The organism is Bradyrhizobium sp. CCBAU 51627 (assembly GCF_028128765.1).
Taxonomy (GTDB): domain Bacteria; phylum Pseudomonadota; class Alphaproteobacteria; order Rhizobiales; family Xanthobacteraceae; genus Bradyrhizobium.
The window spans coordinates 275,048-387,674 of record NZ_LBJG01000027.1 but is presented as its reverse complement, the minus strand read 5'-3'; the positions used below and the strand labels follow the sequence as shown (position 1 = coordinate 387,674).

Here is a 112,627-nt window from a genome sequence, read left to right as displayed (position 1 = left end):
TTACAAGGCGCTGCATCCGATCGGGGCGGCGCCCGTCATCGTCGATGGCGATCTCGTGCTCGCCGAATCCGGCGCCATCGTCGATTACATCATCGCCAAATATGGCAACGGTCGCCTCGTGCTCGGCGCCGATGATGCCGATTTCGCGCAATTCCTGTACTGGTTTCACTTTGCCAACGGCACGCTGCAAGCCGGTATGGGGCGGCTGATGCTGCTGAACCGGCTCAAGCTCGCCGATGACAATCCGATGCTGGTTGCGACCAGGGCGCGCGTCGATCGCGCCTTCGACTTCGTCGATGCGCGGGTGCGCGATGTCGAGTATCTCGCCGGCAGCACCTTCACCGTGGCCGACATCATGATCGTCTTCTCGCTCACCACGATGCGCTATTTCCAACCCTACGACCTTTCGCGCTGCCCGAACGTGGTCAGCTATCTCGGCCGCGTCGGTGCGCGTCCGGCTTACGGGCGTGCGATGAAGAAGGGCGATCCCGGCATGGCGCTCTTGCTGAACTGAGCGGCAGTCAGGCGATCTTGTTCGTGGTCGCCGCCTGTGCCGCGGCCAGCTGCTTTTGCAGGCGATCGATGTTCTGCAGGAGGCGCTGGCTGGTCAGCACCAGGAAGTAATAGCCGAACTGCGGGTCCTGGAAGTAGATCTCCAGCAGCCGGTCGTAGGTGATCGTCAGCACCTGGCCGTCTTCGATGCATTCGATCGTTCCGGTGCGCCGGTTGTCCGGTGTGAGGAAGCCGAACTCTCCCATGAGGGCTCCAGGCCCGATTTCGACGCCGATCTCCTTCACCAGGAATCTGCCGGTGACGGTGAGCAGCATCTCCTTGGCCGGATCGCCCAATCTGAACAGCGTGTCGCCGCGACGGTATCTGCGCTCGGCCATGAACGGCTTGAGCCACTCGATCGACATGTCGCCCTCGGCGGCATGGCGCGCCTTCTTGACCAGCTTGAGCATCTGCCGCAGGCGAAGAGCGTTGATCGGAAGCAAGAGCAGATACAGCAGGAACGTCGAGACATTGGCCGAGAGCGCGCCGAAAAGGGCGAAGAAGGCGCAACCGATCATGTTGGCGACGCGCAACGGCACCATCGTCCGCATCAGGAGTGTGGCGACGAAGAAGATGGCGCCGACCGCGGCGAACATGTTGGCCAGCGTGATGTTGTGAACGAAGATCTCCAGCAGCCGGTTGAAGATCGCGTCCCAGGTGACGTTGTTGGGGTCGAGGCCCATCTGGACCAGGATCTTCGCTATCCTGAGGTTGTCCGTTGCCGCATCCAGAATGCGGTCGAGGATCGACGAAATGTCTGCGCTGCCGGACGGCATGGTACTAACCCCGCGTAAGGCCTTCAGTCCCGGTATCCGCGGCACGATATAGCCGAAATCGAATGACGACCGCTTGAAATGAAGCCTCGGGCCGCCCTGCCGCAAGGGGCAAATTTTAACCTGAACGGGCGTTTCGGCAATTGCCCGTTCGTTGCGTGCATGAATCACGGTGCCCCGTGATTCGGGCGGGCACCGCAGGATGACTTTGACGCCGGGACAGGCCGGCGCGATCATGACAGCCGTTGGCCTTTACGGCTTTGTTCCCGCTAAGGCTTGGCGTCGGGTTGGATGACCCGCTGTTCGACGAGGGTAAGGTGGCCCGGCAGGGCGCCGGCGCGCAGCAGCATGGCGACGCTGTTGGCCTCCTCAAGGGTGAAATTCCCGGAGATCTGGACCGAGCCGCCGGTGATGGGCTCGCGGATCACGGGAGCAGAGATCACCCTGTCGTCGAGCACGATGGCGAAGCTCTTGCCAACGCTCTCTTCGGTGACGTGGGCGAAGCGCCGCGTGCCGCGTCCGTTGAAACGGAACTGGGCAATCGGGTCCTTGGTGCCGGGCGCAAAGCCGGGTGCCGCATAGTTGATGTCTTCGCCGTCGAGCGCGCTGTCCTTCGAGTTTTCTTTGACGACCAGATAGGGCTTCTTGTCCTTGAAGCCGAGCAGGATTTCGGAGCCCTCGGGTGGCGTGCCGGATTGCGCCTGCTCCGCGGACATCGAAGCATCGATCGAACGGAAGCTGACCTTGACCTTCCGGGCGAAGATCGCAGTGACGCGCTCGGGGTCCGTCACTCCCGGGAGGAAGATGCGGATGCGGTCGGTCCCGTCAGGGACGACGCTGGCAAGCTTGACGTCGGCGTCCTTGAGACGTTGCTCGATCATGGCGACAGCATCTTCGACGAGATCGCGCAGCCGCGCCGCCGATGCAGCCTCGGTCGGCGCCAGCTTGACCGCTCCGTCACTGCCGTTGGTCACGGCGAGCGCATGCGAGGGCAATCCTTCCGCGTCCGAGGCCAGCTTGCGCGCAAGCTGTTCGCGGCCTTTGGCGTCCGCGATCTTCAATTCGACGCCGCCGTCGCGGATCGCAAGGCCTGAGAAGGCGATGTGGCCGTCGTGCAAGATCTTGTAGACATCGTCGCGCAAATCCGTGACGACGCTCTCGCGCAAGCCTTCGCTGTCCACCCTGTAGATGATTCGTGACCCGCCCAGCTTTTCCATCTTGTCGCCGACGAAGGCCGCGATCTTGGCGCGCATCTTGTCGAACTGGCTGTCCTCGGCGAGCGCAGTGCGCGGCAGGGCCATCGCCGACGTGATGGCAAGCGCGAGGATCAATCGCGTGGCGCGGTCCCGCAGGGGCATGGTCATGATCACCTCGAGTCTTGCGGCAGGACGCTGGCAGGTGAGTCCGATGCCAGTTTCTTGGTAGCCGGATCGGGCTGGCAGGTTCAAAAGCCTCTGAGGCGAGGTGGATCGTCGCAGCCTGTAGGCAATAGACGAACGCCCAATCATCCATCATTGTGGTGCCGCTTGGCCGTCAACGGTCGGGGCCCCGCCGACCCAAATGTCAAAAAGACAGGCGACGAGGGCCGATATCTGAGGGAGGACGATATTCCATGGCGGGCATCCACGCGCTCGATCGGCTCATCGGCAATGACTATCCGGAGCTTTTTACGGACGAGGAGGTCCGGGCCTTCGAGCAGGTCCCTTATGCCGATCGGGTCGCCGCCGAGAGCACCTACGATGCCGTAAGGCTCGGTGCCGCGCGTAACCCCGACGGGGCGGCGCTCCAGTTTCTGCAAAATGCCGATCCGGCCGATACGCCTGTTGTGGTCACCTACCGCGATCTCATCGCGCGCGTTACGCAGGCCGCCAACATGTTTTACGCGCTCGGTGCGGAGAAGGACGACGTCATCTCCTTCATGCTGCCGCTGCTGCCGGACGCCTTCGCGACGCTGTTCGGCGCTGAGGCCGCGGGCATTGCCAACCCCGTCAACCCGCTGCTCGAGCCGCACCAGATCGCGGAGATCCTGGAAGCGGCGAACACCAAGATCCTGGTCGCGCTCGGGCCGATGCCGGGCACCGACATCTGGCAGAAGGTCGAGCAGATCCGCCCGCAACTCAAGCATCTCAAGGCGATCGTGCAAGTGGCAGGCGGCGGTGATCCCGCCAACGGAATTTTCTCGTTCGACGACCTGATCAAGCAGCAGCCGGCCGACCGGCTTGTCAGCGGGCGCACGATCGCTGGCCACGACATCGCCGCCTATTTCCACACCGGCGGCACCACCGGTACGCCGAAGCTGGTGCGGCACACCCACGCCAACCAGGTCTATCAGGCCTGGGCGCTCAATCTGCTACTGAAGTCGAAACCCGGCGCCAACCTGCTGTTCGGCATGCCGCTGTTTCACGTCGGCGGATCGCTGACGCAGGTGCTGTTGACGTTGTCGAGCGGCGGCTCTCTCGTCGTGCTGTCCCCGAGCGGCTGGCGCAATCCGAACGCGGTGAAGAACATCTGGGGACTGGTCGAGCGTTTCAAGCCGGAGGCGTTGTCGAGCGTGCCGACGGTGCTCGCCGCAGCGCTCGCGGTGCCGCCCGGAAACGCCGATATCTCCAGCCTGAAATACGCAGCCGGCGGTGGCTCGGCGATTCCCGTTGCGGTCGGCTCGGCGATCCAGGAGAAGCTCAAGCTGCCGGTGGTCGAGGTCTACGGCATGACCGAGACCTCGAGCGTGCACACGCTCGCTTATCCCTCGCGGCCGATCCGGCTCGGTTCGGTCGGCCTGCCCATGCCTTACTCGCGTGTGCGCATCGTGCAGCTCGATGCCGACGGCAATTTGATCCGCGACTGCAAGCCCGACGAGATCGGCGTCGTCATCATGGCCGGCCCCGGCGTGTTCGGCGGCTATCTCAACGACGCCCACAACGAGGGTGCGTTCGTCGACGAGGTCTGGGTCAATTCCGGCGATCTCGGCCGGTTAGATGCCGACGGCTATCTCTGGATCACAGGCCGCGCCAAGGACCTCGTGATCCGCGGCGGGCACAACATCGATCCCGCGCCGATCGAGGAGATCATGTTCCGCCATCCCGCCGTTGGTTTCGCCGCCGTGGTCGGCCAGCCCGACGACTATGCGGGCGAGCTGCCGGTGGGTTACGTCCAGTTGAAGCCGGGCGCCAAAGTCGAGCCGGGTGAGCTCGAGGCATGGGTGCGTGAGCGCACGCCGGAACGCGCCGCCGTTCCGGTGCAGGTCATTCCGATCGATCCCATGCCGGTGACCGGCGTCGGCAAGGTGTTCAAGCCGCAGCTGCGCTGGGACGCGGCGCAGCGCGTATTCGCGAAGGTGCTGACGCCCCTCGTCGAGCGCGGCATCGATTGCAAGGTGAAGGTTGGCGCTCACGGCAGCCACGGCTCGATCGCGACAGTGACGCTTGCAGGGCTGCCGCCGGAGCAGCGCGAGGCCGCCGCCGGGGAGGTGCATGCGCTGCTCGCGCCGTTCGTGATGCGGCACGAGGTGGTGCACACGTAGCTGAGGAGACGGAACCTAGCTATGCCGGCATGCGTGTCTCGATCAGGCGCGCCCAGAACGAGGCACCGTGGCCCAAGATGTTGTCGTTGAAGACATAGGCCGGATGGTGGCACTCGTTGCCATCGCCCATGCCGACCAGCACCATCGCGCCGGGGCGCGCTTCCAGCATGAACGAGAAATCCTCGGCGCCCATCATGGGGATGAACTTGTCGTTGACGCGGTCGGCGCCGACGATGTCGCGGGCGACGTCGGCGGCAAGCCCGGCCTCGCGCGCATGGTTCATGGTCACCGGATACATCCGCGTGTATTTCGTCTCGGCCGAGCCGCCATAGGCCCGCGCGACGCTGTCGGCGACTTCGCCGATGCGGCGCTCGACCAGATCGCGCACCTCGGGGTCGAGCGTGCGCACGGTGCCACCGAGCTCGGCAACTTCCGGAATGATGTTGAAGGCCGTGCCGGAGTGGAATTGCGTGATCGAGATGACGGCGGATTTCAGCGGATCGACGTTGCGCGCCACGATGGATTGCAGCGCATTGACGATCTGCGAGCCGATCAACACGCTGTCGACCGACTTGTGCGGACCGGCGCCGGCGTGGCCGCCCTTGCCGTGGACGGTGATCTGGATGTTATCCGAGGAGGCGAGCATCGGGCCGGGCGTCGTGGCGAAATGGCCTTCCGGCAGGCCCGGCATGTTGTGCATGCCGTAGACCTCCTGGATGTTCCAGCGCGTCATCAAGCCGTCCTCGACCATGGCCTTGCCGCCGCCGCCGCCTTCTTCGGCGGGCTGGAAGATCATGATCGCGGTACCATCGAAATTGCGCGTCTCGGCGAGATATTTGGCGGCACCAAGCAGCATGGCGGTGTGGCCGTCATGGCCGCAGGCGTGCATCTTGCCGGGAATCTTGGAGGCATAGGGCACGCCCGACGTCTCCATGATCGGCAGCGCGTCCATGTCGGCGCGCAGGCCGATGGTCTTGCCGGAGGCCGACTTGCGGCCACGGATCACGCCGACCACGCCGGTGCGCCCGATGCCGGTCACCACCTCGTCGCAGCCGAATTCGCGCAAGCGGTCGGCGACGATGCCGGCGGTACGGTGGACTTCGTAGAGTAGCTCGGGGTTCTCGTGGAAGTCATGGCGCCAGGCCGCCATTTCATCGGAGAGGGCGGCGATGCGGTTGACAATGGGCATGGGGGAGGTCCGTTTCTTGTTCGTGGGGCGGGCGGATAGCGTAACCCGCCGCGATGCCGGCGTGGAAGGCGGTGCGTTGCGCCAATTCGCCTCTCAGGGATTTTTCGGCTCGCCTTGACGATCGCGGCGCCGGAAAGCGGACGGCAGCAAAATACCTGCTATGTCAGCGGCTTGGCGGGGCAGTGATCGGTTGACGGCGGCGGAGGGCAGGGGTCAGGTCAATCGCATGGCGATCGTCTCAAATATTAACTGTCAATCACGGATCATTGACTGACAGATATTGAAATCTGTCAGCGAGACGTGTATATCCCTCTCCGGACGCTCCAATTGGGCGTCCCGTGGTCCCTCCAGGGGGAGCCCGACGTCCGAAATACCGCTCGGATCGAGGGTCGTCGGTGAAGGGCGAGGGCCGCGGACGAATGGAGACTTAAGACAATGACGACCGAAATCATCAACTTCACCGGAACGATTGGGCACTGGCTCAATCTACTGGTCGCGCGCCAGATCGCGGCGCAGGCTGCAAAACTGCCTCATTGAGGCGAGAGCTTTCCGAACGACCGGCGAGGGGCGCTTCGGAGATGGCGCTGTCGCCGGGTGACCCCCGAACGGGAACATGGTGCTGGCATGAACGAAGTCGTTGTTTTGACGCCGGAGCGAATCCTCGAAGTCACCGAGGATGTCTTGCGGCGCTACGGACTTGCCAAGGCCACAGTGGTCGACGTTGCTCGTGCGCTCGATGTGAGCCACGGCAGCGTCTATCGCCATTTTCCAAGCAAGGCCTCGCTGCGCGAGGCCGTCGCCAAACGCTGGCTGGATCGCATCGACGCACCGCTCCTGGCGATTGCCGAGGAAAAGGGCCCCGCGCCTGACAGGCTCGACCGCTGGCTGCGCACGCTGTTCGCGGCCAAGCGTTCGCGCGTGCTCGACGACCCCGAGATGTTCGAGACTTATCTGACGCTGGCGCGCGAAGCCTGCGCGGCGGTGAAGTGTCACAAGGACACCATGATCGACCAGATCGCGGCGATCCTCGCCGACGGCGTCAAGCAGGGCTTGTTCGCCGTGGACAACGTGAAGGTCACCGCGCGTGCGATCTTCGACGGCACCTGCCGCTTCCACCACCCGGCCCATGCCGATGAGTGGAAGGATGCAGAGTTGCCGGCGCGCGTCGATGCGACGCTCGCGCTGCTGCTGCGCGGTTTGAGGGCCTGCTAGATCGCGGCGCTGTTGGAATAGGCGCTGCGGCGATCAACCAATCAACCTCTTGCTTTGTGAAGAAGAGCGCCGTTGTGAGCCGATGGCGAGGACGTTCGCGCGCGGAAAGCGCTGTCGGACGATGGCACGACCGGCGGACTCTCGGGGTACGCATTGATGGCGATTTCGACATCGTCCTTTGATCGTTTTCGAAGGCGCTCGAATGCCAGTTCCTGATCGAGCATGGGGCAACGGAAGTGGACGACGGCGGTATCGGGCAGGCGGCAGAGCTCGTCGATGAGCTCTCCTACCGTGATGATCTGGGGATGGGCGACGATCTTGTGGTGACCCTTGCTCATGACCTTCTACTCCTCACTCCGTCGTCAACCGGAATGGAATAGCCTCTGTTCCAATCCGCTCGGCAGATTGAAGAATTTCATGTCATTCCAGGCAATGCGGCAGTTCTGCTGCTAGATTTTGGTCAGCCCGCAAGCTGCCGCGAGCCGCACCAGCTGCGCGTCCGTGCGCGCGCCGATCTTGGTCTTGATCAGATAGTGATAGTTCTGGACCGTCTTGACGCTGAGGTTGAGATGCGTCGCGATCTGCTCGCTCGTGGCGCCGCCGGCAAACTGCCGCAAGATCTCGATCTCGCGCTCGCCCAATTGATCCAGCGCTGATCCGGCCGACAGGCTGTCGTCGGCCAGCACATGCGCGATGTCGTCGCTGATGGTGCGTTCGCCGCGTGCGACGCCGCGGATGGCACTGACGACGGCGGATGGTGCGCTGCTCTTGGTGACGAAGCCTGACGCGCCGGCATTGAAGGCGGCCTTCACCAGCACAGCCTCGTTATGCATGGTGAAGACGAGGACGCGCGCCCGCGGATTGCGGGCGCGGATGTTGCGGATCGCCTCCAGCCCGCTGGCACCGGGCATCGAGATGTCCATCACAACGACGTCGGGGTCATGCGTCTTGAAGGCCGCGTACGCATCGGTGGCGTTGTCGGCTTCCGCCACGACGTGGAGATCGTCCTGGCTTTCCAGCACGCGCCGGTAGCCCTGACGGACGATCGGATGGTCGTCGACCAGCAGCACCGAGATACCTGTTACTGCGACCTCACTCATGACGACCTCACGCAGCAAGCGGGATCGTTGCGGCAACGCTGAGGCCGCGCCTTGCAGGCAGGATCGACAGCGAGCCGCCGGCCGCCGTCACCCGCTCGCGAATGCCGGTGAGGCCGAACCCGGCGGATCGTTCCACGCGCGCTGCATCGCCGCCGCCGTCGTCCTCGATGCGGATCAGAAGCGCACCGTCCTCGCCGGCGCGCCGCTCGATGCGCAACGAGATCTCGCGCGCTGCGCCGTGGCGCAGCGCATTGGTCAGGCATTCCTGGGCGACCCGATAGGCGGTCGTTGCGGCCGGGCCCGTGATGTCGGCGAGATCGCCTTTGAGGTCGAGCTCGATTGTCGGCTGCGTCGCGCTCTGCGAGCGCCAGCTGTCGACGAGGTTGACGAGGCTGGCTTCCAGCCCGAACTCCTCCGGCAAGGGATTGCGCAGGCGCTTCAGCGCGTCGCGCAGCGAGGCCATCAGATGATGTGTGGCCTGTGAGATCATGCGCGCATCCTGCGCGATGCCGTTATCCCTGCCGTGCTGCGCGCTCGCGGTTTCGATCGTGTTGGCGAAAGCAAGGATGGCCGAGAGATTTTGCCCGAACTCGTCATGCAGCTCGCGCGCGAGCGCGCGCCGCTCGTCGTCGCGGATCTCGATCAAGCGCCGCGTCAACGCCGCGCGCTGTTCGGTGGCCTCTTCGAGCCGGCCGCCGAGTGCATCCACGGCCCCGCCGATCATCGCAAGCTCCATGGAGCGGAAGCGCGGCAGCTCGGTGCGATATTGGCCGCGCGCGATGCGTTGCAGGGCGAGCACGATGGCGCGGGCCGGCGCCAGCGTGTGCGCGATCGCGAGCGAAGCCAGCAGGGCGATCGCCGCCGCCATCAAGAGCGCGACATCGATCACGTTGAGAATGTACTCCCAGGCGAGCGAGATCGAAGCTGCTTGATCCGGCGTCGCCACCACTGTGCCGGCGGCGGCGGCGCGGGGGCTGACCGGCCGCACCACCTCGGCGTGGCTGCCGAGGAAGGTCGGCACGATGGACGCAAACCAGCGTGGCGGTGTCCGGCCGATCCCCTGGCTCTGGCCGCACAGCGGCTTTTCAAAAGCCGCCACCGGTTGGAACTCGACGCAGACGCCGGGCGAGATCAGCTTCATCGTCTCCAGCGTGCGCCATTCCGGAACGGGCACGAGATGCTCGCGCATCCTGCTGCTGCGCAGCAAGAGTTCGTGCCAGTACAGGCCCTGAAGCGCCTGTGCGACCCGCTGCGCGGAAGTCGCGGTCGCCCGGTCGACACTGCGATAGGCATCAAAGGTGGCCCACACGGTCGCCGCACCCAGGCACAGCGCAACGATGAGAAGCAGGCGGGCGACAAGCTGAAGCACGAGGCGCATGCGATCACCCCAAAGTTTGGTGAGCTCAGCCTAACAATGCCGCCGCGCCTTGCCAATTGCCGGGTTTGGGCCGGATCGTCGCTCGGGCAAATTTCCCAAGCCGGATTGGGCATGGGTCTTTGGACCCGGCGCGGCGGCTTTGATCTAATCGGGATGGAATCGTTCGAGGTCAGGAGCAGCGCAGCATGAGTTCGATGACGATTGGCCCGATCGCGGACAGCGCGACCGACTCATCCGAACGCAGCGCACTGCTGTTCTGGATGATCTTCACGGGGCTGTCGATCTTTGCCGTCGTGCTGTTGTGGCGGTTCGGCCTGATCCATTTGATGCTGTCCTCGGACCGGACCTACATTTCGAGCGTGATCGCGGTGCTTTATCTCGTCACCTGCGGGCACTGCTTTCTGCGGACGCGCGCGATTGCGCGTGAGGGTGCGGCGGCGCGACGCTGTCGCGGGGTGCTCGCTGCGCCCGATGGCAGCAAGGCGCTCGACGCGCGCGCGTGGGCCCTGCCGCGCGGGCTGGTGCGGGACCATATCGAGAGCCTCGTCACCAAGGCCGCGGCGCAGGATTATCGCCCGGTCGACCAGACGCTGCTGCTGCGGACGCTTGCCGATCGCCTGCGCGGCTCCAACGGCTTCGGCGGCTTCGTCTCCGACACGCTGATGAAGCTCGGCCTGCTCGGCACCATCATCGGATTCATCATCATGCTGGCGCCGATTGCGGGGCTGGACGCCGCCGACAAGGTCGCGATGCGCTCCTCGATGGGGCTGATGAGCGACGGCATGGCCGTCGCGATGTACACGACACTGGCGGGTCTCGTCGGTTCCATCCTGGTCCGCATCCAGTATTACATGCTCGATGCCGCGACCCAGCGGGTGTTCTCCGATGCCGTGGTGCTGACCGAGACCTACGTGACGCCGGTGCTGGAGCGCCGAGGCGCTCAAATCAAAGGCGCTGGAACGCCGCCATGATGGACGATTTCGGTCTTTATCCGCGGGAGGAGTCGTTCGATCCGCTGGGTGTGATGCTGTTCAAGGCGCTCCAGGTGGTCGCATTCCTGTTCTTCCTCGCGCTGCTCGCGGTCTCGCCCGACGCCAAGGACGGCAAGATCGACTCCAAGGCCGAGTTCATGATCACGCTGGACTGGCCGGACAATCATCCTGACGATCTTGACTTGTTCGTGCAGGATCCCGCCGGCAACATCGCCTGGTACCGCCACCGCGAGGCCGGCTTCCTCACGCTCGATCGCGACGACAGGGGCGGGGCCAACGACTTCATCATGGTGGGCGGCAAGAAGATCGCCTCGCCCATTCGCGAGGAGATCGTGACGCTACGCGGCATCGTCCCCGGCGAATACACCGTCAACGTCTCGCATTTCGTCGCCACCACCGGCGAGCCGGTCACCGCCAATGTGAAGGTACAGAAGCTCAACCCGACCGCGCAGGTGGTCTTCGACAACAAGTTCACGCTCGACCATACCGGCGACGAGAAGACTGCGGTGCGGTTCCGGCTCGATGCCGAGGGCAAAGTCATCGATGTGAACCAAAGGCCAAAATCGCTGATGGAGACCTTCCGCAGCACCTGGCGCAACGGGGCTGATCTCGACCCGAGCACCGGTGCGAGCAAGAACGCCGTGAGGATCCGCCGTGATTAATTTGCAGACGGTCATCTTCACGCTGTCGGTCGCCTATGCCGTGATCGGTGCGCTGCTCCTGGTCGTGCTGGTTTATGCGCGGCTGCACTGGTCGCTGAAGGCGGTCGCGGTGGTGGTCACCAGCGCGTTCTACGTCGTCAGCTTCACGGAAATGCGCGGGCTGCTCGGCTGGGCCAGTACGGACGGGCTGCCGGCTAACTTCAAGCTGCTCAAGGCGCGGATCGTCGAGCCGCATTCGCTGGAGGGCGATCCCGGCTCGATCTATCTCTGGGTCGAGGAACTCGACGAGGACCACCGTCCGAGCGGCATTCCGCGCGCCTTCCGCGTCCCCTACAACGACACCTTGGCCGACAAGACCCACGCGGCGGAGAACGAGATCGCGGCCGGCCATCCGCAAGGCGGGCGCGCCGCCGACTTTGGCGGCGGCGAGGGCAGCCTGATCGACATGGTCCGGGAATATGTGACGCCCAAGGCCATCGTTGAGACCAGCGGCGGCGATTCCTCGACCGGGGAGTTCAATGCCCCGCCGGCCGGCGCCCAAGGTGCCGTCTTCACGCCGCTGCCGCCGCCCCGGATGCCGCCCAAGGACGAGCAATAGGCCCTTCACCATCGTGCCAATGCGGCGCTGGTCAACTGCCCCGCGCTGACGCATCTTGTTGACCTCCCTCAAATTGGCTTTATCGGCTTCCAATAAGAATTTGAGGGTGGAGGGTGCGTGCTTCTCGCTGTCTTCTCGGATATCCACGGCAACCGGCAGGCGTTCGAGGCGTGCCTGAGGGTTGCCCGCGCCAGGGCTGCGGAGCGGTTCATCCTGCTCGGCGATTTCGTCGGCTATGGCGCCGATCCGGAATGGGTCGTGGATACCGCCATGGATCTGGTCGCTCATGGCGCCATCGCCGTGCGCGGCAACCATGACGAAGCCGTCAACACGACCGCCGAGAACATGAATAACGAAGCGCAGATCGCGATCGAGTGGACGCGCAGGCGGCTCGACGCGGCGCAGCGGCGGTTCCTGGCCGAGCTGCCGATGCTGGTGGAGGACGGCGATCGCCTGTTCGTGCATGCGGAAGCCTCGAACCCCAAGCGCTGGCACTACGTCCGCTCGACCACGGATGCCGCCAAGAGCCTGATCGCGACGCCATCCCATGTCACCTTCTGCGGCCATATTCACCGGCCCGCGCTCTATTCGATGTCGGTGACGGCGAAGATGACGAGCTTCGTGCCCAAGACCGACGTGCCGGTGCAGCTCCTGCGCGGGCGGCAATGGCTCGCCGTGCTCGGTTCGGTCGGCCAGCCCCGCGATGGCGATCCCTCCGCATCCTTCGTGCTGTTCGATACGCTCTCGTGTCAGATCACCTATTGCCGCGTGCCCTATGACATCGCGAGCGCGGCGAACAAGATCCGCGAGAACGGCCTGCCGCTCTGGCTCGCCGACCGGCTCTCGCAGGGGCGCTAGATGCCCAAATCCCTGATCAAGTCGGGCGCTGTCATCGACGGCTACACGATCGGCGAATGCGTCCATGCCGGCGGCATGGCGACGCTGTGGACCGTCACCCACCCCGGCATCGAGATGCCGCTGCTGATGAAGGTCCCGCGCGCCTCGGAAGGCGAGGACCCCGCGGCGATCGTCTCGTTTGAGATGGAGATGATGATCCTGCCGCGGCTCGCGGGCCCTCACGTGCCGCACTGCTACGGCACCGGCGATTTCGCGCGCCAGGCCTATGCCGTGATCGAGCGGATTCCTGGCACCACGCTCTACAAGCGGTTGCCGGACCTGCCGCTGCCTTACGAGGAGGCGCGGCTGCTGGTTGCGAAAATCGCGGCCGCGCTTGCCGATCTGCACCGCCAGAACGTGATCCACCACGACATCAAGCCGAGCAGCGTCATGTTCCGTGAGAGCGGCGATGCCGTGCTGATCGACTATGGCCTGTCGCATCACGACCATCTGCCTGATCTGTTGCAGGAAGAATTTCGCCTGCCTTACGGCACCGCGCCTTATATGGCGCCGGAGCGGCTTCTGGGGGTGCGCGACGATCCGCGCAGCGATCTTTTTTCGCTCGGCGTGCTGCTGTATTTCTTCACGACCGGCGAACGGCCGTTCGGGGAGGGCGAGACGCTGCGCGCGATGCGTCGAAGGCTTTGGCGCGATCCGCATCCGCCGCGAAGCTTGCGCGCCGACTATCCGCCCTGGCTCCAGGAAGTGGTGCTGCGCTGCCTGGAGATCGAGCCGGTCTGGCGCTATCCGACCGCGACCCAGCTCGCCTTCGATCTTGCCCACCCGAACCAGGTCAAGTTGACCGCGCGCTCGGAGCGGCTGAAGCGCGATCCCCTCTCCGTCGCGTGGCGCCGCCGCTTCAATCAGGATGTGAAGCAGCCGCGGGCGAAGCCGGATGTTGCGGAGCAGATCGCCTCGAGCCCGATCCTTGCGGTCGCGCTCGACACGGTGGAGGGTACTGCGGAGCTAAATGAGGCGCTGCGCGTGACGACCGAGCGTATCCTGGCGACGCTGCCGTCGGCACGGCTCGCTTGCGTCAATGTGCTCAAGCTCAACCGCATTGCCATCGACAAGACGTTGGACGAGCAGGGCTCCAACAAGCATATTGACCGGCTGGTCGCGCTCCGGCACTGGGCGACGCCCCTGAGGCTGGACGAGAGCCGGCTGTCGGTTCATGTGCTGGAGGCGGTCGATCCTGCCGCGGCGTTGCTGGAATTCGCCGAGGCCAACCAGGTCGACCATCTCATCGTCGGCGCGCGGCAGAGTTCGTTCAGGCGCACTCTGCTCGGCAGCGTCTCGGCCAAGGTCGCCGCGGAGGCGACCTGCACCGTCACCGTGGTGCGGCCGCCGCGGATGGCTGCGGCGAAACCGGGCGCCGGCGTGGTGTGGGGCTAGGAAGGATCACGCCGCGTGAGCGGTGTGGATCGCGCGCTTGCGGCGGATCGGCCAAGCGAACTGAGGATCTGGCTCGCCGTGGTCGGCATGGCCGCCGAAATACTGGATGATCTCGCGGCAGGGTTCGCAGGCGAAGAGGTTACGCGACGCGGCTGCCTTGGCCATTTCCCTGAGGCAGTTTGGGCAGTGCGGTTTCATGGCTTCAATCCGGAAAAAGGAGTCTCGGTGTCGACGTTGCGATGCGAACGAATGATCGAGGTCTGAGTTGTCGGGGACGGCATCGGTGTCGAACGCGCAATCGGAGCGCTCGGGGCGGCCGAAGAAATAATCGAGGTTCGGATGCGGGCGACGCGGGACGCGGCAGCGGCGCTTCGGCAGGCGCTCGACCGGGGCGATCTGCATGGCGTCACCCCCGGTCGTGGCGGACGGGACGGGCGGAGCGCGCCGGGATTCTTTCCGGTCCCGCCGATGGGCCAAACACGACAAACGCACTGAAACCGATCCACAACGCTACGCCAGTCCAAACCAGGGTCGTCGTCATGATGTGCTCCCGTCAAAAGCAGGCAGGAGCTAGTAGCGGTGATTTGCGCGAATCAGTGAAGCCCGGATGAGTACGGATCGTGATTCCAATTTTAAGCATTGCGCGCTGCGGCTTCCGTAGAAGCCGCGGTTTTCGGCGCTTGCGCGGCCCGGTGCAGCTCAGATCGCTTCGCCGCGTGCGCCGAGGGCCGCGTTGCGGATCGCTGCAATATTGTTCTTGTAAGCGTCGAGCGTGCCGCCCCTGAACACGGATGTGCCGGCGACGAAGGCGTTGGCGCCGGCAGCTGCGAGCGCGCCCGCGACGTCGGGGCCGACGCCGCCATCGACCTCAATGTCGATCGGCCGTCCGGCCGTCATCGCGCGGATATCGCGGATCTTGCCGATCGCGGAAGGAATGAAGGCCTGGCCGCCGAAGCCGGGATTGACCGACATCACCAGCACGAGGTCGACCAGGTCGAGCACGTATTCGAGGACGCCGATCGGCGTTCCCGGATTGAGCGAAACGCCGGCCTTCTTGCCGAGCGCGCGGATCGCTTGCAGCGAGCGGTGCAGATGGGGACCCGCCTCGGCGTGCACGGTGATGTGGTCGCAGCCGGCCTTGGCAAAGGCTTCGAGATAGGGGTCGCAGGGCGAGATCATCAGATGGGCGTCGAACACCTTCTTGGTGTGCGGGCGCATCGCCTTGATGACGTCGGGCCCGTAGGAGATGTTGGGGACGAAGTGCCCATCCATGACGTCGAGATGGATCCAGTCGGCGCCGGCCGCATCCACCGCACGAACCTCCTCGCCGAGCCTGGAGAAGTCCGAGGCCAGGATCGATGGCGCGATGGCCAGGGGGCGGGGGACGAAGGCTTGGGTCATGGCGCGGTTTCCCGTGACGGCCGAGGGACTGATGGCTTCGCCTAACATGGGCCTCCCAGCCGGGCAATGCAGGGAGGGTGAGCTTCCTGTGGGCGGAAAATTCTGCCGTCGGCGGCATGAATTGCCGATGTTCCCGCAGCCCGCACGACGCGGTCGAGCCCGATTTCATTGAGCTTTTCGCGCTGGCACGACGCTTGCTGAACTCCTCCCAGAACATTGGCCGCGGCGTGCCGCATGGGTAGGAGTTGTGCAATGTTGTTCGCGCTTGGTGCCGTCTCGAGTGCGCTCGATGTCATTCAATCGCTGACGAGCTCGAAATCGTCCTCGACCCAACAAACAGGTTCGGCGCGTCGCGCATCGACCAATCCCTTCGCGATCGACAGCGACAACGGCACGTCGAGCAACGCGACCTCCTCGGTCAATGCGGGAAAATATCCGCAGATCTCGCCAGAGACGATGAACGCGTTGTTTGCAGCGCAGAGCCAGTCGACGGATCCGACCAGCTCCACATCATCGAGCGCGACGACATCGACGCCGACCGGTCGCGACGCTGCTCTGAAGGATCTGTTCTCGCAAATCGATGCGGACGGCGACGGAAAGATCACCAAGTCCGAGTTCGAGAACGCGCTGGGTGCCGGCGGCACCAACCTGGCGCAGGCAGACGACGTGTTCTCCAAGCTCGACAGCAATTCCGACGGCAGCGTCAGCCTGGACGAGATGTCGAAGGCGCTGAAGCCGGGGCATCACGGCCACCATCATGCGCAAGGGGCGGGCGGCTCGGGCGACGTCACCGGGGGCGGCTCGGATTCCTCGTCGCAGTCCGGTGGCGGGTCGACAGCCACGACGACGACCAACGCCGACGGCTCAACCACCACCACGGTCACCTATGCCGACGGCTTCAAGATGTCGACGACGGTGCCGGGCGCCTCGAGCTCCCCAAGTGCCTCAGGCGCCGGCAATTCGCCCTATGACTGGTTCGGCCAGATGATGCAGCGCCAGGCTCAGACCGCGGCGGGATCGGCCGCTTCATCGATGTCGATGAGCGTGTGAGCCCCATCCGGAGCTAGTCCGCTTACTCGTGCTGATGTCACGATAGGTATGCCGGTCGCGAATCTCGCGGTTGAAGAATGTGCCTTTTGGGCGCGCATCCTTGAACGCGGCAGCGACCTCGGGCGGAACATTCTCGTAAACGTACAGGCGGCCGCTGACGAAAGTGACCTTCAACTCGCGGGTGTCGGAGGCATAACGAAGGAAGCGGATCACTGACGACGGCAAGACGGCGCACCTGGGCTCGTCAGCCAGCGCCCTGTCCGCCGTTTCGTTGCTGGCCGAACTGGTCCTTCCACGCCGGCTGAGCGCCAGGGAACGGCAGCGCGGTCGCGCTGTGGACGCCGCGGGCGATGGCGCGGGCGACCACATTGGCGGCGACCATGCCGAGTTCGGTCATGCCGACGATCGGATCGATCGGTTTCGCGCAGGTCGCGGCGGCGAACAACACGTCACCGTCGGTCGGCGCATGGACCGGATAGATAGCGCGGGCGAAGCCGGTGTGCGCGATCATTGCCAGCCGCTTGGCCTGTGGCTTGGTCAGCACCGCATCGGTGACGAGGACGCCGATCGTGGTGTTCTCGCGCTCGGTTGCCGCAACGCCGCCCTTGATGCGCATCCTGAGCATGTCGTCGGTGAATTTATCAGGCAGTCCGCGGCCACCGAACTCGCCGTTGACCTCGAACGGTGCCGCCCAGAACCACGGTCCGTCGCCGACGGTGGCGCTGCCGATTGCATTGACGGCGATGATCGCCGCGACCTTGACGCCGTTGTCGGTGACAGCCGATGCCGAACCGAGCCCACCCTTGAATGTCGCGGTGGTGGCGCCAAAGCCCGCGCCGACGCTGCCGAGCGCAAACTCCGTCCCGGCGGCGACCGCCGCGGCGTAGCCGAGATCGCGATACGGCGCGAAGCGGCCCCAGGCCTTGTCGCCGCCATTGAGCAGGTCGAACAGGATCGCCCCCGGCACGATGGGGATCAGCGCCTCCCGGATACGGAAGCCGCGACCCTGCTCGGCGAGCCAGGCCTGGATGCCGCCGCCGGCCTCGATTCCGAAGGCCGAACCGCCGGACAAGGCGATTGCGTCGACCCGTTCGACCGTGCTGGCGGGATCGAGCAATGCGTCCTCACGCGTACCGGGGCCGCCGCCGCGGACGTCGATCGCCGCCACCGCCGGCTGGTCGAACACGATCGCCGTCGCGCCCGAGGCAAGCTTCGCATCATGGGCATGGCCGACACGGACGCCGGCGATATCGGTGAGGAGGTTTTTCAAGGACGGCACTCCATGCGCTGTAGCGTGATCCGGAAAAGTGCGAAGCGGTTTTCCGGATAGATCAAGCTCAAACAAAGATCGGAAGCGCGATGACGCTTCGACCCATATCGCATCGCGCTTCAGACCTCAGCGATAGCGCACGCCAGCGGCCCGCTCAACTCGACAGCGCCGTCCTGAGCATCTTGGCGAGCTCCGACTTGCGGTAGGGCTTGGCCAGCAGCAGCACGCCGGAATCGAGCCGGCCGTGATGGACGATTGCGTTTTCCGTGTAGCCGGAGGTGAACAGCGTCTTCAGATCCGGTCGCCGCCGCGCCGCCTCGTCCGCGAGCTGGCGGCCGTTCATGTTGCCGGGCATGATGACGTCGGTGAAAAGAAGGTCGATCTCCTTGTCGACATCGATGATCGTAAGGGCTTCGGCGGCGTTGGCGGCCTCGAGCGCGGTATAGCCGAGGCTCTTGACCTGAGTCACAACATATTGCCGCACCAGCGCGTCGTCCTCGACGATCAGGATCTTCTCGTCGCCACCGGTGATGGGCACGTTCTGCAGCGCCTCGTACTCGGTCTCCTGCACGCCGGTGGACCGCGGCAGGTAGATCTTCACACTCGTGCCGTGGCCTTCCTCGCTATAGATCTTGATATGGCCGCCCGACTGTTTGACGAAGCCGAATACCATGCTGAGACCGAGGCCCGTGCCCTTGCCGACCTCCTTGGTGGTGAAGAAGGGATCGAACACCCGTTCGAGCAATTCGGCCGGAATGCCCGAGCCGGTGTCGCTGACCGCGATCATGACGTAATTGCCGGCGAGCACATCAGGATTCATGCTGGCATAGCCGTCGTCGAGAAAGATGTTGCGGGTCTCCAGCACCAGGGTGCCGCCATTGGGCATGGCGTCGCGCGCGTTCAATGCGAGATTGAGGATCGCGGTCGAGAGCTGGCCCGGATCGACCAGCGCGGGCCAGGCATCCTCGGTGAGCTGCGGCATGATGGCGATCTGCTCGCCCAGCGTCGGGTGCAGCAGCTTGGCGGCTTCGAGCACCAGCGCATTGACGTCGATCTCGCGCGGCTGGAGCGGTTGCTTGCGGGCGAAGGCAAGCAGGTGCTTGGTCAGCTGCGCGCCGCGTTCGGCGGCATCATCGATCAGCTTGGTGATGGCAGCAAGCTGGGGCCGATCGGCGACCGCGTCCGCCAGGATTCCGATCGTGCCGGTGATGACGGTGAGCACGTTGTTGAAATCGTGGGCGACGCCGCCGGTCAACTGGCCAATCGAATCCATCTTTTGGACCTGCCGGAGCTGGGCCTCAGCGGCCTGCTTGTCGGTGAGGTCGCGGCCGATGAAGAAATGGCGCTTGACGGGCTCCGACCAGGTGCCCATCCAGTTCAGCGTCACTTCGTGGCCATCATAGTGATAATAGCGCGCCTCGAAGCTGCGTTTGACCGCGCCACGTCGCGCCGCGCGCATCTCGCCCCGCGTCTTCTCGAGGTCATCAGGATGGATGAACTCAGTCGCGCTGTGCCCGATCATGTCCTCCGGATTGAAGCCGAGGATATCCTTCACGCTCGGGCTGACCTGGATGAACTTGCCGTAACCGTCGGTCACCAGGATCAGGTCCTGCGAGGTCTCGAAGATGCGCTGGCGCTCCTCGATCTCGCGGCGCAGCTTTTCTCGCGACTGCTTCTCCTCGGTGATGTCGTGAGCAATCTTGGAGACGCCGATGATCTCGCCGCTGGCCGATTTCAGCGGAGATATGTTGAGCACGAGGTCGATCGGGCGGCCGTCCTTCCGCAGACGGACGGTCTCGTGCTGTGCGATCGATTCGTTGCTGGTGACGCGGTTGAGGATGCTTCTGACCTCGGCCTTGCGATCCTCCGGCACGATTATATCGATCGGCTTGCCGATGGCGTCCGCGGCGGAATAGCCGAACAGGCGCTCGGCGGCCCTGTTCCAACCCGTGATGATGCCGTCGAGGGATTTCGTGATGATGGCATCGTTGGAGGACTCGACGACCGCGCCGTAGAGCGCGAGGCGCTTGCTGTAGTAGTCGCGTTCCGATGCTGATTGCTCCCGCAGCCGGCCCACGAGTCCCATCGTGCTCGCCTGGAGGCGAACGTTTTCGATCAAGAGCACGGCGAGCACGAAGCTCGCGGCGCAAAGCCCATAGAGACGGCCGGCGTAGAAGCCGAGATCGTAGCGAGCGACGTTGACGATCGCCGACAGCGCGATATCGAACAGCCAGGCGCACATTGTGACCATGAGCCAGATGTCGATCACCGTGTGCGGCTTGCGGAGCCAAAGCGTGACCAGTGCCGCGAAACTCAACGACCAGACGAACGACACGACGCCGATCATGGTGGTGGTGTAGCGGCCGTCTCGCAGCAGCACCGGCAGCAGATCGTGCTGCGCGGTGACGATCCAGGCAATGACTGCCATCGCCGCCACCACGCCGAGGACGATCAGCACGATCGCACGCGCGCTCGGCCCCTCGATCTTGTTGCCGCCATTGCTGTCCTTGAGCCACCCATAGGCCAGCACGAACAGCGGGAACCCGCCGTGCCAGATCATGTAGAGCCAGACTGTGGTCTGTGAGCCGGCGCCCAGCAGTCCGGTCGGCGCGAACAGGCCGGGGAAGGTGAGGGCGTGGGTCACCGCCGCCGCTGCGGCGAACAGATAGCCGGTCGACAGCAGCAGCAGCGCGCGGCTGCGCAGGATGGAGAATTGCGACAGCAGCAGGACCGCGGTGACGATGTCGTTGACGGCGAGCGCCGATTGGTAGCTGGCCACGAAGGCCGGCACCTGGATCAGTGGGATCCCCGCGAAGGGGACAACCAGCGCGAACAGGATCGCGGAGACCGCGACGATCGCCAATGCTGCAGTGCGGTCGCTCTGCGCGGCAGGCAAGGTCGAAAGGAATGTGCTTCGGTCGTTCTTTGCGTGCACGTTGACCTCTCGTTGGGCCGGCATGGGTAGTCCAGGTGACTTCGTTTGGCCGGTTGCCTTGGTCTCCATGGTAGTCGGCTCCGGGCGCGTGTCCCGAGGAGATACGCCGACGCCTCAACCGAAGGTTACAGCTTACTTAACGTGGACAGGGAGTCGGAATAGGGAATCGGTAAGATTGGCTTTACTGGAAGGCCCCATACTGCCGCGGCGCGCATCGCCATCGAATTGAACCAATTAATGATGTGAATCCGGGAGTTGTTCCCATGCCCCGTGTCCTTGTTGTCGATGACCAGAAGGACGTGCGCGCGATGGTTTCGATCGTTCTTCGAGTCAACCGTTATGACGTGGTCGAAGCGGAGAGCGGCGCGGCCGGCCTGAAGGCCTTCGGCGAAGATGTTTTCGACGCCGCGATTGTCGACATTTTCCTGACCGATGCCAGCGGTATCGACGTCATTGCCGCCATCCGCGAGCGGGCTCCCGGATTTCCGATCGTGGCCGTATCGGGCATGACGGCGCTGGATTTCATCGGCGAGGCGTCCGGTCTTGACGGCGTGATCTGCCTGCAAAAGCCGTTTCGGCCGAACGATTTGCTGCAAGCGCTCCGAAGCGCGCAGGAAGCGGGCGGTGAACTGTCTGCCGCCGTCTGACGGTGCCGCAAGAGAAAACGCCCCGGCGGACCGGGGCGTTGACGTCAATCTGGCTAAAGCGTCAGGTGACCTGTCTTAGGTACCGTTGGCGTTGAGTTCGGCGTAGCCGCCCTTGGCGTCCCACTTGTAGACGACATAGTCGATCTGCTTGATGTCGCCCTTGGCGTCATATTCGAGCTGGCCAAGCACCGTATCCCACTTGCCGGCCTTGATGGTGTTCATCACCTTCTTGGCATCGGTGGTGCCGGCCTTCTTGACGGCCTGCGACCAGACCTGCATCGCGGCATAGGTGTAGAGGGTATAGCCCTCCGGATCGATGCCCTTGGCCTTGAAGGCCTCGACGATCTTCTTAGCGCTCGGCTTGTTGCGCGGATCGGGACCGAAGGTGAACAGCGTACCTTCGCCGGCCGGGCCCGTGATCGAGGCGTATTCCTTGTCGGCCAGCGCGTCGCCCGACATCAGGATCGTCTTCATGCCCTGGTCGCGCATCTGGCGCAGGATGAGGCCGGCTTCCTGATGATAGCCGCCGACATAGACGAGGTCGATGTTCTCCTTCTTCAGGCGCGAGACGATCGCGTTGAAGTCCTTGTCGCCCTTGTTGTAGGACTCATTGAGCTTCTCGGTGATGCCGGCCTTGTTGAGCGCCTTCTTGGTTTCATCCGCCAGACCCTTGCCGTAGGTGGTCTTGTCGTTAAGGATCGCGATGTTCTTGCCCTTGAAGTTCTTGGCGATGTACTGCGCCGCGATCAGGCCCTGCTGATCGTCGCGGCCGCAGACGCGCGCCACGTTCCAGAGCTTGCGCTCGGTGAACAGCGGGTTGGTCGAGGCGGGGGTAATCTGAAGGACGTTACCGTCGGCGTAGGCTTCCGAAGCCGGGATCGACGACGAGGAACAGAAATGGCCGGCGACGAAGGGAATCTTCGCGCTCGCGATCTTTTCAGCGACCGAGCGGGCCTGCTTGGGATCGCAGGCGTCATCCTCGGCGTCGAGCACCAGCTTCTTGCCGGCAACACCGCCAGCGGCATTGATGTCGGCCACCGCCAAGTCGGCGCCGTTCTTCATCTGGCGGCCGAAGGCGGATTCGGTGCCCGTCATCGGACCCGCGACTGCGATGGTGAGGTCGTCTGCGAACGCCGCCGTTGACAGCGCAACGGAAGCGCCGAATGCAAGACCGATGAGTTTGAGTGATTTCATGAGATACCTCGCGGGTGATCGTCTGTGGGAGTTGCCGGGCAAGCCCGGTCCAAACCGGCGCCATTCTTCAATGAATTTTTCTAGAAGTCACCGGCAAAATACGGGCAATTGCAAAGATATCTCGCCTCATTCGACCGCACGCCAGGGCCGTCAGGTGTGCCGGCCGCCTTCCAGGTAGGCCGCGCGAATCTCGGGGCGCTGCAACAATTCTGCGCCGGTCCCGGCCAGCGTGATCAGGCCATTGACCATGACATAGCCGCGGTGGGCGAGCTTCAGTGCATGATTGGCGTTCTGCTCGACGATGAGGACAGTCAGGCCATCCTGGCGGTTCAGCATGCGGATCGCATCGAAGATCTGCCGCGCGATGAGGGGCGCGAGCCCCAGCGAGGGTTCATCGAGCAGCAGCAGGCGCGGCCGGCTCATCAGCGCGCGGCCGATCGCCAGCATCTGCTGCTCGCCGCCCGAGAGGGTTCCGCCGCGTTGCATGACGCGTTCCTTCAGCCGCGGGAACAGCGCGAAGACGCGCTCAAGGGAGCTTTCCCGCTCCGCCTCGGTGCAATCGGTGACGTCGGCGCCCATCTGAAGGTTTTCTGCGACGCTCATGCGCGGGAAGATGCGTCGGCCCTCCGGCGACTGCGCAATGCGTAAATGCGCAATCTGGTGGGTGGGGACAGAGGTGATGTCCCTCCCGTCGAACAGGATCTGGCCGGAGCGGGCGCGCGGCTTGCCGAAGATCGTCATCATCAGCGTTGACTTGCCGGCGCCGTTGGCGCCGATCAGGGCGACGATCTCGCCGGAATTGATCTCGATGTCGACGCCCTTCAGCGCCTCGATCTTGCCGTAGGCGGCGCGCAAGGAGCGGATTGCGAGCAGGGGAATGGAAGCCGCCGTCACGACTCGCTCTCCATCACGGCCTTCGCCTCCTCTTCGTCGGCACCGAGATAGGCGGCAATCACCTTGGGATCGTCGCGCACCTGCCGCGGCGTGCCCTGCGCGATCTTCAAGCCATGGTCCATCACCACGATGTGGTCAGAAATCTCCATCACCACCGACATATCGTGCTCGATCAGCAGGATCGAGGTGCCGAGCTCGTGACGGATCGACAGGAGGAGCTCGCTCAGGGAAGCGCTCTCGCGCGCATTGAGGCCAGCGGCCGGCTCGTCCAGGCAGAGAAGCACGGGCTCGGTGCACATCGCGCGCGCGATCTCGAGCCGCCGCTGGTCGCCATAGGCGAGATTGCCGGCCGCATCGTCGGCGCGGTCGAACAGATTGATCCGTTTGAGCCAGTCGGTAGCAAGCGCGATCGCGCGCTTTTCGGCGTCGCGATAGGTTGGGACCCCGACCAGGCCGAGAAAGGTAAAGCCCGACGCGCGCATCAAGGTGTTGTGCTGCGCCACCATGAGGTTCTCCAGCGCAGTCATGCCGGGAAACAGACGGATATTCTGAAAGGTGCGCGCCACCTTGGCCTGCTTGGCGATGCGGAAATCGTTCAGCCGCTCCAGCGCGATCTGCTTGCCGTCGTCATGGTTCAGGCGAATGGCGCCGCCGGTCGGCTTGTAGAAGCCGGTGATGCAGTTGAAGACCGTGGTCTTGCCAGCGCCGTTCGGTCCGATCAGCGCGGTGATCTGGCTCCGCTCGGCCGAAAAGGACAGATCCTGCACGGCGACGATGCCGCCGAAACGCATGGTGAGCCGGTCGACGCTGAGGATTGGTTCGCCGCTCACCCGTGGCCCTCCTTGACGAGGTCGGAGGAGATCGCCTGCGCCTTGGTCAGATACACGGTCGGCGCGCGATGGCCGATGATTCCGCGCGGCCGCCAGATCATGATCAGCACCATCGCCATGCCGAATACCAGCATGCGGTAGGTCTCGAGCCCACGGAACAGCTCGAAGCCGCCGATCATGGTAAGCGCGGCGAGCGCGACGCCGAGCTGCGAGCCCATGCCGCCGAGCACGACGATGGCGAGCACCAGCGCCGATTCCTGGAAGGTGAAGGATTCCGGGCTGATGAAGCCCTGCCTGGTCGCGAAGAAGGCACCGGCGAATCCGCCGAACATCGCGCCCGTGGCGAAGGCTGTGAGCTTGGTGGTCGTCGTGTTGATGCCGAGCGCGCGGCAGGCGACCTCGTCCTCGCGCAACGCTTCCCAGGCGCGGCCGATCGGCAGCCGCCGCAGGCGGATTGTCACCCAGTTCGTCAACAATGCGAGCGCCAGGATCAGATAGAACAGGAAGACGATACGGTGAGTCGGGGAGTATTCGATGCCGAGCTTTGCAGCCAACCCGTCGTCGCTGTTGTCGAGCGGGATGCCGAAGAGAGTGGGGCGCGGAATGCCGGAGACGCCGTTAGGTCCGCCGGTCAGGTCCTGCCAATTGAGGATGACGAGCCGGATGATCTCGCCAAAGGCCAGCGTCACGATGGCGAGGTAGTCGCCGCGCAGCCGCAGTACCGGAAAGCCAAGCATCACGCCCCAAAGTGCGGCGAGCATGCCTGCAAGCGGTAGGCAAACCCAGAACGACCAGCCGAAATTGGTGGCGAGCAGCGCATAGGCATAGGCGCCGACCGCGTAGAAGGCGACATAACCGAGGTCGAGCAGGCCGGCGAGCCCGACCACCACGTTGAGGCCCCAGCCGAGCATCACGTAGGTGAGTACGAGGATCGCGAGGTCGAGGATGTAGCGCTGATTGTAGAAGATCACCGGAACGAGCAGGGTGAAGACGAGAAGCGCCGGCCCGAGGAAGCGGCCGAGCAGTGACATGCTCCTCTGGACGGAGGCCGGCACCAGCTTCTCCGCACCGGTCGGGCCGATCCACTGCCGCAGCAATTCGATGACGATCGAGCCGCCGAAGACCAGCCCGACGATCGAGGCGAGGTCGCCGAACCGCGTCCACCAGGTCAGCTGCCCGTCGGGACCGGCCTCGGTGCGGATGCCGATCATCAGCAAGAACAGCACCAGCGCAACGCATGCACCGAGGAAGGCTTTTTTCAGGATGAACGGGATGCCCGCCGTGTGGCTGACCTGCGTGGTTTCGGTTGACGTGGTTTCGGTTGTAAGGGCTGTCACGCGAGGAGCCTGTCAGACTTTTTCGACTTCGGGCCGGCCCAGCAGACCGGTCGGCATGAAGATCAGGACGATGATCAGGATCGAGAAGGCGGCGACGTCCTTGTACTCCACCGAGAAATAGGCCGACCAGAAGGTCTCGATCAGGCCGATCGCGAGGCCGCCCAGCACCGCGCCGGGCAGCGACCCGATGCCGCCGAGCACGGCGGCTGTGAATGCCTTGATCCCGGCGACGAATCCCATGAAGAAATCGACCTGGCCGTAGTAGAGCAGGTACATCATGCCCGCGACCGCGGCGAGCGCCGCGCCGATCACGAAAGTCATGGAAATGGTTCGATCGACGTCGACGCCGAGCAGCGCCGCCATGGTCTGATCCTGCTCGCAGGCCCGCATGTCGCGGCCGAGCCGTGTCCGCGAGACGAGCCAGGTGAACATGGCCAGCAGCACGATGGTCACTAGCACGACCATGATCTGCATGTTGGAGAGCTGCACTGCAAAACCTTCGGGACCTTCATGCAGCGTATAGCCTCCCGTGATGATCGGCGGCACGGGCTTGACGCGCGCGCCCTGCGCGACTTGCGAATAGTTCGTCAGCACGAAGGACATGCCGATCGCCGACAACATCGGCGCCAGACGGAAGGAGTGCCGCAGCGGCCGATAGGCGATGCGCTCGACCGTCCAGCCATAGAGTGCGGTGACCGCCATCGCGACCAGCAGAACGACCAGCAGGATCAGTGGAATTGCGGTCAGACCGAGCGAGACCAGGAGCAGGAAGGAGATCAGCGCGATGAAGCCGCCGATCATGAAGATGTCGCCATGGGCGAAATTGATCATGCCGACGATGCCGTAGACCATCGTGTAGCCGATCGCGATCAGGCCGTAGATGGAGCCGAGCACGAGGCCGTTGATGAGCTGCTGGGCGAAATAATCCATAGGCTGCCGTTCCCAAACCTGACGCGACTTGATGGGAGCTCTTCGAGAGAGAGTGAGTACTTGCGTTTCTTCTCGGGCCCCGGCAGCCCCTAAGCATTCTTCCCGTTTTGTAACAGGAGGGAACTGGCGACCGCAACTGGGCTGGCCTTGGCATAACGGCTTGTACAGAGGTCATTTCATCGACGGGGGTTTCGTCTTCCGGTTCCGCACCTGCGAGAAACCGGGTTCCGCAGGGCAACTAAATCCGTCGCCGGCTGTTGTTCTTGCACTGACGTCCAACAAGGGAGTTCCCCCCGATGACGAAGCAGCAGAACCAGAATCCGGGCCAGCAGGGTCAGAGCCCCGGCCAGCAGCGCCCAAGCCAGCAGCCAGGGCAGCAGCAGCAAGGCGGCGGCCAGAAACCCGGACAGCAGCAGCAACATGATCCGATGCGCCAGGGCGACAAGCCCGGCCAGCAGCGGGGAGGTCAGCAGGACAACCGATCGGACTGAAATAGCCTGGAGGGGCCCCGCCGGAAGGCGGGGTCCTTTTTCGTGGTGGAGAAGGTCAGCGGGGCAGTTAAGGTAAACAAAGGGTTTAAATTGCCGCCACAGTCTGATGCGAGTTAGCTGCTCGCAAAGCCCTCGATCGAGGGCGGTGAGACGAAGCGGGAAGCGGCATGTTCAGGAATTGGCGGATCGGCACGGTCAACGGCGCGCTGCTGGCCGCCTATTTCATTCCGGCCTGGACGCTGGTTGCTTTCAACATCTTCGTGGCGCCGGTGCACGGTCTCTATGAGCGGCCGAGCGTCGCGGTCGCACTCTTCCTCAGCGATCAGCTTCAGATGTCCGGAATGAGCACCGTGCGCGCGGCCTGGCTGCTGGCGCTGGGACGGCTGACTGTGGTGGCATTCTTTGCGATCTATCTCGCGCTGCTCGCCGTTCCGCGTACCCGGAAGAGCGGCGCGAGCGACGAGGCGCTCGGCATTGCGCTTGCGATCGGCAGCCTGATCTCGTTCGCAAGCATGGTGATGGCCTCGAAGGTCGGTGAGTTGGCCGCGCTTCGGCTGCACGCCACCGAACTTCTGCTGCTGCTTGGTGCTGCAGTCGTGCTGGTGATCGAGCGGCCGGCGGCAGCGCCGAAGGCCGTCGATGTCGAAGACACCGCGCCGCTAGCCTTTGATCAGGCCGAGCTCCTGCACAATCGCTGAGGCTTCCTTGACGGCGTGGTTCGCTGCCGGAACGCCGCAATAGATCGCCTGCTGCAGCAAGATTTCCTTGATATCGTCGGGAGTGAAGCCGCCCTCCGCCAGCGCTGCGCGCACGTGCAGGCGGAATTCGTCCCATTGCCCGAGCGCGACCATGGTGCCGATGACAAGCACGCGGCGCGTGCGTTCGTCGAAATGCGGCCGCGTCCAGATCTCGCCCCAGGCATAGCGCGTGATCATGTCCTGGAAGTCGGTGTTGAACGCGTTGCGATTCGCGATCGACTTGTCGACCCAGGGATTGCCCAGCACCTTGCGGCGGACGGTCATGCCGGCATCGCGGCGTTTCTGGTCGTCCATTCTATCCTCCTCTCCGCCATTGCGAAGCAATCCAGTCTGTCACCGCGGAGGGGGGTCTGGATTGCGCCGCTACGCTCGCAATGACGACTGCGGTTAGCGTTGCGTCAAGAAACCGACCACCGCATCGGTGAACGCGTGCGGCTGCTCGACATTGGAAATGTGGGCGGCGTCGATGATGGTCATGCTGGCGCCGGGAATGCTCGAGCGGATCAACTCGCCGGCCGAGATCGGCGTCGCCATGTCGTAGCGGCCGGCAATCACCAGGGTCGGACTCTTGATCTTCGGCAGCAGCGCTCGCTGGTCGAGCGTCGACAGCGCCTCGCAGCAGGCGAGATAGCCCTCGACCGGGGTCGCGAGCAGCATCGATTTCATCTTTGCCGTGATCTCAGGCGCGCGTTCGCGGAAATCCTGGGTCAGCCAGCCGGCGATCACGCCGTCAGCAACCGCCGCGATGCCGCCCTTTTTCACCGCGTCGATGCGCTCCAGCCACTTCGTCGGCTCGGCATAGTAGCAGGATGTGTTGGCGAGGATGAGCTTGCCGAACCGCTCAGGCGCATTGGCGCCCAGCCATTGACCGACCATGCCGCCCATCGACAGGCCGCACCAATGCACCTTCTCGATGTTGAGGTCGTCGAGGATCGCCAGCACGTCGCGGCCGAAACGTTCCATTGTATAGGGGCCGGGCGGCACGTTGGACTTGCCGTGGCCACGGCGGTCGTAGCGGATGACGCGGAACACCTGCGTCAGGGCCTTCATCTGCGGCTCCCACATCTGAAGGGTGCAGCCGAGCGAGTTCGACAGCATCAAGGTCGGCCCGCCGTCGCGGCCTTCGACGGAGACGTTGAGCAGGCAACCGTCGGCATCGATCATGGGCATGGCATGTTCCTTGTCATGCGCGGGCAACAGCGCGGAGCGCGTCTTAACCTGGATGACCCGCGCATCCATCTAGAAAGTCAATCTATCCTAGATGATGGATTGCCGGGTCAAGCCCGGCAACGACATCAGGAGAGATCCAAAGAAGCGAGCAGTCGATCGATCAAGGCTTGCGATGCTCCTTGATAGGCCATCGGCTCGAACAATGCCGCAATTTTCTCGGGCGCCAGATGCGCGGTGACCTGCGAATCGGCCGACAGCACCTCGCGCAGATGCTTCTTCTCGGCGACCGCGCGCTTGCTCGCAGCCTCGATGAGGTGATGCGCATCGCTCTTGCCGATCTTGTCGGCGAGCGCAAAGGTGACCGCTTCCGCCATGATCAGCCCGTGCGTTGCATCGAGATTGCTGCGCATGCGCGCGGCATCGACATCCAGCCCTTCGGCGATGTCGACAATGCCGGCAAGCGCCCCTGAAGCGACCAGCATCAATTGCGGCAATGTCGGCCATTCCGCGTGCCAGGGCCCGGCGCTGCGCTCATGGTCCTGCACCTGTGCCGCAAGGATCGTCGCAGCGAGCTGCGGAGCCATCGTCGCGCAGCCGAGCGCGCTTGCGGCTGCGACCGGGTTGCGCTTGTGCGGCATGGTCGAGGAGCCGCCGCGGCCTTCGCCGGCGGGTTCGAACGCTTCGCCGACATCGGTCTGCATCATCAGCGAGACGTCACGGGCGATCTTGCCGCAGCTGCCGGCGAGAATCGCGAAGGCTGACGCAGCCTCCGCGATGCGGTCGCGATGGGTGTGCCAGGGCGCTTCCGGCAACGGCAAATTCAATTCCTGCGCCAGCGCTTCGGCCACCGCGAGTCCCTTGTCACCGAGGGCTGCAAGTGTGCCGGCGGCGCCGCCGAATTGCAGGGCGAGGCCCTCGCGGCGGACACGCCGCAGGCGGCAGCGGGCGCGGGCGAGGCTCGCCGCATATTCGGCGACCTTCAACCCGAACGGCATCGGCAGCGCGTGCTGGAGCCATGTCCGCGCCACCATTGCGGTATTCCGATGAGCGCGGGCCAGCGCGGCAAAGCCCTTGATGGCGCGGCTGAGGTCGGCGTCCAGCGCGTCGATGGCGGCGCGCAGGCCCAGCATGGTCGCGGTGTCGATGACGTCCTGGCTGGTCGCGCCCCAATGCACGTAGCGCGCGGCCTCCGCATCGGCCTTGGCCACGTTGGCGGTCAGAGTCTTGATCAGGGGAATCGCGAGATTGCCCGACCGGGTCGCGGCCTCGGCCAGGGCAGCCATGTCGAAGGCATCGGCCTTGCAGGCCGCTTCGATCGGGCCCGCCGCCGATGCGGGAATCACGCCGGTGGCGGCTTCGGCCCGCGCCAGGGCTGCCTCGAAATCGAGCATGTGCTGGAGCGTGGACCGGTCGTCGCAGACAGTGCGCATGGCTGCGCTCGACAGCATCGGCGCAAGCAGGGAGGAGAGGGCTGTGCTCATGTTGTGCGGGACCTAACCACCATGTCCCGGCTCTGCCAATCCCTGACCGGGCCGTCCAAGACTTTTTGCAAGTGCGAATATGCATTGCACGTGACCGTGGGTACCCTTTCCTTTGCGGCCTTCGTGCGTTACTTGAGCAATATTGTTCTGATGTGATCCCGGGAGGCGCCCCATGGCCATGACGATGAACGGCGAAGTCCAGCTCGCAGCGTCGCGCGAGGCCGTGTGGGAAAAACTCAATGACCCCGCAGTGCTGAAGGCCTGTATCCCCGGCTGCGAGGAGCTGGAGAAGACCGACGACAGCGGTTTTCGCGCAACGGCGAAAATGAAGGTCGGTCCGGTCTCGGCGCGCTTCAGGGGAAAGGTAACGCTCTCTGATCTCGACCCGCCGAACGGCTACAAGATATCAGGTGAGGGTGAGGGCGGGGTGGCCGGTTTTGCCAAGGGTGGCGCGACCGTGAAGCTGGCGGAGAAGGATGGCGGCACGCTGCTCTCGTATGCCGTCGAGGCGCAGATCGGCGGCAAGTTGGCGCAACTCGGACAGCGCCTCATCAACGGTGCCGCCAAGAAGCTGGCCGACGAATTTTTCGCGAACTTCGCCAAGGCGGTACAGGGCTGAACCTATCGCCTTTCGGCATGGCGGCTTGCGTCCGGGGTGATGTTGCCCCAGCGGACAATGGCCCATATGATGGGTTGGAATAACTATAAAAAAGAACCGCTTCGACGGGACCCGTCGGGGCGCTGACAGAGAGTGCTTATGGCAAAAATCTCCCTCATCGTGAACGGCAATCCTGTTACGGCCAATGTCGACCCGCGTACGCTCCTGGTGCAGTTTCTGCGCGAGAATCTGCGGCTGACCGGCACCCATGTCGGCTGCGATACCTCGCAGTGCGGCGCCTGCGTCGTGCATCTCGACGGCAAGGCCGTGAAGTCCTGCACCACGCTGGCCGTGATGGCCGATGGCCACGAGGTCAAGACCATCGAGGGGCTGGCGGTTGATGGCGCGCCGCTGCATCCGATGCAGGAAGCCTTCCGTGAGCACCATGGCCTGCAGTGCGGCTTTTGCACGCCCGGCATGATCATGACCGCGATCGACATCGTCCATCGCAAGGGTCACGAGCTCGACGATCATACGATCCGGGAAGAACTAGAAGGCAATCTCTGCCGCTGCACCGGCTACCAGAACATCGTTGCCTCGATCGCCGCCGGCGCCAAGGCAATGGCGAAATCCGATCTCGCGTAACCGCGCGCTCTCCGCGATCAGGACACCCTCATGTACGAATTCAAATACCATCGCCCCGGGACCGTCCGGCAGGCCGCCAATCTCCTGGTGAAGAACGAAGACGCCAAGCTGATCGCCGGCGGTCACACGCTGATTCCGGTCATGAAGCAGCGACTGGCAAGCCCGCCGCATCTGGTCGACCTCTCCCATATCGAGGGGCTGAACACGATCGAGATGAAGGGCCGCTCGCTGGTGATCGGCGCGACCGCCAAGCATGCCGAGGTCGCGACCTCCGCTATCGTCGGTGAGGCGATCCCGGCGCTGGCCGATCTCGCCAGCCAGATCGGCGATCCCGCCGTGCGCCACAAGGGCACGATCGGCGGTTCGCTCGCCAACAACGATCCGACCGCGGACTATCCAGCCGCAGTGCTGGCGCTCGGGGCAACCATCGTCACCAACAAGCGCCGTCTCAAAGCCGAGGAATATTTCCAGGGCCTGTTCTCGACCGCGCTGGAGGCCGACGAGATCATCACCAAGGTGATGTTCCCGCTGCCCAAGAAGGCCGCCTACATCAAGTTCCGCAATCAGGCCTCGCGCTATGCGCTGGTCGGCGTGTTCGTGGCGCGGCGTCCATCGGACGTGCGCGTCGCCGTCACCGGGGCGGGCTCGAACGGCGTCTTCCGCGTCGAGGCGTTCGAGGAGGCGCTGAAGAAGCGGTTCTCGTCCAAGGTGCTCGATGGCATCGAGGTGCCGGCGGAAGGGCTGAACAGCGACATCCATGGCAGCGCCGAGTACCGCGCCCATCTCATTGGCGTGCTGACGCGCCGCGCCCTCGATGCTGCCAACGCCAAGGAGTGAGCGAACCTCACCCTCGGCCAAAACTTGTCCCGTGAGGGCGTAAACGAGACTGGCTTTTCATGACTTCAGCGACCTTGCCGGCATCAGTCGATGCGATGCTCGAACTCCTGACCTCGCGCGGCTACTTGGCCGAGCGGTCGCTGGCGACGGTGACATATCTCTCGCTGCGCATGGGCCGCCCGCTGTTCCTGGAAGGCGAGGCCGGGGTCGGCAAGACCGAGATCGCAAAAGTGCTGTCGGCGGCGCTGGGACGAAAGCTGATCCGGCTGCAATGCTACGAAGGCCTCGACGTCTCGTCCGCGGTCTATGAGTGGAACAGCGCCGCGCAGATGATCGCGATCCGGATGGCGGAAGCGGCCGGCGACACCGACCGCGAGCAGCTGTCGAGCGATATTTTCGCCGACCGCTATATGATCAAACGCCCGCTGCTTCAGGCGCTGGAGCCGGACGTTGCCGGTCCGCCGGTGCTGCTGATCGACGAACTCGACCGCGCCGACGAGGCGTTCGAAGCCTATCTCCTGGAGATCCTCAGCGACTTCCAGGTGACGATCCCGGAATTCGGCACCGTGAAAGCGCCGCATCCGCCGATCGTCATCATCACCTCCAACCGCACCCGCGAGATCCACGACGCGCTGAAGCGGCGCTGTCTCTATCACTGGGTCGACTATCCCGCCGCCGAGCGCGAGCTCGCGATCGTCAAGTCGCGCGTGCCCGGCATCTCGGCAAAACTGTCGCAACAGGTGGTGCGCTTCGTTCAGGCGCTGCGCGACCAGGATTTCTACAAGTCGCCTGGTGTCGCCGAGACCATCGACTGGGCCACCGCGTTGTCAGAGCTCGATGCCCGCTCGCTGACTCCCCAAGTGGTCGGCGACACGCTGGGCGCGCTGCTCAAATATCAGGACGACATTACCCGGATGCAGGGCGACACCCTGCAGAAGGTGCTGAAGGAAGCGACGAGCGAGAATTGATCTCGCACCACAACTGAGCTCGTCATTCCGGGGCGCGACGAAGTCGCGAGCCCGGAATCCATACTCCCGATCGTGGTTATGGATTCCGGGCTCGCCGCTGACGCGGCGCCCCGGAATGACGATCGAGAGTGCTGAACCATGGCGATCAACCACCTCGAGCCCGAGCAAACCGAGCAATTCGCCGACAACATCGTCGGCTTCGCCCGTGCGCTGCGCGCCGCCGGCATGCCGGTCGGACCGGGTGCGGTGATCGATGCCATGAGCGCACTGCAAGTGATCGACATCGGCAACCGCGCCGACGTCTTCACCACGCTGGAGGCGATCTTCGTCAAGCGCCACGAGCACGCACTGATCTTCAAGCAGGCCTTCAACCTGTTCTTCCGCGCCTCGGAGGAATGGAAGCACATGCTGGATTCCGTGCCGCTGCCGGACGAAGCCAAGAAGAAGCCGCAGGCCGGCGCCCGCCGCGTGCAGGAGGCGATGTCGCAGCCGCGTATGACCGAGACGCCGCAGCATCAGGAGCAGGATCTGCGCCTGTCGGTCTCCGACAAGGAAATCCTTCAGAAGAAGGATTTTGCACAGATGAGCGCGGCCGAGATCACCGAAGCGCTCCGGGCCATCGAGATGATGCACCTGCCGCAGGCCGAATTGCTGACGCGCCGCTACCTGCCGGATCCGCGCGGGCTGCGGCTCGACATGCGCCGTACGCTGCGCGCGTCCTTGCGCACCGGCGGCGACATCATCGACATCCATCGCCTCGGCCGGATCGAGAAGCCGGCCCCGATCGTGGCGCTGCTCGACATCTCCGGCTCGATGAGCGAGTACACCCGCCTGTTCCTGCATTTCCTGCATGCCATCGGCGACGCACGCAAACGCGTTTCGGTGTTCCTGTTCGGCACGCGGCTCACCAATGTGACGCGCGCGCTGCGCCAGCGCGATCCCGACGAGGCGCTGGCGAGCTGCTCGGCCTCGGTGGAGGACTGGGCCGGCGGCACGCGGATCTCGGCCTCGCTGCACAACTTCAACAAATTGTGGGCGCGAAGGGTGCTGAGCCAGGGTGCCATCGTGCTGCTGATTTCAGATGGGTTGGAGCGGGAGGCCGATTCCAGGCTGGCTTTCGAGATGGACCGCCTGCACCGCTCCTGCCGGCGGCTGATCTGGCTCAACCCGCTACTCCGGTTCGGCGGCTTCGAGGCCAAGGCGCAGGGCATCAAAATGATGCTCCCGCACGTTGACGAATTCAGGCCCGTGCATAATTTGAGTTCGATCCAGGAGCTGATCGCCACGCTCTCCCGGCCATTGCCGCCGCATCACCGCAGCCTGATCCGCTCCGCAGCTTGAGAGGCCCACCATGCTCGATCGCGACGAGGATATTCTGAAGGCAGCGGAGGATTGGCAGAAAGCCGGCCGTGGCGTCGCGCTGGCCACTGTGGTCGAGACCTGGGGCTCGGCGCCGCGCCCCGCGGGCTCCAGCCTCGTCATCAACGACGAGGGCACGTTTCTGGGCTCGGTCTCCGGCGGCTGCGTCGAGGGCGCTGTCGTCACCGAGGCCATGGATGTGATCGAGAGCGGCAAGCCAAAGATGCTGGAGTTCGGCGTCGCCGACGAGACGGCCTGGAATGTCGGGTTGTCCTGCGGCGGAACCATCCGCGTCTTCGTCGAGAAGGTCGGTTAGCCGTGAAGCTCGCCATCCTGCACGAACTCAACGCCGAGCGCGCCGCGCGCCGGCCGGTGATTTTGGTGACCGACACCGAGAGCGGCGAGCAGCGCCTGGTGAAGGCGGCGGATTTTGCCAAGGACCCGCTGCGCGCCGAGCTGGACAAGCAGCTTCGCATGGGCAAGAGCGCCAATATCGAAGCCGGCGGCAAAAAGCTCTTCCTCAACGTCTACGCGCCGACCGCAAAGCTCGTCATCGTCGGCGCGGTTCATATCAGCCAGGCGCTGGCGCCGCTGGCGCGCTCACTCGGCTACGACGTCACGGTTGTCGATCCGCGCACGGCCTTTGCGAGCCCCGAGCGCTTCCCCGATATTCCGCTGGTCGCCGAATGGCCTGAGACCGCGCTGCCGCCGCTCAACGTCGATGCCTATACGGCCTTCGTCGCGGTGACGCACGATCCGAAGATCGACGATCCCGCGCTGCTGCACGCCTTCGAGCGCAACTGCTTCTATATCGGCGCGCTCGGTTCGCGGAAGACCCATGCCAAGCGCGGCGACCGGCTGCGGGCGCAGGGCGCGAAGGAGAGCGATATCGCGCGCATCCATGCTCCCATCGGGCTGGCGATTGGGGCGGTCTCGCCGGCCGAGATCGCGGTGGCGATCATGGCCGAGATCACCGCGGTGCTGCGGCTGCCTCCCAAAGAAAAAGAAGAAGCGGCATGAAGTTCGGACCAGCGAGCCCCAGGGATGCGATCGGCGGGGTGACTGTCCACACCCTGCGCCAGGGACCGCTGGTGTTGAAGAAGGGCACGACGATCGGACCCGTCGAGGTCGAGTCACTCGAGCGTGCCGGCATCAAGGACATCGTCGTGGTGCGAATGGAGGCGGGCGACGTCTCCGAGGATGTCGCGGCCGCCGGCATTGCGCTTGCGATCGGCGGCGAGGGCATTCACGTCGAGCGCGCCTTTACCGGCCGCGCCAATCTGTTCGCCGCGCGTCCGGGCGTGCTGGTGATCGACCGCGCCGCGGTCGATCGCATCAACAGTATCGACGAGGCCATCACCTTTGCCACGCTCCCGGCGTTCAAACCGGTGGTCGAAGGCGAGATGGTCGGCACCGTCAAGATCATCCCGTTCGGCGTGACGGGAGATTTGCGCGACGCGGCGGTGAAAGCCGCCGGCAGGGACGTGCTGACCGTCGCACCCTACGTGATCAAGCGCGTCGGCGTGGTCTCGACGCTGCTGCCGGGCCTGTCGTCCAAGGTCATCGACAAGACGCTGCGCGTCACCGCCGAGCGGCTCGCGCCGGCCGGCGCCAGCATCATCGCGGAGCGGCGAGTCCAGCATGACGAGCATGCGCTGTCCGCCGCGATCAAGGAATTGCTCGGCCTCGGCGCCGAGCTCGTGATCGTGTTCGGAGCGTCGGCGATTGCCGACCGCCGCGACGTGATCCCGGCGGCCGTCACAGGTATCGGCGGCAAGATCGAGCATTTCGGCATGCCGGTCGATCCCGGCAACCTGCTGCTGATCGCACGCGCTGGTGGCGTGCCGGTGCTGGGCGCGCCGGGCTGCGCGCGCTCGCCGGTCGAGAACGGATTCGATTGGGTCTTGATGCGGCTGCTCGCCGGCCTCAAGGTGACACGATCCGAGCTGATGGGCATGGGTGTGGGCGGCCTGTTGATGGAGATCGTGACGCGGCCGCAGCCGCGCGCCAAGCCCCAGACCGAGGGCAACAGCCAGGTCGCCGCCATCGTGCTTGCGGCGGGCCGCTCGACCCGTATGGGCGGGCCGAACAAGCTGCTCGCCGAGTTCGACGGCAAGAAGCTGGTGCGGATCGCAACCGAGCAAGCGCTCGCCTCCAAGGCCTCCGAGGTAATCGTGGTCACCGGCCACCAGAGCGAACTGGTCGAGCAGGCGCTCGAGGGCCTGAAAGTGCGCTTCATCAGGAATCCGGATTTTGCCGGTGGCATCGCGAGCTCGGTCAAATCGGGGATCGCGGCCGTGTCCGACGCGTGCGACGGCGCCGTGGTTTGCCTTGGCGATATGCCACTGATCGATGCCGGCCTGATCGATCGCCTCATCGATAGCTTCGCGCCGGATCGCGGCAATCTGATCGTCGTGCCAGTCAGCGAAGGCCGCCGCGGCAACCCCGTGCTGTGGTCGCGCCGCTTCTTCAAGGAGTTGATGACGCTCGATGGCGACGTCGGTGCGCGACACCTGATTGCCAAACACATCGAGGCGGTCGCCGAAGTCCCGGTCGACGGCGAAGGCGCCTTCCTCGACATCGACACGCCACAGGCGCTGGAAGCGGCACGGCCCGGTTAGTACCGATCGTCCGTTTTCAACCACCCGTTCACCATCTGGAAACGACCGCTGCTTAAAGTCCTCCGCACCTGCCTTGGGGGGAGGGGCTTTTCCATGGCTTCGAACGTCGTCGCGCGCCGTTGCGCGATGTTTTTCTTTGCGCTGTCGGTTTGTGTTTCCGGCGCCCGTTACATCACCGAAGCCCACGCGGCCGGTGCTTTTGCCGTTGGCAAGTGCGGCGCTTACGGACAGGCCTACGACTATAACGCCGAGCACGAGGCGCGTGCGGCGGCGCAGAAGCAGTGCAAGGGCGAATGCACGACGGTGACGATGAAGCGCGCCTGCGCCGCGATGTCGGTTGACATGACCAATCCCTGCGGCGCCTATGGTTATGCCGTGAAGCCGAATATCTCCGCCACACTCAATGCCGCAACCCGCGAATGCTACAAATATGGCGGCAAGGAATGCGTGATCCGCGCCTGGGCCTGCGACGCCAAGGGTTGATCATCGGCTGATGCGCTCGATCAGGCGCCGACTCCGGTCGACCAGGGCACCTTCGTCTTGACGAATTCCGACCATGCCGCGTTCAGACGCGGCTCGACCCCGACCATGGCGTGCGCCTGCCAGCCGGCAATGGCAGCCGCGGCGGTGCTGTTGCCGGGCTCCTTGCCAATGTCCGCGAGCAGCGAAGCCGTCGTCGCCATGTCATTGTAGATGCCGAGCTGCTGTTGCAGGTCGGCGAGCTTGCTGGAAAAGCGTTTGGCGGATTTTCGCTCTCCATAGAGCGGCAGCAGGAAATCGGCGACATAGCGCAGTTTCTTCGCGGCGAGCCGGACGCGGTGCCGCTCCTCCGTGCTGCGCGACTTGAAGCGGCGGCCGCGCTTGAGCACCTTGGCATGCTGGGCCGACAGAATACGTTGCGCGAAATTGGTGGCGGGTTCGGCGAGTTGCGCCAGATGGTCCGGCGCGACGTCGCTGCGCCATCCGCGCGCTTCGATCCAGCCGCCAAGACCGATCAGGAAATACGACGTACGGCGGTCCGCCAGCACCTGGCGCACCCTGTCGTAGCTGGCGAGCCGACGCTGCTCGACGGCGGCTTCAAGCACCTCGAAGCCCGCAATCGAAGGGCAGCCTTTCGCGACGATGCGCAACGTGTCTTGCTGAAAGACGTCCCAGTCACGCGCGGGAGAAAGATTTTGCGCCAGCCATCTGGCCTCCGAGCGCAGCAGGTCGAGCTTGCTGAGCGACACCACCGAACGCATCAGGTCCAGCGCGGATCGCAGGCGGCGCAGCGCGACGCGGAGCTGGTGAATGCCCTCGGGATCGCGTCCGTCCTCGGCGGCCGGGATCGACTGGAGCAGATGCAACAGACAGGCGCGCATGATCGCGGCGAACGTCTCGTCGAGCGATGAGGCTGGATCAAGCCGAAGCTTGCGCGGCTTTGTGACAGCCGGCGGGACGCCCGCCGCAAGCTCGAATCCGCGCGCCGATTTGCTACGGATGGAGGGCCTGACCGGCCCGTGCTCCGCGAGCCGGAGCGCGAGTTCCCAGATGGCGGACGGGCTGCCCGCCTTGAGCTCGAGCTCGATCTCGCTGACCTGAAGCGACCGATCGCCGGATGTCAGATGGCCCTGGTCGAAGGCGGCGTCAATCGTGCCCGACGGCAGGTCGACGAGGCGTTGATGTCTGCGAATGTCGGTGCTGAAGACAGCTTCGAGCGGACGGCGCGCGAGATCCGCACGCAGCTTCTCCGGAAGGAAGGGCAGCGCCAGCGCGACGTCGGGCGCCATCGAAGGCACGCTCGCTTCCCATTCGCCACGCCGCAACGGATCGTTGCCCGCTTCTGTCTTCACCGTTTGTGTGAAGCGCGAACCGCTCTGGCGAACCCGAAAGCTCAATCCGTTACGTTGGAGCGCACGCTTGGGCGTATCGTAGTAGACCGCCCTGAGGTGCTTGCGCGAACCCTTGTTGCGTGCCTTTGCGACGATGACGGGCGCGTTGCCGAATCCGGTGAGGCCATTGGGGTCGACCAGCAGCTTGAGCTCGATTTCGGTGGCGTGCGGCGTGGCATCGCGGGAGCGAGGGGGTTCGGGGGCGATCGCCTCGACACGAGCTTCGTCAGCGGAGACACCGACCTGAAAACGTCCGCTGTGCGACGCGTCGTTGTCGGGGCGTGCGGAACTGTCGCTACTGGCGGGCGCAACGAAGCTGTTGAATTTCGTCGCGTCGTCAGGGACCGGATGGCCGTTGCCCTTCGCTAGCCGTTGTACGGGATCGAGGGCTCGTTTGATCGCGCCAGTTTCTGACATGCAAGGTTTATGACAGTTCAGTGACAGTGCGCCGATCTATACCCGACTTGGTCAGCGAGGAGAAGCGCAGCCGGTCGCATCACCATTGAAATTTCCGAGCTGTGATCAATGGGTCAATTCGGGTTACGTTCGCATCTACCGTTGGTGTGAGAAGAATCTTCGTTTCTTTCCCGACGGGTGGATGTGTGTTGGGAAAATTCATGCAGTTCGACACCAAGATTGCCGTCGTCATTCGCAACGATCTGGAAGCTTGGCAGAAGCTCAATGTCGCCTCGTTCCTGACGAGCGGAATTGCGGCGGCCTTTCCCGAGTGTATCGGCGATGCCTATGAGGACGCCTCAGGCACGAAGTATCTTGCGCTGATCGGCCAGCCGATCCTGATCTATGGTGCGGATGTTCCGGCCCTGTCGCGCGCACTCGATCGTGCGCTCACGCGCAAGGTCACGCCGGCGGTCTACAGCGAGGACATGTTCAAGACCACGCATGACGCCGCCAATCGCGAGGCAGTGAAGGCGGTTGCGCGTAATGATCTCAATCTCGTCGGGATCGCGATGCGTGCCGAGCGCAAGGTGATCGACAAGATCGTCGATGGGTTGAAGTTCCATAGTTGAAGTCAGCAGCGCGCTTCGCGTCACCAGGGCGTGATGGTGGCGCCGTACTGCGCAAACTTTGTGCGGTTTGACCCCAATCAAACGGGGGGCGCGTGGCTTCGCTAGTCTGCTCGTGCGATGCAAGGGAGCAGACAGATGCCGACCATGAAAGCCGCCGTCGTCAGACAATTTGGCAAGCCGCTCGTCATCGAGGACGTGCCGCTGCCGCAGCCCGGACTGGGCGAGGTTCTGGTCAAGGTGAAGGCCTGCGGCGTTTGCCACACCGATCTGCATGCCGCCTCAGGCGACTGGCCGGTGAAGCCGGTTCCGCCCTTCATTCCCGGCCATGAAGTCGCCGGCACCGTCGCAGCGCTCGGGCCCGGCGTGAAGAATCTGAAGGTCGGCGATGCCGTGGGCGTGGCCTGGCTGCACGATGCCTGCATGTCCTGCGAATACTGCGAGACCGGCTGGGAGACGCTGTGCGAGCACCAGCACAACACCGGCTACAGCGTGAACGGCGGTTTTGCGGAGTATGTCATTGCCTCCGCTGCCTTTGCGGCAAAGCTGCCGGCGACGGTCGATTTCGCCGCCATCGCGCCGATCCTGTGCGCCGGCGTCACCACCTACAAGGGATTGAAGGAGACGGAGGCAAGGCCCGGCGAGTGGGTCGTGATCTCGGGTGTCGGCGGGCTCGGCCACGTCGCGATCCAGTATGCCAAGGCGATGGGGCTCAAGGTCGCGGCCGTCGACATTGCGGAGGACAAGCTCGCGCTCGCGCGTGAGGCGGGTGCCGATCTCGCGGTCAATGCGCTGGCAGATGGAGCCGTCGACAAGGTATTGGCCACGACCGGCGGCGGGGCGCACGGCGTGCTGGTGACCGCGGTCTCGACCGCCGCGTTCGCCCAGGCGCTGAAAATGGTGCGCCGGAAGGGCACCGTCAGCCTCGTCGGCCTGCCGCCGGGCGAATTCCCGACACCGATCTTCGACGTCGTGCTCAAGCGCATCACCGTGCGCGGCTCCATTGTCGGCACCCGCCGCGATCTCGACGAAGCCATCGCTTTCGCCGCCGACGGCAAGGTCAGGGCCGAGGTGGCGAAGGTGCCGCTCGAGAAGATCAACGACGTCTTCGACCGGATGAAGGCCGGCAAGATCGACGGCCGCATGGTGCTCGACTTTGGCTAAAGCGTTTTCGAGCGAAGTGGATACCGGTTCGCGTCAAGAAAACGCGTCAAAACAAGAATCCTTCGCCTCAGCCTGGAGGCATCGTCTCGAATCTGGTCAGGCCGGATTCGAGATGGTCCCAGTCATGCCCGCGCACGGCGTAGGTGACGACCTTCGGCTTGTAGCGGGCGGGCTCGTCGAGGCTCGCGGCGCGGATGGTGAAGATATCGGGCATTGCCTTGAAGGTCATGTAAACCGCCACGCCGCACTCAGGGCAGAAGGCGCGCGTCTTCACGTTGCCGCTGTCGCCGACCATGTCCCACTTCTTGGCGTCGCCGGTCACGGCGACGCCGGCGCGGGCGAAGGTGGCGTAGGAGCCGTGGCCGGTGCCGCTTTCGCGCTGACAGTCCCGGCACTGGCAGTGATTGCTGAACAGCGGTTCGCCGGCGATCGAATAGCGGATCGCGCCGCAGGCGCAGCCGCCGGTATAGGGCTTGTCCATCGTGCTCACTCCTTAAATGTTTTCGCCACTGATCTCGTCGAGCTGCCGAACGACCTTCTTCCAGCCGCCGCTCATGCCGGTGTAGGCGGTCTCGTTCCTCGGCAATACGAAGCCGGCATGAACCAGCTGGATGCGCGTGCCGGCTTCGACCGGGGTGAGGGACCAGGTCACGACGGTGTCGAGCGGCGCGCCATAACCGGTGTTGCGCGCATCGCCGCCCTTCCAGGCGTAGACGAGCCGCCGGTGCGTCACGACCTCCAGGACACGGCAATGGATGACGCCATCCCAGTGACCGCCCGGTGTGGTTTGGAACGTGAAAGCTTTGCCTTCGACAGCCTCGAAGCCGGTCGGCTTCATCAGCCAGCGCGCGATCAGCTGCGCGCTGGTCAGCACCTTCCAGATTGTCTCGGGCGTGTGAGGGAAGACCTCGTCGATGACGATGTCCCGCATGTTTTCGTGGGTCTCGGTTTGCAACGCGGCTGCACTCACGGGTCGATCTCCTTCAAGAGGTCACGCAGATTCTGGAAGCGCTCGCGCCAGAACACGCCGTAATGGTCCATCCAGCTGACCAGCGGTTCGAGTCCTTGCGGGGCGGCGCGGTAATAGACGTTGCGGCCCTCGGCGCGCTCGGCGACGAGGCCGGCCTGCTTCAACGATTTCAGGTGCTGCGAGATCGCGCCCTGCGTCACGCCGCTTCCGCGTGTCAGTTCAGCGACGCTGATTTCCTTGCTGTCGAACACGCGCTCGAACACAGCGCGCCGGGTCGGATCGGCGAGAGCGCGCATCACGGCGGTGACGGGATGTGGAGCGGTTTCGATCATGCCAATCAATTAGCAGTGGCTAATTCATTAGTCAACGCTAATTTATCTGCTCCTGACCAAGATCGGAATCCGTGCTTGACGATGACTGACTAGTCAGTCATAAATATAGAATGACAGAGAAGCCCATCACAGCGGCTGCAGCCAAGGCAGCAAGTCTGAAGCCCGAGCGCGGTGGGGACGCCGCTCCGGGGTCGAACCGTGCAATGCGCGCCGCGGAGCGACGCGCCGCGATCGTGGAGGCGGCGATGGAGGAATTCATCGCGCGCGGCTTTGCCGCGACGCGGCTCGACGACATTGCCAAGCGCGCAGGCGTCGCGAAGGGCACGATCTACCTGCACTTCAAGGACAAGGAATCCATGTTCGAGGAGCTGGTGCGCACCGTGATCGTGCCCGTGGTGGCGCGGCTCAACGCCTTGCCGCCGCCGACGGGCTCGGTGCGGGACCTCATCGAAAGCTTTGCGGGCAATTTTCTGAAAGAGGTGATCGGTACACGGCGCGGCGATCTCGTTCGCCTGATCGTGGCGGAAGGGCCGCGCTTCCCCTCGGTGGCCGACTTCTACTACCGCGAGGTCGTCTCGCGCGGGATGGCCGGCATGCGCGCACTGATCGAACTCGGCATTGCCCGCGGCGAGATCCACCAGACGAATCTTGCGCGCTATCCGCAGATCCTGGTCGCGCCGGCGATCATCGCGGTGATCTGGCAGAGCCTGTTTGCGCGGCACGCGCCGCTCGATGCGCAGGAGATGCTGCGCGTCCATCTTGATCTGATCTTTGGCGAACGGAGGACGACATGACGTCGTCGCAAAGGATATTTGGAATCCTACTGGCCGTCGCGCTTGCAACCGGCCTCGCCGGTTGCAAGGAGAAGCGCGATCCCGGCTTCCAGGGCTGGGTCGAGGCCGACATGATCTTCGTCAGTCCCGACGAGGCCGGCCGTGTCACGAAGCTCAATGTCCGCGAGGGCGACGAGGTCAAGGTCGGCGAAGCCCTCTATTCCGTCGATGACGATCTCCAACTCGCCGATCTCAACCAGAATAAGGCGACGCTGGCAAATGCGCAGCAGACCTATGATCGTGCGGCTTCGCTGAGCAAGACCGGCGCCGGCACGCAGGCCAATCTCGATTCCGCCGTCTCCGCCTTGCGCGTTGCCGAGGCGCGGGTGGCGACCTCGGAGACGCGGCTGGCGCGGCGCAAGGGCTTTGCGCCTGTTGCCGGCACCATCCAGCAAATCTATTTCCGCGAAGGCGAGATGGTCGCGGCGCAGCGGCCGGTGCTCTCGATCATGCCGCCCGGTAACATGAAGCTGCGCTTCTTCGTGCCGGAAACGGAGCTGCCGAAATTGTCGATCGGCGACGAGGTGCGGGTTGCCTGCGATAGTTGTGCGGCCGATCTGACCGCAAAAATCTATTTCATCGCGACATCGGCCGAATACACCCCGCCGGTGATCTACAGCCTCGAGGAGCGTAACAAGCTCGTCTACCTGATCCAGGCGCGCCCGTCGCGGCCCGATGCCTTGCGGGTGGGGCAGCCGATCGATGTCTATCTCAATCCGAAGACACCGGTGGCGGACAAGCGATGAACGCCGACGACGACATCGCGATCGACGTCAAGGGCCTGAGCAAATCGTTCGGCGGCCGCGAGGTCGTGCACGATCTGTCGATGCAGGTGAAGCGCGGTTCGATCTACGGCTTCCTCGGGCCGAACGGCTCGGGCAAGACCACGACCATCCGTATCCTCTGCGGCCTGCTGACGCCCGACAGCGGCGAGGGTACCTGCCTCGGCTACGACATCTTGCGCGACGCCGAGAAGATCAAGCGCCAGGTCGGCTACATGACCCAGCGCTTCAGCCTCTATCAGGACCTGTCCGTGCGGGAGAACCTCGAATTCGTTGCGCGGCTCTATGGCCTCGCTGATGCGCGCGGGGCCGCGCAAGACATGATTAAGCGGCTCGGGCTCTCGGGGCGCGAGGGGCAGCTTGCCGGCGAGCTTTCCGGGGGCTGGAAGCAGCGGCTGGCGCTCGGGGCCTGCACGCTGCCCAATCCAAAACTGTTGCTGCTGGACGAGCCGACCGCCGGTGTCGATCCCAAGGCGCGGCGCGATTTCTGGAACGAGATCCATGCGCTCGCAGCTGAAGGGCTTACGGTACTGGTTTCGACCCACTACATGGACGAGGCCGAGCGCTGTCACGAGATCGCCTATATCGCTTACGGCCATCTGCTCGCGCGGGGCACCGTCGACGAGGTGATCGCGAAATCTGCCTTGACGACGTACACTGTCACCGGCGAATTGGGTGGGCTCGCGGCCGAGCTCGAGCATAAGGCGGGCGTCGATATGGTGGCCCCGTTCGGCACCTCGCTGCATGTTTCCGGCCGGGATGCTGCGGCGCTCGAAGCCAGCATCGCGCCTTGGCGCGAGAAAAGCGGCCTGCACTGGCAGAAGTCGCATCCGTCGCTGGAAGACGTCTTCATTGAATTGATGAATCGCTCGAGGGACAATTTCCAATGAGCACCATCCGCGCAACCGGCCCCGTATCGGAGATCCGCGACCGCTTCGGCTTCTTGCGCCGCTCCTATGCCATGATGGCGAAGGAGTTCATTCAGCTTCGGCGGGACCGCGTCTCGTTTGCGATGATCGTCGCAATCCCGGTGATGCAGCTGCTCTTGTTCGGCTATGCCATCAACACCACGCCGCACCACCTGCCGAGCGCGGTGCTGCTGCAGGAGGACTCCGATCTCGCCCGCTCGGTCCTGAAGGCGCTGGAGAATACCGCCTATTTCCGCTTCGTCTACGAAGTGCACGACGTTGAGGATTTCGACAATCTGCTGAAGTCCGGCAAGGTGCTGTTCGGCGTCGAGATCCCGCGCGGCTTCGAACGGGCGGTGCGGCGCGGCGACAAGCCGGCTCTGCTGGTCGCGGCGGACGCGACCGATCCGGTGGCCGCAAGCTCGGCGCTCGGCTCGCTCGGGATGATCGTGCAGACCGCGCTTCAGCATGATCTTTATATCGGCGATCCGCCGGCATTGCCGTTCGAGATCCGGGCGCATGCGCGCTATAATCCGGCTGCGGAGTCGCGGATCAACATCGTGCCGGGCCTGGTCGGCACCATCCTCACCATGACGATGCTGATCTTCACGGCCCTGTCGGTGACGCGCGAGATTGAGCGCGGCACCATGGAGAGCCTGTTGTCGATGCCGATCAAGCCGGTCGAGGTGATGCTCGGCAAGATCGTTCCCTACATCCTGGTCGGCTTTATCCAGGCCTTCCTGATCATCAATATCGGCGTGTTCCTGTTCGGCGTTCCGGTGCTCGGCAATCTGCTCCTGCTGGCGGCGCTCTCGACGCTCTTCATCGCCACAAATCTCGCGATTGGCTACACGTTCTCCACCATCGCCCAGAACCAACTGCAGGCGATTCAGATGTCGTTCATGTTCTTCCTGCCGAGCCTCCTGTTGTCCGGCTTCATGTTCCCGTTCGCGGGCATGCCGGCCTGGGCCCAATATCTCGGCGAATGCCTACCGCTGACACACTATTTGCGGATCGTTCGCGCCATCATGCTGAAGGGCGCGTCCATGCCGAATCTGCGCTTTGACGCCGCAGCCCTCGCCATCCTGATGCTGGTCGCCATGACCATCGCCGTGACACGCTTCCGCCGCACGCTGGATTGAGGCAGACTGCCCCTGACACGAGGGGGTGAAATGGTCAGCTTTGCAGGCGGGAAAGCCCGGCAGAAGGCCGTCCTGTCGGAGGACTTTGAGCGCGAGCTGACGCGCGAAGTGCTGCGCACCGAGCTGCTGCGGGTGCGGGCGCTGATCGCGACCGGCTTGGTCATGATCGTCCTGCTCACCACAACCTTCGTGATCGATCCTGCCATCGTGAACCGGATCTGGCACGGGACCCGGGGCATGGCCCGGGAATACGCCCTCGTGGCAGGCTTCCTGCTCTTCGAGGCTTGGGTCCACGGCCAGATCAGGCGAAACCTCAGGCTTGATCGCGACCTGCCGGTCATCAGGCGCTATATCGGTGCATGCATCGAAACATCGCTGCCGACGCTGATCCTGATCCTGCAGATCCGCAGTATGGGGGCGAGCCAGGCGCTCGGCTTCGTGTTGCCGCTGGTCTATTTTATCTTCGTCATTCTTTCGACGCTGCGGCTCGATTTCTGGCTATCCGCCTTCACGGGATTTGTTGCTGCCGTCGAACTGCTGGCTGTCGCGCTGTATTACAATTCGGTCAGCGACACTGGCGAACCCCTGATCTACTTCCACGCGGTGCGTAGCACCGTCATCCTGGTCTGTGGCGTGCTCGCGGGTTCGGTCGGCGCGCAGCTGCGGCGGCAGTTTGCCGCGAGCATCGCAGCGGCCACCGCACGCGATCGGGTGACCAATCTGTTCGGCCAGCACGTCTCGCCACAGGTCGTCGAGCGGCTGATGGCGGAGGGCACCAGCGTCGCCGGTGATGTCAGGCGCGTCGCCGTGATGTTCGTCGATTTCCGCGGCTTCACCGCAGGCGCCCAGACGCGCACGCCGCAGGAGGTGGTCGACCGGCTCGACGGCGCGTTCGCGGTGCTGGTCGATATTCTCGACCGCCACGGCGGCATCGTGAACAAGTTTCTCGGCGACGGCTTTCTTGCGCTGTTCGGTGCCCCGCTCGAAGCATCCGATGCCGCGCACCGCGCAGTCGCCGCAGGCCGCGAGATGCTGACCGCGATGGATCGCATCAATGCGCAAACGAGCTGGCCGCTCAGGATCGGCATCGGCATCCATTTCGGCGAGGTCGTCGCCGGCAATATCGGCTCGCCGCGGCGCAAGGAATACACTGTCATCGGCGACACCGTGAACTTTGCCTCGCGCCTGGAGGCGCTGAACAAGGAGTTCGGCTCGCAGCTTCTCATCTCCGCGTCCGTGCGCGAGGCGGTGGGCGAGGACGGTGGGGATGCGGTCGCGCTCGGCGAGGTCGCCGTGCGCGGTTACGAGCAGCCGGTCGCCGTGTTTCAGCTGGGATAAGGCACTGCTCGCATTTCTTTGAAGGCGCGCGCTGAAATATGTCGGCCCGCTCTCCGCTCTTGCATTCAGGAGGCCGAAACTCCTCGGCTTCCTGATGTCACGCGGAGAAAATCCATGACCCGATTGACCTTCGTCTCAGCCGCCTTGATCGCCGCTTCCGTCTATCAAACCCAGTCAGCTGCCGCTCGCGACGTTGCGCCTGCGCGCCGCGCCTCGGCTCACGCCACGGCGGATTGCGTCAGGGCGCCGGCAGAGGGCGCCTATGCCTCGGTGCCCTACAAGGAGCCGCCCTGCATGCCGAAGACCACGAACTGAATCTCGTGACGCGGCGAGGTCGGACTGGCGAAGACGGTCAGACCGACCTCGCTCCCTCTTTCGCTCTGGTATTTTGGTAGCGCTTGACTCCAGATTCATCTAGTCATCTATATGACTATATGAATTCGGTTCATGACGACCGCCTGCCACGCTACCAGCGCCTGCGCGACGATCTCGCCGCGCGGATCAACCGCAATGAATGGCGCCCGGGCGATCCGATCCCGTCGGAAGCCGAGCTTGGCATCCATTACGGCGTCGCGATTGGCACCGTGCGCAAGGCGATCGACCAGCTCGTTGCGGACGCTGTGCTGGAGCGGCAGCAGGGCCGCGGCACTTTCGTGCGTCGCGCGCGCTTCAACTCGTCACTGTTCCGGTTCTTTCGCTTCCAGTCCGAGAGCGGCGAGCGGCGCGTGCCGAAGAGCCGCATCCTCAGGCGCAAGAGCGTGCCGGCGACCTCAGCCGTGGCATCGGCGCTGCGCATTCCCGTCGGCGAGCCCGTGATCAGCCTGTCGCGCCTGCGATTGATCGACGATGTGGCGCTGCTGGCCGAAGAGATCTGGCTGCAGCAATCGCGCTTCGCGAAAATTCTCGAGATCGACACCGCCGAGTTCGGCGACTTGCTGTATCCGCTCTACGAGGAGCGCTGCGGCGAGGTGGTCGTCTCCGCCGAGGAAATCCTGACGGTCGAAACCGCGAGCGAGATGCAGGCGCGGCTGCTGCGGCTGGAGGCTCAGGCACCGCTGATCGTGATCGAGCGCCTTGCGTTCGATCTGGAGCGACAGCCGATCGAATGGCGCCGCTCGCGCGGGCCGGCGGATCGCTTCCGCTACCACGCCGAGATTCGATAACGGCGGGCTTCAACGTAATCAAACAACAATGCGTACAGGGGTAGGAAACATGTCGAACTGGTACCGTGAGAGCTCGCTGCTGGAGCGGCGCACGTTCTGGGCAAGCTTTGGCGGCTGGGCGCTGGATGCCCTCGACGTCCAGATGTTCGGCCTTGCCATCCCCGCGTTGATCGCGGCCTTTGGCATCAGCAAGGCCGACGCCGGCTTGCTCGGATCGGTCACGCTGTTCTTCGGTGCGTTCGGCGGCTGGCTCGGTGGCGCGCTCGGCGACCGCTTTGGCCGCGTCAAGGCGCTCCAGATCACGGTGGCCACATTCGCACTCGCGACTTTCGCCTGCGCGTTCGCGATGACCTACACCCAGCTTCTGGTGCTCAAGGCCATTCAGGGCCTCGGCTTCGGCGCGGAATGGGCCTGCGGCGCGGTGCTGATGGCCGAGATCATCCGTCCCCAACATCGCGGCAAGGCGCTCGGCTCGGTGCAGAGCGCCTGGGCCGTCGGCTGGGGCGCGGCGGTGCTGCTGTCAGCGCTGGTCTTTACCTATGCGCAGGCGGACGTCGCCTGGCGGATACTGTTCGCAATCGGCTTGTTGCCGGCGCTGCTCATCATCTTCATCCGCCGCGGGCTGAAGGAGCCGCCGCGCGCCGTTGCGAAGGAGGCGGAGGCGCCGTTCCTCGCCACGCTCTCCGGCATCTTCCATCGCGACGTACTGCGCTCGACGCTGGTCGGCGGTCTCTTCGGCATCGGTGCCCATGGCGGCTATGCTGCGCTGACGACGTTCCTGCCGACATTCCTGCGCGAGGTGCGGCACCTCTCGGTGCTCGGCTCCAGCTTCTATCTCGCCGTCATCATCATCGCCTTCTTCTGCGGCTGCGTCGCGAGCGGTTTCATCAGCGACCGGGTCGGGCGCAGGGCCAATGTCGCGTTCTTTGCCGCGGCCTGCATCGCCACCGTGCTGGTCTATATTTTCGTGCCACTGACCAATGGCCAGATGCTGGTGCTCGGATTTCCGCTCGGCTTCTTCTCGGCCGGAATTCCCGCGAGCATGGCCGCTTTATTCAGTGAACTCTATCCCGCCGGCGTGCGCGGCACCGGTGTGGGCTTTTGCTACAATTTCGGCCGTGTCGTCTCCGCCGCGTTTCCCTTCCTGGTCGGCTTCCTCAGCGATCACATCGGCCTCGGCCCGGCGATCGGCATCGACGCCGCCTTCGCCTATTCGCTGGTGCTGATCGCGGTACTGCTGCTGCCGGAGACCCGCGGCAAGGTGTTCGAGCAGACGGCGGCAACGCGCGCCTGACGAGAGATGAGGAGCAACGACCATGACATTGCCCCCGCTCGGCCTGACGCGCCGACAATTTGGTGCGGGTCTCGCATCGCTCGCAACAGTCGTCGCAAGCACAGCCAGGAGTGAGGCGGCCTTGCCTGCTATCGACACCCATGCCCACGTCTTTCATCGCGGATTGAAGCTTGCGCCGGGGCGGCGTTATGCACCGGACTACGACGCGCCACTGTCGCTCTATCTCGAGCAGCTCGACCGCAACGCCATGACCAATGGCGTGCTGGTGCAGCCGAGCTTCCTCGGCACCGACAATTCCTATCTGGTCGATTGCCTGAAGCAGGCCGGCGGCCGCCTGCGCGGCATCGCGGTCGTCGATCCGGCTGTCTCCACGGATGAGCTGCGCGCGCTTGATCGCGTCGGCATCGTCGGCATTCGCCTGAATCTGGTCGGCCAACCCTTGCCCGATCTCGCGGCGAGCGAATGGAAGGGATTGCTCGGATACGTCAAGGCGATGGGCTGGCAGGTCGAGATCCAGCGCAACGCCGCCGATGTCGCAACGCTCGTGCCGCAACTGCTCGATCGCGGCGTCACCGTCGTGCTTGATCACTATGCGTTGCCGGATCCGAGGCTCGGCGTCGCGGATCCCGGTTTTCAGTCGGTGCTGAAATTCGGTGTGACGCGGAACGTATGGGTCAAGATCTCGGCGCCGTATCGCAACCGTCCGGCCGGCGAGAGTTTTGCCAAGGAGGCCTATCCGCTGCTGCGCAACGCCTATGGACTCGATCGTCTGCTCTGGGGCAGCGACTGGCCGCACACGCAGTTCGAGACAACGCAGACTTACGCCAAGAACCGGCAATTCCTCGACACGCTCATCGCCGACGCGCGCGAGTGCGCGCAAGTGCTGGCCGCGCCGCGGCCGCTCTTTCGTTTCTGACGGGGTTCGATGATTGCTCCGATTGCACCGAATTTTGGGGCATGACGGGCGATGTTGCGTCCTCGTAGAGTGCTGCGCGAGGCGGCCGGTCGCGGCCGCCATTTGCGTGAGGAAATGCCATGCAGCGCCGCTATGTCACCGTCGACGTGTTCACCGACCGCGCCTTCGGCGGCAACCAGCTCGCCGTGGTGCTCGACGCCGGCGGGCTCTCCACGCAGCAGATGCAGGCGATCGCAACCGAGTTCAATTATTCCGAGACGACGTTCGTGCTGCCGCCGCGCGACAAGGCCAACGACGCCGAGGTGCGCATCTTCACGCCGGTGCTGGAAATTGCCTTTGCCGGCCATCCCAATGTCGGCACCGCCTTCGTGCTGGCCTCGATGGCAAAAGAGCCGAAGCCGCGCCTGATGTTCGAGGAGAAGGCAGGCCTCGTGCCGGTCGAGATCGTGCGCGAGCAGGGCCGGGTGATCAGAACCGAGCTCACTGCGCCGCAGCCGCTGGTGCGATATGCGCCGCTGTCTCCGGCGGAGGCCGCGAGCTGCATTTCGCTCAGTGCGGATGACATCAGGACCGATAACCACCCGCCACATGTCGTCACCGTCGGAAACGCGTTCCTCGTGATGGAGCTGCATTCACGCGAGGCACTGAAGCGGGCGCGGCCCGATGCTGCGGCCTATAGCAGGATATTGCCGCGGGACGGCGCCCGCTCCGTGTGGTTCTACACACGCGACGTATCTTTGGCCGAAGCGCCGTGCGAGCGTCAGGCGCGCATGTTCATGCGCGGCGCCAGCGGCCTCACCGAGGATCCCGCCACCGGCAGCGCCACGGTCGCAGCCGCCGCGCTGTTCGCCGACCTCGATCCTGTCAGGGACGGCGAGCTGAAGCTTACCGTCGGCCAGGGCTTTGACATGGGCCGGCCCAGCATCCTCAAGACCCGCGTCGTCAAGCAGGACGGCAAGATCGTCTCCGCCCATGTCGGTGGTGCCAGCGTGCAGATGATGGAGGGGACGTTCAGGCTGGCGGGGGAGGGGTAAGCCATCATTCCGGGGGCGCGCGTACCCGGAATCCATCGGGCCTCGGAGACGGTAGATGCATGGATTCCGGGCTCGCGACTTCGTCGCGCCACGGAATGACGCTCAGAGTATTCGCCCAGCCAGATTCTTCACCGCCACGCCATCGCGCTCCTCGATGATTTCAGCGATCATCCGGCGATGGCAGTGGCTGTGGTCGCGCTCGTAGCAGAGCAGGCAGACGGGGCCAGCCTTCTTCACCAGCGCCGAGAGCTCGTCCATCTGCTCTCTCGCTTCCGGCGTCTTCAGATGCTTCGAGAAAACCTTCTCCAGCACATCGTACTGGCCGCTGCGCGCCGCGAGCCGACCTTCCCTGGGCGTGCCGAGGCCAGCGAGATGGACATAGGCGATGCCGCGCTCGTCGAGCCCCGCGGCGAGCTGCTTCTTGGAAAAGCCCGGCCGCCGCGACGACGTCACCGCGCGTACATCGACCAGGAGCTTGACGCCGGCCTGCTCAAGCTCATCCAGCACGGACTTGGGCGGCGTCTGCTCATAGCCGATGGTGAAGAGCTTCTTCGCCTTGGCCATCGGTTTAACTCACCCGCGCGATCAGTTCCATGGCGCCATGCGGTGCGCGCACCTTGCCCTCGTGAATGACGTAGGCGAACACGTCGCGTGGTTCCTTCTTCGGCTTGCTCTTGTCAACTTTCGGCAGGTCGTCGGGTTCACCGCCGGCGGCCCAGGCCTGAAAGCGCGCGGCCCAGGCGTCGAGCTGCTTCGGCGGATAGCAGGTCTTGATCTCGTCATTGCCCTTCTGCAGCCGCGCGTAGACGAAATCGCCGGCAACGTCGGCGATGGCAGGATATTTGCCGTGCTCGGCGAACACGACAGGCGTTTCGAACTCGCGGATCATCGTGATGAAATCAGGCGTGCAGAAACTGTCGTGGCGCACTTCGACCACGTGGCGCAGCGCGCGGCCCTCGAGCTTGCGTGGCAGCAGCTCCAGGAACTTGCCGAAATCGGCACCGTCGAATTTCTTGGTCGGCGCGAACTGCCACAGCACGGGCCCGAGATGATCGCCGAGTTCCAGCACGCCGGAATCATAGAACCGCTTGATGGAATCCCCGGCCTCCGCGAGCACGCGGCGGTTGGTGGCAAAGCGCGGCCCCTTCACCGAGAACACGAAACCATCAGGCACTTCGCTCGCCCATTTGCGAAAACTCTCCGGCTTCTGCGAGCCGTAATAGGTGCCGTTGATCTCGATCGAGGTCAGCTTCGAGGCCGCGTAGGACAGCTCCTTCGCCTGCGTCAGCTTTTCCGGATAGAACACGCCGCGCCAGGGCTCGAAGGTCCAGCCGCCGATGCCGATGAAGATGTTGCCGGATTTTTTGGACACGGTTTTTGCTTTGGCCACAGGAGGATCTCGCATCGACGGGAGCGGGAGGGCAGCATCCTAGTCAAACCGGAAGTGATTGGCCAGTTGCGACTCCCCTGAACCATCAATAGCACGCCGACATCAAGCCGAGCTTCGGATAGAGACGGTCAATCGCGGCGATCTCGATTTTCATCTGCGCGATGATCCAGTCCCGGATCTCGGCGGCGACGGGGCGCATCGGCCGGTTGCGCGGCGGCAGAAATTCGCAGATGCGGCGCGTCGTGGCGAGCGTGTCGGAGGCGGGCACCAGCGCCCCGGTTAGGAGCCAATGAGAGGCCACGGTCAGCCAGCCGAGCGCAATGCCCTGGCCGAGCAGCGCGGCCTGCACCACGACGGCATAATCGGTGAAGCTCAGCGCCTTGGCCGCGCCGCGGCGCCCGGTAAGGAGCGAGGCGTAATCCGCGGCCCAGTCGCCGGGCGTCTCGGCGAGACGGATGATGGTGTTGCCTTCCGTGGCGTCGGTCTCGTCGAGATAAGTAGGGCTGCACATCGGCAGCATCACTTCCTTCATCACCAATGTGCCGCCCGAGGACGGCTCGTCGCGATCACGAAAGCGCATGCCGAGATCGACATTCTCCACTGGGCCGCGCAGCGCGCCGGAGATGAGCTGGAAGCGCAAATCGACTTGAGGAAATTGCTTCTGCAGCTTGTCGATGCGCGGCATCAGCCAGTGCGTGGTGAAGGCGGAGGAGACCGACAGCGTCACGGTCTCGGTGCCCCTGCGACGCCGCTCGATCTCGATGAGGCCGGTCTCGATGCTGCGAAAGCCCTCGAGCACGCGGCGATAGAGCAATTCGCCTTCGTCGGTGAGCACCGCGCGTCCCGCCTTGCGGTCGAACAGGCGCACGCCGAGATGCTCCTCGAATTGCCCGAGCATGCGGCTCACTGCCGGCTGCGTGACATTCAATTCGGCGGCGGCTGCCGTGAAGCTGCCATTGCGCGCCGCTGCGTCGAAGACGAACAGGGCGTTACTTGAGGGCAGCATCCGGCGCAGCTCGGGCATAACGCCATGTTATGAGCGCAGTGAGAATTTGGCAATTGCCGGCTTTCGCCAAGTCTGGTGTCATTGCCATTACAGCCTGAAGACAGGGCTTGCGAGAGAGAAGATGGTGCGGTGCACGCTTCGAACGCGAGTGTGTCAGCTTCCTGTCTATAAAGCAGGCTTATGGCGCGCAGTAAGGCACGCCGTCGAGGGACATGGCGAGGTCGATCGTTGGACAAACGAGCGGAAAGCGTCGAGATCAGGTCCGCGAGCAAGGCATATGGCGCCGTCCGCGCCCTCGACCACGTGTCCCTCAATGTTGCCGCTGGCGAGTTCGTCTCGCTGCTCGGTCCGTCCGGTTCCGGCAAGACCACGCTGCTCGGCATTCTGGGCGGCTTCATCCTGCCGACGTCAGGCACGATCCTGTTCGGTGGCCGCGATGTCACCTACATGCCGCCGCACAAGCGCGACATCGGCGTCGTGTTCCAGAACTACGCGCTGTTTCCGCATATGAGCGTCGGTGAGAATGTCGCCTTTCCCCTGCGCGCGCGGCGCCTGCCGAAAGCGAACTGGCCCGACAAGGTGCGCGCGGCGCTATCGATGGTCGGCCTTGCCGGCTACGAGGAGCGCGGCATCGCCCAGCTCTCCGGCGGCCAGCGCCAGCGCGTGGCGCTCGCGCGCGCCATGATCTTCGAGCCGCGCCTGATCCTGATGGACGAGCCGCTTTCCGCGCTCGACAAGCAGCTGCGCGAATCCATGCAGATCGAGCTGCGCGCACTGCACAAGCGCATCCAGGCCACCATCATATACGTCACCCATGACCAGCGCGAGGCGCTCACCATGAGCGACCGGGTCGCCGTGATGAAGGACGGCCGGCTGATCCAGATCGATGAGCCCGAACGACTGCACGATCACCCCGCCGATTCCTTCGTCGCCAGCTTCATCGGGGAAGCGACAATGCTGCCGGTCCGCCGCGTCGATGCGTCCAGCGTCGCGCTCGGCAATGCCTTGCTGCGCAGCGCGCGCGCCATTCCTGACGGCGACACCCTGATGCTCGCCGTGCACAGTGAGAAGCTCTTGATCGATGACGGCGCGCAGGATGCCGCCTGCAACCGCCTGACCGGCACGGTCACCGACATCGTCTACCAGGGCGAGAGCCTGCGCATCTTCCTGGCGCTGGCCGACGGCATCGCGCTCAGCCTGCGCCAGCCCAGCTATCATCAAGCCTATAGCCGGATCCCGCCGCTTGGCGGCAGCCTCACCGTCAACCTTCACCCCGAGGACACCATCGTCGTGCCACGGGTGGACTGAAGTCTTGTTGCAACCTGAGAGAAGAAGAACATGTCGACCCAAGCCGCGTTCAGCAATTTCAAGGTTCTCACCTTCGACGTCGTCGGCACCTTGATCGACTTCGAAACCGGCGTGCTCGGAGCCGTGCGCAAGATCGGTGGCAGGAAAGCGGCCGAGCTCAGCGACGAGCAGATATTCGAGCCCTACAAGCGCGGCCGCGACAAGCATTACGAGCGTTCCAGCGAAGTGATGTTCCACGTCTATCACCATCTCGCCACCGAGCTCGGACTGCCGGCCGATGATGCGTCCTGCGACGTGTTCCAGCTCTCGGTGCTGCGCTGGGGGCCGTTCTCCGACTCGGTCGAGGCGCTGAAGCGTCTGCGGACGAAATTCCGTCTCGTGGCGATGACTAACGCGGACCGCGTCGCGCTGTCCTGCTACGCGCATGCGCTCGGCAATCCGTTCGACGACACCGTTTGCGCCGACGACACTGGCGTGGCGAAGCCCAACCCGGAATTCTTCGCCTACAACAAGGGCCGGCAATCCGCGTTCGGCTACAAGCAGTCCGACATCCTGCACGTGGCGCAGAGCCAGTATCATGACATCGGGATCGCGCGAAAACTTGGCTACAAGGTGTGCTGGATCGAGCGGCGCCAGGGTATCGCCGGCTTCGGTGGCACGCCCGCCGTGGAGACGCTGACCAAGCCGGACTTCCATTATCCGACGCTGAAGGCGCTTGCCGACGCCGCCATTGGCCCTGCGTCATAAATCGGTGAGCGCGGACATGACACGGGACTGGAGCGCGCTGCCATCGGCCAATTCGCTGTGGGAAGCCACGGCGGAGCCGGCACGCGGATTCCCTGTTCTGTCGGGCGAGCTGCAGGCGGATGTGGTGATCATCGGCGCCGGCTACACGGGGCTTTCTGCCGCGCACCACATCGCCAAGAGCGGCCTGTTGCCTGTCGTGCTGGAGGCCAATCGCTTAGGGTGGGGCGGGAGCGGGCGCAATGGCGGTGTGATCACCGCAAAATTCCGCCTGTCGTTTCGCGAGATCGACGCCATGTACGGCCGCGCCATGGCAAAGCGCATGTACGAGATCGCCCATGAGTCGACCGACATGGTCGAGGAGCTCGTCTCGGAATTCGGCATTACCGGAGCAAACCTCACCCGCACCGGCCAGGTCAAGGCTGCCCACAACGAGAGGACGCTGAAGGCCGCGATCGACGAAGCCAACTGGATGACACGCGAGATGGGCTCCGCCGAGGTCCGCATCCTCGACAAGAACGGAGTGCGCGAAGAGACCGGCTCCGACGTCTTTGTCGGCGGCGTGCTCAATCCCGGCTCGGGCGGCATCCATCCGCTGAACTATCTGCGGGGGCTTGCCGATGGCGTGGCGCGCCGCGGCGTGTCGATCTTCCAGGAGTCGCCGGTCGTCAAGCTTCGGCGCGGGAAGGAGGGTATCGTCGCCGAGACGCCACGAGGCGCAGTGCGCGCCAAGCAGGCGATTATCGCCACCAACAGCTATTCGGATCTGACCGGCGCCACCGCACATCTGCAACGCACGCTGATCCCGTTCCGCAGCGCCATGGTCACCACCGGGAAGCTGCCGCGCAATCTCGCCGGAAAGCTGATGCCGACAGGGCGATCCTATACCGAGACCAAACGCATGATGCGCTGGTTTCGCATGGTCGACAACCGCGTGATCTTCGGCGGCCGCGGCGCCTTCGGCAAGCAAGACTCGCAAGCCGCGTTCGATGCCTTGCGCAGGGCGATGGTCGGCATCTTCCCGGATCTCGCCGATATCCCGCTCGAATACAAATGGTCGGGCCTCGTTGCCATGACGCTGGACTCGGTGCCGCATATCGGCCGGCTCGACGAGCGCACGCTGTTCTCGGTGGGCTACAACGGCGCCGGTGTCGCGATGTCGAGCCTGATGGGCCGCTATCTCGCCGCCTTCGTGCGCGGGGAGACGCCCAACGTCGGCCTGCTCGACGCGCGGCGCATGAAGACCATTCCGTTCTATCCGCTGCGTGAGCCCGCCGTGCGCATGGTCGCCGGCTGGTATCAGTTTCTCGATGCGATCGGTCGGTAAAGATATCTTTGGAGGAGGCGAGGATGAATATGAGGTGGACTGTTGGACTGGGTTGTGGGCTGGTCGGCGCAATCGGATGGATCAGCGCGGCTGATGCCGCCGAGCAGATCACTTTCGTCTCGCAAGGCGGCGCCTATCAGCAGGCGCAGACGGTGGCGATTCTCGATCCCTCCGCCAAGAAGCTCGGCATCACCATCAACCAGGATTCCATTCCGGACGCCTGGCCCGCGATCAAGACCCAGGTCGGCAGCGGCAAGCCGATCTGGGACGTGGTCGACACGCCCACCGGCTATTGCCTGCGCGGCGGAGAGCAGGGGCTGATCGAGAAGCTCGACTTCTCGAAAATCCCGAACGCCGCGGCGATGCCGGAGGCCTATCGCAGTCCCTATTCGGTCTCCTACGAATTCTATTCCAGCGTTCTGGCCTACAGCCAGAAAACCTTCCCGAAGGACGCGCCAAACAGCTGGGCCGATTTCTGGGACGTCAAGAAATTCCCGGGCCGCCGCGCGCTGCGCAATCACCCCATTGCCACGCTCGAGGCGGCGCTGATGGCCGACGGCGTCGCGCCGGACAAGCTCTACCCGCTGGACGTCGATCGCGCCTTCAAGAAGCTTGAGGAGATCAAGCCGAACATAACAGTGTGGTGGACGTCGGGCGCGCAGTCGGCGCAGCTCCTCAACGACGGTGAGGTCGATATGGAGATGGCCTGGAACGGCCGCGTCAGCGCCGTCGCGAAGGAGGGCGCGAAGGTTACCTTCACCTACAACCAGGGCATCTTGCAGAGTACTTCGCTCTGCATCCTCAAGGGCGCGCCGAACCTGGAGACGGCGGTGAAGTTCATCAACGAAGCCGTCGATCCCCTGCACCAAGCCAATCTGCCGCTCAACATCGATTACGGCCCGGGCAACCCCAAGGCGTTCGAGACCAGTGTAATCAAGCCCGAGCGTGCCGCGCAATTGCCAAGCGAGCCGGCGAATGCGGCGAAGCAAGCGCTGATGTCCTACGCCTGGTGGTCCTCGCCATCAGGTGAGGCCGCCGAGAAGCGTTGGGCAGCGTTCATGCAGAAGTAAGGCGGGGCAGCGTTGACGACATCCGTGCCAGATCCCTCCCAAAAGCATCAGCGCCGCGAGCACGGCCTGATGCTGGCACTGGTGTCGCCGGCGCTGCTGGTGATCCTGGCGCTGATCGTGTTGCCGGTCGGCTGGCTCGCCTGGCAGTCGGTCTACCATGACGGCTTCACGCTGGAGAACTATCGCCGCGTCTTCACCGAGGACATCTACTGGCGCAGCTTTGCGCTGACCTTCGAGATCAGTTTCGCGGTCACCGTCATCGCTCTGCTGCTCGGCTATCCCGTTGCCTACCTCGCCAATTCCGTGCCGAAGGGATGCAGCATTCTCATCCTGTCGCTGGTCGTTCTGCCGTTCTGGACGTCCGTGCTGGTGCGTGCCTATGCCTGGCTGGCGCTGCTCCAGCGCACCGGCGTCATCAATCAGTTCTTGCGGTATCTCGATGTGATCTCCGAGCCGCTGGCGCTGGTCCACAACACCCTCGGCACGGTGGTGGCGACCGTGCACATCCTGCTGCCGTTCATGGTGCTGCCGCTCTATGCCACCATGCAGAAGATTCCAGGCGATCTCATGCAGGCCGGCGCCAGCCTGGGCGCGAGCCCATCGATGACTTTCTTTCGTGTGTTCCTGCCGCTGTCGCTGCCGGGCATGCTCGCCGGCTGCACCATGGTGTTCGTGCTTTGCCTGGGCTTCTACATCACGCCGGAGCTGCTCGGCGGCGGGCGCACGGTGATGGTGTCGATGCTGGTGAGCCGCAATGTTGAGCTCTACAACCAGTTTGGCGCCGCCAGCGCGGTCGCGGTGGTGCTGCTCCTCAGCGTGCTCGCCATCTTCTTTATCGTCAGCCGCTTCATTTCGCTCGATCGTGTGCTGGGACAGAAATGATGCGCGTCTCGTCCGCTCGGATTGCCCTGTACGTGATCAGCGCGCTGGTGCTGGTCTATCTGATCCTGCCCGTGCTGATCATCGCGCCGATCTCGTTCTCCAGCGCGCGCTTTTTGACCTTCCCGCCGCCGTCGTTCTCGACGCGCTGGTACCAGCAGTATTTTTCGAATCCGGCCTGGATGCAGGCGACGCGGGTGACGCTGACGGTGGCGCTGTTCACCGTGGTGATAGCAACGCCGTGCGGTGTCGCGGCTGCCTATGCCATCAGCCAGTCGAAACTGCGCATCATGCGCATCATCCACATGGCGCTGCTGCTGCCGCTGGTGGTGCCGATCATCATCACCGCGGTCGGCATCTTTTTCGTCTATGCCAGGGTCGGCCTGGTCGCGACCATGCCGGGCCTCGTGCTGGCGAATGTGATGCTTGCGCTGCCCTATGTCGTGATCTCCGCGCTGGCGGGCTTGCAAAGCTTCGACGCCGCGCAGGAGATGGTCGCGCGCAGCCTCGGCATGAACCGCCTGCGCAGCTTTTTCGCGGTGACGCTGCCGCAGATCAAATCCAGTGTCGTAGCCGGCGGCATCTTCGCCTTCATTTCCGCGATGGACGAGACCATCGTCGCGCTGTTCATCTCCGGTGGCCAGTACCAGCCGCTGACCAAGCGCATGTTCACCGCGCTCCGTGATGAGATCGACCCCACGATCGCCGCGATCTCGACGTTGATGACGGCGGCTTCCTTCATGCTGGTGCTGCTGGCGAGCGCCCGGCAGCGGAGGAGCTCCTGACGCGCCCGACGTTCCGGGGCCTAGGCTTACGAGGTTTTCGCGTCGAGCCGATCGACGGCTTCCCCTTGGGTCATACCAGGGTCGCGCAGATCGTGCCCTGACATCTTGCGACCGCGAACAGGGCGGTGGAGTCGGCGCAGAAGGACATCGTGACTGCGTTCGTCAAGCACAGGCCGCCTCAGAAATAGGGCTACGCACTGCTGCAGGCCGGCAGCTCTTCCGGCCACGCATGCATCCATGGTATGAGTGCCGCATCAGGAACAGGGACGGGCTGGCATGGCGTCTGAGTCGGTGGGTGGCATTTTTGGCGCGATCGTCGCGGCGATCGTGCTTGCGGTCGCCGTCGTGTTCGGGCCGATCGGGCAGTACGGCAAGCCGCCGAAGCCGGCCAAGGTCGAGCCGGCTCCCGCCGCCGGGGCGCCCGCAGTCCCGGCCGCACCGGCGCCGCGGGGCCCGGTGATCCGGGAAGTCCCGAACCAGTAATGCGGGAAAATGGGCGGCTTTGCCCCCTTGCAAAGCGGCTTCACCGCTCCCATTTAGCCCCTAACGGCGACGTCGAGCCAAAAGCTCCGCCGCTGGGACGACCTTGGAATAGCTTGGGCCTGCGCCGGATGTACGCGCGGTCCGCCGTTCCGGGGTCGTTGGCATTTCAGGGCCCCTTTTGGGCTGATTCCCACATAAACCCCGGCTTGGCAGCGCAGGACGCGGCGGATATACGCTGCCGTCATGAATGAAGCTATCAGACCGGGCGTCGACAATCAGGCTCAAGAGGGGCCCGAACTGTCGGTCATCGTCCCGACTTTCAACGAGCGTGACAACGTCACGGTGCTGTATCGGCGGCTGGCGGCGACGCTCGTCAACATCGCCTGGGAGGTCGTCTTCGTCGACGACAATTCGCCCGATGGCACCTGGGACGTGGTGCGGGCGCTGGCGCTGAAGGACAGCCGCGTGCGCTGCATCCGGCGCATCGGCCGCCGCGGCCTGTCGGGCGCCTGCATCGAGGGCATCCTGGCCTCGAGCGCGCCTTACGCTGCCGTGATCGACGCCGACCTCCAGCATGACGAAACCCAGTTGCCGAAGATGCTGCTCTTGCTCGCGAGCGACAAAGCCGACCTCGTCGTCGGCAGCCGCTACATCGAGGGTTACAAGAGCGAAGGCTTCAACAAGCAGCGCGCCGGGGCCAGTGCGCTCGCGACCGAAGTGGCCAAGAAGATGCTGCGGGTCGAGATCGCCGATCCCATGAGCGGCTTCTTCATGGTGCGCCGCGATCGTTTCGAGCAATTGGCGCCGAAACTGTCGGTGCACGGATTCAAGATACTGCTCGATCTCGTCGCCACCGCACATGGCGATCTGCGCGCCGTCGAGATTCCCTACACGTTCGGCGCCCGTCAGCACGGCGAAAGCAAGCTCGATTCCATGGTCGCGCTGGACTTCCTCGGCCTCGTACTGGCCAAGCTCACCAACGACATCGTCTCGCTGCGCTTCATCCTGTTCGCGATGGTGGGCGGTATCGGCCTCGTGGTGCATCTCACCACGCTGTTCATCGCGCTTCAGCTGGTCAAGGTGCCGTTCGCGGAGGCGCAGGCTGCCGGCGCCATCGTCGCCATGACCAGCAACTTCATCATGAACAACTTCCTCACCTATCGCGATCAGCGGCTGAAGGGGTTCGGGATCCTGCGCGGCCTGATCATGTTCTACATCGTGTGCAGCGTCGGCCTGCTCGCCAATGTCGGCGTCGCCTTCTCGGTCTACGACCAGGAGCCGATCTGGTGGCTGGCCGGCATGGCCGGCGCGCTGATGGGCGTGGTGTGGAATTACGCGATGTCCGGACTGTTCGTCTGGCGCAAGAAATAGCGCGCCAAGGATTCGGATATGGGCGGGGCTGACGCGCGGATCATCCGCAATACGGCGCTGGTGATCCTTGCGCTGGTCGCCTTGCGGCTGGTCGCGGCCGCTTTCACGCCGATCACCTTCGACGAAGCCTATTACTGGATGTGGTCGAAGAGTCTGGCGGGCGGCTATTACGACCATCCGCCGATGGTGGCCTACGTCATCCGCGCCGGCACAATGATCGCCGGCGATACTGAACTCGGCGTCCGCCTGGTCTCGATCCTGCTCGCGCTGCCGATGAGCTATGCGATCTATCGCACCGCCGCGATCCTGTTCGGCGGTGCCCGCGTGGCGGCGACCAGCGCCATCCTGCTCAACGTCACGATGATGGCCTCGGTCGGCACGCTCATCGTCACGCCGGATGCGCCACTACTGGTGGCCTCCAGCTTCGTTCTGTTCTTCCTCGCGAAAGTGCTGGAGACCGGCCGCGGTGCCTGGTGGCTTGCGGTCGGCGCCGCCGTCGGCGCGGCGCTGCTGTCGAAATACACCGCGATGTTCTTTGGCGCGGCGATCCTGATCTGGCTCGCTTGCGTGCCGAAACTCCGGCGCTGGTTCCTCTCGCCCTGGCCCTATCTCGGCGGGCTCGTGGCGCTGGCACTGTTCTCGCCGGTGATCCTCTGGAATGCGGATCATCACTGGGTCTCGTTCGTCAAGCAGCTTGGCCGCGCCAGGATCGAGGACTTCCGTCCGGTCTTCATCGCCGAATTGATCCCGACGCAGATCGCGTTCGCGACGCCGCTGGTCTTCATCCTCGGCGCGATGGGGCTGCATGCACTGACCTGGCGCAGAGCCGGTGCGCTCGCCTCACGTTTGCTGATCGAGACGATGTTCTGGACCATCGTCGCCTATTTCGTCTGGCATTCGCTGCACGCCCGCGTCGAGGCCAACTGGTTCGCGCCGGTCTATCCGCCGTTCGTCGTCGCCGCTGCGGCCGCAGCCAACCTCGCGCAGTGGAAGCCGCCCGCGCGACGCCTGGTGGATTTCTGCCTGCGCTGGGCCGCGCCGACCGGCATCGTGATGTTTGCCGCGCTGATCCTGCAAGCCAATACCGGCTGGCTGTCCGGCTATCGCCGTGACGCGACCGTGCGCAGCGTCGGGGTAGGCTGGCGCGAACTTGCCGCCGGCATCGAAGCGGAACGCGTGCGCCATGGCGCGACCTGCGTGCTGACGCCGGATTACGGCACCACCGGCTGGCTCGCCTTCTATCTGCCGCGCGGCAGCTGCGTGGTGCAGCAGAACCAGCGCATCCGCTGGGTCAACATGCCCGAGCCCGATCCGAAGCTGCTTGCCGGCAGGCTGCTTTATGTCGACGAGTTGCGTCCCGACGGCCACCCGTTCCTGAACGAGCTGTTCGCGAAAGTGACGCGCATCAGTGAGTTGCAACGTAAGCGCGGGCCGCTGGTGGTCGAGACCTACGGCATCGATCTCGTGGAAGGCGCAAAAGGCGACGTACTGGACCGCTCGCCGCCGCCGGAAGCGCGCTAGCGTCGTGGGATCCCGCGGCTTCCGGCAAGCGACCTGATCATCGCGCGCGGCGCGACGCCTTGCGCAGATCAGTTGGCGTTGCGTCATAGGCGCGGCGGAACGTCCGGTAGAAGTACGACAAGTCGCTGAAACCGCAATCGTACGCGATGGCGCTGACCGTGAGCGCCGCAAAGCGTTCGCCGGTCAGCATCCGGAGCGCGCGCTCGAGCCTGCGGGCCAAGACGAATTCCGAAAAGGTCATGCCTTCCCGTTCAAACAACTTGTGCACGTAGCGCGTGGTCATGCCGAGCCGCGCGGCCACCGTGGCGACGGACAGATCGTGGCTGCCGATTTGGTCTCGCACTTCGGCCTTGATCGCTTCCAGCCGCGCGGCGGCAAGCCCCCGCCGGTGCGCCTCATGCGCCTCATCTGCCTTGGCGCCGAGCGCGAGCGCGGCGAGATCGACGATGTGGCGGGCGGCCGTCTCCGCGATGGCCGCTCGGCCGAGCGTATCGCCACTGTGCAGCGCCTCGACATAGGAGAGCAGAAGCCGGACGGCTTCGTTTCCAGCGAGAATCGGGCGTGCATAGACTGCGTCGAGGTCCCGCACCAGCGCCGCGACCTGAAGCCGGGGCAGGGCGACGGTCACGACATTGCCCGGCTCGTACATCGTGCTCACCGACGGGTATGCCGGGGAGATGGCGACGGCTGAACCGGGCTGGAGCGGGATCTCACGACCGAGCTGCTCGGTCGTGGCCGCACCGCTTGTCAGAATCGTCAAGCCGAATGCGTCTGCGGCGCGGGCGGCGTGCTGCCGGGTGATGCGATATTGCGCGGCGGAGCGCGTTCCCGACACGAGGGCCACGCCGGGCAGGCTCTGAAAAGTGACGCTGGCATGGAATGGTTCGTCGCCGATCGCATCGATATCGACGTGCGTGATGTTGCGGCCGTAGATCTCGCGCCACATACTGAGGCGGCGGCGTGCAGGAAAAGCGTCGGTTGAGATTTTCTGTGGCGCGAACGGAAGCTTAGGCGAGGTCATGCGCTCTAAGTCGGACGTCACTCGCCGCAAGTTCAACATCCCGCAGCTATAGCTGATTTTCGTTGAGAAACAATGGTGGCCAGGCAAGCACTGTAGCCCGAATGCATCTTCTTGCGGCGGACTGGGGATCAGTTCGCTGTGGTCCAAAACTCCGTTCCCTCAAGTCCAAGCCGTTATCGGACGAACCGACTAAGCCTTCTGGCGATGGGACGTTTCGGTGCGTTTCCACGAGGGGCGGTTCGGCCCTTGCGAAGCGATAGGACAGCCAGGACTTGCAGATGAGCCTGATCGAAATTGTGCGGCAGCCGGCGCGCGTGTCTTCTCCCCGGCTTTCTGTGGCTGCCGGCATCGAGCGGTCGGGGCCTGTCCGCACCGGCCGTGCTCACGATCACGCCCCCACGATGCGTCGGCGCGCGCAATCGCTGCGCGCCTGGCTGGCCGGTTCGACGGCCCTGACCGGACTGCTGCTTGCGGGCGCCGCAAACGCCGCCAGCTCGGTGCAATGGCTCGGTACGGTGTCCAGCAACTGGATCGCGGCGGGCAACTGGACCGACGGGACCATGAACGTCGTGCCGACGGCCGCGGACAACGTCACGATCGACACGATAATGCCCAATCCGACCGGCCTGACCACTGCCGCGAATGGCTTCGCCAACCAGCTCTTCGTCGGCTCGATCGCGACGGGCCAGCTCTTCATCCAGGGTGGTAGCATTCTCACGACGAGCGCAGGCACGATCGGCTTCTTTCAGAACGGCAACGGCACGGTCACGCTCACGGGAGCAGGTTCGGCCTGGCACAACAGCGGCGACTTTGACATCGGCTCGAGTGGCAAAGGCGTGCTGAACATCGGAGCCGGCACCAGCGTGACCAACGCCAATGCCACCTTGGGCACGTTCGCCGGCGCGACGGGCCTGGTCAATGTCAGCGGTTCGAATGCGAGCTGGACGACGTCGCACATCCTCACCATTGGCGAGGCGGGCACCGGCACCCTCACCATCTCCAACGGCGCCAGCGTCTCGGCTCCGATCATCGGCGTTGGCGACGGGACCAGCGGCGTCGGCTCGGTGAAGGTGGCAGGGGCGGGATCCAGCTTGACCAGCTCGGGAGTTCTCATTCTTGGCGTGGACGGCACTGGAAGCCTGGCGGTCTCACAAGGCGCCAGCGTTACAACCTTTGCCGCGACCTTCGGCAACAACACCGGATTCGGAGGCAACGCGCCCTCGCAAGGAACCGGAACGATCGATGGCGCCGGCACCCTGTTCGCCGCGGGCCAACTCGAAGTCGGCGCCGGCGGCATCGGAAATCTCACGATATCGAATGGCGCCCGGCTGACGACGTCAACGGCGCCCGCGCTCCTCGGATCTGCGCTGACCGGCGTGGGAACGATCACGGTGGACGGTGCAGGATCGACTTGGGCGAGCAGCACGGCGATCAGGGTCGGTCAGAACGGTACCGGCACGCTGAACGTGACCAATGGCGCCACGGTCAGCGCGTCGTCCACCTATCTTGGCTACTACGCGGGATCGAGTGGCACGATCAAGGTCGATGGCTCAGGGTCAAGCTTGACCAACACCGGTCTCACCGTCGGCTTTGGTGGCGCCGGGACACTCACCATCAGCAATGGTGGTTCGGCGAGCGCGTTTGACAGCACGATCGGCAACAGCACGGGAAGCAGCGGGACGGCGACCGTCGACGGTTTGGGATCCTCCTGGACCAGCACGAACAACCTCACGATCGGCGGCTTCGGCCAGGGCCGTCTCACGATTTCGACCGGTGCCGCGGTCTCCAGCAATAATGGCGCCATCGGCACCCTGGCCGGTTCAAGCGGCACGGTGACGGTGACCGGCGCGGGCTCGAGCTGGAGCAACGCTAGCGTCCTGACTGTCGGAATGATGGGCACAGGCGCGCTCAACCTGTTGAACGGCGCAGCCGTGACGTCCGGCGGTGTCCAGCTCGGCGCCTTCGCCAGCGGCTCGGGTATCGTCGCGGTGGACGGCGCAGGATCAACCCTGACGAGCAACGGCGATCTGACTGTGGGCCTTGCCGGCAATGGCGCGCTGACCATTGCCAATAGTGGCTCCGTCACCGCAACTGGGAATGTCTATCTCGCCCAAGGCGCGTCCGCGACCGGTGTGCTCAACATCGGCGCAGCGCCAGGTTCCGCCGCGGCGGCGCCAGGCAGTCTGAATGTGGGCTCCGTCCAGTTCGGGAGCGGTTCGGGCGTCATCAATTTCAACCACACCTCTTCGAACTATTTGTTCTCGCCCGACATCAGCGGCAACGGCGCGGTCCATCAGATCGCCGGCACCACCGTGCTCACCGGCAACGACACCTACACCGGCGCGACCACGGTCGACGGCGGCACGTTGTCGGTGAACGGCGCGGTCACGACGTCGGCCACAACCGTGAATGCCGGCGGCACGCTTGGCGGCTCGGGCAGCCTCGCCGACGTCACCGTGAATGGCGGCACGCTGGCACCGGGCAATTCGATCGGCACGGTGACCGTCACCGGCAATCTCGTCTTCACGACGGCCGCGACCTATATGGTGCAGATCTCCGGCGCCTCGGCTGACAAGACGATTGTCGGCGGCTCTGCGCAACTCGCCGGTACGCTTGCGGTGATGCCGACGAGCCGCGTCAATGCAACCACCACCTACACCATTCTCACCGCGTCAAACCTGTCCGGCACCTTTGGCACCGTGACTGTGAGCACCCCGGCCTTGGCGCGTAATGCGCGCGTCAGCTATGCCGGCAACGAGGTGCTGCTGACGGTCGATCCCGGCCTGTTGTCATTGGGACTGCCGACATCTGCCACCATCAACCAGAAGAACGTTGCCGCCGGCATCGATGCCGCACTGCTCGCGGGCGCCAATCCGACCGGCGCCTTCAACAGCCTGTTCAACGCCAGCGGAGCGAATCTCCAGGGCGCACTGACGCAAGCCTCGGGTGAAGCCGGAACAGGCACGCTCCAGACCACGTTCGATGCGATGGATCGCTTCCTCAACATCCTGCTCGACCCCTTCGTCGGCAACCGCGGCGAGAGGTCCGTGCCGAGCGGCGCTGCCTTGTCTTACGCCGGTGAAGCGGCAAGGCCGCATGCGAAGACAGATGCCTTCGCGACCCAATTCACCAAGGCGCCCCTCGAGGCTGCACAGCGCTGGAACGTTTGGGCCACCGGATACGGCGGATCGCAGACCACGAGCGGCAACGCGACGGTCGGATCGAACACGGCGACCAGCCGTATTGCCGGCGCCGCTGCTGGCGCAGATTACCTGCTCTCGCCGAACACCATCGCGGGCTTTGCGCTCGCCGGCGGCGGCACCAGCTTCAGCCTCGCCAACAGCCTCGGCAGTGGGCGCTCCGACCTGTTCCAGGTCGGCGCCTATGCAAGGCACATGAGCGGCAACGTCTATGTCTCCGGCGCGCTCGCCTATGGCTGGCAGGACATCACCACCAGCCGCGCGGTGACGATCGCAGGCCTCGACCAGCTCCAGGCGCGCTTCAATGCCAACGCGCTGTCGGGGCGCTTCGAGGGCGGCTACCGCTTTGCGACGCCATGGATGGGGATCACGCCCTATGGCGCGGCGCAATTCACCTCGTTCTTCCTTCCGGGCTACGCCGAGCAGGCGATCTCCGGTGCCAATACCTTCGCGCTGAACTATGCGGGCCGTGACGTCACCGATTGGCGCGGCGAGATGGGCGTCCGCACCGACCGGTCCTATGCGCTGGAGACGGCGATGCTGACCTTGCGTGGCCGTCTCGCATGGGCGCACGACTTCAATCCGGACCGCACGATCTCGGCCACGTTCCAGACCCTGCCGGGCGCAAGCTTTGTCGTGAACGGAGCGGCGCAGGCGCACGACTCCGCGCTGACGACGGCATCGGCGCAACTGAAGTGGCTGAACGGCTGGTCCACGGCGGCAACGTTCGAGGGCGCCTTCTCCAACGTGACCCGCAGTTATGCGCTCAAGGGCAGCGTTGGCTACAGTTGGTGAGAAGCAGCGGACGCACCAGCCTCGCGCAATGTTTCACCAGTATCGTCCGGGGTATTGATGACCACGAAAAGGACTTGGTTGGTGCGTTTAGAGGTGCGGTCGGAGAGGTCCGCCGAGCGCGCTGAACCGGCCGAGAATTATAGTTAACACGGTCGCCTAAGTCCGTAGTTCTGCGGGCTTTTTTCTCGAAATGGCACAGCGTTAACGACTTGCCCTACTGCCGCCCGAACTTAATCCGCATTTAACTAAAAGTCGCCTTAATGACGCTCCGACCTTCTGCGAGATGCTGTTCCCGGATCGTGACGTGCGGCACTTCGAAGGGGGACTTAGTGACACCGTCCTGGACGCAAGGCGAATGAGTACGAGTATCGCTGCGCAAAGTTACGCGGCACGGAAGCCCAAGAATCCTTCGAAGCATTCCTCTCGGAAGTCTTCCCGGAAAATGACCTCCCAAAACGTGCTTGGCGCTGCGGTGATCGGCTGCGTCGTGCTTGCCGGCTGGACCGTCTACAACAACATCTTCGCCGCCAGCGTCTATCCGACCGTCGGCAGCTCCGGCTATGACGAGCCCGTCGTCAAGCGCGCGCCCAAGGTCGCGCTGCGCGAAGCCGGCGAGGCCATCCGGGAAACCTTCGCGCTGCTGCCCGACCGGCTGCAGGTGGCTGCACCGATCTCCCGCGAAATGTTCAACGAGCGCTTTGCCGCTGCAGCGACCCAGGGCGTCGAGTCCAACGCGGCGAGCGCCGCGCCCGCGGCGAAGGTTGCTGAAATCCCTGCGAAGCCGACCGTCGTCGCCAAGGTCGCCGAAGTGCTGAAACCGCTCAATCCGGCCAAGGTGGCTGAGAGGGTCGCTGACAAGGTCGCGGATGTGGCGAAGGGCAAGCGCGGTACCGACGCGCGGGTCCAACTCGCGGCGGCCGATCCGGCCCAGATCGTGCCGGCGCCTGAAGTCAGGCCGAAATCCTTTGCCGATCGCGCCAAGGCCGCGGTGATGTCGATCACCGGTCCGCGCCAGTCGATGGTGGAGAAGCTCTGGGGCAAGCGCGAGCCGTCCGGCGGCTTGCTGGCCTATGCCTCGGCCGATGCCAGCGTGACCTCGGCGATCGCCCCGAAGGAGCAGAACCCGATGTTCGGCGGCGCGCCGCCCTATGAGCGCGACACGGCGGTCTACGACATCACCGCCAAGACGGTTTACCTGCCCGATGGCACCAAGCTCGAGGCGCATTCGGGCCTCGGCTCCAATCTCGACGATCCGCGCTCCTCGAAGGTCCGCATGCGCGGCGTGACGCCGCCCCACATCTATATGCTCAAGCCGCGCGAAGCGCTGTTTCACGGCGTGCCGGCGCTGCGCCTGACCCCGATCGGTGGCGAGAGCGCGATCTACGGCCGCGACGGCCTGCTGGCGCACACCTTCATGCTCGGACCGAACGGCGATTCCAACGGCTGCGTGTCGTTCAAGGACTATTACGCGTTCCTCGATGCCTATCGCAACAAGGGCATTCGCAAGCTCGCGGTGCTGGCGCGGGTGCAGTAAAGCGCGCTCAGGCCGCCATCGTCTTGCGCAGCGCCATCTCGGTGGCGATCGCGTCCCGCACGGCAGGCCGCGCCTGCATGCGTTCGAGATAGGCCACCAGCGTTGGCCAGGGCGCGATGTCGACACCGGCCGGACGCAGCAGCAACAAGGCCCAGGTGAGATGCGCATCCGCGACGGTGAAGCGGTTGCCGACGAGGAATTCACGCTCCGCCAGATGCGCTGACGGCACCGACAATGTCTGCGCGATCCGCGCGCGCGGCTTGGCGAGCGAGGCGTCGTCCTTGTACCAGAAGGTCGGAAACAGGAAGGCCTTGTGGATCTCGGCGCCGATGAAGCTCAGCCATTCCTGCAAGCGATAGCGATCGGCATCATCGGGCCGCGGCGCGAGGCCGCTCTCGGGGGTCAGGTCGGCGATGCATTGCAGCACCGCCGCGCTTTCCGTCAGCCGCTCGCCGTTCGCCAGCACCAGCACCGGCACCGCGCCCTTCGGCGAAATGCCGCGAAAATCGCCGTCGTCGTCCGCGACCTTCTTGGTGCGCAGATGTACCAGATGATAGCGCGCGTCCAGGCCAGCTTCCATCAGCGCGATGCGGCTCGAAAGCGAGCAGGCCATCGGGGAGAAATAGAGTTGCAGCATCGCGTTGCTCCGTCAGTTCAGCACATCGCCGCGCGCGATGACCGCGAAGCGGTCGGAGAGCTCGGCCAGCGCAACCTCGTGCACGGTCCGGGCGTTCAGCGTGCCGCCACGCCCGTCGGGCAGATCGCGCGTCGCGCAGGAATTGGCATCGATGGTCGTGCGAAAGCCGAGGTCGAGCGCCGCGCGCGCGGTCGAGCTGACGCACATATGGGTCATGAAGCCGGCCAGCACGATGTTCTTCCGGTCGGTCGCGTCGAGACGCGCCTTGAGATCGGTGCCGGCAAAGGCATTGGGCAGCTCCTTCTCGATCACCAGCTCGCCGGCATGCGGCGTCAGTTCGGCGACAATGGCGCCGCGCTCGGCACCGCGATCGAACAGGCCGCCTGTCTTGCCGCGATGGGCGATATGGATGATCGCAGCATTGGCCGCGCGCGCCTTTGCCAGCAGCGTCACCGCTCGCGCGATCGCAGGCTTGGCGTCGGGCAGAGCGAGGGGGCCTGCGAGATATTCGTTCTGGATGTCGATCAACACCAGCGCAACGTCGGCAAGGCGCGGCGGGGTGAGGTCGGCGCCGGCAAGCTGCAGCAGGGTCTTTGCGGTCGTCATTGGGTGGGAATCTCCGTCGAGGTCCAGCAAACATAGCGCCGCCGTCCCCTGCCGATATGCAGGGATATTGCAGCGGTCGGCTGCGATATTGCAGGCGACCTGCGGCCGGTGTAGCCTCGCCCCATGAACTGGGACGACCTCCGCATCATCGCCGCCGTCAGGGACGAGGGCACCTATGCCGGCGCCAGCGCCCGGCTGCGCATCGACGAAACCACGGTCGGGCGCAGGCTGTCGCGCATCGAGCGTGCACTCGGCTTGCGCCTGTTCGAGGCGGCCGACGGCGTCCGCAGGCCGACGCGGCAATGCGAATCGGTGCTGGCGCATGTCGAGGCGATGGCGGCGCACGCCGCCGAGATCGGTCGCGTCAGCGAGAGCGTGGAAGGTCCGGTGGGGCGCCTGCGTATCGCCTCCACCAACACGGTCGCAGAAGAAGTGCTGTCGCCGCGCGCGAGCGATTTTCTGCGCGCCAATCCGGGTCTGACCTTGCGATTCCTCACCTCGAGCGAGAACGTGAAATTCTCGCGCTGGGAAGCCGACCTCGCCATCCGGCTGCGCAAGCCGGACAAGGGCGACTTTGCGATCTCAAGGCTCGGGGACATCGAGCTCTATTATTTCGAGCCTGATGGGAGCGAGCGCGAGCCGATGCTCTGTGCCTATCCGGATGAGTTAGGTGCCATTCCCGAGATGCAATTCCTGCGCTGCAGGAAAGCCCACGCGCGCTGCGTCACCGACAATGTCCGCGTCATCCGCAACCTGATCCGCGCGCATCAGGCTGCCGGCGTGCTGCCGGAGTATGTTTGCGCGGATCTGCTCGCCGATCGCCGCCTGCGCGCCACGTTGCTGCCGAAGCGGCGCGATGCCTGGCTGCTCGTGCAAAATCACCTCAAGCGCGATGCCGCGACACGCGTGACGATCGACTGGGTGAGGGCGTGTTTTCAGGAGATGGCGCGGGAGTGAGGCTTCTTTGCCGGCAGCCACCGTCAAATCACATCTTGCACTGAACGCGCGTCCCTCTCGGCGCGACCAATTCATCGCATGCATCGGGATTGCGCGAGCCATCGCTTGCGCTAATCTCCACATGCAACCTTATTGGGCAGGGCAGGCGAATGACAACTCTTCAGGACACCATCCGGCCGTCGGCCCAATCGCGAGAATGGAAGGCGATCGTCGTTCTGATCCTGCTCGTCCCGGTGCTGTGGTCGCCGGTGATCCTGTTTCGGTACGTGCTGTTTCAGCCCTTCAACATCCCGTCCAACTCGATGGCGCCGACGCTGGTGGTTGGCGATTACATCTTCGCCGCCAAATATGCCTATGGCTATGGCCGCTATTCGTTTCCCTTCGCGCCGTCGTTTGTCTCGGGGCGTTTCCGCGCCGCTGATCCTGATTATGGCGACGTCGTCGTGTTCCGCACGCAGAAGGACAGTTCGACCGATTATGTGAAGCGCGTGGTCGGGCTGCCCGGCGATCGCATCCAGATGCGGCAGGGGCAGCTTGTCCTCAACGACACGCCGGTGACGCGTGTCGCTCTGAAAGAGGTGGCCGCCGGCTCCTCCTGCGGCGGCGAGTTCGGAGCCAAGGTCAAGCGCTGGCGCGAGACGATGCCGAACGGGGTGAGCTACATCACGTACGACTGCATCGACGACGGCTTTCTCGACAACACCAACGTCTACACCGTGCCGCCTGGCCAGTTCTTCGTGCTCGGCGACAACAGAGACAACTCGACCGACAGCCGCATGGCGACGATGGGCTTCATTCCGATGGACAATCTCGTTGGCAAGGTGACGCGGATCTTCTGGTCGCTCGATTCCAGAGGCGAACTGCGCGCGGAGCGGCTGGGGAAGGTGGAGTGAGTGGAACGCCGTCATTCCGGGGCGCGCCGCCTTGGGCGCGAGCCCGGAATGACGAGCGAAGAGAGTTGACCCCCCAAACAAAAACCCCGGCATCGCTGCCGGGGTTTCGTAGTCCTTGAGGTGGTTGACCTTAGAAGTCCATGCCGCCCATGCCGCCGCCCGGGGGCATCGCGGGGCCCGCGCCGCCCTTCTTGGGCAGTTCGGCGACCATGGCTTCCGTGGTGATCAGGAGCGCGGCAACCGAGGCTGCGTTCTGGATCGCGGTACGGACCACCTTGGTCGGGTCGATGATGCCCTTCTTGACGAGGTCGGCATATTCGCCGGTCTGGGAGTCGAAGCCGTAATTGTAGGCCTTGTTCTCCAGGATCTTGCCGACGATCACCGAGCCGTCTTCACCGGCATTGATCGCGATCTGGCGAGCGGGAGCCGACAGCGCCTTGCGGACGATCTCGACGCCGGTCTTCTGGTCGTCGTTCTTGGTGCGCAGGCCCTTGAGCTGCTCGGAAGCACGGAGCAGGGCGACGCCGCCGCCCGGGACGATGCCTTCCTCGACAGCCGCGCGGGTCGCATGCATCGCGTCATCAACGCGATCCTTGCGCTCCTTCACCTCGACCTCGGTCGCGCCGCCGACGCGGATCACCGCGACGCCGCCAGCGAGCTTGGCGAGGCGCTCCTGGAGCTTCTCACGGTCGTAGTCCGAGGTGGTCTCCTCGATCTGCGCCTTGATCTGGGCCACGCGCGCCTCGATGTCGGCCTTCTTGCCGGCGCCATTGACGATCGTGGTGTTCTCCTTGTCGATCATCACCTTCTTGGCGCGACCGAGCATGTTGAGCGTGACGTTCTCGAGCTTGATGCCGAGATCTTCCGAGATCGCCTGGCCGCCGGTCAGGATCGCGATGTCCTGCAACATGGCCTTGCGGCGATCGCCGAAGCCCGGCGCCTTGACGGCAGCGACCTTCAGACCACCGCGGAGACGGTTCACAACAAGCGTCGCCAAGGCCTCGCCTTCGACGTCCTCGGCGACGATGACCAGCGGCTTGCCGGTCTGCACCACGGCCTCGAGCAGCGGCAGCAGCTCGTTCAGCGAGGAGAGCTTCTTCTCGTTGATGAGGATGTAGGCGTCGTCCATCTCAACGCGCATCTTGTCGGCGTTGGTGACGAAGTAGGGCGAGATGTAGCCGCGATCGAACTGCATACCCTCGACGACGTCGAGCTCGGTCTCGAGCGACTTGGCTTCCTCGACGGTGATGACACCCTCGTTGCCGACCTTCTTCATGGCGTCGGACAGGAACTTGCCGATCTCCTGGTCGCCGTTCGCCGAGATGGTGCCGACCTGGGCGATCTCGTCGTTCGAGGTGACCTTCTTGGAGTTCTTCTGCAGGTCCGCAACCACGGCCTCGACCGCGAGGTCGATACCGCGCTTGAGGTCCATCGGGTTCATGCCGGCGGCGACCGACTTGGCGCCTTCCTTCACGATCGCCTGGGCGAGCACGGTGGCGGTGGTGGTGCCGTCGCCGGCCGCATCAGCGGACTTGGAGGCGACTTCGCGCACCATCTGGGCGCCCATGTTCTCGAACTTGTCGTCGAGCTCGATCTCCTTGGCGACGGTGACGCCGTCCTTGGTGATGCGGGGCGCGCCGAACGACTTGTCGAGCACAACGTTGCGGCCCTTCGGACCGAGCGTGACCTTCACCGCGTTGGCGAGAACGTCGACGCCGCGCAGCATCTTGTCGCGCGCTTCAACCGAGAATTTGACTTCTTTGGCTGCCATCTGAAATTTTCCTTGAGGGTTTGACTGGAGGGAGGAGAGGGGCCCTTAGGCCGCCTTCTTCTTGGACTCGCTGACTTCGAGAACGCCCATCACGTCGCTCTCCTTCATGATCAGCAGATCCTGGCCGTCGATCTTGACCTCGGTGCCGGACCACTTGCCGAACAGCACGCGGTCACCAACCTTCAGGTCGATCGGGACCAGCTTGCCAGCCTCGTCGCGGCCACCCGGGCCAACGGCGACGACTTCGCCCTGCGAGGGCTTTTCCTTGGCAGTGTCGGGAATGATGATGCCGCCAGCGGTCTTCTCTTCTGCGTCGATGCGCTTGACCACGACGCGGTCGTGAAGCGGACGGAATTTCATGCAGTCCTCCTAAGCATTTGCACGAGTTGAGGATTTTGAGATTGTTAGCAATCGATGCCCGCGAGTGCTAGCGCGAGCGAGGTTGAAATAGGACAGGAATTTTGCGGGGGCAAGGGTTTGTAGCAAAAAAATCAGCAGGCGAAAGCACCGAGTGCCAGCTTCGCATCGCCATCGTTAACCGGCCTTTGGAGACCTCTGGGAGGCCGTATTAGCACGGGGCCGTCTCTGCTGCTAACGCATTGAATTTCAACAGCTTGTTAAACTTTTGGGCTTGAGATGGGTTGTCAGTTTGCGTCACATTTCTCTCATGTGAGCGCATCGTTTCCGGGTGGCTCCCGGGGCACCGATCAAGCCATCCCCTGAATGCGCTCCTGCAAAGGAGGTTTGGCATGGGACTGCGCGTTGGGGGCGTTTCCGACGATTTCCGGAAACAGATGCTGGGCTACGGGCTGACGACGGCCCAGATTCTCTACCGGATGCCGGATCACCCGTCGCTGCTCCAGACCTACGTCTGGCAGAACTACGACATGTTTCCGAAATTTCCGGCGCTCACCGACTTCCTCGCCTTCTGGACCGAGAAACTCGACGGCCCGCTGCATTCGGTGACGGTGGCGCATTCCAAGCTGATCAAGCCCGCCGAGCTCCGCGCCGTGGACGGCGTGTTCCGGCTGAATTGAGGGGAGCGCCGCTCTCGTAGGAAGGGCAAAGGCGCGCGCTCGCGCGCCGTGCCCACCATCTCTCTATGATCGCGCGCAGAACGTGGGCACGCTTTCGCTTTGTCCACCCAACGATATCTCGTTCCGTGCTAGCCTCTCACGATAACAACAAGGGAGGCGGCCCATGGCCAAAAAGGTAAAATCGCGCAGTGCAGTCCAGACCGCGGTGAAGAAGCGAAGCGGAGCCAAGTCCGCCGCGCGATCTGCCGCCCGCAAGGCGGCGAAGGCGCGCACCGCGCCGGCAACATCATCAGCGAAGAAGTCCGCGCGCCCCAGGCAGCGCATCGCCATCAGCCATCACCGCGAGGAAGATTTCAAAGCCGACGGCCTGCGCGCCTACGCAAAATACCGCGACCTCGGCATCGCCGCGGCAACCCACGGCCTCGCGCAAGCGCACGTGATCCGCCTGCAGGGGCCCTGCGATCCGGCCGAGGTCTCCAAGCTCCACTATCACGACGTCGAATTCCAGATGGTCTACGTGCTCAAGGGCTGGGTGAAGACCTACATGGACGGGCAGGGCGAGACGATGATGAGAGAAGGCAGCGCCTGGACCCAGCCGCCGAAGATCAAGCACATGATTTTGGACTACTCCGATGACGTCGAACTGCTGGAGGTGATCCTGCCGGCGGAGTTCAGGACGGTGGAGCTGAAGGCGTAGCGTTCTCCACGTCATTGCGAGCGAAGCGAAGCAATCCAGAATCTCTCCGCGGATGCATTCCTGGATTGCTTCGCTACGCTCGCAATGACGGGTCACTTGTAGCCCGGGCCTCACGTCAACACCCCCACCACCGCCCCCATCAGGCACGTCGTCAGCGTCCCGGATACGATCGACTTCAGTCCCAGCGCGTTGATCTCCTCGCGCCGTTCCGGCGCCATCACGCCCAGGCCGCCGATCATGATGCCGAGGCTGGCGAAATTGGCGAAGCCGCACATCGCGTAGAGCATGATCAGGCGCGAGCGCGGATCGAGCGTATCGGGCGGCAGCTTGGAGAAGTCGACATAGGCGACCAGCTCGTTGAGCACGGTCTTGGTGCCCATCAGGCTGCCGGCCGTGATCGCCTGGTCCCAGGGCAGTCCCATCAGCCAGCACATCGGCGCCATGATCAATCCAAGCAGGCGCTGCAGCGAGATTGCGGCACCGCCGAGGTTGGGCAACAGGCCAAGGATGGCGTTGACGAGATAGACCAGCGCAACCAGCACCAGGAGCATCGCGACGATGTTGATCAGCAGCTCGATCCCCGCGCTCGTGCCTTTCACGATCGCATCCATCGTGCCCGAGACTTGCATCTCGGGATCTTCCAGCGCGCCGCCGGTGCGCTTGTCGGAGGTCTCGGGCACCATGATCAGGCTGACCAGGATCGCGGCCGGTGCGCCCAGCACCGAGGCGATGACGAAATGCGCGGCTGCGTCGGGGATCAGCGGCGCAAGCAGCGTCGCGTAAAGCACCAACACGGTGCCAGCGATGCCGGCCATGCCGCCGGTCATCACCAGGAACAGCTCGCTGCGCGACATCTGTGAAAGATAAGGCCGCACGAACAGCGGCGCCTCGACCATGCCGAGGAAGATATTGGCCGCGGTCGAGAGGCCGACCGCGCCGCCGACACCAAGCGTGCGCTCCAGCAGCCAGGCCATGCCGCGCACCACAGGCGGCAGCACGCGCCAATGAAACAGCAGCGTCGTCAGCACGCTCATCACCAGCACGATCGGCAGCGCCTGGAAGGCGAGGATGAAATCCGCCCCCGGCACCTTGAGCTCGAAGGGCAGGGCGCCACCGCCGACATAGCCGAACACGAAGGAGGAGCCGGCGCGCGAGGCCGCCGAGATCGCGCCGACCGCATCATTGATGACGCCGAAGCCATGCGCGATGAGAGGCACCTTCAGCAGCACGATGGCGGTAACGAAGGTCACGACAAGGCCAATCAGCGCCTGGCGCAGCGAGACCGCGCGGCGATTCTCCGCGAGCGCGAAGGCGATCAGCAGCAATGCGAAAACGCCGAGTGTCGATTGCAGCCGAAGCATGATGTCCCCAATCCCCCAATGATTATGGCCGCACGCGCGTTGCAAACGCAATGCCGGGAATGCTGCCGCCCCTGGCTCTGTTGACAAGCCGGCGCGCGTCAGCCACGCGGGGCGCCTTGAGATCAGGACGCACCAGCCGAGCGTGACCGAAGAGGCGATGCCAGAAGAGCCGACATCCGTCAGTCCACCGGTCAGCGCCGGTGAGCTTCTTCGCCATCGCGCCTTCCTGTTCTTCCTGCTTTCGCGCAGCCTGTCGCGCTTTTCCAGCCAGATCGCGGCGGTGGCGATCGGCTGGCAGATCTACGACCTGACCGGCTCGGCCTTCGATCTCGGCATGGTCGGCCTCGTGCAATTCGCCCCCACCGCGCTGCTCGTCTTCGTCGCCGGCCACGCCGCCGATCGCTTCGAACGCAAGCGCGTGGTGCAGCTCTGCCAGCTCGTGGAAGCGGCGACCGCGCTTTACCTCGCCGTGATCACCTGGCTCGGCGCGGTCGGCGAGGTGCAGATCTTCATGGCGACCTTCGTGCTCGGCATTGCCGGCGCCTTCGAAAGCCCGACCACTGCGGCGTTGCTGCCGCTGATCGCGCCGCAGGGCTCGCTCCAGCGCGCGACCGCCGTGTCCAGCGGCGCGGCACAGGTTGCGACCATCACGGGACCGGCGCTCGGCGGCTTTGCCTATGCGATCGCGCCGCATCTCGCCTATGCCGTGATGCTGCTGTTCTGGATTCTCGGGATGATCCTGACCGGCTTCATCCAGCCGCGCCCGCAGGCGGTCGCCAAGGACACCGGTACGGACAACATCTTCGCCGGCGTCCGCTTCATTCGCCAGAGCCCGGCGATCCTCGGCACCATCTCGCTCGATTTGTTCGCGGTGCTGTTCGGCGGTGTCACGGCGCTACTGCCGATCTATGCCCGCGACATTCTCCAGGCTGGCCCGGTCGGGCTCGGCGTGCTGCGCGCCGCCCCCGCGGTCGGCGCATTGATGATGACCATGGTGCTGGCGCGCCATGCCATCACGCGGCATGTGGGCCTGCGCATGTTCCAGGCGGTGATCGTGTTCGGTCTCGCCACGATCGTGTTCGCGGTGTCGCACTGGATGTGGCTGTCGGTGCTCTCGCTCGCCGTGCTCGGTGCGGCCGACACAATCAGCGTCGTCATCCGCTTCTCGCTGGTGCAGCTTGCGACGCCGGACGAGATGCGCGGCCGCGTCGGCGCGGTGAATTTCCTCTTCATCAATGCCTCGAACCAGCTCGGCCAGTTCGAGAGCGGGCTCACAGCGGCGCTGCTCGGTGCGATGCCGGCCGCCGTGCTCGGCGGCGTCTGCACGGTGGCGGTGGCGCTGCTGTGGATGAAGCTGTTCCCCAGCCTGCGGCAGGTGGAGAGGCTGGAGTAGGGGAAGATCTCGTGTCCCGGACAAGCTGCAACGCGTCAGCGTTGCGGCGCAGAGCCGGGACCCAGAACGTCAGGAAACGCGGAGGCATGGGCCCCGGCTCAGCAGCGCGTCATTGCATGCCGCGCTGCGTCCGGGGCATCGAGAGAGTGGCTTAGCCGCGCCCGACGAACGGCATCTTGGTCGCCATCACCGTCATGGTCAGGACGTTGGCATCGAGCGGCAGGCCGGCCATGTAGGCGACCGCGTCGCCGACGGCCTTCGCATCCATGCGCGGCTCGTGCTTGGTGGTGCCGTCGGGCTGCAGCACGCCGGGGCCATTGACCATGCGATCGGTCATCGGCGTCGCGGCATTGCCGATGTCGACCTGGCCGACCGCGATGTCGTACATGCGGCCGTCGAGGTTCGAGGCTTTGGTCAGCCCCGTGATGGCATGCTTGGTCGAGGTATAGGCCGCCGAGAACGGCCGCGGCGCATGCGCCGAGATCGAGCCGTTGTTGATGATGCGGCCGCCGCGCGGGGTCTGGTCCTTCATGATGCGGAAGGCGTGCTGGGTGCACAGGAACGGGCCGGTGAGGTTGGTGTTCACCACCGCTTGCCACTGCTCGAGGCTGAGGTCCTCGAAATTCACGGCAGGCGCGCCCATGCCGGCATTGTTGAAGAGCACGTCGAGCCGGCCATAGGTCGCCTTCACCTTGTCGAACAGCGCGGCAATCTGCTCCGGCTTGGTCATGTCGGCAGTCACGCACAGGCTCTTGCCGGCCGGGCCGAGTTTCGCGGTCTCCTCGAGCATCTCCATGCGGCGGCCTGCGAGCACCACGGTGAAGCCGGTGTTCATCAACGCCAGTGCGGCGGCGCGCCCGACACCGGTGCCGGCGCCGGTCACCAATGCGATCTTTTTCGCTTCACTCATCGTTTCCTGCCTTTTCTTCGAGTTGTCAGGTCTTGGGTTCTTTTTCGTTCTTGTAGGGCGGCCGCGGGATGTTCTGATGCGCGGCGCGCAACGCCGCCGACCAGCGCGAGCGCAGGTCGTGGAAATAGGGCTCGCCGGCCTCGATGCGGTGATTGAGATCGGCTTCGCAGGCGTCCGCGCGCACCACCAGCACGTCGATCGGCAGCCCCACGCCGAGGTTCGAGCGCATGGTCGAGTCCATCGAGATCAGGCCGGTCTTCAGCGCCTCGTAGAGCTCGACGTCGTAATGCATGGCGCGATCGAGCACCGGCTTGCCGTATTTGTGCTCGCCGATCTGCAAGTAGGGCGTGTCGGTGGTGCACTCGATGAAATTGCCGGCGGTGTAGACCATGAACAGGCGCATGCGCGCGCCCTTGATCTGGCCGCCGAACAGAAAGGAGACGTCGAAGGACACGTCCTCGGATTTCAGCGCCGGCCCCTCCGTGGCGTGCACGGCCCGGATGGCCCGGCCGATGCGCTGGGCGGCCTGGAACATGGTCGGCGCATTCATCAGCGTCTCGATCTCGCCCGTGTTGGGGTCTTCGAGGCCTTCGGTCAGCGTCGACAGCACCGACTGGCTGATCGCGAGATTGCCGGCGCTGGCGATCGCCATGATGCGCTCGCCGGGTTTCGAGAAGATGTGCAGCTTGCGAAAGGTCGAGACGTTGTCGAGACCGGCATTGGTGCGGGTGTCGGCGATCATCACCAGACCGTCCCGAACCAGGATTCCGCAGCAATAGGTCATTTCCAGTCCCCGAACGCGTTTGCGCGGAAGTACTAGCCAATTTCAGGGACCGGTCCAACCCCCGATTGTCGGGGTGACGTGCTAGCCCTGCCGCTGCGACTGCGATTGCGACTGGCCGCCGCGGCTGGCCTGCTCGACCTTGACCGCGACCGTCAGCGTCTCCGCGCCGCCGCCATAGCGGGTGCCGCGCACGGGAGCTGCGCCGAGATAATCGAGCCCGATCGCGACGCGGACATGGGCATCGGTGGTGCAGATGCTGTTGGCGGGATCGAAGCCGACCCAGCCGAGATCGGGCACGTAGGCTTCCGCCCAGGCGTGTCCGGCATCCTGATGCACAGTGCCGTCGGAGCGCAGGAAATGGCCGGAGACGAAGCGTGCCGGCACGCCGCCGCTACGGGCGCAGGCGATGAAGATATGCGCATAGTCCTGGCAGACGCCGCGTTTGAGCGTGAAGGCCTCCGCGGCCGAGGTTCCGCTGTTGGTCGGATCCTCGTCGAAGGTCATGTGATCGCTGATTTGCGACATCAGCGTGTGCAGGAAACCGAGCGTGTCGCTCTCGGCCTCGCTGCGCAGCTGGCGCGCGACCGCCATCATCGCCGGATTGACCGTCGTGAGGTCGGTAGGACGCAGGAACATGCCGGCCGGAAAACGCTCGTCAGTGCCACGCAGCACCCCGCCGGTGTCGTGAATCTCGATCAGCCCCTCGGCGGTGATCTTGATGTCGCTGACGGGCCCGCAGGACAGCACATGGATGACGTTGCCGAACGCATCTTCGTGCATGTCGAGCTTGGTGTCGGTCGAGACGTCGATCTGCCACTCCGCCACATATTGCCCGTCATGGCTGCCCGGCGTCATGCGCAGGATCTGGATCACGCTCGTCGCCGCCGGCTCGTAGCGATAGGTCGTGGTGTGCAGGATTCGCAGGCGCATAGGTGGACCGTGTCGTTAGTGGTGAGACCCGACTGCCGCCGCAAAAGAAGATCGTCATGCCCGGGCTTGTCCCGGGCATCCACGTGCTTCCTCGTGGCTCGAAGAAAGAACGTGGATGGCCGGGACAAGCCCGGGCATGACGGTATCCCATTTCGTCAGTCGGGGGACATCAGATCAAATACTGCTTCGTGATGATTTCGCCCAGCCTGGAATTGTCAGCGATGAATTCCTGAATGAATTCATGCACGCCACGCTGGAAAATGTCGTTCATGTTGCTGTGTTCCAGCCGGTTGCGGATGCCGCGGGCATGGCGCTGGGCCGGACCCTGGCGGCCATAGGCGACGCCGATCTGATCGAGATTGCGCACGAGATTGTCGTAGCAGCTCGCCAGCGAGCGCGGCAGCGTGCCGTTGAGGATCAGGAGGTCCGCGACCAGCCACGGCTTCAGCGTCTCGCGGTAGACCCAGTGATAGGCCGTCAGCGCCGAAACCGAGCGCAGGATCGAGCTCCACTGATAGAAGTCGAGCGGACCGCCGACGTGTTCCTCCTCCGGCAGCAGCACGTGATACTTCACGTCGAGAATGCGGGCGGTGTTGTCGGCGCGCTCCAGGTGCAGGCCGAGGCGTGAGAACCAGTAGGCGTCGTTGCGCAGCATGGTCCGGTAGGCCGAGCCGTCGAAGCGCAGCGAGGTCTCCTGCACGAAGCGCAGGAATTTTGCGAGGTCCTCGCGGGTCGAGGTGCCCTTGCTCCAGACCGCCTGGAGCTCGATCCAGGCCGAGTTGATGGTGTCCCACATCTCGCTGGTCAGCGCCGTGCGCACCGAACGCGAGTTCAGCCGCGCCGCCTCGATGCAGTTCCTGATGGAGGACGGGTTGTCGGCCGAGAACGAGAGATAGTCGACGACGTTGTGCTCGTTGGCTTCCTCGTGGGTCCGATAGAAGCTCTCCGCGACGCCGGCGGTGAGCAGCGCCGAGTCCCATTCGTTGGTCTTGCCGATATAGGCGGCTGGAAGCGCGGTGACGCGCAAGGTCGCATCGATGGTGCGTGCGAGATATTCGGCCCGTTCGACGTAGCGGGCGAGCCAGTAGAGGTTTTCGGCGGTACGCGACAGCATCTCACTACTCGTCCAGAATCCAGGTGTCTTTGGTGCCGCCGCCCTGGCTCGAATTGACCACCAGGGAGCCTTCCTTCAGCGCGACGCGGGTGAGCCCGCCCGGCACGATCGTGGTGCTCTTGCTGCCGGTGAGCACGAAGGGCCGCAGGTCGACATGGCGCGGCGCGAGACCACTGGCCGTGCAGGTCGGGCAGGTCGAGAGCGCCAGCGTCGGCTGCGCGATGAAACCTTCCGGCTCGCGCTTGAGCTTTTCGCGGAACGCCTCGATCGTCGCCTTCGTTGCGGCAGGGCCGATCAGCATGCCGTAGCCGCCGGAGCCGTGCACTTCCTTGACGACGAGCTCGCTCAAATTGTCCAGCACGTAGGCGAGATCCTTTGACTCGCGGCAGCGCCAGGTCGGCACGTTCTTCAGGATCGGCTCCTCGCCCAGATAGAATTTCACGATATCGGGCATGTAGGAGTAGATCGCCTTGTCGTCGGCGATGCCGGTCCCGACCGCGTTGGCGAGCGTGATGTTGCCGGCCGCATAGGCCGACATCAGCCCGGGCACACCGAGCACGGAGTCCGGGCGGAAGGTGAGGGGGTCGATGAAATCGTCATCGACGCGGCGATAGATCACGTCGACCCGTTTCAGCCCCTCGGTCGTGCGCATGAACACTTCGTTGTTCTTGACGATGAGGTCGCGGCCCTCGACCAGCTCGACGCCGAGCTTGTCGGCGAGGAAGGAGTGCTCGTAATAGGCAGAGTTGTAGACTCCGGGCGTGAGTAGGGCGACCGTCGGCTCGCCCGACGCGCCGTGTGGCGCCACAGAGCGGAGCGCGGCGAGCAGCTCGTCCGGATAGCGCTCGACCGGTGCAACCCTGTGGCGCGCGAACAGGTCCGGAAACAGCCGCATCATGATCTCGCGGTTTTCCAGCATGTAGGATACGCCCGAGGGCGTGCGCGCATTGTCCTCCAGCACGATGAAGTCCTCGGCGTCGACCCGGACGATGTCGATGCCGGCGATGTGCACATAGACGTCGTGCGGCACCTGCTGACCGTTCATCTCGGGCCGGAACACCGGGTTCTGGAAGATCAGATCGTCGGGCACGATCTCGGCGCGGAGGATCTCGCGGCCGTGATAGATGTCGCGCAGGAACATGTTCAGCGCCCTGACGCGCTGCTTCAGCCCGTTTTCCAGCCGCGCCCATTCCTTGCCCGACATGATCCGCGGGATCACGTCGAACGGGATCAGGCGCTCGGTGGATTCGGAGTCTCCATAGACCGCGAAGGTAATTCCGATGCGACGGAACAGGAGCTCGGCCTCCTGGCGGCGATATTCGAGCGCCTCGGGAGGCGTCTCCTTGAGCCAGCGTGCCAGCTCCTGATAGGCGGGGCGAAGGTCCCCGCCCGGAATATTCATTTCATCAAACGCGACTGCCATAGATCCCGACTGTTCTCCGCAAGGCGTTGCGCCATTGAACAGGTCGCCAAGCCCTGGTGGAGGCCGCAACGTCCTGGCCATGCGGCAAGAGTGCATGACTCCGAGGAGGTAGCAAGGGCCGGGCCAGCGCTATAAGCATGGAGACAGGGCTTTTGCCTGCAATGGTCAGGACGGTGCCTGAAAAAATGGCTGAGGACTGCTTATTTCGGCAGCAAAACCGCGTGACTTCAACGCGTTACCTCGGCAAAGTCGGGACCTGAGGTGAGGGACTTAGTGCATGAGCGAGATCGTCACGGCGGGCATTCTGGTCATCGGGGATGAAATCCTGTCCGGCCGGACCAAGGACAAGAATATCGGCTTCATCGCCGAATATTTGACCAATATCGGCATCGACCTGAAGGAGGTCCGGGTCGTCTCCGATGACGAGGACGACATCATCGCCGCGTTGAATGCACTGCGGCAACGCTACACCTATGTCTTCACCACTGGTGGCATCGGGCCGACCCACGACGACATCACCGCGGACAGCGTCGCCAGGGCCTTCGGGGTCGGCATCGACCATCATCCCGAGGTGGTCGCCCGTTTCAGGGAGCGCTGGAGCGGGCAGGACCTCAACGAGGCCCGCCTGCGCATGGCGCGAATCCCCGACGGCGCCGAACTGATCCAGAGCGCGACCATCCTCGCGCCCGGCTTCAAGATCGGCAATGTCATCGTCATGGCCGGCGTGCCCTCGATCATGCAGGCGATGATGGACATTGTCTCGCCCAAGCTGAAATCGGGCGTGCGCATGCTCTCCGAATCGGTCCGTGCCAATGCGCGGGAAGGCGACATCGGCAGTCCGTTGCGGGCGATCGCGGCCGCCCATCCCGACACCATCATCGGCAGCTATCCCTTCATGGATGAGGAGCAAAAGCCAAACACGAACCTCGTGGTGCGCTCGCGCGATCCGGACAAGCTCGCCGCTGCAATGGCGGCGGTGAAGGAAATGCTGGCGGGATTGAACGTCACCCGCTAGCAACCTAGCTGCCGGCAAACGAAGCAGGAGACGACAATGGCTGGTGAAACACCGCAATTGAGCGCAGAGGAACGGGCAGGTCGGCCCTTTCCGGTGTCGTGGGACCAGTTCCACCGGGATTGCCGGGCGCTGACCTGGCGGCTCAACGAGGTCGGTCCGTTCCATGCAGTGATCGCGATCACCCGCGGCGGCCTGGTGCCGGCGGCAATTGTGGCGCGTGAGCTCGGGGTTCGCATCATCGATACGGTCTGCATCGCCAGCTACGACCACGACAAGCAGGGCGAACTCCAGGTCCTCAAGGGTATTTCAGAAGCCGCGATGAAGCTTGGTGGCGGCACCGGCAAAGGCCTGTTGATCGTCGACGACCTCGTCGACACCGGCAAGACCGGCAAGCTGGTGCGCGAGATGCTGCCCGATGCGCATTTCGCCACCGTCTACGCCAAGCCGAAGGGCCGTCCCTTGGTCGACACCTTCATCACGGAAGTGTCGCAGGACACCTGGATCTTCTTCCCCTGGGACACCGCGTTGTCGTACCACCCGCCGCTGCGCGACGGCGCAGCGTGATCAGGGCCTTAGGCCGGTGCTAAACTCGCAATGACGCGCGGAGGCGGCTATGCCCCTGCAAAACCGCGTCACGCCGACAGGCGAGATCATCGCCACACCGCACCGCGGCCTGTTCACCGGCAATCGCGGCATCATCCACGATCCCGCGACGAAGACCTTGCTCAACAAGCGCTGGTCGACGCCGGCCTGGATCACCTGCCTCTGTGAATTCCGCGGCTGGCGCAGGCCCGTGATGGCGCGGCGGAGCTGGACAGAGCTGTTCTTCCTGGATGAGGCCACCGCCTTTGCTGCAGGTCACCGCCCTTGCTTCTTCTGCCGCCGCGACGATGCCAAGCTGTTTCGGGCTGCATGGGAGAGGGGGAACGACGTGACCGGAATCAGCGCCAAGGCGATGGATGCCGCACTTCATCGTGAGCGGCTGGATCGGGGTAGGAAACGCCTGCACGCCTTGCCAGTGCCGCTCGCCGAACTGCCCGATGGCGCCATGGTGCAGCAAGCCGAACAGAGTTTTGTGGTGGTGCAGGGTAGGGCGCTCTTGTGGTCGGCGGCCGGCTATGTGTTCGACACACACGAACTCACCGAGCCAATGCTGCTGACACCGCCATCGACACTGCGCGCACTGAGCGCCGGCTACCGGCCGGTGCTGCATCCCTCTGCGTCAGGCTAGATTACCCCAGCTTCTCGCGCGCCAGCGCTGCGCCGGCGCCGAGCGCCATCAGCTTGGCTTCGGCGATCTCGCGCCGCATCGGCGCCATGCCGCAATTGGTGGTGGCGATGATGTTGCTCTTCGGTACGAATTTCGACACCGCCTCGATCACCTTGACGACGTCGTCCGCGGTCTCGACCGTGTCGCTTGCGACGTCGATGACGCCCGCCTGGACGATCTTGTTCTTCAGGAGCGCGAGCAGATCGAGCGGCACTTTCGAATTACGGCACTCGATCGCGACCTGCTGGATCGGGCTGGCGTCGATCGCCGGGAAGATCTGCTCGTACTGCCGCCACTGGCTGCCTAACGTCTCCTTCCAGTCGGTGTTGGCCTTGATGCCGTAGCCGTAGCAGATGTGCACGGCGGTGGCGCAGGTGAGCCCCTGCGCGGCGCGCTCCAGCGCCCTGATGCCCCAGTCGTTGACTTCGTCCATGTAGACGTTGAAGGCGGGCTCGTCGAACTGCACGAGATCGACGCCGTCGGCCTGCAATGCCTTGGCTTCCTCGTTCAAGAGCTCGGCGAAGGCGAAAGCCATCTTGACGCGATCGCCATAGTAGCGGTCCGCGATGGTGTCGATGATGGTCATCGGGCCGGGCAGAGTGAATTTCAGTTTATTTTTCGTGTGCGTGCGAGCGATGCGCGCCTCGAAGGCATGGACGCGATCCTTGAGCCGGAGCGGTGCGACCACCTGCGGCACCATCGCCTTGTAGCGATCCTTGCGGATGCCCATCTCGACCTTGTGGGCGAAATCGATCCCCTCGATCTTCTCCAGGAAGCCGTGGACGAAATGCTGGCGGGCCTGCTCGCCCTCGGTGACGATGTCGATGCCGGCGTCTTCCTGGATCTTCAGCCAGATCAGGGTCGCGTCGCGCTTGGCGCGGAGAAGCTCGTCGCCCTGCGACTTCCAGGGCGCCCAGAGCATGTTGGGCTCGGCGAGCCATTCCGGCTTGGGCAAGGATCCGGCGATCGTCGTTGGAAACAGCATGGGTCCCTCCCGGCGGGTTATGATTGCGCCTCTGTCTGCCATGTCTTAACGTCGAGGTACAGAACAACAAAAGTCGCCCTCTCTTCCAGCGGCGATGATAGGGAAGGCCAAAGGAAGGCCCAAGGAAGGCTCATGATCGATCTCCATTACGCGCCGACGCCGAACGGCTGGAAAATCTCGATCATGCTGGAGGAACTGGGGCTTCCCTACACCGTGAAGCCCGTCAACATCCGTGCCGGTGAGCAGTTCACCCCTGAGTTTTTGGCGATCTCGCCCAACAACCGCATCCCCGCGATCGTCGATCACGAGCCGGCCGACGGCGGCGCACCCTTCTCGGTGTTCGAGACCGGCGCGATCCTAATCTATCTGGCGGAGAAGACTGGCCGCTTCCTCCCGAGCGATCTGCGCGGGCGCTCCACCACGATCCAGTGGGTGATGTGGCAGATGGCGGGGCTAGGGCCGATGCTCGGCCAGCACGGCCATTTTGCGCTCTATGCGGCCGAAAAGCTTCCTTATGCGATCGAGCGCTACCGCGACGAGGCGGCGCGGCTCTATGGCGTGCTCGATCGCCAGCTCGCCAAGACCGGCGCCTATGTCGCCGGTGATTATTCCATCGCCGACATCGCCTGCTTCCCCTGGACCATGACCCACAAGGCGCAAGGCTTTACGCTCGACGACTATCCGAACGTGAAGCGCTGGTACGCCGAGGTGCGTGCGCGGCCGCAGGTGCAGGCCGGACTTGCGATCGGCAAATTCGTGAAAGAGCCATTCGACGAGGAATCACGCAAGATCATGTTCGGCCAGAGGGCTAAGGAAGTTCTGGGAAGGAAGTAGGCCTCCGCTTCCTCCGCGTCATTGCGAGCGAAGCGAAGCAATCCAGACTGGTTCTGCGGAAAGACACTGGATTGCTTCGTCGCTTCGCTCCTCGCGATGACGGGGGAAAGGAGCGAGACAAAAATGAGACACGAGGAAAAAGCCATGATCGAATTCTTCTTCGACTGCTCCAGCCCCTGGACCTATCTCGCCTTCCACAACATTCAGCCGCTGGCGAAGGAGTTGGGGGCGGAGATCACCTGGCGGCCGATTCTGGTCGGCGGCATCTTCAACACGGTCAATCCCAGCGTCTACGCGCAGCGAGAGAAGCCGGTGCCGTTGAAGGCGCGCTACATGAAGAAGGATCTTCAGGACTGGGCGCGCTCGGCGGGCCTTGCGATCAAGATGCCGCCGACGGTGTTCCCGGTGAATAGCGTCAAGGCGATGCGCGGCTGCATCTGGCTCGGCAAAGACATGGTGCCGTTCGCGACATCGGTGTTCGAGGCCTATTGGGGCGATGACAAGGACATTTCGCAGGATGCGGTGCTGGCGGATATCTGCAAGAAGCTCGGCATCGATGAGCAAAAATTCTTCGCCGGCATCTCGGAGCAGGCAATCAAGGACCAGCTCAAGGCCAACACGGAAGAAGTCGTCGCGCGCGGCGGCTTCGGTTCGCCGACCATTTTCCTAGGCAAGACCGACATGTACTTCGGCAATGATCGCCTGCCACTGATCCGCGAAGCGCTGCTGCGCAGCAAGGCGAGCGCGGCCTGATGGTTCGGGCCGTCGTCTGCCGCGCGCTCGGTGCGCCTGAAACGCTGCGGCTGGAAGAATTTCCATCGCGCCCGCTCGAGCCGGGCGAGGTTCGCGTCGCGATCCGCGCTGCCGGTCTGAATTTCCCCGACGTGCTGATGGCAGCCGGCGAATATCAGCTCAAGCCGGAGCTGCCGTTCACGCCCGGCATGGAAGCCGCTGGCGACGTCACCGAGGTCGGCGCGGAGGCGAGGGGCGTTGCCGTCGGCGACAAGGTCATCGTCAAGATGCGCCATGGTGCTTTCACCGATGAGGCGGTGGTAACGCCGTCTCAGCTCACTCCGAAGCCCTCGACCTTCGATTATGCGGAAGCTGCGACCTATCTCGCCGGCCACGGCACCGCCTATCACGCGCTGATCGACCGCGGCCGGATCGAGCCGGGCGAGGTGCTGCTGGTGCACGGCGCCGGCGGCGGTGTCGGCCTTGCCGCCGTCGAGATCGGCAAGATGCTGGGCGCCACCGTGATCGCGACCGCGTCCAGCGACGAGAAGCTTGCGATCGCGAAATCGCGCGGCGCGGACCACCTCGTCCGTTACGATCGCGAGCCGTTTCGCGACGCCGTCAAGCGCATCACCGAAGGCCGCGGCGCCGACGTCGTGTTCGATCCCGTCGGCGGCGAGGTGTTCGAAGACTCGATGCGTTGCATCGCCTGGGGCGCACGGCTGCTGGTGATCGGCTTCACCGGCGGCATCGGTTTGGCCAAGACCAATCTGCTGCTGATCAAGGGGGCCAGCGTGCTCGGCGTCCGTGCAGGCGAAGCCGTGCGCAGGAATCCGGCGCTCGGTGAGATCAGGCTGAAGGCGCTGCTCGGATGGGCGGAGGAGGGCAAGCTGCGCCCGAACGTCTCCCATCGCCTGCCACTTCAGGACTGTGCCACGGCGATGCGGCTGTTGATCGAGCGAAAGGCGATCGGGCGCGTGGCGCTGGTGATGGAGTGAGGGTTGCCGTAGGGTGGGCAAAGGCGCTCTTGCGCCGTGCCCACCATCGGTTCGTGATGGAGACAATTGGTGGGCACGCTCCGCTTTGCCCACCCTGCGAGAGCGTCACTTGTACTCCCGCTCCGTCCACCACGGGAAATAGTCCGGCATGTCGCTGGACACCTTGTTCTTGAACTGCGCCGGGCGTTTTTCCAGGAACGACACCACGCCTTCCTTCACGTCGTCCGAGCGGCCGCGGGCGTAGATGCCGCGGCTGTCGACCTTGTGCGCTTCCATGGGGTCGTCGGCGCCCATCATGCGCCACATCATCTGACGGATCAGCGCGATCGACACCGGTGCGGTTTTGGCGGCGAATTCCTTCGCCAGCGCACGGGCGGTGGGCAAGAGATCATCCGGGGCGACGACCTTGCTGACGAGGCGGCCGGCGAGCGCTTCCTGCGCTGGGAAGACGCGGCCCGAATAGCACCATTCCAGCGCCTGCGAGATGCCGACGATGCGTGGCAGGAACCAGCTCGAGGCCGCCTCCGGCACGATGCCGCGCTGGGAGAACACGAAGCCGAAGCGCGCAGCCTCGGATGCAAGGCGGACGTCCATCGCGAGCTGCATGGTGACGCCGATGCCGACGGCAGGGCCGTTCACCGCGGCGATGACGGGCTTGAGGCACTTGAAGATCCGCAAGGTGACCTGACCGCCGCCGTCGCGCACCTGAGGGTCGCTGTAATCGACCTTGCCGTCGGCAAAGCGCTTCACCGGTCCGCGCCGCGCGTCGCGGTCAAACGTATCGGCGCCCGACGACAGATCCGCGCCTGCACAAAAACCACGGCCGGCGCCGGTGACGATGATGGCACGGACGTTGTCGTCCTTGTCGGCGGCGTCGAACGCGTCGATCAGCTCGCCTTGCATCTGTGCGTTGAAGGCGTTGAGCTTGTCGGGCCGGTTCAGCGTGATGGTGAGGATCTGCTCGGCGACCTCGTATTTGATCGTCTCATACGCCATGAGTGGTTTCCTTCCCTGGTCATTCTTGAATCAATTCTGTCATTGCCGGGCTTGACCCGGCAATCCATCTTTTTGAAGATGATGGATGCGCGGGGGCGAGCCCGCGCATGACGATTGTGCTGAGACGCTAGATCGGCGGTTACTTCGCCGGCGGCTTTGGCCAGGGCCGCTGCGCGCCGCGCAGACCTTCGAACGCCTTGGCCATGCCGAGCACGCCGATATCGTCGAAGCGGCGGCCGACGATCTGCACGCCGACGGGAAAACCCTTCGCATCATAGCCGCCATTGATGGAGACGGCAGGATTCTCCGACATATTCCACGGCACGGTATAGGCGATGTGCTCGAACGGCTTCATGGGATCGTTGGTCGGCGAGGCCCAGTCCACCGGATAATTCACGTTCGGCGCGGTCGGCGAGATCACGTAATCGAGCTCGCAGAACAGCTTTGCTGCGGCCGCGCGGATCGCCATGGTCTGGTTGAAGCCGCGGATGACGTCGAGGCCGGAGAGCTTTGCGCCTGATGCGCCCCACTTGAAGATGTAAGGCAGCACCTTGGCCTGTTGGGCCGGCGTCAGCTTCGACAGGTCGTCCCACATCCGCGCGCGCCAGAAATTGTCGAGGCCGTCGAGCATCTCGCGCGTGAGGATGCCGTCGACCTCGGTGACGACGCTGCCCGCGGATTCAAATGCCCTCGCTGCCTTCACCGCCACCTCGCGCACCGGCTTCTCCAGCGCCAAGCCGCAGCCGGGATCGAGCATCAGGCCAATGCGCAGTTTGCGCGGGGACTTCTCAAGCCCTTTCCAGTTCAGCGGCTCGGTGGGCAGGCTCATGCCGTCGCGCCGGTCGGGCCTTGCGATCACGCTCATCATGAGCGCGCAATCATCGACCGTGCGGGTCATGGGGCCTGCAACGCGGCCGACATAGGTGGGGTCGATCGGCACGCGGCCAAAGCTCGGCTTCAGGCCGACGAGGCCGCACCAGCCGGCAGGCAGGCGCACCGAGCCGCCGATATCGGTGCCGAGATGCAGCGGGCCATAGCCGGCTGCGGCTGCGGCGCCCGCACCGGCGCTGGAGCCGCCGGGGTTCTTGGTGAGGTCCCAGGGATTGCGCGCCAGCGCGTGGAACGAGGAGAGGCCCGAGGACAGCATGCCGTAATCGGGCATGGTGGTCTTGGTGAAGATGATGGCGCCTGCCTCGCGCAGCCGCGCGGCGGGCGGGGCATCCTTCTCGGCCGGCACCAGCTTGACGCTGGCGGCGCCCAGCGGCGCCGGCACGCCCTTGGTCGCGATATTGTCCTTCACCGTGACAGGAACGCCGTCGAGCGCGCCGGACGGTTCGCCGCCGGACCAGCGCGCCGTCGAAGCCTCGGCGGCTTCGCGTGCGCCATCGGGGTCGAACGCATAGAGCGCCTTCAGATGCGGTTCCCACGCCGCGACATGCGCGAGCAAATCCTCCAGCACCTCGCTCGGCGAGAACTGTTTTGCGCGATAGCCCGCGATCAGATCGACCGCGGACAGATCGTGCAGCGAGGTGACCGCCTCCTTGACGCTCTTCTTCATCGCTAGCCCACCGGCATGCGCGTTTCGATGATCCGGGCGAACATGCTGGCGCCGATCGGCAGGATCTTGTCGTCGAGCACGAACCCGGGATTGTGCACCGGCACCGAGCCGTCATGGCCGACCCAGAAATAGGCGCCGGGAATGGTCTCCAGCATGTCGGCAAAATCCTCGCTGCCCATCTTCGGCTGGGTGCGGGTGATCACCTTGGCGGGGTCGACGATTGTGCGCGCGACCTCCTCGACCACCTTGGACTGCTCGACCTGGTTGACCAGCACGTTGAAGGTATCGCGGATGTCGACATCGATCGCGCACTCATAGGCGCTGGCGATGCCGGCGCAGATGGTGCGGATGCGCTCGCTGACCAGCGTGCGGACTTCTTTCGAGAAGGTGCGGATGGTGCCGCAAAGATGCGCGTCGCCGGGAATGACATTGTAGGCGGAGCCCGCATGGATCTGGGTGATCGACACTACCGCGGCCTGCAGCGGCTCGACGTTGCGGCTGACCACGGTCTGGATCGCCTGCGCCAGCGTGGTCGCGATCACGACCGCGTCCTTGGAGCGCTCGGGCATCGCGCCATGTGCGCCATAGCCGGTGATGCGGAGGTCGAAGAAGTCGGCGCTGGCCATCGCCGGGCCCGGCAGGATCGCGATCTCGCCATGGTTGAGGTCGGGCGCGTTGTGCAGGCCGTAGAGCTCGTCGCACGGGAACTTCTCGAACAGGCCGTCCTTGATCATGGCGCGGGCGCCGCCGAGGCCTTCCTCGGCCGGCTGGAAGATCAGGTGCACGGTGCCGTCGAAATTCCGGGTCTCGGCGAGGTAACGCGCGGTGCCGAGCAGCATGGTGGTGTGACCGTCATGCCCGCAGCCGTGGAAGCGGCCGGGAATCTTCGAGCTCCATTTCAGATTGGTGTTCTCTTCCATCGGCAGCGCGTCCATGTCGGCGCGAAGGCCAATGCGCTTGTTGCCGGAGCCCTTGCCCCTGATGACGCCGATCACGCCGGTGCCGCCGAGACCGCGATGCACCTCGATGCCCCAGCTGGTCAGCTTGTCAGCGACGATGCCGGAGGTGCGCACTTCCTCGAAGCCGATTTCGGGATGGGCGTGGAGGTCGCGCCTGATAGCAGTGAGTTCGTCGGCGTAGCCGTCGATGCGGTCGATTGTGGGCATTTGTCCTGTCCGGTTAGCGTGAAGGGGGCGTGAAAATGGGACCGTTCGGCTTGATGCGAATGCCCGGCCGCAGGCGCGTCCAGGGGAGTGACGCCGTGTCGGCGGGCATCGCGCCCGGTGCGGCGCAGATCATCAGCTTTTCCGCGATCGGCTCGAAATCGGCGCGGAAATGCACCGAGCTCTTGTTGACCAGAATCTTCTCCCTGGTCGGCTCGATACCGACATAGCGGTACATCGCCTGGTCGGCGAGCTGCGCCTTGTGCGAGGAGACGACGACGCGGACGTCGCCGATGCGCAAGGCCGCGGAGGGGCCCATCTCCATCTCGCGGCCGCCGTAATAGGGACCGGGCGCGATGAAACGGCCGTCGGAGAGTTGTTCGACCACGAAGGTCTCGGTGTAGGGCTCGTCGCCGGCGATCCCTGACTTGCCGCCGAGCGACAGCGTCACGGTGGCGCCGACGCCGGCCGCATGCGCGGCCTTGGCTGAAGCCGGATCATAGATTGCGCCGGTGGCGGCGCTCGCTCTGTTGCGCACCAGTGCGCGCAGCATGCCCGTGGTGTCGGAATCGCCCCCGGCGCCGGGATTGTCCTGGGTATCGGCGATGATGATCGGCTTGCTCGCGCTCTTCGCAAGTTCCATGGCGTGGCGCACGCCGTCATCAGGCGTCCAGATCTTGCCGTCGAAATCGTCCTCGTGGCTTTCGATCAGCTTGACGATCGCATCTGCGGCGCGATCGGCGTCGTCTTGCGTCCTGCCATAGGCGAACACGCTCGGTCCGCAGTCGCGGAAATCGGCGGCGGGGAAGCCCGGCGCGAAAGACAGCGTCGGAACCGCATCGCTCTCCAGCGCGGCGAGCTTTTCGTAGATGCCCTTGGTGGGGAAGTCGTTGGTGCATTGCCAGCTGATCGCGATCAGGAACGGCAATTGGCGGAATGATTTTGCGAAGCGCTGCTTCGTCTTCAGCAGCAGGGCGAGATGCCTTGCGCAGGCGCGTCCGGTCTCGGCCATATCGACATGCGGATAAGTGCGGTAGGCAATCAGCGCGTCCGCGTGTTCCATCATCGCGGGCGTGACGTTGGCGTGCAGGTCGAGGCTTGCAACCAGAGGAACATCCCTGCCGATGACGCGGCGCACGCGCGCCAGAATCTCGCCCTCGCCGTCGTCGAGATGCTCCGTCACCATGGCGCCGTGCAGATCGAGATAGACGGCGTCGATCGGGCCGGCGGCCGCGATGCCGTCCACCATCACCTTCACGATGCGCTCGAAGGCGTCCTCGGTGACATGTGCTGACGGGCTTGCGCCGCAGGCGATGGTCGGAACGAGTTCCCAGCCGTTGGCTTCCGCGCCGTCGGCGAAACCAGCGAGACCGACATTGATGCGGCGCATCACCTTCAGAACGTCGGCACCCACGGTCATCGCCGGCCAGCCGCCGCCATGCTGGAAGTCCGCAAATGTCGCCTTCGTCGGAGCGAAGGTGTTGGTCTCGTGCAGGAAGCCGCCGACGGCGATGCGAGTCATCAATGCAAGTCCGATCAATCAAGAGTGCGCGAAATTAGCCATGGGCTTGCCGTGAGAGCAAGGCGGGAAGCAATCGCGCAACGCATGGGGTCAAGCTGTTTTGGGAATGTGTGCCGCGCACACCGTCATTGCGAGCGCAGCGAAGCAATCCAGACTTTCTCCACAGAGGGATTCTGGATTGCTTCGCCGGTGCTAAACTCGCAATGACGAGGGGAGAGACCTACGCGCTCGCCCCCACACCCTCCGACACCGGCCGGAAATTCGCAAAGTCCCAGTTGCGGCCCGGTGCCGCATCCAGCAGTGCCTTGGTGTAGGCCTCCTGCGGGTGCGTCAACACCTCCGCGGCGGGCCCCTGTTCGACGACGCGGCCGTGCTGCATCACCACGACCTCGTCGCAGATCTGCGCTGCGACACGCAGATCGTGCGTGATGAACAGGATGGCGATGCCGAGCCGCTTCTGGATCTCATCGAACAGTTCCAGAACCTGCGCCTGAACGGAGACGTCGAGCGCGGAGACTGCTTCGTCCGCGACCAGCACGTCGGGATCGAGCGCGAGCGCACGCGCGATCGCGATGCGCTGGCGCTGGCCGCCGGAGAACTGGTGCGGATAGCGCGACACTGCGTCGGCGGGCAGGCCGACCAGTTCGAGCAGCTCGCGCGCCCGCTTCATCGCATCGGCATGCGGGACGCCGTAATTGATCGGGCCTTCCGCGATGCTCTCGCCGACGCTGACGCGCGGGTTGAGCGAGCGGTACGGATCCTGGAATACGATCTGGATCTTCTGCCGGTGCGGTTGCAGCAGGCGGCGCGAGATGTCCGAGATCTCGCGGCCGGACAGGCGCACGCCGCCGGAGGTCGGATCGATCAGGCGCACGATGCAGCGCGCCACCGTCGACTTGCCCGAGCCGCTTTCACCGACGATGCCGAGCGTGCGGCCCTTGCGCAGCGTCAGCGTTACCTTGTCGGCGGCGACGACCTCGCGGCCTTTGCCGAAGAATGCGCGCTCCTTGTAGATCTTGCTGAGATCGTTGGCCTCCAGCACGATCGGCTCCTTGCTCTCCTCACGCGGTGGCCGCGGCACCAGGCTCGGCACGGAGGCGAGCAGGTTGCGGGTGTAGTCCATGGTGGGATTGCGCAGCACGGTCTCAAGCGGGCCCGTTTCGACCAGGCGGCCCTGCCGCATCACCGCGACGCGGTCGGCGATCTCGGCGACCACGCCCATGTCATGGGTGATGAACAGCACGGCCGTGCCATGGTCGCGCTGGAGTTCGCGGATCAGGGACAAGATCTGCTTCTGCGTGGTGACGTCGAGCGCGGTGGTCGGCTCATCGGCGATCAGGAGCTTGGGCTCGAGCACCAGCGCCATTGCGATCATGATGCGCTGGCGCTGGCCGCCGGAGAGGCGGTGCGGGTAGGAGGCGAAGATGCGCTCGACCTGGGGCAGGTGGACCTGCTCCATCATGTCGAGGATGAGCTTCTTGCGCGCCTTGGCGTCGTGATCGGTGTGGGCGCGCAGCACCTCGTCGATCTGGCGGCCGACCGGGACGACCGGATTGAGCGCGGTCATCGGCTCCTGGAAGATCATTGCCATCTTGGTCGCCCGCAGCTGGCGCAGGCGGCGGTCGGTCGCGGTGAGGATTTCCTCGCCGACAAGCTTGGCGCTGCCCCCGGTCGGAACCAGCGTGCCCTTCGGCAAGAGGCCCATCGTGGTGAGCGAGGTCACCGACTTGCCCGAGCCGCTTTCGCCGACGAGGCACAGCGTCTCGCCTTCGCGCACCTGGATCGAGATGCCGTCGATGATCTTTGGGCCGCCCGGCGTCTTGCCGACGGAGACGACGAGGTTGTTGATGTCGAGGATGGCGTTGGTCATCAGGTCACTCCATCGTCATTGCGAGGAGCCCGCGCCCAATTGCGAAGCAATTTTGCGCTGGCGACGAAGCAATCCAGAAATCTTTCCGCGGATGCGGACTGGATTGTTTCGCTTCGCTCGCAATGACAGAACAAGGGGATAGGTCGGCGAGACAAATCACTTCCCCTCCCGCTGCTTCATGCGGGGATCGAGTGCGTCGCGGGCGGCGTCGCCGATCAGGTTGATGCTGAGAATGGCGATCGAGAGCAAGAGGCCCGGCCAGAAGATCAGCGTCGGTTTGAGCTGAAAGTACTGGCGGCCTTCGGCCATGATGTTGCCCCAGGTCGGCGTCTCCGGCGAGATGCCGGCGCCGAGGAAGGAGAGAATGGCCTCCGTGAGGATGGCGGAGGCGCAGACATAGGTGCCCTGGACGATCAGCGGCGCGATCGTATTCGGCATCAGATGTCGCCACATGATCTTGGGCAGCGACGATCCGACCGAGATCGCGGCTTCCACATAAGGCTCTTCGCGGGCGGACAGCACGACCGAGCGCACGAGGCGCGCCACGCGCGGGACTTCGGGAATGGTGATCGCGATCAGCACGGTCCAGATGCTGGCGCCGGACAGCGACACCACGGCGATCGCGAGCAGAATGCTCGGCATCGCCATCAGGCCGTCCATGATGCGCATCATCACGGAATCGACCAGCTTGAAGAAGCCGGAGACGAGGCCGATCGCGAGCCCGATGGCGATCGAGAAGATCGCCGAGCCGATGCCGATCAGAAGCGAGATGCGGCCGCCATAGATCACGCGCGACAACAGGTCACGGCCATAGGCGTCGGTGCCGAGCAGGAACTGCGCCGAGGAAGGCTTGAGCCGCTGCGAGGGCGCCAGCTGGATCGGATCATGCGGCGCGATCAGCGGCGCCAGGATCGAGATGACAACGATCAGTGTGAGCAGGATGGTGGCCGCCGCGATGATCGGCGTCGAGGTGAGGAATCCGAGGCGGGGCCGCAGCGGTGACGTGATCGGAATCGAGGACTGCGGAAGGCTATCGACGGTCATAATTGTCTTGTCCTTGCCTCAGTACCTGATACGGGGGTCGAGCAGCGTGTAGGCGACGTCGATCAGAAGGTTGACGACGACGTAGATCAGCGAGGTCAGCAGGATCATCGCCTGGATCACCGGATAATCGCGCGCCAGCACCGCATCCACGGTGAGGCGGCCGATGCCGGGGATGTTGAAGACGCTCTCGGTGACGACAACGCCGGAGATCAGCAGCGCAAAGCCGGTGCCGATCACGGTGATCACGGGCACGGCGGCGTTGCGAAGTGCGTGCCGCATCATCACGGCGACCTCGGTGATGCCCTTGGCGCGCGCAGTTCGCACATAATCTTCGCCGAGCACGTCGAGCATCGCCGCGCGCGTCATGCGTGCGATCAGGGCGATATAGATGAAGGAGAGTGCGCAGGTGGGCAGAATGATGCGCTCGAGGAACGGCCCGAAGCCGGCCGATATGCTTTTGAAGCCCTGCACCGGCAACCAGCGCAGGTCGATCGCGAACACCTCGATCAGGACGTAGCCGACCACGAATACCGGTACCGAGAAGCCGAGCACGGAGAGGCCCATCACGAAGCGATCGATCCAGGTGCCGTGCTTCCAGGCCGCGATGACGCCGAGCGGCACGGCGACGACGACGGCGAGAATGATGGTGGACAACGCGATCGAGATCGACGGTTCGACGCGCTGGCCGATCATCTTCATGACCGGCAGATTGGAGATCAGCGACGTCCCGAGATCGCCGTGCAGCAGCTTGTTCACCCAGGTGATGAACTGGACGATCAAGGGCTCGTTGAGGCCCAGTGAGGTGCGGATGCGCTCCAGCCGCTCCGGCGTCGCATTGTCGCCGGCGAGGATCGCAGCGGGATCGCCCGGCGTCAGCCGCAGCAGCAGGAACACGAACAGGGCGACGACGCCCATCACGGGCACGGCGGCGAAGATTCGGCGAAGGAGATATCCGAGCAAGTTGGATCCGTCAGATTAGAGTCAAATCGGCGGCAGCGGTCATGGCCCGTTCTGCCACCAGCCTAACATTTCAGCAATTCCCGTGCCATCCACCCGGTCGTCATGCGCGGGTCAAGCCGGCCATGACGGCGGTGATCGCAGTGCGATCACTCCAGCGTCGCCAGCAAACCGGCCATTAGGCGGCCGCGTTCGACCAGACTCTCGACCTCGATATACTCTTCAAGCGTGTGGCCATTGCCACCGCGCACGCCCAGGCCGTCGAGGGTCGGGATGCCCATCGCGCCGGTGAAGTTGCCGTCGGAGCCGCCGCCGGAACTCGCATGCGGTAGTTCCGCGCCGAGAGATTTGGCGATGCCGCGCGCCTTTTCATAAAGCGCCATTGTGCCGGCATCCGGCTCCCACACCGGCCGCGTCACGCCACGCGTCACCTTGAAGGTCACGTCATTGGTGGTGCCGGAGAGGGCCAGCATCCGCTCGACGCCGCGGTCGAGATCGGCCTGGCGCTTGGCCATGGAGAGCGCTTCGCCGGTGGCGGTCGTTGCAACGCAATTGACCCATTGACCGCCATGCACGACGCCGACCGAGAAGGTGCAGTCCTCCGTCGTCATCGCGTCGATCGCAAGAATTTGCCGCGCCATCTCGCGGATTGCCGAGCGTCCTGCGGACAATGTCGCGCCGGCGTGACTGGGTCGCCCTGTCGCTTCCAAATTGAATCGCGCGATGGCGTAACGTCCGGTGGTGACGCCGTTGTCGGCGCGGCCGGGTTCGGGCACCAGCACGTACTTGTTCCGCGCGGCTTCCGCCTCGATGATATCGCGCGTCGAGGGCGTGCCGACTTCCTCGTCGGGGGTGAACAGCACGGTGATCGGCAGGGGTGTAGTGAATGAGGCGCGCGCGAGCTGCCGGATCGCTTCCAGCGAGAGGTAGTTGCCGCCCTTCATGTCGTAGATACCAGGGCCGTAGCACTTGCTGCCCTCGCGGCGCCATTTCAGCTTCTCGATGGTGCCGATCGGATGGACGGTATCCATGTGTCCGGCAATCAGGATGCCTGGCTCTCCCTGCTTCGGGTGCGGGAAGCGCGCACGGATGACGCCGCCAAAGCCGTGACGACCGGCAATGTGCTCGATGGTCGCCCCCATGATTGCCATATCCCGCGCTGCGATATCGAGCATGCGGTTAACGGCACCAGCGTCCCAGGTCGGGCTCTCGCATTCCACCCAGGTGCGCAGGCCTTCGAGCATGGCCTCGGAATCGAAGGGAAGATTGGCTGGATTCATCTTGAGTCTCTCAAGCTTCGAAAGATGGAACGCGCATTGCATCAGCGCGGGCAGGACAAGCGGAGAGTGTTGTAGAGCCAAACCGGTCTTTGTGGAGCCTGTGCGTACGACGCCGTGGGCTGCACCGAAACCGGATTGACGCGCTCAAGACTGTCTGCAAGTCTCGAAAAGATAAAGGCATTGCATGAGGTTGGTTCGCCCAAAGACTTGTCCGAATGCGCAATCGATAAGCTGCCTTTGAACAGTTTCACGTCAGGAGAAACTTTTATGTCCAAGATTTCGCGCCGCAACCTACTCAAGATTGCGGGTGTCGCGCCGACGGCGCTTGCGTTTGCGTCCGTCTTGCCACCGCAGGCATCGGCCGCAACCGGCAAGACCATCACGGCCGTGATGCACTCCGATCTGCGCATCATCGATCCGGGGTTCACCACCGCCTATATCACGCGCGACCACGGCTACATGGTCTACGACACCCTGCTGGCGACCGACTCCAGTTTCAAGGTTCAACCGCAAATGGCGGACTGGAAGGTGTCCGACGACAAGCTGACCTACACCTTCACGCTGCGCGACGGACTGAAGTGGCATGACGGTGCGCCGGTGACGGCCGAGGACTGCGTCGCCTCGCTGAAGCGCTGGGGCAAGAACGACGGCATGGGCCAGAAGCTCATGGACTTCACCGCCAGCATCGAGGCGGCAGACGCCAAGACGATCGTGCTGAAGCTGAAGGAGCCCTACGGGCTGGTGCTGGAGTCGATCGGCAAGCCGTCCTCGCTGGTGCCGTTCATGATGCCGAAGCGGCTCGCCGAAACGCCGCCGGGCAAGCAAATTGGTGAGCAGATCGGCTCGGGTCCCTTCAAATTCGTGCAGGGTGAATTCCAGCCCGGCGTGAAATCGGTCTACGTCAAGAACACCGACTATGTACCGCGCAAGGAGCCCGCGAGCTGGACCGCCGGCGGCAAGGTCGTCAAGGTCGACCGCGTCGAATGGATCACCATGCCGGACGCGCAGACGGCGGTAAATGCGCTTCAGTCGGGCGACATCGACTTCATGGAAAATCCGCCGTGGGATCTGTTGCCGGTGCTGGAGGGCAACAGCGATCTCAAGGTGGAGGTTCTGAACAAGTTCGGCTTCCAGACGCTCGGCCGCATGAACTTCCAGCTGCCGCCGTTTGACAATCCGAAGATCCGCCGCGCGGCGCTGCTGGCGATGAACCAGAAGGACGTGCTCGACGCGCTCGTTGGAAATCCCAAATATTACAAGCTCTGCGGGGCCTTTTTCGTTTGCGACACGCCTTTTGCGAACGAGGCGGGTGGTGAAACGCTGGTGAAGGGCGGCGGCATGGCGGAGGCCAAGAAGCTGCTCGCCGAGTCCGGCTATGACGGGACGCCGATCGCAATCATGGCGCCCGGCGATGTCACGACGTTGAAGGCGCAGCCCATCGTCGCTGCGCAATTGCTTCGCGAGGCCGGCTTCAAGGTCGATCTTCAGGCGACTGACTGGCAGACGGTGGTGAGCCGTCGTGCCGGCCAGAAGCCTGTGAAGGAGGGCGGTTGGAACATGTTCTTCACCAACTGGGTCGCCGCCGACGTGATGAACCCGATCGCCAACGTTTCGGTCGGCGGGCGCGGCAAGAACGGCGGCTGGTTCGGCTGGGCGGAGGACGCCAAGATCGAGAAGCTCAAGGACGACTTCGTCCGCGCCGCCTCGCTCGAGGATCAGAAGAAGATCGCGACCGAGATCCAGAAGGAAGCCTACGACCAGGTGATCTACATCCCGCTCGGCCAGTACCTGGCGCCGAGCGCATGGCGGACGTCGCTGACCGGCGTGCTCGACGGTCCGGCCACCCCGGTGTTCTGGAACGTCGACAAGTCGGAGTAGGACATCTCGGGAGAAGGCAAGGGTGCATGGGCACCTCTGCCTCGACGAAACGCGGCGCCGCTGTCATCAGCGGCGCCGCTGCCTTTTGCGGTCGCGGTTTCGACCACCGCAAGTCCTTAACTCTTCCAGTTTCCAATCATTGCTATTTGTTTCCGGTTTGAAATAGATGGTTTGCCTTCGAGCACGACTTTCCCTCCTTTGGTTTGACTCGTTTGCCGATCGATTTTGCATTCCAGGCGATGGCCGAACGGTCCGATCGCGCGCCTGCGCGCTGGCGGCGGCCATTGCTGCGCTGGCTCGACGGCGTGGAGGCAGGCTGGGCGGTGCCGCTCCTCATCGCGTGCTTCGTTGCGATCTGGACGCTGTATCTCGCCATCGCCTATGCCGGCGGCGGTCTGCATCCCGATACGCTTGAGGCCTGGACGCTGGGGCGGAATTTCGCCTTCGGCTATCACAAGCATCCGCCATTGATGGGCTGGATCGCGGCGAGCTGGACCTCGATCTTCCCGCTCGGCGACTGGTCGCTGCAATTGATGGCAATGGTCAACGCGGGATTTGCGCTGTACTTCGTCGATTGCGTTTCGCGGCAGTTCGTGACCGGGCACAAGCGCATTCTGGTGCTGCTGCTGCTGATGGTGACGCCGGCCTATCAATTCCACGCCCAGCGCTTCAACGCCAACACCGTGCTGCTGGCGGCCTGGCCGCTCGCCACATGGTGTTTCCTGCGCGCGTTCGAGACCCGGTCCGCCTTCTGGGCGATCGCGGTCGGATGCACCACGGCGCTGGCGATGGTCGGAAAGTATTATTCGATCTTCCTGGTCGCGAGCTTTGCCTTTGCCGCGCTCGCGCACCCGGCGCGGCGCGCCTATTTCGCCTCCGCTTCGCCTTGGATCTCGGTCGTCACTGGGCTCGCGGCGCTGTCGCCGCATATCTACTGGCTCGCGACCACGGGCGCCTCGACCTTCACTTACGCGCTGGCCCATGCCAACGGCAACGCCTTGAGCTCGCTCGGTGACGTGAAGAATTTCCTGCTGGGGCTGGTGGCGGCCGTCAGTGTCGCGGCGCTGATCTGGTTCTTCATTGCAGGCCCGCGCCTCAAACGGTTTCCGGCCGACTTTGCCGCGATGAGTGCGGGCCTTCGGCTTCTCTTCCATATCGCCATCGGCACGATCGCATTGCCGGTGCTGACATCGCTCGCGGCGGGTACGGACTTGCCGTCGCTATGGGCCATGCAGGGGCTGTTCCTGTTCGTCGTGCTCGTCGTTTGCGGCGCCCGATACCCGATCGAGCGCTTCTACACCGTCAATACCACGGTCATCGTCGCGGGCGTTGCGCTTGTCGCCGTCCTGGTTGCAGCCCCCATCCACGCCGTCTATCGCAACATCCACGGCTATGAAGAGGGACGGAATTTTTTCGCGCAAGCCGCAAGCGAGCTGACTCGACAATGGCATGAGCTGACCGGCCAGCCGCTCGGCGCCGTCAGTGGCGACGATGCGCTCGCTTTCGCCACCGCCTTCTACAGCCCGGATCATCCGTATTATGCGCGGCCGTTCGAGTACCAATACAAATGGGGCCTGCCGCGCAAGACGACGCTCGACCGGGGCTGGGCCGCGCTGTGCTTCGAGGGCCAGGATCATTGCCGTCGCTGGATGGAATGGGTGTCGGCCCGCGCGGGACGTTTTGTCAGGCGGGAATTCACGGTGCAGGCCTCGCTTTGGGGCCGGCCCGGCGTCCGTCGAAACGTGGTCGTGCTGATGGTGCCGCCGCAAACCAATGGCGCGCCGCCCGAAAGCGCGGCGCAGGATCTCAGCGCCAGCAAGCGCAGTCCGCAGTAGGGGGGCTTCTCCTCAGCAGTGGCTGTCGCGGACCTGCTCGAGACCTTCGCTCGCAAAGGGCAGGTTGAAATCAGCGTGCTTGGCGGGCGATGCCGATCGTTCAGTCGGCTGCGGATCCCGCTCGTGAGTTTCGTCGTGGCGCTGTGGTTCCATCGGGCGGCCTCTCGAATTGCTGCAGGACAACATCGAGAGGGCGGCGAAGTTCCTCAGACGATCGGGCGATGATGCGGCTTGAACAGCCGTCCCTTCTCCACGACAAGCACGATCATGAGCGCCGCAAGCGTCGACAGGAAGAAGCCGGTCGCGAACGGCAGCAGCGTGCCGTCAAAACTCTGGCCGATCGCGGTGCCGACCACGATCCCGATCAGCGTCGTGATCGAGCCGTACAGCGAGGAGGCCGTGCCGGCGATGTGGCCCTGCGGCTCCATCGCGAGTGCGGTGAAATTGGCGACCATCATGCCGAACGAGAACATCATCAGCGCCGATAGCGCCATGAACAGCGGGAGCGGCAGCAGGCCCAGGATCTCGGTCAGCAGCATCACGGCGGCGACGAGCGCATAGAGCGTCAGCGCGCCGTGCGAGATCACGCGCATGCCGAGCCGCCCGACCAGCTTCGCGTTGAGGAAGCCGGCAACGGCAGTGCCGGCCGCGATCGCGGCAAAGGCCAGCGGGAAGTAATGACCGAGATGATAGATGCCGGTGAACACCTGCTGGGCCGAGAACACAAAGGCAAACAGCGCGCCGATGACACTGCCGGAGGCCGTCGCATAGCCGAGGGTCTGGCGGTTGGTGACGGTCTGACGAAAGGCCGAGATCACGTCGGCGGGCGCGAGCGACCTGCGCTCGGACTCGGGCAGCGTTTCGGGAAGACGCCACACGCTCCATGCCAGGGCGATGATGCCGTAGAGCATCAGCACGACGAAGATGCCGCGCCATTGCGTGACCAGCAGCACCGCCTGTCCGAACGAGGGCGCGATCACGGGCACTGCGATGAAGATCATCATGGCCAGCGACATCACGCTCGCCATGCGGCGGCCGGCATAACAGTCGCGTACGATCGAGGTCGCGATCACGCGCGTCGCCGAGGTGCCGAGACCCTGGAGCGCGCGGGCGAGCAGCAGCGTCTCGAACGAGGGAGCCGCGACCGCCAGCACACTCGCCACCGCATAGACTGCCATTCCGCCGAGCAGCACCGGCCGGCGCCCGAACCGGTCCGACAACGGGCCCATGATGAACTGCCCTGCGCCGAAGCCGATCAGGAAGGTCGACAGTACCAGCTGAAGATGGTTGGCGTTGGCAATGCTGAAGGCGGTCCCGATATTGGGCAGCGCCGGCAGCATTATGTCCATGGCGAGCGGGTTCAGCGCCATGATGGACGCGATCACGACAACGAATTCGGGAAAACCCATCGGGCGGTGTCCCGAGGACACCCAGTCGTCGGCATTGACGTCGGACAAGCAGCTTACCTCTGATTTCAGAGGTCATATCTCATGCTCATGCTGCAATGCACAACCCATGTTTTGGGATGGCTGTCCGGCAGAAGACCCGCCTTGTGGCGTCCGCTTCGCGGGCGGCCGTCGTCCCCCGCCTCAGTTGGAAACCGGGCATTCACCATAAGGTCGTGGCGCCGCACCGAGGAGATGAATCCGCAACGCATCCTGCCCAGTGTGGCCCGGCCGGACGCAGGGGCCGGCCCGAGGGACATAGCCACAGGCAGGATTGGACGTGTCGGAGATCACCGGTGCAGTACGATGGTCGGGACCGTCGGCCGATCGGGCCGGCAGACGCAATGTCTGGCTCGCCGGCCTGATCGCGCTGGTGGCGCTGCTGGTGGCCGCCAATCTCGCCAACGATGCCGCGCTCGATACGCGATACGGCTGGGACGTTCGCGTCAATTGCGCCGCGGTCGATGCGCATATCGACGGGCTCGATCCCTATTACGTGAAGAACCTGAAGGAGACCAAGTTCTCTTATCCCTATCTGCCGGTGACGCTCGACGCCTTCCGTCCGCTGTGCGCGGGCGGCTTTCTCGTCGCCCATCACCGCGGCGTGTTTCTCGTCCTCGCCGTCCTTTCCAGCATCTTCCTGCCGGGGATCGGCCGGACGCGCAACTTGTGCGACGTGGCCTTGAAGAGCCTCTATGTATTTGGTGCGTTCGTCGGCTTCGAATGGGTATTGGCTTCAGGCAATTTCGCAATCCTTGGCTGCGTGTTGACTGCCGCAGCACTTGCCCTTCTGCTTCGCCCTACCGTGTCGGACAATCGCCCTGACGTCCCCCGTATCGCGGGTGCGGCCCTGCTTGGCATCGTGCTGTCGTTCAAGCTGGTGTTCTGCCCGGTGCTGGCCGCCCTATATTTTTTGCCGCTATCGCGACGGCGGAAACTTGTCCTGATGGCTGTGGCGGGTCTCGGTTTCGCGCTGCCGATTCTGGTCTCGATTGTGTTCTATCCGAACTTGTTCGCGAGCTGGTTGCTCGCGATCACCGGAGGGATCCCCGACCAGCATTCGGTCCAGATCGAGGAAACCAATCCGTCGCTGCTGCTGTTGGCGCAAACTATCGTGGATCGCGCTGGTGTCGCCGATGGCAAGCCGCTCGTGTTCGCGATCTACGCGCTGGCGGCAACTGCGTTCGTGCTCGTTCCGCTCGGCTGGTCGCTGCTGCGTGCGATCGGCAACAGCGCCGGATCGCTGCCGGCGCGCCTTGACCGTTGGCTGATCGATCATCCGCTGGCCGCGATGCGGATTACGGCGCTCGCGATGTCCGGCCTCTATCTCTGCTCGCCGCGTCTGAAGGAATATGCCTTCCTGGAGCTCGCGGTCTACTTCGCTGTCCTGATCGTCGACCTTCCGGCCCTGACCCTTGCCGCCGTGCTGACCATCGGCGTTGTCATGCCGACACTGGTCTCGATCACGGGAATGCCCATCGAAGGCGGCTTCGTCCAGCTCGGATGCGCGCTGATCTGCTTCTGGATCGTGCTGTGGACGCAATCCGGGGCGTCGGAGCAGGTGGTGCGGGCAGCCGGGGTCGAACCGGCACAGCGCTTGCGCACCGAGGGATTTTAAGTCCCTTGCGTCTACCAATTCCGCCATGCCCGCTTGATCCAACGAGATCAAACATTTAAGTCCCGTCCAGCGGTCCGGAATAGGCGTTCCGGGCCGGACAGGGGTTCTTCCTTAAGCGAGCCGGCGGCACAAGGCAAAGCCTCAATCCAGACACCTGGCCCTGCTTTAGGCATTCTCAATTCAGGGGACGATTTTTCTGCCCATGCCCGCTTCGCTTTCCTTTTTTCTGCGCGCCTGTTGCGCGGTTGCCGCGCTGGGCGCGGCCGGCTTCGCGCTGTCCGGCTGTGCCAGCATGAGCGAGACGGTCGCGCCGGCGTTTGCCGATCCCGCCAAATACGAGTTGTACGACTGCAAGCAGCTCGAGGCCGAGCGCAAGGCGCTCGCCACCCGCACCGCGGATCTGCAGAGGCTGATGGACAAGGCCCAGACCGGAGCCGGCGGCGCCGTCGTCTCCGAGCTCGCCTATCGCAATGATTACGTCGCGGTCCGCGGCTCGGCCCAGCTCGCGGAGGATGCCTGGCGCCGCAACAGGTGCCGGGAAACGCCGCCCAACGCGCCGCCGGCAGCGACTGCGCCGCAGCGGCCGGACATCAAGCCCGCGCCGAAGCGCTGAGGGCCGCGACGGCATCTCTTATTTTGATTTCGAGCAGGGTCTCCGCGCCAGCGCGTCCCGCGCTTGTCGCGAGGGAGCACCGCTTCACACTTCTCCGAACCATGCTCACGGACGCCAGCCGTAGATCCAGTCCTGCCGCGCCAGCATGCGCTCCGGGCCGAGCGCGCGGATCGCCAGATCGCGCGCGATCGCGAAGGGCCCGCCCAAATGATAGATGCGGCCCTGCTGCCGGGCGGTGCGCTGAACCCGCCTGACGCGGGCCCGCCGCGCCAGGCCATAGTGCTTCAGCGCGGCCGCGACGCTGCCTGCGTCCTCGGCAACCTCGAGGCTTAGATGCCTGGCCAGCACGGCGGCATCCTCGATCGCCATGCCGGCGCCTTGCGCGGCGAATGGCAGCATCGCGTGCACGGCGTCACCGAGCAGCGCGATCGGGCCCTTGCTCCAGGGACAGCCATCGGGCACGCCGAACAGCGCCCATTTGCGCCACCTGTCGACGCTGGTCAGCATCATCCGCGCGGTTGGCGGCCAGCGCGGCGGGGCGAAGGCCTCCATCACCTCGGCGGGATCGCCTGCTGTGCTCCAGCCCGGCCTGTTCCAGGTGCCCGGCAACACCGCAACCACGTTGATCTGTCGTCCGCCTGCGATCGGATAGACAACGAGATGCGCGTTCGGGCCCATCCAGAGTTGCACCCGGCGCGCGGTATATTCCTTTGGCAGTTGGGTCGCGTCGAGCGTACCACGCCAGGCGATCAGGCCGGAGAAACGCGGCTGCACCTCGGGGAACAGATGCTGGCGGACCGTCGACCAGATGCCATCGGCGCCGATCAGCGCGCTGGCGAGATCGCTGCGCCGGATCGTGCCGCTGCGATGGACCACGGTCAGCCCCTTGGCATGGGGGGCGACATCCTCGAAGGTCGCACCCAGCTTCAAGTCGATGTCCGGATAGTCTGCGACCGCGCCTGACAGCGCCGATTGCAGGTCGGCGCGATGCACCACCCAATAGGGAGCGCCGGCGCGCGCGGACGCGGCCTCGCCGAGCGGCATGCGCAGCAACTCGCCACCGGCGCGCGCGCTCATGATCGAGACCGCTTCCGGAACCACGGCACGCAGCCTGAGCCGCTCGGCGAGGCCGAGCTCGACCAGCACGCGGCTCGCATTGGGGGAGAGTTGCAGGCCGGCGCCGACTTCCTCGAGCCGCTCGGCCTTTTCCAGCACGACGATGCGGAACCCGCGCTGCGCCAGCGCCAGCGCAGCCGTCAGTCCTCCGATTCCGGCGCCGGCAATGACGATCGTGCGCGGGAGGGCCACCCCAGACCGAAGAAAACGGTCAGGCCACCTTGTCCTTCAAGACGCATTCCGGCGGACGGGCCTCGCCCGCCTTCAAATCGGCGGCGAAGCGGTACAGCGTCGAGCAGTACGGGCAGATGATCTCGTTGTCGTTGCCAAGGTCCAGGAACACATGCGGATGATCGAACGGAGGGTTGGCGCCGACGCACATGAACTCTTGCGAGCCGATCTCGATGACGGGAACACCGGCATCGTTATGGAAGTGCGGGACGACATGGTCGGACATCGTAGTTCATCCTGGAGTGGCAATGGCAGCAGACACAATCAGCAGTGACGCGGCATATTTTTGACGCCGCGGACCATACTGATGGGTGCTTGTGATTGCTAGCCCGCCGGAACCGAAAGGTTCGCAATTGCCCCATGCTCATTTGCTCATGCAAATTCGACACAATCTTGTCGCCTCAGAGAAGCCCTTCTTTCGTCGGGGACGTTGTGTCGCAATTTTGGCATACTATGTCTGTGGACACGCGCAAATTGCGACGAAAGGCGAAACCATCGGGCACCAATGATGCAGCGAATGTCCAGGCTTTCAGCATGAAGTGGCTGCGAATCAGCTCAGCGTTGGCGGGAATTGCTGCATGCAGCCTTGTGCTCGCGCAGGTAGCACCGCATGCGCGCGAGGCGGGGGCTGTCCTTGCCGCGCAGGACGATCCGGCGGCCCTGTCCGAACTCAAGCTTGATGCGGCTCTCGCGAAAGACGAGCGGCTGGTCCAGGACAATATCGAAGCCGCGCTCAAAGCCGGCGATGCCGATCTCGCCGACAGCTTCGTCGCGCTCGCGCGTGACCGCAACATCGCGCTGCCCGACGATCTCTTGAGCCGGGTCGGCGATGCCGTCAAGGCGGAGAATTCCACCTCGCATTTCGCCAAGCGCTTTGCCACCGGGCTCGTCACCGGCAATGCCGACGATGTTGCGAGCCTGTCCGGAACCGTCGCCGGCGATCTCTTCGTGTTCGGCGATATCAGGGACGTCGTGCGCGAAAGCAAGCATCTCGCCATGGGCGAGGACACCGATCGCTTCGTGCTCGGTCTCGCCGCCGCCGGCCTTGCCGTGACGGCGGTGACCTATATGTCGGCAGGCAGCGCGGCGCCCGTCCGTGCCGGGCTGACGCTGGTGAAGGATGCCCGCAAGGTCGGACGGCTCGGCGAAGGTCTCGCCGCATGGGCCGGCCGGTCGGTGCGCGAAGTGGTCGACACGCCGATGCTTCAGAACGCGGTTGCCAAGGGCTCGGTGCTGCGGCCGGGCGAGACCGTGAGCGCGATCAAGGCCGCGTTCCGCGTCGAGAAGGCCGGTGCGCTGGTCCGGCTCGGCAAGGACGTCACGCGCGTCGCCGAGAAGACCGGCACGCGCGGCGCCATGGATACGTTGCGCATTGCCGAGGGCCCGAAGGACGTTGCGCGCGCGGCGCGACTTGCGGAAGCACAGGGCAGCAAGACCCGCGCGATCATGAAGCTGCTCGGCCGCGGCGCGTTGCTGCTGGTGGGCGGCGCGTTCGATCTCACGATGTGGCTGCTCGGTGCGGCGCTGACGCTGTTCGGCCTGTTGTCCTCGATCAAGGCGACCACCGAACGCCTGACCCAAGCGTGGTGCGATCGCAGACGGGCCCGTCGCCTTCGCCAGGCGCGGTTGGCTGCCGAAGCCGCACTGGCAAACACGGCCGCCACGGTTTAAAGCGCTGCGCGCTTTGGGTTATTGTTTGAGCATGATCTTGCCGGAAAACCGCTGCACACTTTTCCGGATCATGCTCTAAGATCAATCTTTCCCTCAAATCTGCGGAACTGCTGATGCCGAGCTTTCACAACGGCGCCGTTGAAATGGCCTATCTCGACGAAGGCGAGGGTGATCCGATCATCCTGGTGCACGGCTTTGCCTCGAGCAAGAACGTGAACTGGGTCTATCCGACCTGGGTCTCGGAGCTGCGCAAGAACGGCCGCCGCGTCATTGCGTTCGACAATCGCGGCCATGGCGAAAGCGCAAAACTCTACGAGCCCGCGCAATACTCGATTGCGACCATGGCCGGCGACGTGCTCGCGCTGATGGATCATCTCGCCATCCCGCAGGCCGATATCATGGGCTATTCGATGGGCGGACGGATGGCGGCCTGGCTCGGACTGAACGAGCCGCAGCGCCTGCGCTCGGCGATCCTCGGCGGCATCGGCGTCGGCGGCCTGATCGAGGGCACCGGGCCCGACGAGAACGTGGCGAAAGCGCTGGAAGCACCCTCGCTCGACGACGTCACCGATCCCGTCGGCCGCACCTTTCGC

At 64.4% G+C, this 112,627-nt stretch carries 110 protein-coding genes and 1 tRNA gene (2 of these 111 cut by a window edge); 60 read left to right on the top strand and 51 right to left on the bottom strand.

All coding sequences use genetic code 11. The annotated features are described in order from the left end of the window. Positions 1 to 514: the 3' portion of a glutathione S-transferase family protein gene (locus XH88_RS25395; RefSeq protein WP_271670986.1), read on the top strand. It extends 128 nt beyond the left edge of the window; 514 of the gene's 642 nt are visible here — the last part of the coding sequence; its start codon lies beyond the left edge, outside the window; it ends in the stop codon at positions 512 to 514. 7 nt (positions 515 to 521) lie between these two features. On the opposite strand, the gene XH88_RS25390 is transcribed toward XH88_RS25395, so the two are convergent. Both XH88_RS25390 and XH88_RS25385 read right to left on the bottom strand, forming a co-directional pair. Then, positions 522 to 1,328, bottom strand: coding sequence for a Crp/Fnr family transcriptional regulator (locus tag XH88_RS25390; protein WP_333909265.1), 807 nt, complete (start codon positions 1,326 to 1,328; stop codon positions 522 to 524). Positions 1,329 to 1,594: 266 nt separating this feature from the next. Next, positions 1,595 to 2,689 carry a SecDF P1 head subdomain-containing protein gene (locus XH88_RS25385; RefSeq protein WP_271670984.1) on the bottom strand — a complete coding sequence of 365 codons (1,095 nt, stop codon included), beginning with the start codon at positions 2,687 to 2,689 and terminating at the stop codon, positions 1,595 to 1,597. 248 nt (positions 2,690 to 2,937) lie between these two features. On the opposite strand from XH88_RS25385, the gene XH88_RS25380 reads away from it, so the two are divergent. Continuing rightward, positions 2,938 to 4,845, top strand: coding sequence for an acyl-CoA synthetase (locus XH88_RS25380; protein ID WP_271670983.1), 1,908 nt, complete (start codon positions 2,938 to 2,940; stop codon positions 4,843 to 4,845). A gap of 19 nt (positions 4,846 to 4,864) precedes the next feature. Here the strand turns inward: XH88_RS25380 and XH88_RS25375 are convergent, their stop codons facing one another. After that, the gene (locus XH88_RS25375) at positions 4,865 to 6,034 is read right to left on the bottom strand and encodes a M20 aminoacylase family protein (protein ID WP_271670982.1); all 1,170 of its coding nucleotides are present in this window, start codon (positions 6,032 to 6,034) and stop codon (positions 4,865 to 4,867) included. Positions 6,035 to 6,658: 624 nt separating this feature from the next. On the opposite strand from XH88_RS25375, the gene XH88_RS25370 reads away from it, so the two are divergent. Further along, the gene (locus XH88_RS25370; protein ID WP_271670981.1) at positions 6,659 to 7,246 is read left to right on the top strand and encodes a TetR family transcriptional regulator; all 588 of its coding nucleotides are present in this window, start codon (positions 6,659 to 6,661) and stop codon (positions 7,244 to 7,246) included. A 41-nt stretch (positions 7,247 to 7,287) separates the two neighbouring features. On the opposite strand, the gene XH88_RS25365 is transcribed toward XH88_RS25370, so the two are convergent. The 3 genes from XH88_RS25365 to XH88_RS25355 all read right to left on the bottom strand — a co-directional run bounded on the left by XH88_RS25365 (position 7,288) and on the right by XH88_RS25355 (position 9,724). After that, a complete protein-coding gene (locus tag XH88_RS25365; RefSeq protein ID WP_271670980.1) occupies positions 7,288 to 7,584 on the bottom strand; it encodes a hypothetical protein in 297 nt (98 codons plus the stop codon). Between the two features lie 111 nt (positions 7,585 to 7,695). Next, the gene (locus XH88_RS25360) at positions 7,696 to 8,346 is read right to left on the bottom strand and encodes a response regulator (protein WP_271670979.1); all 651 of its coding nucleotides are present in this window, start codon (positions 8,344 to 8,346) and stop codon (positions 7,696 to 7,698) included. A gap of 7 nt (positions 8,347 to 8,353) precedes the next feature. Then, entirely contained in the window at positions 8,354 to 9,724 is a 1,371-nt protein-coding gene (locus tag XH88_RS25355) for a sensor histidine kinase (protein WP_271670978.1), read from the bottom strand. Between the two features lie 185 nt (positions 9,725 to 9,909). On the opposite strand from XH88_RS25355, the gene XH88_RS25350 reads away from it, so the two are divergent. From XH88_RS25350 to XH88_RS25330, 5 genes are all read left to right on the top strand, one after another. Then, positions 9,910 to 10,695, top strand: coding sequence for a MotA/TolQ/ExbB proton channel family protein (locus tag XH88_RS25350; protein WP_271670977.1), 786 nt, complete (start codon positions 9,910 to 9,912; stop codon positions 10,693 to 10,695). Beyond that, on the top strand, positions 10,692 to 11,378 hold the full coding sequence (locus tag XH88_RS25345) for a hypothetical protein (RefSeq protein ID WP_271670976.1): 687 nt from the start codon (positions 10,692 to 10,694) through the stop codon (positions 11,376 to 11,378). The genes XH88_RS25350 and XH88_RS25345 overlap by 4 nt, the downstream gene beginning before the upstream one ends. Next, complete coding sequence (locus XH88_RS25340; RefSeq protein ID WP_271670975.1) at positions 11,371 to 11,976, top strand: hypothetical protein; 606 nt, start codon at positions 11,371 to 11,373, stop codon at positions 11,974 to 11,976. Before XH88_RS25345 ends, XH88_RS25340 begins: the two co-directional genes overlap by 8 nt. A gap of 117 nt (positions 11,977 to 12,093) precedes the next feature. After that, positions 12,094 to 12,834, top strand: coding sequence for a metallophosphoesterase family protein (locus tag XH88_RS25335; protein ID WP_271670974.1), 741 nt, complete (start codon positions 12,094 to 12,096; stop codon positions 12,832 to 12,834). Next, positions 12,835 to 14,268 (top strand): serine/threonine protein kinase, encoded by a 1,434-nt coding sequence (locus XH88_RS25330; protein WP_271670973.1) that lies wholly within the window; start codon positions 12,835 to 12,837, stop codon positions 14,266 to 14,268. Between the two features lie 6 nt (positions 14,269 to 14,274). Here XH88_RS25330 and XH88_RS25325 read toward each other — a convergent pair whose 3' ends face one another. Continuing rightward, on the bottom strand, positions 14,275 to 14,670 hold the full coding sequence (locus tag XH88_RS25325; RefSeq protein ID WP_271670972.1) for a hypothetical protein: 396 nt from the start codon (positions 14,668 to 14,670) through the stop codon (positions 14,275 to 14,277). 297 nt (positions 14,671 to 14,967) lie between these two features. Continuing rightward, positions 14,968 to 15,669 (bottom strand): ribulose-phosphate 3-epimerase, encoded by a 702-nt coding sequence (rpe, locus tag XH88_RS25320; protein WP_271670971.1) that lies wholly within the window; start codon positions 15,667 to 15,669, stop codon positions 14,968 to 14,970. Between the two features lie 252 nt (positions 15,670 to 15,921). On the opposite strand from rpe, the gene XH88_RS25315 reads away from it, so the two are divergent. Then, positions 15,922 to 16,719, top strand: coding sequence for an EF-hand domain-containing protein (locus XH88_RS25315; RefSeq protein ID WP_271670970.1), 798 nt, complete (start codon positions 15,922 to 15,924; stop codon positions 16,717 to 16,719). On the opposite strand, the gene XH88_RS25310 is transcribed toward XH88_RS25315, so the two are convergent. The 3 genes from XH88_RS25310 to XH88_RS25300 form a co-directional block, all read right to left on the bottom strand. Beyond that, a complete protein-coding gene (locus tag XH88_RS25310; protein ID WP_442868469.1) occupies positions 16,696 to 16,932 on the bottom strand; it encodes a KTSC domain-containing protein in 237 nt (78 codons plus the stop codon). The two genes, XH88_RS25315 and XH88_RS25310, sit on opposite strands and share 24 nt — an antisense overlap. 31 nt (positions 16,933 to 16,963) lie before the next feature. Beyond that, on the bottom strand, positions 16,964 to 17,989 hold the full coding sequence (locus XH88_RS25305) for a P1 family peptidase (protein WP_271670968.1): 1,026 nt from the start codon (positions 17,987 to 17,989) through the stop codon (positions 16,964 to 16,966). Positions 17,990 to 18,143: 154 nt separating this feature from the next. After that, the gene (locus XH88_RS25300; protein ID WP_271670967.1) at positions 18,144 to 20,948 is read right to left on the bottom strand and encodes a PAS domain S-box protein; all 2,805 of its coding nucleotides are present in this window, start codon (positions 20,946 to 20,948) and stop codon (positions 18,144 to 18,146) included. A 239-nt stretch (positions 20,949 to 21,187) separates the two neighbouring features. On the opposite strand from XH88_RS25300, the gene XH88_RS25295 reads away from it, so the two are divergent. Then, on the top strand, positions 21,188 to 21,571 hold the full coding sequence (locus XH88_RS25295; RefSeq protein WP_271670966.1) for a response regulator: 384 nt from the start codon (positions 21,188 to 21,190) through the stop codon (positions 21,569 to 21,571). 75 nt (positions 21,572 to 21,646) lie between these two features. On the opposite strand, the gene XH88_RS25290 is transcribed toward XH88_RS25295, so the two are convergent. The 5 genes from XH88_RS25290 to XH88_RS25270 form a co-directional block, all read right to left on the bottom strand. Beyond that, entirely contained in the window at positions 21,647 to 22,765 is a 1,119-nt protein-coding gene (locus tag XH88_RS25290; protein ID WP_271670965.1) for a branched-chain amino acid ABC transporter substrate-binding protein, read from the bottom strand. 150 nt (positions 22,766 to 22,915) lie between these two features. After that, positions 22,916 to 23,659, bottom strand: coding sequence for an ABC transporter ATP-binding protein (locus XH88_RS25285; RefSeq protein ID WP_271670964.1), 744 nt, complete (start codon positions 23,657 to 23,659; stop codon positions 22,916 to 22,918). Further along, a complete protein-coding gene (locus XH88_RS25280) occupies positions 23,656 to 24,489 on the bottom strand; it encodes an ABC transporter ATP-binding protein (RefSeq protein ID WP_271670963.1) in 834 nt (277 codons plus the stop codon). The genes XH88_RS25285 and XH88_RS25280 overlap by 4 nt, the downstream gene beginning before the upstream one ends. Next, a complete protein-coding gene (gene livM / locus XH88_RS25275; RefSeq protein ID WP_271670962.1) occupies positions 24,486 to 25,826 on the bottom strand; it encodes a high-affinity branched-chain amino acid ABC transporter permease LivM in 1,341 nt (446 codons plus the stop codon). Before livM ends, XH88_RS25280 begins: the two co-directional genes overlap by 4 nt. A 12-nt stretch (positions 25,827 to 25,838) precedes the next feature. Continuing rightward, positions 25,839 to 26,756 (bottom strand): ABC transporter permease subunit, encoded by a 918-nt coding sequence (locus XH88_RS25270; protein WP_271670961.1) that lies wholly within the window; start codon positions 26,754 to 26,756, stop codon positions 25,839 to 25,841. Positions 26,757 to 27,052: 296 nt separating this feature from the next. On the opposite strand from XH88_RS25270, the gene XH88_RS25265 reads away from it, so the two are divergent. Together XH88_RS25265 and XH88_RS25260 are read left to right on the top strand one after the other, a co-directional pair. Beyond that, complete coding sequence (locus XH88_RS25265; RefSeq protein WP_271670960.1) at positions 27,053 to 27,247, top strand: hypothetical protein; 195 nt, start codon at positions 27,053 to 27,055, stop codon at positions 27,245 to 27,247. A 167-nt stretch (positions 27,248 to 27,414) separates the two neighbouring features. Continuing rightward, entirely contained in the window at positions 27,415 to 27,945 is a 531-nt protein-coding gene (locus tag XH88_RS25260) for a hypothetical protein (protein ID WP_271670959.1), read from the top strand. Here the strand turns inward: XH88_RS25260 and XH88_RS25255 are convergent. The 3 genes from XH88_RS25255 to XH88_RS25245 all read right to left on the bottom strand — a co-directional run bounded on the left by XH88_RS25255 (position 27,907) and on the right by XH88_RS25245 (position 30,656). Beyond that, positions 27,907 to 28,299 carry a carboxymuconolactone decarboxylase family protein gene (locus XH88_RS25255; protein WP_271670958.1) on the bottom strand — a complete coding sequence of 131 codons (393 nt, stop codon included), beginning with the start codon at positions 28,297 to 28,299 and terminating at the stop codon, positions 27,907 to 27,909. The genes XH88_RS25260 and XH88_RS25255 overlap by 39 nt on opposite strands. 93 nt (positions 28,300 to 28,392) lie before the next feature. Then, entirely contained in the window at positions 28,393 to 29,175 is a 783-nt protein-coding gene (pcaD, locus tag XH88_RS25250; RefSeq protein WP_271670957.1) for a 3-oxoadipate enol-lactonase, read from the bottom strand. A 125-nt stretch (positions 29,176 to 29,300) separates the two neighbouring features. Next, entirely contained in the window at positions 29,301 to 30,656 is a 1,356-nt protein-coding gene (locus XH88_RS25245) for a 3-carboxy-cis,cis-muconate cycloisomerase (RefSeq protein WP_271670956.1), read from the bottom strand. A gap of 172 nt (positions 30,657 to 30,828) precedes the next feature. Between XH88_RS25245 and XH88_RS25240 the strand changes: the two genes are divergently transcribed. The 9 genes from XH88_RS25240 (at position 30,829) to XH88_RS25200 (ending at position 38,167) form a co-directional block, all read left to right on the top strand. Further along, the gene (locus XH88_RS25240; protein WP_271670955.1) at positions 30,829 to 31,275 is read left to right on the top strand and encodes an SRPBCC family protein; all 447 of its coding nucleotides are present in this window, start codon (positions 30,829 to 30,831) and stop codon (positions 31,273 to 31,275) included. Positions 31,276 to 31,413: 138 nt separating this feature from the next. Further along, positions 31,414 to 31,899 (top strand): (2Fe-2S)-binding protein, encoded by a 486-nt coding sequence (locus tag XH88_RS25235; RefSeq protein WP_271670954.1) that lies wholly within the window; start codon positions 31,414 to 31,416, stop codon positions 31,897 to 31,899. A gap of 30 nt (positions 31,900 to 31,929) precedes the next feature. Beyond that, the gene (locus tag XH88_RS25230) at positions 31,930 to 32,736 is read left to right on the top strand and encodes an FAD binding domain-containing protein (RefSeq protein WP_271670953.1); all 807 of its coding nucleotides are present in this window, start codon (positions 31,930 to 31,932) and stop codon (positions 32,734 to 32,736) included. A 59-nt stretch (positions 32,737 to 32,795) separates the two neighbouring features. After that, complete coding sequence (locus XH88_RS25225) at positions 32,796 to 33,704, top strand: AAA family ATPase (RefSeq protein WP_128965554.1); 909 nt, start codon at positions 32,796 to 32,798, stop codon at positions 33,702 to 33,704. 138 nt (positions 33,705 to 33,842) lie between these two features. Beyond that, on the top strand, positions 33,843 to 35,045 hold the full coding sequence (locus XH88_RS25220) for a vWA domain-containing protein (protein WP_271670952.1): 1,203 nt from the start codon (positions 33,843 to 33,845) through the stop codon (positions 35,043 to 35,045). A gap of 10 nt (positions 35,046 to 35,055) precedes the next feature. After that, positions 35,056 to 35,379: an XdhC family protein gene (locus XH88_RS25215; protein WP_008564652.1), complete on the top strand. Its 324-nt coding sequence runs from the start codon at positions 35,056 to 35,058 to the stop codon at positions 35,377 to 35,379. A gap of 2 nt (positions 35,380 to 35,381) precedes the next feature. Further along, positions 35,382 to 36,083 carry an XdhC family protein gene (locus XH88_RS25210; RefSeq protein WP_271670951.1) on the top strand — a complete coding sequence of 234 codons (702 nt, stop codon included), beginning with the start codon at positions 35,382 to 35,384 and terminating at the stop codon, positions 36,081 to 36,083. Further along, a complete protein-coding gene (locus XH88_RS25205; protein WP_271670950.1) occupies positions 36,080 to 37,684 on the top strand; it encodes a molybdopterin-binding/glycosyltransferase family 2 protein in 1,605 nt (534 codons plus the stop codon). The genes XH88_RS25210 and XH88_RS25205 overlap by 4 nt, the downstream gene beginning before the upstream one ends. 93 nt (positions 37,685 to 37,777) lie before the next feature. Beyond that, entirely contained in the window at positions 37,778 to 38,167 is a 390-nt protein-coding gene (locus tag XH88_RS25200) for a DUF4189 domain-containing protein (RefSeq protein ID WP_271670949.1), read from the top strand. Between the two features lie 20 nt (positions 38,168 to 38,187). Here the strand turns inward: XH88_RS25200 and XH88_RS25195 are convergent, their stop codons facing one another. Then, positions 38,188 to 39,972 carry a CYTH and CHAD domain-containing protein gene (locus tag XH88_RS25195; RefSeq protein ID WP_271670948.1) on the bottom strand — a complete coding sequence of 595 codons (1,785 nt, stop codon included), beginning with the start codon at positions 39,970 to 39,972 and terminating at the stop codon, positions 38,188 to 38,190. Between the two features lie 200 nt (positions 39,973 to 40,172). On the opposite strand from XH88_RS25195, the gene XH88_RS25190 reads away from it, so the two are divergent. Together XH88_RS25190 and adhP are read left to right on the top strand one after the other, a co-directional pair. Beyond that, a complete protein-coding gene (locus XH88_RS25190) occupies positions 40,173 to 40,583 on the top strand; it encodes a DUF2000 family protein (RefSeq protein ID WP_271670947.1) in 411 nt (136 codons plus the stop codon). 135 nt (positions 40,584 to 40,718) lie between these two features. Then, positions 40,719 to 41,744, top strand: a complete 1,026-nt coding sequence (gene adhP, locus XH88_RS25185; RefSeq protein ID WP_271670946.1) for an alcohol dehydrogenase AdhP — start codon at positions 40,719 to 40,721, stop codon at positions 41,742 to 41,744. 67 nt (positions 41,745 to 41,811) lie between these two features. Here the strand turns inward: adhP and XH88_RS25180 are convergent, their stop codons facing one another. The 3 genes from XH88_RS25180 to XH88_RS25170 are packed head-to-tail and all read right to left on the bottom strand — an operon-like array spanning position 41,812 to position 43,046. Continuing rightward, a complete protein-coding gene (locus XH88_RS25180; RefSeq protein ID WP_271670945.1) occupies positions 41,812 to 42,225 on the bottom strand; it encodes a GFA family protein in 414 nt (137 codons plus the stop codon). Positions 42,226 to 42,237: 12 nt separating this feature from the next. Further along, positions 42,238 to 42,714, bottom strand: a complete 477-nt coding sequence (locus XH88_RS25175) for an SRPBCC family protein (RefSeq protein WP_271670944.1) — start codon at positions 42,712 to 42,714, stop codon at positions 42,238 to 42,240. Beyond that, a complete protein-coding gene (locus XH88_RS25170; protein WP_271670943.1) occupies positions 42,711 to 43,046 on the bottom strand; it encodes an ArsR/SmtB family transcription factor in 336 nt (111 codons plus the stop codon). The genes XH88_RS25175 and XH88_RS25170 overlap by 4 nt, the downstream gene beginning before the upstream one ends. Before the next feature lie 110 nt (positions 43,047 to 43,156). On the opposite strand from XH88_RS25170, the gene XH88_RS25165 reads away from it, so the two are divergent. The 10 genes from XH88_RS25165 (at position 43,157) to XH88_RS25120 (ending at position 52,456) form a co-directional block, all read left to right on the top strand. After that, a complete protein-coding gene (locus tag XH88_RS25165; RefSeq protein ID WP_442868466.1) occupies positions 43,157 to 43,840 on the top strand; it encodes a TetR/AcrR family transcriptional regulator in 684 nt (227 codons plus the stop codon). Beyond that, positions 43,837 to 44,625: an HlyD family secretion protein gene (locus XH88_RS25160; protein ID WP_271670942.1), complete on the top strand. Its 789-nt coding sequence runs from the start codon at positions 43,837 to 43,839 to the stop codon at positions 44,623 to 44,625. Before XH88_RS25165 ends, XH88_RS25160 begins: the two co-directional genes overlap by 4 nt. Beyond that, positions 44,622 to 45,551, top strand: a complete 930-nt coding sequence (locus tag XH88_RS25155) for an ABC transporter ATP-binding protein (protein ID WP_271670941.1) — start codon at positions 44,622 to 44,624, stop codon at positions 45,549 to 45,551. The genes XH88_RS25160 and XH88_RS25155 overlap by 4 nt, the downstream gene beginning before the upstream one ends. Beyond that, positions 45,548 to 46,711: an ABC transporter permease gene (locus XH88_RS25150; RefSeq protein WP_271670940.1), complete on the top strand. Its 1,164-nt coding sequence runs from the start codon at positions 45,548 to 45,550 to the stop codon at positions 46,709 to 46,711. Before XH88_RS25155 ends, XH88_RS25150 begins: the two co-directional genes overlap by 4 nt. Before the next feature lie 30 nt (positions 46,712 to 46,741). After that, on the top strand, positions 46,742 to 48,049 hold the full coding sequence (locus tag XH88_RS25145) for an adenylate/guanylate cyclase domain-containing protein (protein ID WP_271670939.1): 1,308 nt from the start codon (positions 46,742 to 46,744) through the stop codon (positions 48,047 to 48,049). Positions 48,050 to 48,163: 114 nt separating this feature from the next. Next, positions 48,164 to 48,364, top strand: coding sequence for a hypothetical protein (locus XH88_RS25140; RefSeq protein ID WP_271670938.1), 201 nt, complete (start codon positions 48,164 to 48,166; stop codon positions 48,362 to 48,364). A 119-nt stretch (positions 48,365 to 48,483) separates the two neighbouring features. Beyond that, complete coding sequence (locus tag XH88_RS25135) at positions 48,484 to 49,212, top strand: GntR family transcriptional regulator (RefSeq protein ID WP_271670937.1); 729 nt, start codon at positions 48,484 to 48,486, stop codon at positions 49,210 to 49,212. Positions 49,213 to 49,261: 49 nt separating this feature from the next. Further along, positions 49,262 to 50,506 carry an MFS transporter gene (locus XH88_RS25130; RefSeq protein WP_271670936.1) on the top strand — a complete coding sequence of 415 codons (1,245 nt, stop codon included), beginning with the start codon at positions 49,262 to 49,264 and terminating at the stop codon, positions 50,504 to 50,506. 22 nt (positions 50,507 to 50,528) lie between these two features. Further along, the gene (locus tag XH88_RS25125; protein ID WP_271670935.1) at positions 50,529 to 51,422 is read left to right on the top strand and encodes an amidohydrolase family protein; all 894 of its coding nucleotides are present in this window, start codon (positions 50,529 to 50,531) and stop codon (positions 51,420 to 51,422) included. Between the two features lie 119 nt (positions 51,423 to 51,541). Further along, positions 51,542 to 52,456 (top strand): PhzF family phenazine biosynthesis protein, encoded by a 915-nt coding sequence (locus XH88_RS25120; protein ID WP_271670934.1) that lies wholly within the window; start codon positions 51,542 to 51,544, stop codon positions 52,454 to 52,456. Positions 52,457 to 52,558: 102 nt separating this feature from the next. Here the strand turns inward: XH88_RS25120 and XH88_RS25115 are convergent, their stop codons facing one another. The 3 genes from XH88_RS25115 to XH88_RS25105 all read right to left on the bottom strand — a co-directional run bounded on the left by XH88_RS25115 (position 52,559) and on the right by XH88_RS25105 (position 54,870). Continuing rightward, positions 52,559 to 53,020: a DUF488 domain-containing protein gene (locus XH88_RS25115; protein WP_271670933.1), complete on the bottom strand. Its 462-nt coding sequence runs from the start codon at positions 53,018 to 53,020 to the stop codon at positions 52,559 to 52,561. A gap of 4 nt (positions 53,021 to 53,024) precedes the next feature. Beyond that, on the bottom strand, positions 53,025 to 53,861 hold the full coding sequence (locus XH88_RS25110; protein ID WP_271670932.1) for a DUF72 domain-containing protein: 837 nt from the start codon (positions 53,859 to 53,861) through the stop codon (positions 53,025 to 53,027). A 70-nt stretch (positions 53,862 to 53,931) separates the two neighbouring features. Next, complete coding sequence (locus XH88_RS25105) at positions 53,932 to 54,870, bottom strand: LysR family transcriptional regulator (RefSeq protein WP_271670931.1); 939 nt, start codon at positions 54,868 to 54,870, stop codon at positions 53,932 to 53,934. 210 nt (positions 54,871 to 55,080) lie between these two features. On the opposite strand from XH88_RS25105, the gene XH88_RS25100 reads away from it, so the two are divergent. From XH88_RS25100 to XH88_RS25060, 9 genes are all read left to right on the top strand, one after another. Then, the gene (locus XH88_RS25100; protein WP_271670930.1) at positions 55,081 to 56,160 is read left to right on the top strand and encodes an ABC transporter ATP-binding protein; all 1,080 of its coding nucleotides are present in this window, start codon (positions 55,081 to 55,083) and stop codon (positions 56,158 to 56,160) included. Between the two features lie 30 nt (positions 56,161 to 56,190). Then, positions 56,191 to 56,907 (top strand): HAD family hydrolase, encoded by a 717-nt coding sequence (locus XH88_RS25095; protein WP_271670929.1) that lies wholly within the window; start codon positions 56,191 to 56,193, stop codon positions 56,905 to 56,907. Between the two features lie 16 nt (positions 56,908 to 56,923). Further along, positions 56,924 to 58,231: an NAD(P)/FAD-dependent oxidoreductase gene (locus XH88_RS25090; protein ID WP_271670928.1), complete on the top strand. Its 1,308-nt coding sequence runs from the start codon at positions 56,924 to 56,926 to the stop codon at positions 58,229 to 58,231. 23 nt (positions 58,232 to 58,254) lie between these two features. Beyond that, complete coding sequence (locus XH88_RS25085) at positions 58,255 to 59,301, top strand: ABC transporter substrate-binding protein (protein ID WP_271670927.1); 1,047 nt, start codon at positions 58,255 to 58,257, stop codon at positions 59,299 to 59,301. 69 nt (positions 59,302 to 59,370) lie between these two features. Next, entirely contained in the window at positions 59,371 to 60,183 is an 813-nt protein-coding gene (locus XH88_RS25080; RefSeq protein ID WP_271671011.1) for an ABC transporter permease, read from the top strand. Next, the gene (locus XH88_RS25075; protein ID WP_271670926.1) at positions 60,180 to 60,965 is read left to right on the top strand and encodes an ABC transporter permease; all 786 of its coding nucleotides are present in this window, start codon (positions 60,180 to 60,182) and stop codon (positions 60,963 to 60,965) included. The genes XH88_RS25080 and XH88_RS25075 overlap by 4 nt, the downstream gene beginning before the upstream one ends. Before the next feature lie 276 nt (positions 60,966 to 61,241). Further along, positions 61,242 to 61,448, top strand: coding sequence for a hypothetical protein (locus tag XH88_RS25070; protein WP_271670925.1), 207 nt, complete (start codon positions 61,242 to 61,244; stop codon positions 61,446 to 61,448). A 243-nt stretch (positions 61,449 to 61,691) separates the two neighbouring features. After that, positions 61,692 to 62,819 (top strand): glycosyltransferase, encoded by a 1,128-nt coding sequence (locus XH88_RS25065; RefSeq protein ID WP_271670924.1) that lies wholly within the window; start codon positions 61,692 to 61,694, stop codon positions 62,817 to 62,819. Positions 62,820 to 62,837: 18 nt separating this feature from the next. After that, on the top strand, positions 62,838 to 64,340 hold the full coding sequence (locus XH88_RS25060; protein ID WP_271670923.1) for a glycosyltransferase family 39 protein: 1,503 nt from the start codon (positions 62,838 to 62,840) through the stop codon (positions 64,338 to 64,340). 37 nt (positions 64,341 to 64,377) lie between these two features. Here the strand turns inward: XH88_RS25060 and XH88_RS25055 are convergent, their stop codons facing one another. Continuing rightward, complete coding sequence (locus XH88_RS25055; protein ID WP_271670922.1) at positions 64,378 to 65,286, bottom strand: AraC family transcriptional regulator; 909 nt, start codon at positions 65,284 to 65,286, stop codon at positions 64,378 to 64,380. A gap of 353 nt (positions 65,287 to 65,639) precedes the next feature. Between XH88_RS25055 and XH88_RS25050 the strand changes: the two genes are divergently transcribed. Next, the gene (locus XH88_RS25050) at positions 65,640 to 69,356 is read left to right on the top strand and encodes an autotransporter outer membrane beta-barrel domain-containing protein (RefSeq protein WP_271670921.1); all 3,717 of its coding nucleotides are present in this window, start codon (positions 65,640 to 65,642) and stop codon (positions 69,354 to 69,356) included. Positions 69,357 to 69,798: 442 nt separating this feature from the next. Further along, the gene (locus XH88_RS25045) at positions 69,799 to 70,890 is read left to right on the top strand and encodes a DUF2778 domain-containing protein (RefSeq protein WP_271670920.1); all 1,092 of its coding nucleotides are present in this window, start codon (positions 69,799 to 69,801) and stop codon (positions 70,888 to 70,890) included. 7 nt (positions 70,891 to 70,897) lie between these two features. Here the strand turns inward: XH88_RS25045 and XH88_RS25040 are convergent, their stop codons facing one another. Both XH88_RS25040 and XH88_RS25035 read right to left on the bottom strand, forming a co-directional pair. Next, on the bottom strand, positions 70,898 to 71,527 hold the full coding sequence (locus XH88_RS25040; protein ID WP_271670919.1) for a glutathione binding-like protein: 630 nt from the start codon (positions 71,525 to 71,527) through the stop codon (positions 70,898 to 70,900). A 12-nt stretch (positions 71,528 to 71,539) separates the two neighbouring features. Further along, positions 71,540 to 72,133 (bottom strand): cysteine hydrolase family protein, encoded by a 594-nt coding sequence (locus XH88_RS25035; RefSeq protein ID WP_271670918.1) that lies wholly within the window; start codon positions 72,131 to 72,133, stop codon positions 71,540 to 71,542. Positions 72,134 to 72,256: 123 nt separating this feature from the next. On the opposite strand from XH88_RS25035, the gene XH88_RS25030 reads away from it, so the two are divergent. After that, positions 72,257 to 73,090: a LysR family transcriptional regulator gene (locus XH88_RS25030; protein WP_271670917.1), complete on the top strand. Its 834-nt coding sequence runs from the start codon at positions 72,257 to 72,259 to the stop codon at positions 73,088 to 73,090. Between the two features lie 149 nt (positions 73,091 to 73,239). After that, complete coding sequence (gene lepB, locus XH88_RS25025) at positions 73,240 to 73,983, top strand: signal peptidase I (RefSeq protein WP_271670916.1); 744 nt, start codon at positions 73,240 to 73,242, stop codon at positions 73,981 to 73,983. 130 nt (positions 73,984 to 74,113) lie between these two features. Here lepB and groL read toward each other — a convergent pair whose 3' ends face one another. Both groL and XH88_RS25015 read right to left on the bottom strand, forming a co-directional pair. Beyond that, positions 74,114 to 75,754 (bottom strand): chaperonin GroEL, encoded by a 1,641-nt coding sequence (gene groL / locus XH88_RS25020; protein WP_060736470.1) that lies wholly within the window; start codon positions 75,752 to 75,754, stop codon positions 74,114 to 74,116. A 45-nt stretch (positions 75,755 to 75,799) separates the two neighbouring features. After that, the gene (locus tag XH88_RS25015) at positions 75,800 to 76,114 is read right to left on the bottom strand and encodes a co-chaperone GroES (RefSeq protein WP_092293891.1); all 315 of its coding nucleotides are present in this window, start codon (positions 76,112 to 76,114) and stop codon (positions 75,800 to 75,802) included. 389 nt (positions 76,115 to 76,503) lie between these two features. Between XH88_RS25015 and XH88_RS25010 the strand changes: the two genes are divergently transcribed. Further along, a complete protein-coding gene (locus XH88_RS25010) occupies positions 76,504 to 76,791 on the top strand; it encodes an usg protein (protein WP_271670915.1) in 288 nt (95 codons plus the stop codon). Positions 76,792 to 76,954: 163 nt separating this feature from the next. After that, positions 76,955 to 77,488, top strand: a complete 534-nt coding sequence (locus XH88_RS25005) for a cupin domain-containing protein (protein WP_271670914.1) — start codon at positions 76,955 to 76,957, stop codon at positions 77,486 to 77,488. Positions 77,489 to 77,598: 110 nt separating this feature from the next. Here XH88_RS25005 and XH88_RS25000 read toward each other — a convergent pair whose 3' ends face one another. Continuing rightward, positions 77,599 to 78,849, bottom strand: coding sequence for a NupC/NupG family nucleoside CNT transporter (locus tag XH88_RS25000; protein ID WP_271670913.1), 1,251 nt, complete (start codon positions 78,847 to 78,849; stop codon positions 77,599 to 77,601). A gap of 157 nt (positions 78,850 to 79,006) precedes the next feature. On the opposite strand from XH88_RS25000, the gene XH88_RS24995 reads away from it, so the two are divergent. Continuing rightward, the gene (locus XH88_RS24995) at positions 79,007 to 80,242 is read left to right on the top strand and encodes an MFS transporter (protein ID WP_271670912.1); all 1,236 of its coding nucleotides are present in this window, start codon (positions 79,007 to 79,009) and stop codon (positions 80,240 to 80,242) included. 151 nt (positions 80,243 to 80,393) lie between these two features. Here the strand turns inward: XH88_RS24995 and XH88_RS24990 are convergent, their stop codons facing one another. The 5 genes from XH88_RS24990 to XH88_RS24970 form a co-directional block, all read right to left on the bottom strand. Then, on the bottom strand, positions 80,394 to 81,152 hold the full coding sequence (locus tag XH88_RS24990; protein ID WP_271670911.1) for an SDR family oxidoreductase: 759 nt from the start codon (positions 81,150 to 81,152) through the stop codon (positions 80,394 to 80,396). 25 nt (positions 81,153 to 81,177) lie between these two features. Then, on the bottom strand, positions 81,178 to 81,936 hold the full coding sequence (locus XH88_RS24985) for a proteasome-type protease (protein ID WP_158671708.1): 759 nt from the start codon (positions 81,934 to 81,936) through the stop codon (positions 81,178 to 81,180). 81 nt (positions 81,937 to 82,017) lie between these two features. Beyond that, positions 82,018 to 82,866, bottom strand: coding sequence for a transglutaminase family protein (locus XH88_RS24980; RefSeq protein WP_271670910.1), 849 nt, complete (start codon positions 82,864 to 82,866; stop codon positions 82,018 to 82,020). Positions 82,867 to 83,035: 169 nt separating this feature from the next. Beyond that, the gene (locus tag XH88_RS24975) at positions 83,036 to 83,980 is read right to left on the bottom strand and encodes an alpha-E domain-containing protein (protein WP_271670909.1); all 945 of its coding nucleotides are present in this window, start codon (positions 83,978 to 83,980) and stop codon (positions 83,036 to 83,038) included. A gap of 4 nt (positions 83,981 to 83,984) precedes the next feature. Beyond that, entirely contained in the window at positions 83,985 to 85,403 is a 1,419-nt protein-coding gene (locus XH88_RS24970; protein ID WP_271670908.1) for a circularly permuted type 2 ATP-grasp protein, read from the bottom strand. Positions 85,404 to 85,680: 277 nt separating this feature from the next. On the opposite strand from XH88_RS24970, the gene XH88_RS24965 reads away from it, so the two are divergent. Genes XH88_RS24965 through XH88_RS24955 form a run of 3 tightly spaced genes read left to right on the top strand, consistent with a single transcriptional unit; the run spans position 85,681 to position 87,649 of the window. Further along, the gene (locus XH88_RS24965; RefSeq protein ID WP_271670907.1) at positions 85,681 to 86,418 is read left to right on the top strand and encodes a competence/damage-inducible protein A; all 738 of its coding nucleotides are present in this window, start codon (positions 85,681 to 85,683) and stop codon (positions 86,416 to 86,418) included. Positions 86,419 to 86,454: 36 nt separating this feature from the next. After that, positions 86,455 to 86,982, top strand: a complete 528-nt coding sequence (gene gpt, locus XH88_RS24960; RefSeq protein ID WP_271670906.1) for a xanthine phosphoribosyltransferase — start codon at positions 86,455 to 86,457, stop codon at positions 86,980 to 86,982. 49 nt (positions 86,983 to 87,031) lie between these two features. Continuing rightward, positions 87,032 to 87,649 (top strand): hypothetical protein, encoded by a 618-nt coding sequence (locus XH88_RS24955; protein WP_271670905.1) that lies wholly within the window; start codon positions 87,032 to 87,034, stop codon positions 87,647 to 87,649. A 1-nt stretch (position 87,650) separates the two neighbouring features. Here the strand turns inward: XH88_RS24955 and XH88_RS24950 are convergent, their stop codons facing one another. Continuing rightward, on the bottom strand, positions 87,651 to 88,673 hold the full coding sequence (locus XH88_RS24950) for a methionine synthase (RefSeq protein WP_271670904.1): 1,023 nt from the start codon (positions 88,671 to 88,673) through the stop codon (positions 87,651 to 87,653). A 132-nt stretch (positions 88,674 to 88,805) separates the two neighbouring features. On the opposite strand from XH88_RS24950, the gene XH88_RS24945 reads away from it, so the two are divergent. The 3 genes from XH88_RS24945 (at position 88,806) to XH88_RS24935 (ending at position 91,237) form a co-directional block, all read left to right on the top strand. Further along, positions 88,806 to 89,507 carry a glutathione S-transferase N-terminal domain-containing protein gene (locus XH88_RS24945; protein ID WP_271670903.1) on the top strand — a complete coding sequence of 234 codons (702 nt, stop codon included), beginning with the start codon at positions 88,806 to 88,808 and terminating at the stop codon, positions 89,505 to 89,507. A 144-nt stretch (positions 89,508 to 89,651) separates the two neighbouring features. Next, positions 89,652 to 90,260, top strand: a complete 609-nt coding sequence (locus XH88_RS24940) for a 2-hydroxychromene-2-carboxylate isomerase (RefSeq protein WP_271670902.1) — start codon at positions 89,652 to 89,654, stop codon at positions 90,258 to 90,260. After that, positions 90,260 to 91,237 (top strand): NADPH:quinone oxidoreductase family protein, encoded by a 978-nt coding sequence (locus XH88_RS24935; protein ID WP_271670901.1) that lies wholly within the window; start codon positions 90,260 to 90,262, stop codon positions 91,235 to 91,237. Before XH88_RS24940 ends, XH88_RS24935 begins: the two co-directional genes overlap by 1 nt. Positions 91,238 to 91,342: 105 nt before the next feature. Here XH88_RS24935 and XH88_RS24930 read toward each other — a convergent pair whose 3' ends face one another. From XH88_RS24930 to XH88_RS24895, 8 genes are all read right to left on the bottom strand, one after another. After that, a complete protein-coding gene (locus XH88_RS24930; RefSeq protein ID WP_271670900.1) occupies positions 91,343 to 92,233 on the bottom strand; it encodes a crotonase/enoyl-CoA hydratase family protein in 891 nt (296 codons plus the stop codon). A 139-nt stretch (positions 92,234 to 92,372) separates the two neighbouring features. Continuing rightward, positions 92,373 to 93,791 carry an amidase gene (locus XH88_RS24925; RefSeq protein ID WP_271670899.1) on the bottom strand — a complete coding sequence of 473 codons (1,419 nt, stop codon included), beginning with the start codon at positions 93,789 to 93,791 and terminating at the stop codon, positions 92,373 to 92,375. A 2-nt stretch (positions 93,792 to 93,793) separates the two neighbouring features. Then, a complete protein-coding gene (locus tag XH88_RS24920; RefSeq protein WP_271670898.1) occupies positions 93,794 to 94,957 on the bottom strand; it encodes a M20 aminoacylase family protein in 1,164 nt (387 codons plus the stop codon). Between the two features lie 13 nt (positions 94,958 to 94,970). After that, entirely contained in the window at positions 94,971 to 96,476 is a 1,506-nt protein-coding gene (locus XH88_RS24915; RefSeq protein ID WP_271670897.1) for a M81 family metallopeptidase, read from the bottom strand. Positions 96,477 to 96,696: 220 nt separating this feature from the next. Next, positions 96,697 to 98,346 carry an ABC transporter ATP-binding protein gene (locus XH88_RS24910; RefSeq protein WP_271670896.1) on the bottom strand — a complete coding sequence of 550 codons (1,650 nt, stop codon included), beginning with the start codon at positions 98,344 to 98,346 and terminating at the stop codon, positions 96,697 to 96,699. Between the two features lie 156 nt (positions 98,347 to 98,502). Then, positions 98,503 to 99,390: an ABC transporter permease gene (locus XH88_RS24905; RefSeq protein WP_271670895.1), complete on the bottom strand. Its 888-nt coding sequence runs from the start codon at positions 99,388 to 99,390 to the stop codon at positions 98,503 to 98,505. 18 nt (positions 99,391 to 99,408) lie between these two features. Beyond that, positions 99,409 to 100,350, bottom strand: coding sequence for an ABC transporter permease (locus tag XH88_RS24900; RefSeq protein ID WP_271670894.1), 942 nt, complete (start codon positions 100,348 to 100,350; stop codon positions 99,409 to 99,411). 146 nt (positions 100,351 to 100,496) lie between these two features. Continuing rightward, positions 100,497 to 101,627, bottom strand: a complete 1,131-nt coding sequence (locus XH88_RS24895; protein WP_271670893.1) for a M20/M25/M40 family metallo-hydrolase — start codon at positions 101,625 to 101,627, stop codon at positions 100,497 to 100,499. A gap of 267 nt (positions 101,628 to 101,894) precedes the next feature. Between XH88_RS24895 and XH88_RS24890 the strand changes: the two genes are divergently transcribed. Next, a complete protein-coding gene (locus tag XH88_RS24890; RefSeq protein WP_271670892.1) occupies positions 101,895 to 103,505 on the top strand; it encodes an ABC transporter substrate-binding protein in 1,611 nt (536 codons plus the stop codon). 239 nt (positions 103,506 to 103,744) lie between these two features. Further along, on the top strand, positions 103,745 to 105,340 hold the full coding sequence (locus XH88_RS24885) for a glycosyltransferase family 39 protein (RefSeq protein WP_271670891.1): 1,596 nt from the start codon (positions 103,745 to 103,747) through the stop codon (positions 105,338 to 105,340). Between the two features lie 206 nt (positions 105,341 to 105,546). Here XH88_RS24885 and XH88_RS24880 read toward each other — a convergent pair whose 3' ends face one another. The 3 genes from XH88_RS24880 to XH88_RS24870 all read right to left on the bottom strand — a co-directional run bounded on the left by XH88_RS24880 (position 105,547) and on the right by XH88_RS24870 (position 108,436). Continuing rightward, on the bottom strand, positions 105,547 to 106,797 hold the full coding sequence (locus tag XH88_RS24880; RefSeq protein WP_271670890.1) for a multidrug effflux MFS transporter: 1,251 nt from the start codon (positions 106,795 to 106,797) through the stop codon (positions 105,547 to 105,549). Between the two features lie 907 nt (positions 106,798 to 107,704). Further along, positions 107,705 to 108,328, bottom strand: a complete 624-nt coding sequence (locus XH88_RS24875) for a hypothetical protein (protein WP_271670889.1) — start codon at positions 108,326 to 108,328, stop codon at positions 107,705 to 107,707. A 19-nt stretch (positions 108,329 to 108,347) separates the two neighbouring features. Then, positions 108,348 to 108,436 (bottom strand) — tRNA-Leu (locus tag XH88_RS24870). Positions 108,437 to 108,605: 169 nt separating this feature from the next. On the opposite strand from XH88_RS24870, the gene XH88_RS24865 reads away from it, so the two are divergent. Further along, a complete protein-coding gene (locus tag XH88_RS24865; RefSeq protein WP_271670888.1) occupies positions 108,606 to 109,016 on the top strand; it encodes a twin-arginine translocation pathway signal in 411 nt (136 codons plus the stop codon). A gap of 105 nt (positions 109,017 to 109,121) precedes the next feature. Here the strand turns inward: XH88_RS24865 and XH88_RS24860 are convergent, their stop codons facing one another. Both XH88_RS24860 and XH88_RS24855 read right to left on the bottom strand, forming a co-directional pair. Beyond that, positions 109,122 to 110,324 (bottom strand): FAD-dependent monooxygenase, encoded by a 1,203-nt coding sequence (locus XH88_RS24860; protein WP_271670887.1) that lies wholly within the window; start codon positions 110,322 to 110,324, stop codon positions 109,122 to 109,124. Between the two features lie 19 nt (positions 110,325 to 110,343). Continuing rightward, entirely contained in the window at positions 110,344 to 110,589 is a 246-nt protein-coding gene (locus tag XH88_RS24855) for a zinc-finger domain-containing protein (RefSeq protein ID WP_007602543.1), read from the bottom strand. A 308-nt stretch (positions 110,590 to 110,897) separates the two neighbouring features. On the opposite strand from XH88_RS24855, the gene XH88_RS24850 reads away from it, so the two are divergent. Both XH88_RS24850 and XH88_RS24845 read left to right on the top strand, forming a co-directional pair. Continuing rightward, complete coding sequence (locus XH88_RS24850; protein ID WP_271670886.1) at positions 110,898 to 112,034, top strand: hypothetical protein; 1,137 nt, start codon at positions 110,898 to 110,900, stop codon at positions 112,032 to 112,034. Positions 112,035 to 112,147: 113 nt separating this feature from the next. Then, a protein-coding gene (locus XH88_RS24845; RefSeq protein WP_271670885.1) for an alpha/beta fold hydrolase crosses the window boundary here: on the top strand, positions 112,148 to 112,627 show its 5' portion. Its footprint extends 276 nt past the window's final position; only the first 480 of its 756 coding nucleotides appear in the window; its start codon is at positions 112,148 to 112,150; its stop codon lies beyond the right edge, outside the window.

Coding starts and splice junctions, on each gene's coding strand:
- XH88_RS25390 (WP_333909265.1), bottom strand. CDS start 1,328: ATGCCGTCCGGCAGCGCAGACATTTCGTCGATCCTCGACCGCATTCTG.
- XH88_RS25385 (WP_271670984.1), bottom strand. CDS start 2,689: ATGACCATGCCCCTGCGGGACCGCGCCACGCGATTGATCCTCGCGCTT.
- XH88_RS25380 (WP_271670983.1), top strand. CDS start 2,938: ATGGCGGGCATCCACGCGCTCGATCGGCTCATCGGCAATGACTATCCG.
- XH88_RS25375 (WP_271670982.1), bottom strand. CDS start 6,034: ATGCCCATTGTCAACCGCATCGCCGCCCTCTCCGATGAAATGGCGGCC.
- XH88_RS25370 (WP_271670981.1), top strand. CDS start 6,659: ATGAACGAAGTCGTTGTTTTGACGCCGGAGCGAATCCTCGAAGTCACC.
- XH88_RS25365 (WP_271670980.1), bottom strand. CDS start 7,584: ATGAGCAAGGGTCACCACAAGATCGTCGCCCATCCCCAGATCATCACG.
- XH88_RS25360 (WP_271670979.1), bottom strand. CDS start 8,346: ATGAGTGAGGTCGCAGTAACAGGTATCTCGGTGCTGCTGGTCGACGAC.
- XH88_RS25355 (WP_271670978.1), bottom strand. CDS start 9,724: ATGCGCCTCGTGCTTCAGCTTGTCGCCCGCCTGCTTCTCATCGTTGCG.
- XH88_RS25350 (WP_271670977.1), top strand. CDS start 9,910: ATGAGTTCGATGACGATTGGCCCGATCGCGGACAGCGCGACCGACTCA.
- XH88_RS25345 (WP_271670976.1), top strand. CDS start 10,692: ATGATGGACGATTTCGGTCTTTATCCGCGGGAGGAGTCGTTCGATCCG.
- XH88_RS25330 (WP_271670973.1), top strand. CDS start 12,835: ATGCCCAAATCCCTGATCAAGTCGGGCGCTGTCATCGACGGCTACACG.
- XH88_RS25325 (WP_271670972.1), bottom strand. CDS start 14,670: ATGCAGATCGCCCCGGTCGAGCGCCTGCCGAAGCGCCGCTGCCGCGTC.
- rpe (WP_271670971.1), bottom strand. CDS start 15,669: ATGACCCAAGCCTTCGTCCCCCGCCCCCTGGCCATCGCGCCATCGATC.
- XH88_RS25315 (WP_271670970.1), top strand. CDS start 15,922: ATGTTGTTCGCGCTTGGTGCCGTCTCGAGTGCGCTCGATGTCATTCAA.
- XH88_RS25300 (WP_271670967.1), bottom strand. CDS start 20,948: ATGCCGGCCCAACGAGAGGTCAACGTGCACGCAAAGAACGACCGAAGC.
- XH88_RS25295 (WP_271670966.1), top strand. CDS start 21,188: ATGCCCCGTGTCCTTGTTGTCGATGACCAGAAGGACGTGCGCGCGATG.
- XH88_RS25290 (WP_271670965.1), bottom strand. CDS start 22,765: ATGAAATCACTCAAACTCATCGGTCTTGCATTCGGCGCTTCCGTTGCG.
- XH88_RS25270 (WP_271670961.1), bottom strand. CDS start 26,756: ATGGATTATTTCGCCCAGCAGCTCATCAACGGCCTCGTGCTCGGCTCC.
- XH88_RS25265 (WP_271670960.1), top strand. CDS start 27,053: ATGACGAAGCAGCAGAACCAGAATCCGGGCCAGCAGGGTCAGAGCCCC.
- XH88_RS25260 (WP_271670959.1), top strand. CDS start 27,415: ATGTTCAGGAATTGGCGGATCGGCACGGTCAACGGCGCGCTGCTGGCC.
- XH88_RS25255 (WP_271670958.1), bottom strand. CDS start 28,299: ATGGACGACCAGAAACGCCGCGATGCCGGCATGACCGTCCGCCGCAAG.
- pcaD (WP_271670957.1), bottom strand. CDS start 29,175: ATGCCCATGATCGATGCCGACGGTTGCCTGCTCAACGTCTCCGTCGAA.
- XH88_RS25245 (WP_271670956.1), bottom strand. CDS start 30,656: ATGAGCACAGCCCTCTCCTCCCTGCTTGCGCCGATGCTGTCGAGCGCA.
- XH88_RS25240 (WP_271670955.1), top strand. CDS start 30,829: ATGGCCATGACGATGAACGGCGAAGTCCAGCTCGCAGCGTCGCGCGAG.
- XH88_RS25235 (WP_271670954.1), top strand. CDS start 31,414: ATGGCAAAAATCTCCCTCATCGTGAACGGCAATCCTGTTACGGCCAAT.
- XH88_RS25230 (WP_271670953.1), top strand. CDS start 31,930: ATGTACGAATTCAAATACCATCGCCCCGGGACCGTCCGGCAGGCCGCC.
- XH88_RS25225 (WP_128965554.1), top strand. CDS start 32,796: ATGACTTCAGCGACCTTGCCGGCATCAGTCGATGCGATGCTCGAACTC.
- XH88_RS25220 (WP_271670952.1), top strand. CDS start 33,843: ATGGCGATCAACCACCTCGAGCCCGAGCAAACCGAGCAATTCGCCGAC.
- XH88_RS25215 (WP_008564652.1), top strand. CDS start 35,056: ATGCTCGATCGCGACGAGGATATTCTGAAGGCAGCGGAGGATTGGCAG.
- XH88_RS25205 (WP_271670950.1), top strand. CDS start 36,080: ATGAAGTTCGGACCAGCGAGCCCCAGGGATGCGATCGGCGGGGTGACT.
- XH88_RS25200 (WP_271670949.1), top strand. CDS start 37,778: ATGGCTTCGAACGTCGTCGCGCGCCGTTGCGCGATGTTTTTCTTTGCG.
- XH88_RS25195 (WP_271670948.1), bottom strand. CDS start 39,972: ATGTCAGAAACTGGCGCGATCAAACGAGCCCTCGATCCCGTACAACGG.
- XH88_RS25190 (WP_271670947.1), top strand. CDS start 40,173: ATGCAGTTCGACACCAAGATTGCCGTCGTCATTCGCAACGATCTGGAA.
- adhP (WP_271670946.1), top strand. CDS start 40,719: ATGCCGACCATGAAAGCCGCCGTCGTCAGACAATTTGGCAAGCCGCTC.
- XH88_RS25180 (WP_271670945.1), bottom strand. CDS start 42,225: ATGGACAAGCCCTATACCGGCGGCTGCGCCTGCGGCGCGATCCGCTAT.
- XH88_RS25170 (WP_271670943.1), bottom strand. CDS start 43,046: ATGATCGAAACCGCTCCACATCCCGTCACCGCCGTGATGCGCGCTCTC.
- XH88_RS25165 (WP_442868466.1), top strand. CDS start 43,157: ATGACAGAGAAGCCCATCACAGCGGCTGCAGCCAAGGCAGCAAGTCTG.
- XH88_RS25160 (WP_271670942.1), top strand. CDS start 43,837: ATGACGTCGTCGCAAAGGATATTTGGAATCCTACTGGCCGTCGCGCTT.
- XH88_RS25155 (WP_271670941.1), top strand. CDS start 44,622: ATGAACGCCGACGACGACATCGCGATCGACGTCAAGGGCCTGAGCAAA.
- XH88_RS25150 (WP_271670940.1), top strand. CDS start 45,548: ATGAGCACCATCCGCGCAACCGGCCCCGTATCGGAGATCCGCGACCGC.
- XH88_RS25145 (WP_271670939.1), top strand. CDS start 46,742: ATGGTCAGCTTTGCAGGCGGGAAAGCCCGGCAGAAGGCCGTCCTGTCG.
- XH88_RS25140 (WP_271670938.1), top strand. CDS start 48,164: ATGACCCGATTGACCTTCGTCTCAGCCGCCTTGATCGCCGCTTCCGTC.
- XH88_RS25135 (WP_271670937.1), top strand. CDS start 48,484: ATGAATTCGGTTCATGACGACCGCCTGCCACGCTACCAGCGCCTGCGC.
- XH88_RS25130 (WP_271670936.1), top strand. CDS start 49,262: ATGTCGAACTGGTACCGTGAGAGCTCGCTGCTGGAGCGGCGCACGTTC.
- XH88_RS25125 (WP_271670935.1), top strand. CDS start 50,529: ATGACATTGCCCCCGCTCGGCCTGACGCGCCGACAATTTGGTGCGGGT.
- XH88_RS25120 (WP_271670934.1), top strand. CDS start 51,542: ATGCAGCGCCGCTATGTCACCGTCGACGTGTTCACCGACCGCGCCTTC.
- XH88_RS25115 (WP_271670933.1), bottom strand. CDS start 53,020: ATGGCCAAGGCGAAGAAGCTCTTCACCATCGGCTATGAGCAGACGCCG.
- XH88_RS25110 (WP_271670932.1), bottom strand. CDS start 53,861: ATGCGAGATCCTCCTGTGGCCAAAGCAAAAACCGTGTCCAAAAAATCC.
- XH88_RS25105 (WP_271670931.1), bottom strand. CDS start 54,870: ATGCCCGAGCTGCGCCGGATGCTGCCCTCAAGTAACGCCCTGTTCGTC.
- XH88_RS25095 (WP_271670929.1), top strand. CDS start 56,191: ATGTCGACCCAAGCCGCGTTCAGCAATTTCAAGGTTCTCACCTTCGAC.
- XH88_RS25090 (WP_271670928.1), top strand. CDS start 56,924: ATGACACGGGACTGGAGCGCGCTGCCATCGGCCAATTCGCTGTGGGAA.
- XH88_RS25085 (WP_271670927.1), top strand. CDS start 58,255: ATGAATATGAGGTGGACTGTTGGACTGGGTTGTGGGCTGGTCGGCGCA.
- XH88_RS25080 (WP_271671011.1), top strand. CDS start 59,371: ATGCTGGCACTGGTGTCGCCGGCGCTGCTGGTGATCCTGGCGCTGATC.
- XH88_RS25075 (WP_271670926.1), top strand. CDS start 60,180: ATGATGCGCGTCTCGTCCGCTCGGATTGCCCTGTACGTGATCAGCGCG.
- XH88_RS25070 (WP_271670925.1), top strand. CDS start 61,242: ATGGCGTCTGAGTCGGTGGGTGGCATTTTTGGCGCGATCGTCGCGGCG.
- XH88_RS25065 (WP_271670924.1), top strand. CDS start 61,692: ATGAATGAAGCTATCAGACCGGGCGTCGACAATCAGGCTCAAGAGGGG.
- XH88_RS25060 (WP_271670923.1), top strand. CDS start 62,838: ATGGGCGGGGCTGACGCGCGGATCATCCGCAATACGGCGCTGGTGATC.
- XH88_RS25055 (WP_271670922.1), bottom strand. CDS start 65,286: ATGTGGCGCGAGATCTACGGCCGCAACATCACGCACGTCGATATCGAT.
- XH88_RS25050 (WP_271670921.1), top strand. CDS start 65,640: ATGAGCCTGATCGAAATTGTGCGGCAGCCGGCGCGCGTGTCTTCTCCC.
- XH88_RS25045 (WP_271670920.1), top strand. CDS start 69,799: ATGACCTCCCAAAACGTGCTTGGCGCTGCGGTGATCGGCTGCGTCGTG.
- XH88_RS25040 (WP_271670919.1), bottom strand. CDS start 71,527: ATGCTGCAACTCTATTTCTCCCCGATGGCCTGCTCGCTTTCGAGCCGC.
- XH88_RS25035 (WP_271670918.1), bottom strand. CDS start 72,133: ATGACGACCGCAAAGACCCTGCTGCAGCTTGCCGGCGCCGACCTCACC.
- XH88_RS25030 (WP_271670917.1), top strand. CDS start 72,257: ATGAACTGGGACGACCTCCGCATCATCGCCGCCGTCAGGGACGAGGGC.
- lepB (WP_271670916.1), top strand. CDS start 73,240: ATGACAACTCTTCAGGACACCATCCGGCCGTCGGCCCAATCGCGAGAA.
- groL (WP_060736470.1), bottom strand. CDS start 75,754: ATGGCAGCCAAAGAAGTCAAATTCTCGGTTGAAGCGCGCGACAAGATG.
- XH88_RS25015 (WP_092293891.1), bottom strand. CDS start 76,114: ATGAAATTCCGTCCGCTTCACGACCGCGTCGTGGTCAAGCGCATCGAC.
- XH88_RS25010 (WP_271670915.1), top strand. CDS start 76,504: ATGGGACTGCGCGTTGGGGGCGTTTCCGACGATTTCCGGAAACAGATG.
- XH88_RS25005 (WP_271670914.1), top strand. CDS start 76,955: ATGGCCAAAAAGGTAAAATCGCGCAGTGCAGTCCAGACCGCGGTGAAG.
- XH88_RS25000 (WP_271670913.1), bottom strand. CDS start 78,849: ATGCTTCGGCTGCAATCGACACTCGGCGTTTTCGCATTGCTGCTGATC.
- XH88_RS24995 (WP_271670912.1), top strand. CDS start 79,007: ATGCCAGAAGAGCCGACATCCGTCAGTCCACCGGTCAGCGCCGGTGAG.
- XH88_RS24990 (WP_271670911.1), bottom strand. CDS start 81,152: ATGAGTGAAGCGAAAAAGATCGCATTGGTGACCGGCGCCGGCACCGGT.
- XH88_RS24985 (WP_158671708.1), bottom strand. CDS start 81,936: ATGACCTATTGCTGCGGAATCCTGGTTCGGGACGGTCTGGTGATGATC.
- XH88_RS24980 (WP_271670910.1), bottom strand. CDS start 82,866: ATGCGCCTGCGAATCCTGCACACCACGACCTATCGCTACGAGCCGGCG.
- XH88_RS24975 (WP_271670909.1), bottom strand. CDS start 83,980: ATGCTGTCGCGTACCGCCGAAAACCTCTACTGGCTCGCCCGCTACGTC.
- XH88_RS24970 (WP_271670908.1), bottom strand. CDS start 85,403: ATGGCAGTCGCGTTTGATGAAATGAATATTCCGGGCGGGGACCTTCGC.
- XH88_RS24965 (WP_271670907.1), top strand. CDS start 85,681: ATGAGCGAGATCGTCACGGCGGGCATTCTGGTCATCGGGGATGAAATC.
- gpt (WP_271670906.1), top strand. CDS start 86,455: ATGGCTGGTGAAACACCGCAATTGAGCGCAGAGGAACGGGCAGGTCGG.
- XH88_RS24955 (WP_271670905.1), top strand. CDS start 87,032: ATGCCCCTGCAAAACCGCGTCACGCCGACAGGCGAGATCATCGCCACA.
- XH88_RS24950 (WP_271670904.1), bottom strand. CDS start 88,673: ATGCTGTTTCCAACGACGATCGCCGGATCCTTGCCCAAGCCGGAATGG.
- XH88_RS24945 (WP_271670903.1), top strand. CDS start 88,806: ATGATCGATCTCCATTACGCGCCGACGCCGAACGGCTGGAAAATCTCG.
- XH88_RS24940 (WP_271670902.1), top strand. CDS start 89,652: ATGATCGAATTCTTCTTCGACTGCTCCAGCCCCTGGACCTATCTCGCC.
- XH88_RS24935 (WP_271670901.1), top strand. CDS start 90,260: ATGGTTCGGGCCGTCGTCTGCCGCGCGCTCGGTGCGCCTGAAACGCTG.
- XH88_RS24930 (WP_271670900.1), bottom strand. CDS start 92,233: ATGGCGTATGAGACGATCAAATACGAGGTCGCCGAGCAGATCCTCACC.
- XH88_RS24925 (WP_271670899.1), bottom strand. CDS start 93,791: ATGAAGAAGAGCGTCAAGGAGGCGGTCACCTCGCTGCACGATCTGTCC.
- XH88_RS24920 (WP_271670898.1), bottom strand. CDS start 94,957: ATGCCCACAATCGACCGCATCGACGGCTACGCCGACGAACTCACTGCT.
- XH88_RS24915 (WP_271670897.1), bottom strand. CDS start 96,476: ATGACTCGCATCGCCGTCGGCGGCTTCCTGCACGAGACCAACACCTTC.
- XH88_RS24910 (WP_271670896.1), bottom strand. CDS start 98,346: ATGACCAACGCCATCCTCGACATCAACAACCTCGTCGTCTCCGTCGGC.
- XH88_RS24905 (WP_271670895.1), bottom strand. CDS start 99,390: ATGACCGTCGATAGCCTTCCGCAGTCCTCGATTCCGATCACGTCACCG.
- XH88_RS24895 (WP_271670893.1), bottom strand. CDS start 101,627: ATGAATCCAGCCAATCTTCCCTTCGATTCCGAGGCCATGCTCGAAGGC.
- XH88_RS24890 (WP_271670892.1), top strand. CDS start 101,895: ATGTCCAAGATTTCGCGCCGCAACCTACTCAAGATTGCGGGTGTCGCG.
- XH88_RS24885 (WP_271670891.1), top strand. CDS start 103,745: ATGGCCGAACGGTCCGATCGCGCGCCTGCGCGCTGGCGGCGGCCATTG.
- XH88_RS24865 (WP_271670888.1), top strand. CDS start 108,606: ATGCCCGCTTCGCTTTCCTTTTTTCTGCGCGCCTGTTGCGCGGTTGCC.
- XH88_RS24855 (WP_007602543.1), bottom strand. CDS start 110,589: ATGTCCGACCATGTCGTCCCGCACTTCCATAACGATGCCGGTGTTCCC.
- XH88_RS24850 (WP_271670886.1), top strand. CDS start 110,898: ATGAAGTGGCTGCGAATCAGCTCAGCGTTGGCGGGAATTGCTGCATGC.